Below are 113,002 nucleotides of genomic sequence, written 5' to 3'. Positions count from 1 at the left end.
GCGACCATCTATAGACAGCTTCGAAAGGGTCGGGAAGACGCTAAAGATGAGCCAGGCGCTAACGATTTCTATTATGGCGAAATGGAAATGCGTCGCCATAGCCAAGAATGGCGAAAGGCAGAACGCTGGCTGTTGCAGGCATACTGGCTGCTGTCGGGCTATGGCCTTCGCGCCTCTCGCGCCTTTGCATGGCTTGGCATCGCCATGGTTATAACTACTATCCTGATGACAGGATTCGGCCTTCCTCAAGTTTCTCCAAAACAGGAGGCCATCGGAACCATTTCTGATCCCGGAAGGAGAATCACACTCGAGATCGGAAAGCAAAGTCCAAAAGACCCGAATGGAGCAAGGTTTACCAGCGAACGCCTTGAGAAGGCAATCAACATAACGCTTAACTCTGCGGTATTCCGTTCCAGCGGGCAAGATCTGACCAGGGCTGGGGTGTACATTGAGATAGCATCACGGCTTGTCGAACCAGCTCTCATAGGATTGGGAATATTGGCGATACGTGGTCGACTCAAACGCGGAACCTAGCAATCAAATACAACTCGGCTGCCCGAACAAGCCACCTATGCCAGCGACCCCGTAGCCGCCACATGGCGCTCAGTCGGGACCGCTTCTGAAGCGTTGGGGAAGAGATCTAAGCCGGTCCAGTCCACACGCACAAGGTACTTGGCATCCTGTGAAGGACGCTCACCCGTTGCGTAACAAGGGGTACTGCGGCTCATCGCGCTTCAACCATTATCCGTCTAATCCTAGGGTCGCATCGAGACCGCATGCTGGAGAAGCAACAAATCGGCCTGACTTGTGAAGTAGTCTCCGATGTTGAAGCGTCAGCTATCAAATGAGGATTGACATGGATCTACGATGCAGCTATGACAGGTCCACGCCCGACCTCTTTCGTCCATTGAGAATATAAGTGAAAAGATGGCTCTTCAAGAAGAGCGTCCTTCAGAGAGCTTCTTGGGATATCGCGCACATTCTCACCATCATTAGAAGGTCCCTACGTCTACGCTGTCACGCTCCAACGAGCGTCCCTCAGATGCCCGCCGACATAGCGCGGGCCGTCCGCTGGCTGGAGGCGGCCTCTCTCACCATGGAAGACCTCAACGAGACCAAGGCCGTCCGCCCGGCCCTGGACGCCCTCACGCTACGCCTCGATGGCAAGAAGGTCGGCGCCAACACGATCAAGCGGAAGCGCGCCATCCTGCACCACGTCTTTGAGTACGCCGTGGAGCTGGAAGAGCTGCCGTCCAACCCGCTGCACCGCATCAAGTGGAAGCTCCCGAAGACCACCGAAACAGTGGACCCGCGGGTTGTGGTCAACCCTGGCCAGGCCCGCGAACTTCTCGTGGCACTCACCTACGTCGGCAAGCGCCAGCGCGGCGGGAAGGGGCGAGGGCAGCGGTTGATGGCCATGTTCGCCTGCATGTACTTCGCCGCCCTCCGGCCCGGCGAGGCCGTCAGCCTTCGCGAGCAGGACTGCCACCTCCCGCCGCAAGGCTGGGGACGGCTCACTCTCGACGGCTCGCGGCCCGAGGTGAACCGCCGATGGACCGACACCGGTGACGCTCACGAGCTGCGCGGCCTCAAGCATCGTGGCCAGGATGATGTCCGCCGGATACCGATCCCGCCGGAACTGGTCAAGATCCTTCGGCAACACATCGCAGACTTCGGCATCGCCCCTGATGGGCGGCTGTTCCGCAGTGAGCGCGGCGGCGTGGTCGCCTCGACGGCCTACACCGAGGTCTGGCAGGAAGCCCGTACCCTCGCGCTCACACCCGCCCAGGTCGCCTCACCGCTCGCCCGGCGGCCGTACGACCTGCGACACGCGGCCGTCTCGCTCTGGCTCAACGGCGGCGTACCCGCTCCAGAGGTGGCCGCCCGTGCCGGCCATGGGGTGGACGTCCTGCTCAGGGTCTATGCCAAGTGCATCGACGGCCAGGAGGACATCGTCAACCAGCGGATCGCGGACGTACTCACCGCATGAGATCGCGAACGGCACCACTCGAAGGGCTCCGGTTTCCCCGAGGCCTTTCGGCGTTGCAGAGGGCCACGTCATCCCGCGCATGCTCCGGATCATGGGCCTCGACCTGGGGAGACGTCCCCAGATCCATCCCGCGTATATCCCGTGACCACCGACAAACGGCCGCTCAGGGCTGCACCTGGCTGCACACCCCTGAAACGCAGAAGAGGCCCCGAAGGGCCTCTAACCTGCAGCTACTGCTAGTGGCAGGTGCAAGGTTCGAACTTGCGTAGGCTGAGCCGACGGTTTTACAGTCCCGTCGCAACAACGCTCTGACCTGGCCATCCTTCCCTGGTGAAGCTCTCCTGGGAACGGAATGGGAACGATCATGAGCAGCCCCCCACCGCGAAGGTTCGTCGCTCGCCTCCAGACCGATCGGTGAGCTCATGCGGTTCTCCTTCACTCTCGTGGGGACAGGCACCATCACAAGGCGGCGTAGGATCCCAGTCCAGTTCACCCACAGGCGTGGAGATTGGGCCTGCACCATCACGGTCTCTCGGTCGAATGGCGGTTCACCCCCACAGGCGTGGGGACTCGCGACCGACTTCCCGCTGATGAACGCGCAGATGCGGTTCACTCCCACGGGCGTGGGAACTGGGTGGACCCGCACACCATGACGGCCTCGCCGATCGGTTCACCCTCACGGGCGTGGGGACTGGGTTTCGATCAGGCGTGCGTAAGCCCGCTCGTCCGGTTCACCCCCACGTGGGGGTGATCCGCCCGCACGGGAGGCCCCGTCACCGTTCAGTACCCGTCCCCACGCCCCTGGGGGTGATCCGGCGCGGGCGTCGTGGTCGACGCGGATCCCGCGCCCGTTCCCACGCCCGTGGGGGTGATCCGGGACCTACTGGACGGGGGAAAATGTTCACTAGCCCGTCCCCACGCCCGTGGGGGTGATCCGCAGATCGAGGCAGGCACATGACGACGCCGCACCCCGTCCCACTCCCGTGGGGTGATCCGGTCAAGGGCGGGGGGACGCGTCCCGAGCCGCTCCCGTCCCCACGCCCGTGGGGGTGATCCGGCGGGATGGAGGCCGCGAATCGTGCTGCCCACCCCGTCCCCATGCCCGTGGGGGTGATCCGACGTGGCCGAACACCTCGTGCACGCCGCTGGCCGTGCCCTCACACCCGTGGCAGTGATCCGGAGATCGACAAGGTGATCTCCGATTCCAAGGACCCGTCCCCACACCCGTGGGGTAACTCGACACCAGTGTGACCAGGCCGAAGCGTCGGCTGACCGCCACACCCTACACAGCAGTCCAGCGAGTTCCAGGCCATGATCCATTGGGAACGCATTGGGAACGATCAACCGTAGTCGGCCAGTGTCGGCCGTAGACAGCCGGACACAAGCGAGAGGCCCGTCACCGCGTTTCCGCTGGTGACGGGCCTCTTCCCGCTGGTGTGGCAGGTGCAAGGTTCGAACTTGCGTAGGCTGAGCCGACGGTTTTACAGTCCCGTCGCAACACTGCTCTGACCTGCAGATATAGGCATGACTGTCTCAACTTGGCCGCGTATTGGCCGTAACTCAGATTCCCGACAACACTAGGAGACTGACATCCATGGGGCCAGGATCCCTGTCTGAGCGGCCCAGCACTGTCCGAGGCATCCAACTGCAGCAACCTAGTTGCGGGTCTCCCTCAACTTTGCCGGTTGGCTGAACCCATCAACTGGAGGTCGATCTCGTCGCTGTGGTCAGCGTGGGGACTTGACTACCGCACCGGGTGAGGGTGGTTCACCAGTCCGCGGGCCTCCATTCCTGATCGCGGGGCGGTCGCGTGGTCATTAGATCGGTGCTGGCCGGGCGTACAAGCGGGCCTGGGCGGTGTGATTCGCCGGGCCAGGACCAGTGCTTAGAGCTTCACAGGTGCAGGCGGTGGTCATGCACCAGTCGCCGGCCACGGCGAACGCATGCAGACGCAGGCGCTTGGGCTTGGCCGGAGAGCCACTCGACGCTTTCCAGCAACCCGCGGCCTCCCACACCCAGGCTAAATGCCACGCTTGTGTGCCCGACGTCGGCAACCTATCGGTACAGCCAGCACATGCTCACGGCGATCACCAGACATGTTGCAGTGCGGCCATATGACAGCTGCTGCAAACCGCGGAAGCAGCGCCTCCGCAGACACAGCCATCGATAGCATGATTCGATGCCATATGTCACTGCGTAGCACATCCAACACGCAGGGTGGCAATCAGAAACTGTCGGAGCACTCACCTAGTGTGAGGCCATGAACCTCGGAGAGCGCCATGTCTTCTTCGAAGCGCAACCAGCCCTATCAGGGATTGACAACCCTGAAGACACTCATCGTCGGGCTGAGCATGCTAATTGTCGGCGTGCTCCTCCTAGTACTCGTGGCCTGGGAGTTTGATTTCTGGAGAAAGGCGTCCTGGCTCAGAGCGGTCATAGAAGATCTCGGCAGTTTGCTGCTCGTCTCCGTGGCCCTAGGAGCGATATGGGAGCTGATAGGAAAGCGTTCGTTCGCTCGAGAAGTGCTAGAAGCTGCCGGGACATCAGTCGATATATCCTCGGCTGGCCTTCGAAGCATAGGTACGAGTTGGCCAGATGACGCAGACTGGGCCCGGCTCTTCAACGGCGTGCGGGAGCTCGATATCTTTGTAGCTTATGCGCGCGCATGGCGCTCGCTGCATCTTCAGAGACTACAGGAGGTAGCCCGGCGCAAGGGCGCAAGAATTCGCGTCTTTCTTCCCGATCCAACAGACACATTGACAACAAGCGTCCTAGCGGAAAGATTTGGCGTAACGCCTGCGAAGTTGATTGAGAGAATCACAGAAACGAAGAGCGATTTTGAAGATCTTCGAGTTAAAGGTGGAGCCACGATTGAAGTCTATTACTGGGCAGGTGACCGCGTATTTAGCTTGTACCGATTCGACCACACGGCAGTTATCACTCTATACAAGCATCGGAAAGCCAAGGTGCCAGATGTTCCTACAATCGTCTGCGAATCAGGAGCACTATTTGACTTTGCCACTAAGGAGATGAGCGATGTGCATTCACGGAGCCGCCCCGCCTAGCTATGGAGACAGTATGCATAAAGCGACTGACGTGGTGTACGAGGACCTGAGCGAACAGCTGGTCACCCGATTCCTGTCTGTCCCACGGGTAGCCTGGGACATAGAAACTTCTGGGCTCAACCCACGTATTGACCGCATTGGCACTGTACAACTATATGCGCCGGAGGCTGGAACCATAATAATCCAGATCAGCGACCGCCGACCCGACCATCTGATCACATTGCTTAGCGACTCACAAACATTAAAGGTCTTTCATCATGCAATGTTTGATCTTCGCTTCATGTTCGCCAAGTGGGGAGCTATCTCCCAAAAAGTCACCTGCACGAAAATTGCATCAAAAATCCTGCAGCCAGATCGACAAGCGCCCTTCCATAGCTTGCAGCATCTCTTGCTGGAATACCTAAACATCGAGATCAGCAAGGAATTCCAACTAAGCAACTGGTTCGCCAAAGAGCTGTCGCGCGAGCAAATCAACTATGCACGAAACGACGTACAGTTTCTACTGCCCCTCCTAGATGCCCTACAGGAGAAGCTAGAGTCCGAAGGCCTGAGCGCCCTTTTTAGTGCATGTACAGACTTTATCCCGGCTCGTGTCCAACTGGAGCTCGGCCGATGGCAAGACGTTTTCACATATTGATCAATCGACGCCTTACAAAGGAAGCTTTACTCATTCAGAGGCGCTTGTAGACCTTCATAGTATTCTAGATAAGCAGCCGCCGAACGCAAGCGCTCGACATCCTCCTTGAAGTGCCCGAGACCGAGATTACAAATACGACACAGTAGCGCTCTAACTTGGCCCGTCGAATGCGAGTGGTCCACGCAATAGGTTCGCTCGCTTACATCTGGATCGAAAATCGTGCCACATATAGCACATGAGAAGCCTTGCCGAATCAACATGCCCTCGACATCCTCTGGCGTCATTCCGTAGAGAGTCCGAAGCCAGCGTGCTCGCTCTTTCTGCGCAAAGCACTTACGACAGACTCGGGCTTCCCCATTGAAGTACCAGCCGTATTCTTCGTAAGAATGGCCGTTTACACACTCCGGCGTTTCTTCCCAGCTTTTACGACGCCGCCAAGTATGGCTAGCATCGTAACCCTTCTTCCGCCGATATGACTCAGACTGACACTGCCGACAGATGCGGCGGCCCTTCGGGTCAATATGTAGCGTCTCGATCGTCCAGTCATGACCGTTGGCGCAGCGTTCTAGATAATCTTCGCGTTGCCGGCTGCCCTTATACTGTCCCGCCTCACTTAAAGGTGTACGACCTTCACGAGGAAGGGAAACTTCAAGATGCTTCGGGGATACGCATAGCTTATTACCGCAGGTCTGGCGAACTTGCTGGCCTTTACGTAGTTCCCCGACTTGATTCTCATACATCCATCGATGGATTCTGACCTGCTTCTGCTTTCCTTTCTCCCTCCATGTCTCGGGATCAGTGATTTGGGGGTATCCTTCCTTGCCGCAATTCCCTGTCCATATGAGGCAGTCCCCTACCTTGCGACAGTGTGCTCGCACAAAGCTAAGACTGATTTTTTCAACGGGCTCACGCTTGTATTCGGTCGTTCCGTAACGTGCTTTTCTCCGATAGCACGGTTGGCACAGCCCTCGACGTAACGGCTTGTACTCCTTGCCGCAGGATGAACATGCCTTGGCATCTTTGATCGGTATATGGCTTGCACGATCCATCCAGCGATACTAACCGTCGGGTAATTGGTTTGCCTGCAAAAAGCGTCACATTCATATGACATCTTCTGCAGTCCTCACCTCTACCAGAGCCGGTCGATATGGCCAGCGCTCAGGCTACGGAGCCCTCTCAGGAGTTAGCTGCGGCATCGATACGCACAATCCGCAGAATGGACGTACCGAGGCGTCCTAGCAGGTCAGCAGGCTTCCCGGTGTCAGCCGGGTAATCAGGACAGCCGGTCAGCAGATTGCCGCGCTTTTCCGCAGAACCGTAACCCGTCGAGGCTCACTCGCTGGCCGGCGCGTCCTCGACAACCAACTCCACGCAATCCCCGCGCAGAACTCTGCGGTGTTTCCGCGGCCCCGGGACAACCTCAAAGACTGGCACACCCTCCGGCATGCCGCCGAACTGGCTGGTACGGCGCGGGACTGCAACATCGTCTATATGCCGAGCAGGGTGAAGTGCTCCTGATGTATCCAATCCCGATCCAGCCGCACTCCGCTCTCCGACTCGATGACGGCGAGACAGACAGCGTGGCGATAGCGGGCATGTTGATCATCATCGTCGAGGTCGTAAGCGAGGAACAGGTCGGCGTAGGGAGCCATTGGTCCCAGCCCGGTGGCCCAGACCTCGCGCGGCTCGTAGGGGCTCCAGCCTCCGATGACCTTGCCGTCGGCCCACAACAGCATCGTGAAGTCGGCGTTGCCGTCCCAGTTGACCACCCAGACCCGGGCTCCGGCGCTGAGCGGCTCCATCAGCTCCGGCAGCAGGCCGGCGTAGCCTCCGATCTGGAGGATCGCGACGCAGTTCGCCACCTGGTCGAGCGACAGGGCCGTGTCGCCGTACAGGGCCAACTCGGCCGCGTCCAGCGTTCGCATCCGGCGCAGGTCCCCGGGGCGGCCGCCGAGCCTGGTCGCGGCCTCCTCCACGGTCAGCGTTCCGGTCAGGGGCTGGACCACGATCCAGCAGACATCGTCGGGCAGGGTGGTCTCGGCGATCTCGGTGTAAAGAGCGATCAGTTCCGCCATCATGGTCTCTCCCGTGTGACGCGCCGGGCGCCCGGAATCGCGGGCGCCCGGCGACTGTGCAGCTATTGGATGGGAGGCGCCTGAGGCACCTTCGGATCCACCCGGAACGAGTCGTATTCAGTCTTCCTCGTGTCCCCGTCCACCCCGAGGACCCGGTTCAGCTCGTAGAACGTCCGGAGCTGAAGCCCGTCATTGCCGTTGTTCCGCCAATAGGCGGGGCGGATCGAGAATGCGCGCTTTCCTGGTTGGTTCTGCCCCTCGCCCGAGGTCCAGGCGCCCTGGATCGTGGACTCGAAGGGGAACTCGTCGTCCGCTGGCGTAGCCAGGTTCCGCCGCTCCTCTGAAGTAGGCATGTGCGCGATAGCCCGAGCCCTCTCGGTTATGGTGCGGTTTCCCGTGGGTAGCTCAGCGGCCATCTTCGGTTCCCGACTGCGAACTCACGCTCCATGCCGCGAGCGCTGGCCGTGATGTCGTGGTGGATCGCAGCCGCGACCTACCTACACAGAGATCCGCGTGCAGGGTGCTATGACAACTGCTCCACGAGGGGGCTTCTAGAACAAGCAGGCAGGAGATGAGCGGTGAGTTAATCGATGGGCCATATGGCTGAAAGAGGAGGTCATCAGCGGTCACGCGGTGACGTCGACTCCTCATGAGATCCCAAGTTGCACTTGCGCCATTGCGCGCCAGTCCCAAAGCGTCTCCGGGCCGTCCTGGTTGACGATGTGGATGCTACGAATGGTGACGTCACGCTCGGGGAGTTGCTTGCCGAGCGCAGAAATGATGGGAGCCGCCGGACCATCAGCGCTGCTGTACGCCACGGTGACGTGCGGTACCCACGCGGTATGAGCTAGAGCACCATCATGGCCGGTGGCCGCTCGTGTGGCGAACTTCGCCGCTTCGAGCAGTGGGCGAAGACGGTCCGCCGGGCGCGCCTCCAGGACCACCGCCTCAGGGTGGTAGAGCACGCGTCCAAGCGTGACGGTGATGGGTGCGACCCGCGCGAGTTGAGCCGTGGCCTCCTCTGCCATCACGTTCACCTGGTGATCGGTGATCTCGTGCGAGTAGCCGGCGACCAACGTGGTGAGGTGGATGAACTCCTGCGGCACCAGATCGAGGCCAGGCAGGCCAGCCAGGCGGTCGTGAGCCTCTTGGACAATGGCCCGCGCGTCAGGGTCCTCCCCCAGGAGGACGTGCCAGTAGAGCTGGCCCTGACCTGGCGGCAGCATGAGCGCTCGTCGCTTCTCCCAGCGGTTCGCCATGCGCGTCGGTAGCGGGCTCACGCATCCTCCTCGACAGGGGCGGGCAGAGCCCGAGCGGAGTTGAACGTCTTGATCTGCTCGCGCAGCGTGGTCACCATATCCGAGCCGCGGAACCGTGGGGCGGCCAATCGTGCATCCATCCGCACCAGGTAGTTGGTGATCGTGGACAGCCGGTGTTCGGGCGGCAGGGTCAGGGCGGGTGTCACCTGCTCGGCGGCGCCGTCCAGGTCCTCCATCATCACGTACGCGATGCCAGCGCCGAAGCGGACCTGTGCCCAGGTACCGGCCACCCAGGGAGCACCGTTGGCCCATGCGTCGTCGGCCGCCGCTGCCGCGCGCAGCGCCGCAGCATGGTCGCTCGCCTGGAGCGCCACCGACAGGGCGTACAGTGCCCGCCTTGGCTCTGGGCATGACCAGGGCGTCACGCCGGAGTCGCCGGCCACGGAACCGGCTGCCTCGTCCGCTCGGTGAAGTGCTTCCCTGGCTCGGTCGAAGTCGCCGAGCAGGCTTGCGGCGTTCGCTTCCTGGCTGGCCAGGAGTACCCGCAGGGGTGTGGGCGGGCTGCATTCGTAGCCGCGTCGGGCCGCGTCGGCAGAGACCGCGTATCGGCATCGCCACCGCTCGGTCTTGGCCTGGGCGCTCAACGCCGCCGCCTCGCACGCGCCGGCCTCTTGGGCGGACAGGAGGGCTACTCGGCCGTGGACAATGGCCGATTCGTCGTCGTACAGGTCGCCCAGCAGGATGCAGGCGTGGGCGAGGAGTTCGGCGTCGATCTGGAACAGCTCGCGCGTCTGGTGGAGCCGCTGCTTGCCGCCCCGCAAGAGCTCCAGCACTCGACGGTGCAGGCGCAGCACGTCGGCGAGCAGCGGCGCGGGCGCGGTCTGGGTGTGACGCTGCGTCAGGTGGTAGCGGGTTTCGTCGATCATGGCGATCGTGCTGTCGCCGACGTTGGTCTGTTCGATCCAGGCCGTGTGCTCGATCAGGTCGCCGCTCGTCGGCAGCGTGCTCACCAGCTCGCCGTCACGGTCGAAGAGAACGGCCTCGTCCATGCCGAACACGCGGCAGTACAGCAGGGGGTAGGGATCCTTCGGACGGCTGTTGCCTGCCTCGTGATCTTTGATCCTGCGGACCACCGACTCGAACTCGGGCAAGGCGATCTCCTCGCCCGCAGCCTGAAACAGATGTCTGGCCAGTTGCTTCTGTGACCAGCCGCGCTGACGTCGCTCATCGCGAATGCGCTCGGCCCACCGGGGAGTTCTGGGCTGTTCCAGCATGCCGTCGCACCTCACCACCGAGTTGGGGGACACGGTCGCCGCCCCCAGTGTCCCCCAACCGCATCTGTCTACGCGTCGTTACTCAGCGTTGTGATGGATTCGTGTACTGGGACACGAATCACCTAGACGCCAACACCAAATCGGGGCTCGACGAACTCTTGCGTGCCACGGCTCAGAGCGTTCGCCAAGCCTCCGCACTGGCGGCGCTCATGCAGGACCTGCGGGACCGACAGCTCGCCGTACTGTGCGGCACCTACCCGGCTTGGGACATCGCCCTTGATCGCGATTTCACGGAGAGGCTGTGGTGGACCGCCGTGCCGCGTCGGCCTCTGACAGTCGAGTTGGTGGCAGAAGGGGTCATGCGCATCGTCCACTGTGAGGACGCGATTGCTCTCGCGACAGCCCTGGCCTGGCAATCGACTCTGATCAGCAACGTCGAGAACCGTGCACGATCTCCACATGTCCGTCCGGCTCGTCGACTGCAGAGGCGGCCGGCATGACGTCGACGCTTGAGCAGGCATGTGATCTCGATCTGCGCGGTGCGTTCAGGCGCTTCTACGTCTGGCGTGACGCCGCAGGTCTCTGGCGTGCGAGGCCGCTGCCCAAGCTGACGGCCGGCGAAGTCGCCTATGGGGTCCTGCCGGAATTGGTCGCCGACTCGCTCCTGCAGCTCGCCTACAGGTGCACGTGGCAGCGGAGCCGTCGCAAGGTCTACCGGTACGTGAGGAAGTACGGCGCGGGGGAACTGGAGCATGACCCAGCCTCCTGACGAGCCGATACCTGAGTGGGAGCCGTACCTGCGTCCTCCGAAGGACCGCATCCGGATCACAGAGACCTCATGTTGTGGCGCCTACGAGTGGGCCTGCCAAGGCGGGCAGTTCCTCACCCTCCGGCGGACCCCTACAGGCCAGTACGAGGAGACGGCCAGAGGGCTGTACCGGCATGCACGGCCGGTCTGGCAGGCGTTGCTCATCCTTCACGAGGACGAGCACAAGCGGAAGGCGCGGGCTCGGGTCGCCGCTCGCCCTAAGCAGCGTGGCCGGGCGCTACCCGGGAACCCCGCTGCATGAAGCGGCATCGCGGCGACCCGCGACTCCTCTTCGAGACGGAAGCTGATCCAATCCGCGGCGTTGCGCGGCATTGTGCGAGCCCGCCCCGTCCGCGATGCCCAGCGAGGGGTTGTGGGCTTGAACGTCGACATGGAGCGTTCTGCGGATTATGCGGCGCGTCCGACAAGATCGACGCCTGTCCACCAGCGCGAACAAGCTGGTTCCGTACGGCGTCCCTTCGCCGCGCGTAGGGAAAGACCAAGGGGAGACATGGTCCGCGAAGCTTCGCCAGTGGCCATGTCCCCCGCCCTACTCTAGAGACACTGTGCCTCGGCGAGGGAGCGCGATGAGCAAGGCAAAGGACGCCCGTATCTACGTCCGAATTGCAGACGACCTCCGCAATCGCATCGTCCAGGGTGATCTGCCAGCCGGTGCCATGCTTCCCTCCGAAGCCACTCTTGCCAGTACGTACCGCGTGGCGAGAGGGACCGTCCGCCAGGCGGTCGCCGAACTGGAGCGCTCAGGGCTCGTGGCCAGCGAGGCCGGACGCGGCCGGCGAGTGAGGAGCGAAGACCCCGCCTCCCCGCGTGCAGCAACGACACAGTACGAGTCGATTGCCGAGACGCTCCGAGAGCGCATCGAGAACGGCGAGCTAGTGCCTGGCCAGCAGTTGCCCGGAGAGGCCGCAACAGCGGAGGAGTTCGGGGTGTCGAAGGGCACGGCTCGCCAGGCGCTACAACTCCTGGCCGGCGAGCGACTCATCGCGGCCATCCACGGCAAGGGCTGGTTCGTCGGCGGCCCCGAGCACGCGCGAACGCGAGCCGACGCGGTCGCCGCCGAGTTCCGGCAGGACATCTCCACAGGCAAGCTCGCTGTGGGATCCGTCCTGCCTGGAGAGAACACACTCGCCCAGGAACGCGGCGTCGGCCGCATCACCATCAGGCGCGCCTTCGCGCTGCTGGAAGCGGAAGGAGTCATCGAGAAAAGGCCCGGCATGGGCCGCGTCGTCAAATCACGAGCCGAAGGTGACACGTGACCGTATCTCAGACGCCCTCGCTCCCCTTCACCACCACTGAAGCGCTGGCGACCCTGCGCGAGACCTGCGAGGCCGCAGGACTGGCCAGCCAGGACGCCCGCCTGATCCGCCTCGGCGAGAACGCTCTGTTCGCACTCCCCGCCGAGCAAGTGGTCGTCAGGATCGCACGCAGCGTCGAGGTACTGGACGACGTACACAAGGAAGTAGCCGTCTCGGCCTGGCTGAACGAGTCGGGGATACCCGCATCGAGAACGACGGCGCACGACCAACCACTCATCATCAGAGGCCATCCGGTGACGATCTGGCACCTCATCCCCGACAGCGGCTCGCCCCCGACCCTCGACGACCTGGCCGGCGTCCTGCGCGAGCTCCACGGCCTGGCCGTTCCCTCCGACCTGAGGCTGCCGGCGATGGACATCCTCAGCCGCGTCTCCGAACGCATCAACGCGGCGTCCGTCCTCACTGATGAGGATCGAGACTTCCTGCTGACACGGCGGCGCGAGCTGCAAAGCGCGTACGACGAGCTGGCCTTCCCTCTCACACCGTGCGCAGTCCATGGTGACGCGCACAACGAGAATCTCATCAGAACCGTCGGCGGAAGGATCCTGCTCATCGACTTCGAGCGCTTCGCGTTCGGCCCACCAGAGACGGATCTCGCTGTCACGGCCATCGAGCACACCGTCGGCTGGGGAACTCGAACCGAATATGACCGGTTCGCTCAGCGGTACGGATTCGACGTTCTGGCCTGGGAAGGTTACCCCGTGCTCAGAGACATCAATGAGCTAAAAATGACGACGTGGCTCATGCAGAATGTCGACGAAGACGCGGCCATAGCCCGGGAGTTCCGCAATCGCATGAACTCGCTACGGAATCCTGACGCACCTCGCCGCTGGCATGCTTTCTAAGCTCGATGTCCCGGGCCGGGAGATGACCGCCCTGTAGGAGCGCGGCACTGGTCCACCTACTCGAAAATCAAGGTCGGCATCTGCGGCTCTCCGGGCTGAACGTGCCGCAGATTGTGACGGCTGTCAGTCGCAGGGATGGAATGACCTCTCCAGCAGCCTCAACTCTCGCCGCTCAAGATCACCGATAGGGTGCACCAGAAGCAAAAGGAGCCCCTGACGTGTCACCTTCAGCCCCGTTAGCCTGGATGGCGGCCCTCGCGGCTGCGGCCTACCCCACCTGGGACACCTGGAAGAACTGGTACGACTGGTCCTCCCTGTTCACGGCCGCCGTCATGTCGGAGGAGTACTACCCGAAGGAGCACTACGGGGGCTTCTCCGAGGGCGTCGTGCGCTGTGTACGTCCATACGACGCGATCGACCACTCGCCGTTCCTACCGCTGCGCGACGACCTCGCCACACTCACCGAACTCGCGACGACCTGGGCCGTGCCCGTGCTGGTCGTGCTGGTCGCCATGATGCGGCGGCATTCGGCGACGGCAGGACCGCGTGCTGCCTGGGTGCTGGTGCTGATCGCGCTCGCTCGGCCGCTCTCGGCCGACTACCAGGGGGACGACATCTGCTCGGGCTCAATGCCCATGTTCACCCTGGACTGGTTCGAGGCTCTGTCCGGCGGCTGGGGACTCTGGGAGTTGTGGCTGCTGGCGGCTGCGCTGCTGGTGCTGCTCGCATCGGACTCCCCGGCGCCGCCGATCTCTGGGCGGCGCGCGCTGACGACCGTCATGGATGCCCTGGTGGTGTACGGGCTGGTGGCCCTCGCCCCTCTCCTCACCGGGGACGAATCCCTACGCGTCGGCCTGCTGCACCAACTCCAGTTCGACGGCCTCCGCGATGCCCCTGCTCGGCTGCTGGTGCTCGTGCTGCCCCTCAGCTACCTCCTGTGGAGATACGGTCGGCCGCCTCGCCACGGGTACGACAGCTAATCGCTCTATGGCGAATACTTCCGGGCGACGACGGCGTTGAACTCCGCCACCCGGCCATCGCCCGCGTACGCGTTCAGGTCCGCTTGCAGGTCTCGGATGTACCGGAGATAGCGCTCTGACTTGAGCGGCCCGGCGAGGTCGATGGCCTCCAGCGCGACGGCCGCGCCCTGCGACGGTTCGCCCGCGTGCACATAGCTCGCCGCCTGGACCAAGCGGTCGAAGGCCAGGGTCCGCACGTACATCGGGTCACAGAGCCCCACCGCCTGGCCGACGAACTCCATCGCTTGGGACGGCTTCCGAAGGTCGCGGTAGCAATGCGCGCCCTCGCTGGCCAACTCGGCGGCATCGAAGTACCCGACCCACGAGGGGTCATCGTCCACATTGCGCTTGGCGAACCATTTCTCCGCCTCAAGCAGGGCTCGCGCGCATGCGGCCTCATCGCCGTTCCCGGCGTGCGCGCGGGCCTCCATGGCGAAGAACAGGGCCATGGGCGTCGCGGTGGACGCGTTACGGCAGCCCTCCTGCGCCGCACGCGCGAGTTGAATGGCCTGGTCGTAGCGGCCCAGGTAATTGGCCTGATGGCTCATGTCGGCCAGGATCAGGCCACCCAGCATGCGATCTCCGGACACCTGAGCAAGGCGCAGCCCTTGCAGGAAATAGCGCTGCGCGAGCCCGTGCCTGCCGAGGTCGTACGCCGTCCACGCGACCAGCTCCGTGATTTCGGCCGCCGCCGCATACAACGCCCGCCCTACCGACTCCTCGAATTTCCCATCGAGCATGGGAACGACTTCTCGGTTGTAATACTGGACGAGCGCGGAGCGCGCATGTCCACCCCCGAACTGAAAACCCATGTTCGCAAATAGCTCGGTGGTTGCGCGAATGGTCTGCACATCCCACGGGCCGACGGACGGCCGCGCGTGTTCCCGCACCGGCACCGGCTCCGGCCGCGACAGCAGCCATGCGATGAGGGACTCGTTCCAGGCGTCCGGCACGACCACCGACTGAAGCGCCACCGGATCGTCTGCGAGGTCGCGCCGCGTCAGGCCCAGCAGGCGACTCCCCACGTCGGAGATGCCGCCGCCATGAGCCAGCGTGCGTTCCAGCGTCTCCGGAGTCACGACGCTCGCGAACCCGACATCGTCCAGCGTGAAGGTGACCCCCGCCTTCCTGCTGAGCGCCTCGGCGATGAAGCGCGCGGTAGCCGGCCGCGGCTTCACCCCGTCGAGCCAGCGTTTGACGTCCACGTGCGTACAACTCAGAGTTACGCCTTCTTCTTGCGCAATCTGTCGCACTCGTGAAGCAAGTCCCGAATTAGAACAATCAGCACGCCGCATGGCGTTAGCAAGCCCCACATTGGGCATTCGAGACATCTTCACCTCCGCATGTGCACGCCTCGGCAATCATGGCGCGAACACGGCCTTATGCGCCCGCTTTCCCGAGAAATACCGGCCCGCGTTTCTCCTGGTCAGAGCTTGAATCACCCCCAAAAAGCACCCCCTGCGCATTCAGTCCCGATCATGGGCACGGTGTTGCCGTAGGGCTCGGCGCGGAAGGCTTAAGTCAGCAAGAGCGGCCGAGCCGGGCACCGCGGGACTCCAACACGAACCGTCCCTTGGGCTTGACTCTCCGTAGCTATACATGTTCTATGTCTCTTAGTACCTGCTCGCAGGTCAGAACCAAGAGGGCTCAACATGCTCGTCCGTCCGCGCAAGGTGCTCCCGACCGTCATCACGATCTGCCTCGGCCTCTACGCCCTGAAGGACCCGGAGGGCGCGGCGACCGTGGTCAAGGCGGCGGCGCACCTGGTCATGAGCGCTTCCGAGTCGCTCGCCCGGTTCATCCAGACCGTCAGCAACTGATCACCCAGGAAAGAGACCCGACAGTGGCTCACAACCCGAACCGCCCGCTTCACCCGGCGCGCATGTCGCTCGCCGACCTCGAAAACGTCTGGCAGAGCGGCGACCCGACGCCGCTCCCCGAGTGCACCTACGACCCGGAACTGCACACCGGCCCGCGACTCACGATCGAGAGCACCGAGGAGCGCGCCGCCCGCGAGGCCGTGGCGCGCGAAGTGTGCCTCACCTGCCCCGCCCTGCAGCTCTGCGAGCTGTACGCGCGGCAGGCCCGCCCGACCTCGGGCATCTGGGCCGGCCGTACTCCCGCCGAGCTCATGACCCACACCACCGCACTGGAAGACATGGAGGTGGCCTGACATGGCACGCCGCACCCGTACCCGCTTCTGGGACCCGTCCGGCCGCCGGTACGGCATCCCGACCTACCCGAGGAAGAAGATCCCGCCGCACCTGCGCACGCTGCGCCAGCTCGCCGCCGAGGGGCTCCGGCCGGGCGGCCAGGGACCGCAGGCACAGGTCCTGTGGTGTTCACGCGTTCCCGGCCCGCCCCGAGTTCGCGCCGCCTACCTCTACGACGTGCGCCTGGCCCTGCCGAAGCGTGCCCCTGGCCAGCGAACTCGGACGACCGCGCCGAAGGGCCGTACGTGCCCCGAGTGCCTGACCGAGGCCATAGACCGCCGTCTCGGCGTATGCCCGGACTGCGCGGAGGAGGCGGCAGCATGACCGGCCCCGCCGCTGACCGCGTACCGACGAAGGAAGGACACGCGATGACCACGACCACCCCGCACCCGCTGACCGAAGGCGAGCGCACCGCGATAACCACGACCGCAGCCGTCACCGGAGCGCTCGGACTGCTGGGGTTCGTCAACAGCTTCGAGCGTGTCGCCACCGCGGCTGAGCCGTCGTTCGGATGGTTTGCCTGGACCGTTCCACTAGGTATCGATCTCGGCATCGCCGTTTTCTCCGCTCTGGACATCGTCCTGGCTCGGCTCGGCATGCGACTGGGTTGGCTGCGGGTCATCCCGTGGGCGCTGACCGCCGCGACGGTCTACCTCAACGTGGCCGCCTACCTCAGCGCACCGGGGCAGACCGACTGGTTCGCCGTCGTCGCCCACGCCCTGCTGCCGCTGCTGTGGGTGATCGCCATCGAGGTGGGCGCCCACGTCGTACGCAAGCACGCCGACCTGGCCAGGCCGGACCACATGGACGGCATCCGCCGCTCCCGCTGGCTGCTCGCCCCGCTGGCCACGGTATGCCTGTGGCGCCGCATGGTGCTCTGGGAAATCCGCAGCTATCCCGAGGCACTCGGGCAGGAGCGCGAACGCATCCTCGCCAAGACGGAGCTGCAGGACCGGTACGGCCGGCTGTGGCGCTGGAAGGCCACCAGGCGGGAGCGGGCCCTGTACCGCCTCGGCGAACTCTCGCCCAAGCACCTGGAGCAGCCGCCGGCCGAGCCGGTACGGGCCGCCCTGCCACCCGCACCACCGAAGCACCGCACGCCCAAGCGGCGCGCTCGATCGACACCAGCGCCGAACGTAGGAGACCTCATGTCCTTGGGACGGCACATCGCCGCCAACCTGACCGCACAGGGCGAACCCCTGACTCGTGACCGCCTCCGCGACGCCATCCGCAACACCGGCCGGAGCATCTCGACGGACCGCGCGGGCGCGCTCCTGGCCCGACTCAAGGCGGAAGGCCCGGCAGCCGTACCGGAAGGAGAAGCCGCCTGATGACCCTCACCATCACCGACACGCACATGGCCTCGGACGGCTGCCCGAACGTGGACGAACTCCGCGCCGGCGGATGGACGGTCACCGGCTATCCCGGACGGCTGTTCGACCGCAACCAAGCCATCACGGCCATGCTGCTCGCCGAGCTGCTGGCCCTGACCCTGCCCGCCGGACGCGACGCGCTCCTCGCCGCCTGCTGGCGGACCGAACTCGACATCACCGAAGCGGACGGACCGCACGCGCCGACCGCTTACGACCGACCGGACGAGGTGCGGTCCGACCTCACCTCGACCCTGACCGCTAACTGGGACGCGGCCTCATCCGCCAAGACAACGACCGCGCCCCAGAACTCCACCGCCCACCAGGCAGCAGAGGTTCCTTCATCATGACGCAGCCATCGGACCATCCCAACCACGACCCGAAGGACGACGACGTACCCGATCGGCCCGGCCAGCAGGACGACAAGGGCGCGGACATCGTCGACCTCAACGCCGCGCGGTCCGGCCGCAACGCCGACCGGTCCCGGCCCGAGCCGCCCGTCATCGAGGGCGAGGTGCTGCGGGTGGACCAGCCCGGTCCGGCCCGTACGGACTGGCGGGCCAGCCTGGAGCGCAAGGCGACCACCCGGCAGCCGCTCATCCCGCTGTGGCTACGCTCCCGCGCCGAGGCCATCGAGACCCTGAGGTGGGCCGGCCTCCATTACGCGCACGTGGCCGGCTACCAGCTCCTCCGCACGCCGGTCTACGCCGGACGGCTCGCCGCCTGTGCTCCGCGCGGCCTGGTCCGCCTGGTGAGCGGCCTCGTGCGGTGGACGTTCGACCTGGAGGGCGAGCCCGCACGCATGGCCGCCGTCCGCAAATCCGACTACGAGGGGTACCTGAAGCTGAGCAGGCAACGAGACATTCGTGTCCGACTGCGTGTCTGGATCACCGGCACGATCCTGGTCACGCTGCTGGTCCTGGCCATCGTCACGGTCAACCAGCCCACGGCCGCCCAATGGGGGCTGCTCTCCGTGGCCCTGGCGCTGCTGGGCATCCTCGGCAAGCCCGCCGACCGACCGCTGATCAACCGCGCCGTCATGGCGTCCGAGGTGGAGAAGCTCACCAGCGACATCGTGATCCGCGCCCTTAGCGTGCTCGGCATCGCCGGCATCACGCAGGCTCTGTCCAAGAACCCGAAGGACGCCATCCGGTTCGTCGCCCCGATCACCCGCGACGGCCCCGGCTGGCGCGCCGACATCGACCTGCCGTACGGCGTCACCGTCGCGGACGTGATGGACAAGCGCGACCGCATGGCCAGCGCGCTACGCCGCCCGCTGGGCTGCATCTGGCCCGAGGGCGACTCCTCCATTCACGAGGGACGACTGATCCTGTGGGTCGGGGACAAGGACCTGTCCAAGACCATCGTGCGATCCCCGCTCAAGCAGGCCAGCTCGCACGACGTGTTCAAGGGCATCCCGTTCGGCAACGACCCGCGCGGACGCCTGGTCACGGTGCCGCTGATCCAGCACAACGTGCTGATCGGCTCCCAGCCCGGCCAGGGCAAGACCTCGTCCATCCGCGAGCTGGCCGCCGGAATCGTGCTCGATCCCACGGTGGAGGCGTGGTTCCACGAGTTGAAGGGCACCGGCGACCTGGACCCGTACGACAAGGTCTGCCACCGCTACGTCTCCGGCATCGAGGACGAGGCCATCGCCTACGCCGCCGACTCCCTGACCCTGCTGCGCAAGGAGGTCATGCGCCGCTCGGCCGCGCTCAAGGCCCTGCCCGCGGACTTGTGCCCGGACAAGCGCGTCACCCGTACCATCGCCGACAAGCGCTCACTGGGCCTGCATCCGCTGGTCTGCATCATCGACGAGTGCCAGAACCTGTTCGCCCACGCCGAGTACGGCGACAAGGCCGGCGATGACGCCGAGTTCATCATCAAGCTCGGCCGCGCCCTGGGAGTCGTCCTGATCCTGGCCACCCAGCGCCCAGACCGCGACAGCTTGCCCACCGGCATCTCCGCGAACGTCTCCATCCGGTTCTGCTTGCGGGTGGCCGGCCAGTTGGAGAACGACATGATCCTCGGCACCTCGGCGTACAAGAACGGGATCCGCGCCACGGTGTTCGTCCCGGAAAAGGACGCGGGAACGGGCTACCTGGTCGGCGCGACCCCGATGCCCAAGGTGGTCAAAGCCGCCTACCTCAACACCCCGGAAACCCAGCTCATCGCCGACCGCGCGTACGCCCTGCGCAAGGCGCGCGGAACGCTCAGCGGCCATGCCCTCGGTGAGACACCCGAGCAGGCCGCGCCGAGCTTCGACCTGCTGGCCGACATCCTCGCCGTGGTCCCGCCGTCCGAGGCCAAGGTCTGGAACGAAACCGTCGTGGATCGCCTGGCCGAGCTGCGGCCCGACATCTACGGTGCGTGGGCGGCGCTGGAGGGCGGCGCGAAGACGGCCCAGCTCACCACGGCGCTCAAGCCGTACGGGGTCCGCACCATGCAGGTGTGGGGCACGCCGGAGAGCGGCGGCAAGGGCGCCAATCGCATCGGCATCGCGCGCGACGACATCACCACCGCCATCACTCACCGCGACAAGGGCAAGGCGTCGTAGCTCTGCCGATCGCCTCTAGGCCTAGAGGCGTGCCCCTCTAGGTCTAGAGGCTCCCCTAGAGCCCGAAACCCTGTTCTACCTGGGCTCTAGCACCTAGAGCCCCACCTGCGCCAACCCCGGAAACGGCCCTGGAGGCCCTCATGTCCACCGTCATCGCCCTTCTAGCCACCTGCCTACCCTTCGTCACTCTCAGCTACATCATCGTGTGCCTCGCGTCGCCTTGGGGCCGCTGCACCCGATGCCGCCCCGGCCGCAAGAGCCGCACCTGTCGCGCCTGCAACGGCACCGGCAAGCGGCCCCGCCTCGGCTGGCAGCTCTACGTCTACGCCCGCCGCCTATACCGCGACGGCAGCCACTGATGACCGCTCAGGAGACCCGCATGCGCGACCTCACCCGCTACGCCCTGGCCGCAGCCGCCCGCGGCTGGCACGTCTTCCCGCTCGCCCCGTACGACAAGCGCCCACTGCCCGGCTTCACCGCCTGGGAGGCCCACGCCACCACCGACACGGCACTCATCCGCCACATGTGGGCGCGCGGCCCGTACAACATCGGCATCGCCTGCGGCCCGTCCAACCTGGTCGTCCTCGACCTCGACGTGCCCAAGCCCGACGAGCACCCGCCCGCCGCTTGGGCCCGGCCCGGCATCAGCGACGGCGCGGACGTCCTGGCCTCGCTCTGCGAGGAGGCCGACCAGCCGCTCCCGCTGGAGACCTTCATGGTCCGCACCCGACGCGGCGGCACCCACCTGTACTACACCGCGCCCGCCGACCTCGACCTGCGCAACACCGCAGGCAAGCTCGGCTGGAAGATCGACACCCGAGCCCGCGGCGGCTACGTCGTCGCCCCCGGCAGCACCGTCACGCTGCCGGACGGCACAGGCTCCTACGACGTCCTGCACGATCCGGCCCCGGCCGCACTCCCGCCCTGGCTGGCCGCCCACCTCACTGCTCCACCACCGGCGTCCACCACCTCGGCCGCAGCGGTACTGATCGCCTGCGGCGGAGACCGAGCAGTCGGCTACGCCCTGGCCGCGCTCCGCGGGGAGATCGAACGCGTCCTGGACGCCGTCCCCGGCACCCGCAACGACACGCTCAACCTGGCCGCCTTCGCCCTGGGCCAGCTCATCGCGGCCGACCTACTCCCGCGCGCCCTCGCCGAGGCGTGCCTGCTCAACGCCGCCGAGGCCACCGGCCTCGACTTCCGCGAGGCGTTCACCACAATCCGCTCCGGACTCGACAGCGGACTACGCCGACCCCGGAGGACAGCCGCTTGACCACCACCGCCGAGGCCATCCTGAACAACCTCAACGCCGCTCAACAGCTCACCGACCTGCACAATGCACCCGCACAGTGGGAGACACCGGCGCCGCTCGGCCAGCGCGGCGAACTCCCGTCCTTCCCGGTCCACGCCCTCCCGGCCTGGGTCGCCGACCAGGTCAGCGCCGTCGCCGAGGAGACACAGACGCCGACCGACCTGGCGGGCTGCGTCGCCCTGGCCGCCCTGTCCACCGCCGCAGGCGGACGCGCCGTCGTCAACGTGCGCGGCTCCTGGATCGAACCGGTGAACCTGTTCGTCCTGGTCGCGATGCCGCCCGGCTCCCGCAAGTCCGCCGTCTTCCGCGCCATGACCACTCCGCTCCTGCACGCCGAGAGCGTCCTGCTCAACCGCATCGGCCCGCAGATCACCGAAGCCGAGGTAGCTCGTCGCCTGGCCGAGGACCTCGCCGAGAAAGCCGCCCGAGCCGCCAGCTCAGCACACGGCGAAGCCGCCGCCGAGGCCATCGCCGAGGCCCAGAGCGCGGCCCTGGCCGTCGAGGACATCAAGGTCCCGGTCAAGCCCAGGCTTCTGGCCGACGATGTCACCCCGGAAACCGCCTCCACCATCCTCGTGGAGCAGGGCGGACGCCTGGCCGTCCTGTCCGCCGAGGGCGGCATCTTCGCCACCCTCGCCGGCCGCTACTCCGGCACGCCCAACCTCGACCTGTTCCTCAAAGGCCATGCCGGAGACCCGCTCATCATTGACCGCCGAGGCCGCAGCGAACGTGTGGACCAAGCCGTCCTGACGATGGGCTTGGCTGTCCAGCCGGAGATCGTCTCCGACATCGCCACCATGCCCGGCTTCCGCGGCAAGGGCCTGCTCGGCCGCATCCTCTACAGCCTGCCGAAATCCAACGTCGGCTACCGCAACGTCGACGCGCCCACCGTCCCGGAGCACATCGCCGCCCGCTACGACGCCAACCTGCAACGCCTGACCATCGACATGCACGACTGGCACGACCCTGCCCGCCTCGTCCTCGCACCCGACGCCGCCGACATCTTCACCGAACACCGCCGCACCACCGAACGCCGCCTCCGCCCGGACTCCGGCGACCTCGGCCACATCACCGACTGGGCAGGCAAGTTCGACGGCGCGGTCATGCGCATCGCCGGCCTCATCCACCTGGCAGGCCGCGTCGAAGACGGCTGGCGCCACCCGATCAGCGCCGACACCGTCACCGCCGCCATCACCATCGGCCAGTACTTCGTCGCCCACGCCCTGGCCACCTTCGACGCCATGGGCGCCGACCCCGACGTCGAAGCGGCCCGCGTCGTCCACGCCTGGCTGCATCGCACCGCCACGACTCGCTTCACCGTCCGCGAAGCCTTCACCGCCCTACCGCGCAACCGCTTCCGCAAGGTCGCCGAGCTGGAGCCCGCCCTCGACCTGCTCGAACAACTCGGCTGGATCCGACGCGAACCCGAACCACCCCGCACCGGCCCCGGCCGCCGCCCCTCACCCGCCTACGCCGTCCACCCGACCCTTCACCAGCACACCGCCTGAGCAAGGAACCGCCCTTGAAGACAAACACCCGCACCGACGAAAAGCTCACCGTCGCCGAAGTCTGCGCCGAACTCAAGATCGCCCGCTCCACCTTCTACGACTGGCGCGCGAAGAAGCAGGGCCCGCGCTGCATCACCCTCGCCAACCGCGAACTCCGCATCCGCCGCTCCGAACTCGACCGCTGGCTCACTGAACGAGAGGACGCCGCCTGATGGCCAACATCACCTACAGCGTCCGCTTCTGGGCGATCAAGACGTATAAGGGCACCAGGGTCACCACCCACACCGTCCGCTGGATCGTGGACGGCCGCGAGTGGAAGGAGCCCTTCCGCACCCTGGCCCACGCCGAGAGCTTTCGCGCCCAGCTCATGACGGCCGCCCGGCAAGGCGAGGCGTTCAGCGTCGCCACGGGCCGCCCCATCTCCTGGCAACGCGAGGAGACCGCCCTCACCTGGTTCGCCTTCACGCTCTCCTACGTCGAAGCCAAGTGGCGCTACGCCGCACCGAATCACCGCCGCGGCATCGCCGAGGCCCTCACCGACGCCACAGAAGCCCTCCTGACCAAGCAGAACGGCGGGCCAGACACCGACACCCAACGGGTCGCCCTCCGCTGGGCCTACAGCGAGCGCCTACGCGGCTCAACAGAACCACCCGCCGAGCTGGCAGCCGCACTGCGCTGGCTCGAAGCGAACACGGTGCCCATGACGGCATTCGAGGAGCCGGGCAAGGGCGCTCTCCTCACGCGCGGCATGCTCGACCGAATCAGCCAGACCAGAGACGGCAAGACCGCCGCCGCGAACACGTCGAACCGCAAGCGCATGAGCCTGAACAACGCCATGGAGTACGCCGTGGAGATCGGCGCTCTGTCTTCCAACCCGCTCAAGGCAGTGAAGTGGACCAAGCCCCGCACCCTAACCGGCGTTGACCCACGAGTCGTGATCAACGTCGAACAGGCACGGCGCTTCCTCGCCGCCGTCGAGCGTCAAGGCGAGCGAGGCCGGCGCATGAAGGCGTTCTTCGGCTGCATGTACTTCGCGGCCCTCCGACCGGAAGAGGTAGTCGACCTACGCCAAGAGCACCTCATCAGCCTCCCGGAGAGCGGCTGGGGCGAGATGCGCCTCACCCACGCCGAACCTCGCGCCGGCAGCCGCTGGACCAACAGCGGCAAGGTCCGGGAGCGCCGCGCACTCAAGCACCGAGCAGACGGCGAGACCAGATCGGTGCCCGTCCACCCCGAACTCTGCTCGATGCTTCGCGCACACATCAAGGAGTTCAGCACCGGCCCCGACGACCGCATCTTCATCGGCCCACGGGGCGGTCTCATGACCGACCGCGCCTACCTTAAGGTCTTCCACAAGGCCCGCGCAGACGCTTTCAGCCCGGCAGAGGCCAAATCACCCCTGATGGTCGTCCCCTACGACCTACGCCACGCATGCGTATCCACCTGGCTCAACGCAGGCGTCCCCGCACCTCAGGTGGCCGAGTGGGCGGGCCACAGCGTCAACGTCCTGCTACGCGTCTACGCCAAGTGCATCCATGGCCAGCAGTGCGAGGCGATGCAGCGAATCTGGGACGCCACTAGGATTTGATCGTCATGGAGAGAAGGCCGTGTACTGCGACCAAATCTTCCTTCAGCATCCGCTTAACCGCACGGATTGAAGAGAGAACCTAGCAGGCACATCAATACCCATAGCTGGACTGCTACCCGCTGGCCAGAGCGCGCAGAATTTTAGTATCCGGACGCTCTGAAATCAAGTGGTGGGGAAGTCCTGCCAGCATCTTCTCAAGCGGAACTTCTGGCCAGCTGGTCGCAAAAATAATTTGTGCCCCTTCGGCCCCGTCAGCTGCCGCACGCGCTAAAAGAGCCTGAAAGCTCATCTCTTTTGTCTCTTGCTGCCGAGGCTCATCGAACATAAGAAGATAAGGATGATTGGAGTTGAACGCCATGCCGGTCTCCAGGAAACCCAAAAGGTACGCCCAGATAACGCGAATCATGTCACTCGCGGACAAGTCAAAGCCTAGATCAAAGCCCTCATAAGTAGGCCTATACGTCTCCTCAGATACTTCTACGTGGGCGGGTTCGATTGAGCCAAAATGATACGCGCGCAACTGGTCCACAAACACTCTTCTTAGATATTGAATCTTCTGCGAGTCCTGCGGTGTTCGCTGACTTCCACTCAGGGCTCGCAGAGCCTCCTGATTGTTGCCCCATGCGATGGATCGGTTAGCGAGATCAGCCATATGACTGTCCACTTCATCGCGTATTCTGATGAGGGCTTCCAGGCGCTCCTGCTCCTTGAGACGTTCCGTTAGACGGTCGACCGAAGGTGTGGCCGAGGGGGATGTAAGAGCATCCTTGATTGACCTTATCTGGCGTCTCAACTGCGCTGTGTCTTCTCGCAATCGCCGAGACTTGATCTGCTCAGCGCTTTCATGCCGGAACAGGTCGTTCTCCATGGCTTTGAAGGTGCGCAGCTCCTGCTGTATATGGGCGATACTTTCTTCCGCCGTCATGGGATGGTCGGTGATCTCAAATCCGTCAACAAGCTGCTGTTGGCAGGTCGGACAGATCGCTGAGTCGTTTAGAATGGAGGTGTGGACAGAGCCAAGTTGTCGCAGTAACGCGGCATCTTTATGGCGTTGCAGATCCTCCTCCAATGCAGTTATGCGCCTCTGAAGGCTGACCTGACGCGCTCGCGTCTCACGCACTTCTGCTAGGGTATTCGATAATAGCGCTTGAGTGGTCGCTAGATCAGTTTGTGCTTTAGAGAGTCTCTCTTCTAGATCTGCTGCCGTTTCCCCCACAGTACGAACATCAATGTACTCACTCTCAGCAAGGGAGTCACGGATCCGATCAATTTCCGCCTGTATCGAGAACCAGTCATCACCATTGGGAACGATAAGGTCGGCTTGGTCCGGCGAGACTCCATCAATAGGCTTCTCAGGAACACCGCGGAGCCGTACGTTCGCCAACTCGGTGGATGTATGCAGCCGCGATACCACCTCTTTCCATTCTCTCTCCATCACTGCGGAGGCACCTTCTAGTCGTTGCCTCTGCAGTATCAGGCTGTACGCATCGAGATCAAGTATGAACTCCGCAGACCTCTTACCTACGTCACGGATACCGAAATACGTAGGTATTCGAGCCTGTATGCCTGTCCATCCATGCTTCTGCTCCACGTAGAAAAAAGGAAAGAGACACTCCAAGTAGAGGGGGCCTTCGCTTCCGTCTACCCGCGACACCTGCGGCAGTCGCCAGTCGAGGAATTCGGCCAACCGTCGGTGGAAACCCGAAGAGCGTTGCGCTGCTCCACTTCTCCTTACGAAATAGTCTTGGCCTTTTGCTGAAGACGATTCGAGCGAGCTAATGGGTCCAGGCCAGGTCTCGATCAGAGCTCGGTCAACCCGCCGACTCTTCACAGCGCGTCGAACTGTCAGCTTCTGGCCAGCGCCATTTTCAATCTCTAGGGCAACCCAAGACTCGACGACCGGCAACTCTTGCCCAGAAATCGTTATCGAATCCGTCATCGCATGAGGTAGGGGAACTTCCCTTTTTGCACTCAGCATGCCCTCTAAACCTAAGGCATATATAATCGATTGCAGGCAAGTAGATTTTCCGCTGGAGTTATCTGCTCGCAGGATATTAAGGCCATTTTCGAAGTCGATACTCGTCCCACACAGCACATCAGGCGTCTGCACTCTAACTTGCAGGTGTCTAACTTTTAGCATCAGCGCCACTCCATCACAGAGCGAAGCTGTCGCTGACTCATACGCCGTGGCAGGACACCAAGGAATTCCTTCTCCTGCAGCATCACGGAATCAGACTCCTTGATAGAGCGTACTAAAGCCATGCCAGTGGCCGTGAGGGCAATTGACCCAGTCGTGTTCCTCCTAATCAGTGCCGCCGCCTCGGCAAGCGCAATCGTACGCGTCATTGAGGGATCATAGCGGACTATGAGATCGCTTGGACTTCGATCACCGTTAAACCACCTGTGCACTATCTCCATGGTGCTATTCGTTCGAAGTGCCCACAGCAGAAAATGCACTTGATCGATCTGGGCGGTATTTGATCGGCACCGGTCAAGCGCCAGCATCAACGCTCCGATGCGCCATCCGATTCGGAGGTCTCCGGGTATTAGATCCGGACGCCGCGTGAAAGAGATTCGCGCTTCCACAGAGGCGAAGGCAGCTTCTAGTTCATCAGGCAGCATCTTGGCTCGACCCATCGTACGAGAGCTGTAGCGGGCATCGCATGATCCACTCAGCAACAGACGCCCATGAAAGTGTTCGTATTAGCCGTTCACCCAGATCCGGCAGCTCTCTCTGTAGCTCCTTCTGTACGTCTTGAGCAATCATGCTCACTACACCCAAGGCAGGATTGCTCGGAGGGTATTCCAGTTCCAGCAGTACTTCTTTATGTGTTCTGTACCTCTCGGCCGCTTCCCACTGATCGGGATACTTCGCTCGCAACTTATCGAGGCCGTTGGCACCCTCAATATACTGGGTAATCAAGCCTTCGATGTATCTAGTCCGACGAGGCTCCGGGAGCTCTGGGGTAGCCAACTTCCTCTTCATAGCATCCACGGACGCTTCATTGGAGAGGATCCATTCCCTCACCTCCTCAACGCCTGATGTCTGCGTTTCTATGAGCGAGTAGGGTCGTCTCAAAATCTGATCTCGAGTAAACGCAAACTGATCGTCCGTGCATACGATGATATGAAAATCTTCATGTAGGTGCGGCAGCGACTTTTGGCGATACTCTTCAGCCTTGCCCGATGCATGCTGGACTATTTTGCTAGAGTCAAATACTGGAACCATGAAGAGGTAGCATTTTATGCGCACACCACCGAGAAGTCGCAAAAGCTCCTTTTCGTTCTTTTCGAGCTTGCCCAAGTCCTCGGTCAACTTGTCTCGCTGATTCTCGTAGCGGTCCTTCACCGTAGATTCATCTTCGGGTGCATAGCACTGCAAGGCATGGCCATCGTGCGTGAAGGCCTCTATTCCCAGATCTCCCCCGTGGCGCGCCGGGACTCGCTGCACCTTGTCGGCTCCCCACTGCCGCGTTAGCAACAATATGCAGTACTCTTCCCAATCCTCAGGGAGCCAGACTGACCTGTGCTTCATCGAGGAAGCCGATCTACCTGCACAGAGACGGTTCTGCAGGAGACATGGCGACGGCATCCGACGGTATAGGCTGCTGAGCGCAATGTGATCACAGAATGCACCATACGACTTCATGGCTAGTTCGTCGATATCCAACTTGTATTACATGAGCTTGATGAGCGGTGAGGCGTGAGCAAGGAGAGGCTAGGCAGACTTCTGCTATCAGAGACGTCCAACGCGCGTTTGAGGTTGTCACGCCTGGCACTTCCCCGGGTCCTGCGGGTGATGCAGCAGATTCACATCGCCGTTGGAGCAAATGTTCGCAAAACCATCTGGCGTCAATCGCTTGATGACGGGTCGGGACACTCCGGTCCACTTGGCAGCGCTGATGTGGCAAGCCGCCTACCTCGTCGAGGGTGTGTCGAAGCAGGCCCGTGCATGTTCCAGCCGAACTGCTGTGTGCTCCCCGCCTGGAGCGCGAGGTTTGTGATCTCCGCTCAAACCCCACTGCTTGTTAGCCAATCGGAGAGCGATACGGCAGCGGCGATTATGTGTGTCTAGCCGGACGGCCTTGAGAAGCGGCACTGAGTTTGGCGTGGTGCGGAGTCCTACGTGCGAACCGCGGTCGTTGTCGAGGGACTCAGGAGGCGGCCAGGAGCGCAGCTTGTCATAGATCACACGCTCAAGACCCGCAGGGCCAGACGCTGCATCTATTCTGCGAGACTTGCGGGAGCAGCCTGGCCAGGGCCGGCGAGCCAAGTCCTGCCGACTACAGCCAGCGCTCAGGCCCCGACCATCTGGTGCAGTGCTGAGGGCACCTCACACGACGTCATCGCCGGTACGACGGGGACGAGTTGACCTACGCAGGTCCTAAGCAGGCGGAGGTCGTCTCCGCCAAGCATCGTTGGGGCGAGTGATCTACCTCGCGCATGGCCGGCGCCACACGGTCGTACAACTACTCAGCCGCCGATCCATCTGAAGCTTCTTGCATACCTGCACGACTCACACACCGCTCGCCAAGATCGGGTTGAGGCGTTACTCCTTCTGCTCTCCGATCGTCCGCTGGCCCCAACCGTCCAGGTGGGAGACGCTGCCCTGAAACTTGGCCGCGTATTGGCCGCGAGTGGCCGTAGGAGACCGTTGGTCGTCGTAGACCACCGGACACAACGCGAGAGGCCCGCCACCGCGTTTCCGCTGGTGACGGGCCTCTTCCCGCTGGTGTGGCAGGTGCAAGGTTCGAACTTGCGTAGGCTGAGCCGACGGTTTTACAGACCGCTCCCTTTGGCCACTCGGGCAACCTGCCGTGTCTTCCGCTCTCGCGGCGACAGACAGAAGAATAGCGGACTTCGGAGGTGCACGTGACACCGGTTTGTCCCGAGGCGAGTCCGAGTCGTACCCATCGCCCTCGCCTCCACCCCGGGTACTGCCGTAAGGCCGGCAGTGAGGAGGTTGGGGTGGATTGGGGAGAAGGGGATGAAGAGGACGCACCGCGTACGGGGCGAGCAAGGGGACGTGGTCCTGCACGGAGGGCCGATGCTGGCTAGGCTCGTTCGCTGGGTCCGGGCGTTTCGTGGGCCGGGCCGATTTCGCCGCAGCTGAGAGGATGGGTGCTTTGGCCGATTCATCTTTCGACATCGTTAGCAAGATCGACCGCCAGGAGGTCGACAACGCGCTCAATCAGACGGTCAAGGAGATCGGACACCGCTTCGACTTCAAGGGTACCGGGGCGAGCATCAGCTGGTCCGGGCAGAACAACATCGAGATCAAGGCGAACAGCGAGGAGCGGGCGGGTGCCGCGCTCGACGTGTTCAAGGAGAAGGTGATCAAGCGGGGGCTCTCGCTGAAGATTCTCGATGCGGGCGAGCCCAAGCTTTCGGGCAAGGAGTACCGGATGCTGGTCAGCCTGAAGGAGGGAATCGACCAGGAGAACGCCAAGAAGATCTCCAAGTTGATCCGCGATGAGGGGCCGAAGGGGGTCAAGGCGCAGATTCAGGGCGAGGAACTGCGGGTCAGCTCCAAGAAGAAGGACGATCTGCAGGACGTCATCACCCTGCTGAAGGGCAAGGATCTGGACATCGCCCTGCAGTTCGTGAACTACCGCTAGTCCGAGGCATGCCGTACGGCTCCGAGCTGGCACACGACGATCGCGGAGAGCGTATCCGGGACACAAGGGTCTGTTCTGTGTCCCGGGCCGCTCCGCGGCGTGAGGGCGGCGCGAGGGCGGCTTCGGCGCGGACGCGGCGCTCGCGGGCGGCCTTGACCTTATGCTCAGTTGGCATGACGAAGATCCCCCTGCGCCGGTTCACGGCACGTGTGCTGCCCATTGACGAGCAAGGCCGGGTTCTCCTGCTCCACGGCTTCGATCCGGCTCAGCCGGATCTGCGGTTCTGGTTCACGATCGGCGGGGCCGTGGAGGACGGCGAGACGCTGCAGGAGGCGGCGGCGCGCGAGCTGTACGAGGAGGTCGGGATCCGGGCGCAGGTGGAGGAGTTCACCGGGCCGCATGCCGAGGCGCTGATCGAGTTCGAGTGGGGCGAGTACGCGTTCACCCAGGATCAGTCGTTCTTCGCGATCCGGGTGGACGACGCGGTCGTGTCGTTCGACCACATGGAGCAGATCGAGAAGGACACGACGACCGAGTACCGGTGGTGGACCTCGGAGGAGCTCGAGAGCACCGCGGAGGTCGTGCATCCCGCGGATCTCGTGACCATCCTGCGGAAGATCGCCGAGGAGGACGAGACCCGGAGCTGACCGGCGGCTCGGGGTGCGGACGGTCAGCGGCGGTAGCCGGCCATGCGCTCGAGGCGGGCGACCCGCTCCGAGGTGGGCGGGTGGGTCGAGAAGAGGCGGCCGAAGCCGGAGCCGCTGAACGGGTTCGCGATCATCATGTGCGAGGCCGAGGTGAGGCGGCTGTTCTCCGGGAGCGGCAGCCTGCGGGCGCCCATCTCGATCTTGCGGAGGGCCGAGGCCAGTGCCAGCGGGTCGCCCGTGAGCCTGGCGCCCGACTCGTCGGCCTGGAACTCTCGCGTACGGGAGATCGCCATCTGCACCATCGTGGCCGCCACCGGGCCGAGCACCATCATGAGCAGCGCTCCGACGAAGCCGGGGCCCTCGTCGTCGTCCGAGCCGCCGAAGAACACGGCCACGTAGCTGAGCCAGGTGATCATGGTGGCGAACGCGCCCGCCACGGAGGAGATGAGGATGTCCCGGTTGTAGACATGGGACAGCTCGTGGCCGATGACGCCGCGCAGCTCGTCCTCGTTGAGCAGCTTGGTCAGGCCGTACGTCACGCACACTGCGGCCTGCCTGGGGCTTCTGCCCGTCGCGAAGGCGTTCGGCTGCACCGTCGGCGAGATGTACAGGCGGGGCATCGGCTGCCGGGCCTGCGTGGAGAGCTCGCGGACGATCCGGTAGAGGGTGGGCTGCTCGACCTCGCTGACCGGTCTGGCGCGCATGGCGGACAGCGCGATGCGGTCGGAGAAGAAGTAGGCGACGCCGTTGCTCACCAGGGCGAGCACGAACGCGATCCGCGCACCGGTGCCGCCGCCCAACCACGCGCCCACCGTGATGATCAGCGCCGATAGCCCGCCGAGCAGGATGGCTGTGCGCAGACCGTTGTGGTGCAAGGTTCCCCCCTCTCGTGGTCTGGGTTCACCACGTCCAACGATGAAGACCCGGTGCTTCGTTCCCCGGTGTGCTCAGCTGAGGGCGGAGCGCGACTTCCCGAGTCGAGCGGCTGCGTGTTACGTCCCGTCATATGGGGTGTGTCGGGTTGTATCGGAGGCCGGCTGTGCGTCCTGCTGTACGGCGGTTCGAGGGCCGCCGCTGGTTCAATTCGCACCCCGCCGACACGGCGTCTCGCGACCGGTGAAGCGACCGCGTGAGGCGGTCGTCTCGCGGCCAGCGAGTCGCCGTCCGGCTCTCAGCCGGAGGCGGACAGCGAGGTCATGTCCAGGACGAGCTGGGGCGCGATCGAGAACAGCACTGCCGCCGCCAGGGCGAGCCCGACGGCCAGCCAGGCCGTAACGGGCGGCCGGTACAGGGACGGCTCCGCACGGCCGGCCGGGGTGAAGAGTCGGGCCGTCCAGACGGCGTAGTAGTACAGGCCGATCACCGTGTTGACGGCCATGACCACCGCCAGCCAGCCCGATCCACCCGCCATGATCTCCCGGAACACGAAGACCTTGGCGAACAGCCCGGCCAGGCCCGGTGGCAGGCCTGCCAGGCAGACCAGGCAGAACGCGAGCGTGACGCCTGCCGCCGGTCGGCGCAGCGCCAGGCCGCGGTAGTCGTCGAGGTCGTTGCGGGTCGCGGTTCTGGATACGAGCATGACGACGGCGAACGCGCCGAGGTTCATGGCGGCGTAGATGACCAGGTAGGCGGTGGACGTGCCGACCGCCCCCGGTGTCGTGGCCGCCACCGCGAGCGGCGCCAGGATGTAGCCGGACTGCGCCACCGACGACCAGGCCAGCAGGCGTACGGCGGAGCGCTGGCGCATGGCCAGCAGGTTGCCCACGGTCATGGTCAGCGCAGACAAGATCGCCACGATCGGGGCCCAGGTGCCGGCCTGCCCGTACAGGGCGCTCACCAGGACGAGGATCAGCCCGGCGAACCCGGCCGCTTTCGAGATGACCGAGAGCAGGGCCGCCACGGGGATCGGCGCGCCCTGGTAGACGTCGGCCGCCCAAGAGTGGAACGGCACCGCCGCGATCTTGAAGGCGAAACCTGCCGCGACGAGGACCACGCCCACCGTGACCACCGCGGGCAGATCCGCGCCGGCCGTCCCCTGAGGGCTGAAGACCTCTCCCAGGCGCGACAGGTAGACCGAGCCCGCGATGCCGTACAGGAGGGACACGCCGAACAGCATGATCGCCGTGGACACCACCGACACGACGAAGAGTTTCACGGCGGCCTCGGAGGAGCGGCCGTCGTAGCGTTTCAGCGCGGTGAGGGCGAAGACCGGGAGCGAGACCAGCTCCAGGGCCACCACCAGCATGATCAGGTCGCGGGAGGCGGGCAGGGTCACCGCGCCGACGAGGGTGCACAGGAGCAGGAAGTACCACTCGCCCACGGGGATGGCGCCGCCCGCGAGTTCGGTCATCGACATCAGGACGATCACCACGGCGGCCACCAGCACCATGCCCGCGAACACCAGCGTGAACCCGTCCACCACGAACGAGCACAGCACGTGACCCGCGGCGAGCCCGGGCGGCACGCAGAACGTCGACCGCGGCGAGCCGTTGGCGAACGCCTGGGCGACCACGAAGCCCAGGGAGAGCAGGATGCCCGCCAGCGTGACGAGCCCCAGCCCGGTCCGCGTCCGCGGGCGTAGCGGGAGGAACGCGTCGAGCAGCAGCACCAGCCCTGCCGCCAGGGCGAGCACCAGCGGAGGCGCGATCAGGAAGAAGTCGATCTGCTGGATCATGAGATGGCTCCCAGCAGGGTCTGCACGGGCGGCGTGGTCAGCGACAGCAGGAGGCCGGGCCACAGGCCGAACAGCAGGATCAGGACCACCAGAGGCGTCCAGGCCAGCAGCTCGTGGCCGTAGACGTCGCCGGGGTGGAGGGTCACCGCGGCGGGGCGCCGGGCCGGTGAGCCGAGGGGGGCGACGGGGCGTTCGTCGGGGGGCTCGTGGATCAGGTGGTCGTCCAGCGGCACGAGGTCGTCGGGCGGGTGGGGATCGGCGGCCGCGGGACGTGGCCGGCCGTGGGTGACGCGGGACAGCATGACCAGGAAGTAGGCCGCCGTCAGGACCGCGCCCAGCCCGCCGATCACCATGTAGGTGAGGAAGAGCCCGCGCGGCAGCCCGTTCGCCGGCTGGAACGCCCCGAACAGCGCCAGCATCTCCCCCCAGAACCCGGCCAGGCCGGGCAGCCCCAGCGACGCGATCGAGGCGAACGTGAGCAACGAGCCCAGCCGCGGCATCGTCGCCAGCATGCCGCCGCCAAGCGCCGGCATCTCCGAGGTGTGGTAGCGCTCCTTGATCGCGCCTGCCAGGAAGAACAGCAGACCGGTGATCAGGCCGTGGGCGACGTTGGCGAACAGGGCGCCGTTGATGCCGACGGGGGTCAGCGTGGCGAAGCCGAGCAGGACGAAGCCCATGTGGCCCACCGAGGAGTAGGCGATCATGCGTTTCAGGTCGCCCTGGGCCAGGCAGGCCAAGGAGCCGTACACGATGCCGACCACGGCGAACGCCCCCAGCCATGGCGCCACCGCCGCCGCGCCCTCGGGCAGGACGGGGATGGCGATCCGGGCGAAGCCGTACGTGCCCATCTTCAGCAACACGCCCGCCAGCAGCACCGAGCCGGTGGTGGGAGCCTCCGTGTGAGCGTCGGGCAGCCAGGTGTGCAGCGGCCACATGGGGGTCTTGACCGCCAAACCGATGCCGATCGCCACGAAGGCCAGGATCTGGATGGATCTGGGCATGCCCGCGCCGTGTGCCGCGCTCAGCGCCTCGACGTCGAGCGTGCCGGTCTGGGCCCAGACCAGGAGCAGGCCGAGCAGCATGACGACCGAGCCGAGCAGCGTGTACAGGATGAACTTGATCGACGCCGCCCTGCGTCCCTGGCCTCCCCAGATGCCGATCAGGAAGTACATCGGGATGAGGACGATCTCGAAGAAGACGAAGAAGAGCAGCAGGTCGAGGGCGAGGAACGTGCCGATCATGCCTACTTCGAGCACGAGCAGCGTGAACACGAGCGCCCTCGGCCTCGCGCTCATGAACCCGCTGGTCCCACGCGCGCCGCCCCAGCACAGGTAGACGAAGCACAGGAACGTCAGCAGCGCCGTCAGCACGATCAGCGGCAGCGAGATGCCGTCCACGCCCAGGTGCAGGCGCAGCCCGAGCCCCGGTATCCACGGCCGGTCGAGCTCGAACTGCATCCGGGCGGGGCCACCGTAGTCGAACTTCGCCAGGAGCATCAGGCTCAGGGCCAGCGTGACGCCCGAGAAGATCAGCCCGTACGCACGGAGCACGTCGCGAAAGGTTCGCGGCGCGAGGAGCAGCAGGAGGGCGCCGAGCAGGGGGACGGCGAGGAGCGCGACCGGGATCCAGCCCATCATGCGACTCCCATCGCTTGTTTCACGTGAACACCACCGCCCCCACCGCGATCAGCAGGACTCCGGCCAGCAAGCCGCCCACGTAGAGCTGGACGTTGCCGTTCTGGGCCAGGCGCAGCACTCCGGACAGGCCGCGGGCCGACTTGCCCGAGCCGCGCACCGCGCCGTCCACGACCACGTCGTCCGTCCTGACGACGAGCCTGGCCAGCGCCAGCACGGGACGGGCGACCAGGGCGGCGTACAGGGTGTCGACGTAGAAGGCGCGCTCGCACGGCGCTCGGAGCGGGCCCAGCAGGCGGGCCGGGTCGGCGATGGGGTCGAGACGCCAGAACGCGTACACCGCTCCCGCGCCCAGCGCCGCGAGGACGACGCTGATGACCGCCACGCCGACGTCGAGATGAGGCTCGCCGGCGAAGCCCAGCAGCAGGGCGGGGGCCGCGAGCAGGATGACGGGCACGAGCATCGTGCGCGGGGCTTCCCTGACGTCGACGACGTGGGCGGTGCCGGGCTCCGGCTCCTGGAGTGCCACGGCCCGCGCCTGACCGAAGAAGGTGCGCAGCCAGGCTCTGGTGGCGTACGCGCCGGTGACGGCCACGGTCGCGAGCGCGCTGCCGTACAGGAGGAGGGCGGCCGCGTCCGTGAGGCCCGTGGCCGACAGCGCGCCGTCCATGGCCAGCAGGACGCCGTCCTTGCTGAAGAAGCCGCTGGCCGGCGGGATGCCCATCAGGGCGGCGAAGCCGATCGTCATCGTGACGAACGTGACCGGCAGCTCGCGGCGCAACCCGCCCATCTGGGTCATCAGGTTGGAGCCGACGTGGTGGATCACCGCGCCTGCGCAGAGGAACAGCAGCGCCTTGAACGCGCCGTGGGTCAGCAGGTGGAAGACGGCCGCGGTGTCGGAGCCCGCGGCCAGGCCGCCTGCCATGTAGGCGAGCTGGCTGACCGTGGAGTAGGCGAGGACGCGTTTGAGATCGTCCTGGGCGAGCGCGGCCAGGGCGGCGCCCAGCATGCCCAGCGCGGCGATGACGGCCAGCACGTCGAGCGTGGGGCGGGCGGCGAGGAACGCGGGGAACAGCCTGGCCACGATGAAGATGCCGGCGGCGACCATGGTGGCGGCGTGGATCAGGGCGCTGATCGGCGTCGGGCCCGCCATGGCGTCGGGGAGCCAGGTGTGCAGCGGCACCTGGGCGCTCTTGCCCGCCACGCCGGCCAGCAGCAACATCGTGGCCGTCACCAGGGTGGCCGCGGACATGTCGGGGACCTTGGCCAGCACGTCTGCGATGCGGAAGCTGCCTGCCGCCAGGCCGAGCACGAAGATGCCGAACAGGAAGCCGACGTCGCCGAGGCGGGTGACGAGGAACGCCTTCACCGCGGCGCGTGAATTGCCCCGATCTTCCCACCAGTGGCCGATGAGGAGGTAGGAGCACAGGCCCATGATCTCCCAGCCGACGTAGAGGACCAGGAGGTCGCCCGCGTACACGACCAGCAGCATCGCGCTGGTGAACAGGCTGATGAAGGCGCTGTAGGAGGGGTAGCGGGGGTCGTCTCCGAGGTAGCCGACGGAGTAGACCTGTACGGCGAGGGCCACCAGGGTGACCAGGACGCCGATGACGCTCGACAGGGCGTCGGCCTGGAGGGTGAGGGAGATCGGGATGCCGCCGGTGACGATCGTGCCGTAGGTCCGGCCCGTGGACGGGGTGGTGGTGCCGGCGAAGTAGGCCAGGCCCGGCGTCCAGGCCAGGGAGATGGCCAGGAGCGCCGAGGCGGCCGTGGGGAGGATCGCGATCCAGGCGGCCCGGGTGTTCGCCGCCCGCTGACGGCTCGTCGTGACCTCGGACCTGCTTCTGGTCAATCCTCGGCGGGAGAGCAGCAGACCCGCGAAGGCGGCGGCGAAGGGCAGGAGCACGGCCAGCAGCGGGAAGGTCGTCATGGCGTGCCGCCTCCTCGCTTGACGGGGGCGGCCTGGCCGTCACGGTGGTCGTTGGCCTGGACGGCCTCCGGCCGCGTGGTGGGGTCGGGCTGGAGGCGTACGGGGGCCGGCCGGGCCGGGGTTTCCGCGTGGTCGTCGGCCGGCTCCGCCAGGTCTCGGAGGTGGTCGATGTCCACGCTGCGGCGGTTCCTGTACAGCGCCAGCACGATCGCGAGGCCCAGGCCCACCTCAGCGGCCGCGATGACGATGACGAAGAGGGTGAGCACCTGGCCGCTGTGCAGGCGGTCGGCCAGCCACACGTCGAACGCCACCAGGTTGAGGTTGACGGCGTTGAGCATCAGCTCGACCGACATGAGCACGAGGATCGTGTTGCGCCGGGCAAGCACGCCGTAGACGCCGATGGAGAAAAGGAGCGCGGAGACGACCGCCGGATAGACGATGTGCACTAATGACCCCCGCTCTGGTCGGGTGGTGAGGCGCTCTTCGGCTGGTCGGATGGTGCGTCGCCGTTCGGGCGGGCCGATGGCGGGGTGTTGTCCGGCGGTGGCGGGGCGGTGTCGGGCTGGGTCTGCGCGCCGCCTGGAATGTCCGTACGGGACAGGACGATGGCGCCGATGAGGGCGGCCAGCAGCAGCACGGACAGGGCCTCGAACGGCAGCACCCACGTGGCGAACACGCTGGCGCCGAGCTCCTTGGCGGCCCCCTGGCCGGGGGTGAGCGGGACGTAGGCCGTACGGAAACCGTCGATCACCACCGTGACCAGGATCGCCGCCGTCGCCACCGCCACCAGGGTCGCGACCAGCCTGTTGCCGCTGTCGAGGTCGGTTGAGCGGCCTATCGGGGCGCGCGTGAGCATGATGCCGAACAGCAGCAGCACGACCACCGCGCCAACGTAGATGAGCACCTGCACCCAGGCGACGAACTCGGCGGTCAGCACGAGATAGCCGCCCGCCAGGGAGCCGAAGCAGACCACGAGCCAGAGGGCGGCGTGGACCAGTTGCCTGGTCGTGACGACAAGCAGCGCCGATCCAACCGCTACCGCCCCCAGCAGCAAGAAGACGAGCTCTTGCCCGGTGGGTGACAGGTAGGAGGGCACCGCCTCGGTCACGACTCCTCCTCGGACTCCTTCGGGTCGTCAGGGCCGAGCCGCCCTGGCGGTCGGATGGATCGTGGATCGGCCATCCTGCGCCGGCGCGGGCTCGGGGCAGAAGTCTGCTCCTCGTTTCCGGGCTCCGGTCGCGATTCCTCCGCGCCTGTGGACAACTTTTCCGCAGGCGGTTCTCCTGTGGATGACGCTTGGTCCCGGGCCTCGCCGGAAGGCTGCGCGGGGCCGCCCTCTTCTTGCGGACGGGGCTGCTCCGTGGCGCCCGCGTGCTCGGTGGACGGGAGGGCGCCGGGAGGGCGGATGCCTCGTACGTTCGTCATCGGTCTGCGGGCGCGGCGTGACGGCGGTGCGGTGGGGCCGGTTTCCGGCGTGCCAGGGGCGGACTCCCCGGTTGTCGTGTCCGTGGCGGTTTCGCCTATCGTCGCGTCCTGCGGAGTTTTGCCGGTCGTCGCGTCCGGGGCGGCCTCGGCGCTCGCCGCCGGTTCTCGGTCCTCGGCGGCGGCCGGGCGTGTCGGGGTGGCGGGGCGGGGGCGCTGAGCTGCCGAGGTACGGGCCGGGCGGTCGGCGGCCGGGCGACGGGGGGCTGCCGTCAGCTCCTTCGGGGGCTCGGCGCCCGGGTCGTGGGCCGGCGGCGGAGGGACGGCTTCGACCCAGGTGGCCAGCTTGTCCTTCTCGTGGAGGAGGTTGCGGATGTCGCCTTCCGCGTACTCGAACTCAGGGGCCCAGAAGAGCGCGTCGAAGGGGCAGACCTCGATGCAGATGCCGCAGTACATGCACAGGGCGAAGTCGATGGCGAAGCGGTCGAGGACGTTGCGCTGGCGGGGGCGGCCGCCCTCGGGGGCCGGGATCGTCTCCTTGTGGGAGTCGATGTAGATGCACCAGTCGGGGCACTCTCGGGCACAGAGCATGCAAGAGGTGCAGTTTTCCTCGACCAGGGCGATAACGCCTCGGCTGCGGGGCGGCAGATCGGGCTTGACCTCGGGATACTGCTGTGTAACCGATTTGCGCAGCATGTGGCGAAGAGTGATGGACAGCCCTTTCGCCAGTCCGACTCCCGGTATCCGCGCCATGGCTCAACATCATGACGCACTTGGGCGCGCACGTGAATGAGCCAGCGCGTTGTCCCCAGTTTTTCCACAGCTATCCACAGGCTGACGGGAGGTTATCCACAACCTGTGTGCATGCCCGATATGAACCACGGCATGGCGATAGTCTCTCGGCCATGCACCAAAGCCATCCCGTCCGCCCCAGTGGCCTGAGGTGGACGGCCGCCGTCGTGTGGGCCTGCCTGCCCTTGTTCACGTGCGGTCTGGCGACCCCGTTCACCATCGGGATCGCGGCTTTCTGGCTGCGCAACATCTGGCACGGTGTCGCTGCGGCCGTTTATGCGGTGAGCATCGGTTCGTTCCTCATCGCCGTGATGGCGTACGACGATTTCGAGTCCATGCCGGAGGCGTTGTCCCTGGTCATCACGGTCGGGCTCTTCCTCAGCTGGCTCGGCGGGGTCCTTCATTCCGGCGTCCTCGTGCCGTTCATGGCGCGCGCCCGGCTCACCGCGCCCTCGTACCATCCCGTCGACCTGCGGCAGCGCACCACCGCGCCGAGCCAGCAGCGCAGGCCCGGCGATCCGGAGTGGGTCGGCCACTATCGGGTGCTCCAGCAGCTCGGGCGTGGCGGGCAGGGGTCGGTGTATCTCGCCATGGCGCCCAACGGGGTGCGGGTCGCCGTGAAGGTGCTGCACGATCTGGTGGACGAGGTGGCGCGGGCGAGGTTCGCGCGGGAGGTGGAGGCGGCGCGGCGGGTGGCCACGTTTTCCACAGCCCGCGTGCTCGACGTGAACATCACGGGGCAGCACGCGTACATCGTCAGCGAGTACGTGGAGGGGCCGTCGCTGGAGCAGCTCGTCAAGAAGTACGGGCCGCGCGACGAGGACAGCCTGACACGGCTGGCGCTGTCCACTGCGGGAGCGCTGGCGGCGATCCACAAGGCCGGGGTCGTTCATCGCGATTTCAAGCCGAGCAACGTGCTGATCGGGCACGACGGGCCGCGAGTGATCGACTTCGGCATCGCGCGGGCGCTCGACCAGGTGACGATGACGGCGGGGAAGATGGTGGGGACGCCGCCGTACATGTCGCCGGAGCAGCTCACGGGGACGACGGTGGGGCCGGCCTCGGACGTGTTCAGCTGGGCTGTGACGATCATGTTCGCGACCACGGGGCGGCCGGCGTTCGGGGAGGACACGGTGCCTGCGGTGTTCCACCGGGTGCTCACCTTTCATCCCGACTTGTCGCCGCTGCCGCCCGCGTTACGCGGCATTGTGAAGGCTTGCCTGAACAAGCAGCCGGAGGAACGGCCTTCGGCCTCCGATGTCATGCTGGCGATCGTTCGCTGAGCCGGACGGCCGGATGGGCGGATGGTCCGGACGAGCGAGACAACCGGACGCACGGGGGGACGGGCAAGCGGGCGGGCCGCCGGACGGGGCTGGACGCCGGGCGGCGGGATGGACCGGACGAGCGGGACAGGCCGGACTAGCGGGACCAGCCGGGCAAGCGGGACCAGTCGAACGGGCGGGACGAGCCAGATAGCCAAGCGAGCGAAACTGCCAGACGGCCCACGGGAGGGCAGGCGGGCCGCCGGGCGGGCTGGTCAGCGGACTGACCGGCGGGCGGGCTGGCCTGCGGATCGCTGGACCGGTGGGGCGTTGGACGGGTGTGTCGTTAGGGCGGGCCGTCGGCGGGTGGGCCGGCGGCGGGGTGGGCCGGCGGCGGGGTGGGCCGTGGGCGGGGTGGTCAGGTGATGACTCTGACGATGCCGGTGAGGGCCAGTTGGGCTAGGGAGAGGGGGACCAGGACTGCCCAGGCCAGCTTCTGGAGTTGGTCCTCGCGGAGTCGCGGGTACGTCACGCGGAGCCAGATCACGATGAAGGCGAGGAAGAAGACCTTCAGGAGCGTCCAGAGCCAGCCGGGGAGGAACGGGCCCTGCCAGCCGCCCAGGAACAGGACGGTGGTCAGGAACGACAGGACGACGATGCCGGCGTACTCGGCGAGCATGAAGAGGGCGAAACGCATGCCGGTGTACTCGGTCATCGGGCCCATGATGATTTCCGATTCGGCGATCGGCATGTCGAACGGGGGGCGGCGGAGTTCGGCGAGGCCGGCCAGGAAGAAGACGATGCCGCCGATCGCCTGCCAGGGGAGCCACCACCACTGCCATGCCTCGACGATCCCGGGGAGCGACAGGGTGCCCGCTGCCATGGCCACCGATGAAGCTGACAGAACCAGGGGCAGCTCGTACGACATGAGCTGGGCCGCCGAGCGCATGCCGCCGAGGACGGAGTACTTGTTGCCCGACGCCCAGCCGGCCATGATCGAACCCAGGACGCCGATGCCCATGACGGCGAGGACGAAGAAAAGGCCCAGGTCGAGGTCCACGGCGACGCGGTCGCGGTCGATGGGGATGGCGATCAGGACGACCAGGTACGGGATCAGGGCCACACCTGGGGCGATCATGAAGATGCGGCGGTCGGCCGCGGCCGGGACGATGTCCTCCTTCTGCGCGAACTTCACCCCGTCGGCGATGAGTTGCGCCCAGCCGTGGAAGCCGCCCGCGTACATGGGGCCGAGCCTCGACTGCATGTGGGCCATGACCTTGTGTTCGGTCTGACCGACGATCAGGGGGAGAACCAGGAACACGGCGAGGATGACGACGAAGCTCAGCACCACTTCAAGCATCAGGTGGCCCCCAGTCGGCTGGTACTCCTGGCGGAAGGGTCTTGCGGCGGCTCGGGGCGCCGTGGCCTGACTCGCCCGGCTCCTTGGCACCCGGCCAGGGCTTGGCCACCCGGGCGGCCAGGATGAAGTCCTTGCGGAGCGGGTGACCCTCGAAACCGTCCGGGAGGAGGAGCGGGACGAGGTAGGGGTGGCCGTCGAAGATGACGCCGAACATCTCGTACGTCTCGCGCTCGTGCCAGTTCGCGCCGCGGTAGATGTCCACGGCGGTGGGGAGGTGCGGGTTCTCCCGAGGGACGTGGGTGCGCAGGAGCAGGCGGCGTCCGGCGGTGGGGTTGTAGACGTGCACCACGATGGCGAACGTGTCCGGCGGGTTGTCCACACCGGTCAGCCAGTCGAAGAAGGTGAAGTCGAGGGTGTCGCGGACGTAGGTGAGCAGGTCGAGCCAGTCGGTGGGGGCGACGTCGATGGTCGTGTCGCCGTAGGACTCGGAGATTTGGGCGCGGTCGCCGAAGTGCTCGGTGATGTGGGTCGAGATGTGCGCCTGGGTCGAGATGTGCCCTTGTGCCGCGACGTGCGTGGTGGTGGCGGGCGTGGTGGTGCCCGACGTGATGGTGCCCGGCGTGGTGGCCGCCGTGGTGGTGGGCGTGGTGGCCGCCGTGGTGGTGGCGGGCGTGGCGGTGGTGCCCGGCGTGCCGCTGGCGTCCGGGACCGTGGCGGGCGCCCCGCTGGCGGGCGGGGCATCGCTCGATGGGCCACTGGCGGATGGGGCATCAGCTGGCGGGCCGCTGGCGGACGGCGCAGCGGCTGGCGGGCCGCTGGTGGGCGGCGCAGCGGCTGGCGCCTCGCTGGCCGACGGAGCATCACCCGGCGGGCCGCCGGCGGATGGCGCAGCGGCTGGTGGCTCGCTGGTGGGCGGGGTGTTGGTGGTGTTCGCGTCAGCAGGTGCGTTGTCGGAGCTGGAGGCGCCGCCGGTGTCGCGGGGGGCGTCCTCGGGGGTTGGGGTGGGGTTAGGGCTTGCGTTGTCGTCGTCGCCGGGGTTGTTGGTGGTCACCTCTGCGACTCCTGGTCCGGGTTGGGGGTCGGGTCTTCAGGGTGCTCCGTGTGGGGGCGGGACAAGGCGTAGCGGTCGCTGAGCTTCTCGGCGGCGATCTTCTCCTGGAGCTTGGTGATGCCGTACAGGAGGGCTTCCGGTCTGGGCGGGCAGCCGGGGACGTAGACATCGACGGGGATGATCTGGTCCACACCGTTGGTGACGCAGTACGAGTCCCAGTACGGGCCGCCGGTGTTGGAACAGGCGCCGAACGAGATCACGTACTTGGGGTCGGGCATCTGCTCGTACAGGCGCTTCACGGCCGGGGCCATCTTGTCGGTGACCGTCCCAGAGACGATCATCAGGTCGGCCTGTCTCGGGCCGTTCGCGAACGGGATCACACCGAAGCGGATGAAGTCATGACGGCTCGTCGAGGCGGCGATGAACTCGATGGCGCAGCAGGCCAGCCCGAAGTTGAACACCCACAGTGAGTAGCGGCGGCCCCAGTTGAGGACGAAACGCATGGGTTTGGGCGCCAACCGTGAGATCGGGCCCACGGTGGGCATCGGGAGATCCGTTGCTGCCATATGGCCATTCTTGCGCGGATCACAGGTCAGGCAAAGGAAAGAGCAAACCAAGGAGTCGAGGGATCAGAGGCGATCGGGATTTCTGTTCGGGCGGCCGGGGAAGAGGCCGGCGGTGCAGGGGCGAGGGCGACCGTGCCGATCAGTGGTAGAGGGCTGATTCGGCGTTCTCCCTGATCGTCTGTGCCACCCGGAGCGCGACCGTCTCGAGTTCCTTGTCGATCGCCGGGCCGTCGCCGATCGGCACCCGCCCCTCCGTGTACGGCAACGCGGCCACCCACTCCATCCGCAGGTACGTGGGCGGATGGGTGCGATCGACCCGGAGTTCCTCCAGGCGGGCGGCGCGGCGGCGACGCTCCAGTTCCGAGGCGGGGACGGCGTCGACGGAGGTGCGCAGGGCCGTCCACAGGTGCTCGGGCTTGGCGGTGTGCGCGCTGGTCTCCAGGAAGCTGATGGCGGAAGGCGCCCGGGTGTTCGTGGCGTCCAGGAGCGAGGTCATGGCGGACGTGCCCGCGACGCGGGCGCCCAGTTCGTCGGCGCGGTACTCGGCGCGTTGGGACGAGCGGTACAGCAGGAGCTCCATCGCCACCATGAGGCCGCGGACGGGGAGACCGAGCACGGCGAGCAGGGATTCGGCGACGAGGCCGGCCAGGCCGTCCCCTTCCCGCCAGTCGAAGCGGGTCACGTCGGCCAGGACGGCGAGGGAGTGGTAGGCGCTGCCCACGACGAATCCGTGGCGGCTGTCGCCGTTGCTCGAATGGGCCATCTCGTGGGCAAGGAGGCCGATGCGTTCCTGCGGGGTGAGGATCAGCCACATCGGGTAGCCGATCTCGATCACCGGGCGGCGGCGCCAGCCGTACGTGCGGGATGAGGCGTTCACCTCGCCGCTGACGGCCACCACGTCGGTACGTGGGGCGCCCACCTCGGCGCCGATGCGGTCGAGCAGGGCGAACAGGTGTGGGGCCGTCTCCCGGGTGAGGGGCCGGGTGTCCGGCGGGAAGGGGGCGGCGCGGGGGCGCAGGAGCCAGGCCAGGTCGAGCGCCACGAGAGCCGGGAGGATGGCGAAGAGGGAGCCGCGGGTCAGGAGGTAGATGCCGAGGAGGAGGAAGGCCGGGGTGAGGAGGTGGGTCAGGAGGGCGAGGGTGTAGACGGCGGCGCGAGCGATCCCGGGTGACGCGGCGGGGTCGTTGTTGTCGAGGGCAGCGGCGACTCCACCCGAAGTGGCGACGTCCTGGCTGGTGTGGGTCTGATCCGTGGCGTGGCCGGGCTCGGGGACGTGTGCGGCCTCGCGGAGGTGGCTGGTGACGGGGGCGTGCCGGGCGTCGGTCGTATGCCCGGTCTCGGGAATGTGGCCGGTGGCCGGAAGGTGGCCGTTCTCGGGAAGGTGCCCGGTCTCGGGAATGTGGCCGGTGGCCGGAAGGTGGCCGTTCTCGGGAAGGTGCCCGGTCTCGGTGACGTGCCGGGCCTCAAGGAGGTGCCCGGCCTCGGGGACATCCCCGGTCTCGGGAATGCGGCCGGTGGCCGGGAAGTGGCCGCTCGCGGGGAGGTGGCCGGTGGTCGGGAGGTGGCCGCTCGCAGGGAGGTGGCCGCTTGTGGGGAAGGGGTCGGCGGTGGCAGGGGGTGTGGGGTGGGAGCGGAGCACGTCCTCGTGCAGCCCTCGGACCAGGCGAGCCTGTAAGCGGGCGAATCGAGCCTTCCGGGGAGCGACGACGCCGGAGGAGCCCGGACGGACGACGTTCCAGTCGCAGGACGAGCACCACTCGGGATACGGCGGCTCGGCCGTGAGCGGCTGGTCGCACTCGGGGCAGGCGGACATGGCACAGCAAGATAGCCAGCCCCCGGGCCGAGCCACTACGTCCAGGTGAGAACCCGCTTGCGCCAGGCGTACAGGATGCCCAGCGCGATGAACCCCAGGAACACGAACATCTCCACCAGCGTGGTCATCCCGTAGCCGGGCGCGTCGAAGACGGTGGCCCAGGGGAACAGGAAGACGGCGTCCACGGCGAAGACGACGTACAGGTACGTGAAGACGTAGTAACGCACCTGCGACTGTGCCCAGCCCTCCCCCACGGGATCGACCCCGCACTCGTACGTGGTCAGCTTCTCCGGCGTGGGGCGGCTCGGGCGGAGGAGGCGGTTGGCGAACAGGGCGCCGGCCACGATGGCGACGCCGAGGGCGAGGAGCGCGGCGACGAGCACGTAGGACCCGTAGTAGCCGTCCATGAGGCGATGGTAACCCGAGTCCCTCGGAGTACCCAGTGTGGTCAAAGTGTCCGGAGCTTTCACCCAAAATCGGGGTAAATCGTAAGATCGGAGCCATACCCTGACAGGCATGCACAAATCGCGATTCTTCTCCGGAATCGCTCTGCTGGCCCTCTCGGCCTCAGGGTGCGCTCTGGCCGCCGCCTCCCCCGGGAGAGACGTGGTGGTTCCGGCAGAGCCGACGGCGATCGACTTCGTCGACCCCGCGACCGTCATCGGCCTATCCACCAGGACCCTGACCGAGGGCGACTCCCCCGGCAGCAGGTACGTGCACATCGACTACCCGGAGTTCGCCGGCGCCACCGCGCTCAACCGCGAGCTGCGCGCCCAGGCCGAGCGCCAGTTGCGTGACTTCAGGGCCAGGAACCGCGGGATCGAGCCGGTGAGCCCGCGCCCCGAGCTGAACGTGGACTGGCAGCTGGCCGCCGCCTCTCCCGAGGCCGTCGCGGTGCGGCTGCGCACCGGCGAGTTCCAGGGCGAGAGCTGGGCCAACTCCACGCGTACGTTCTGGTTCGACCCCCGCACCCGCGAAGCGGCCGGCTCCACCGGGCTGCTGGAGGGGCACCCCGCGCTGGTCCGGCTGGCGGCGCTGGTCAGGGAGCAGCTCAAGGAGCGCGGCAACCACGTCGAGCACGACAGCGTGACGGCAGCGGGCGACGAGTTCGACTCGATGGCGTTCAACCGCCGCGGGGACCTCGTCGTCGAGTTCGACGACTGCCAGATCGGGCCGTGCTCGCTGGGCCGGGTGGCCGTGGCGGTGCCCGCCGAGCAGGTGGCGCCGTTGCTGTCGAGGCTGGGACGGCAGGCGCAGGAGAGCGCGCGGGAGACACGCACCGGCAGCGTGGACAGCCCCGACTTCGCCCCCGCGCACAGCCCCGACGCCGTCAGCAACCGGGCCGGGAGCGTGGACTGCGCGAAGGTCAAGTGCGTGGCGCTGACGTTCGACGACGGGCCGGGGCCGTACACGGGAAGGCTGCTCGACCTCCTCAAGGAGGGGCGGGCGCGGGCCACGTTCTTCACCGTGGGCAGCAACGCGACGGCGCAGCCGGCGCTGCTGCGGCGGATGAGCGTGGAGGGTCACCTCGTCGGGAACCACACCTGGGCCCATAGGGACCTGTCGAAACAGGGCAGTAGCAAAATCACTGAAACCATCGCCAAGACCGGGGACGCGGTGTCGGCGATCATCGGTCAGACGCCGAAGCTGGTGCGGCCGCCGTACGGGGCGGTGAGCCAGCAGGTGGGCAACGTCGCCCGCGAGATGGGGTTGGCCCTGGTCACCTGGGACGTGGACGCGAAGGATCAGGACGGGGACAAGGCGAAAGACATCGCGGACCGGACCGTGCGCGAAGCGCATCCAGGTGCGATCATTCTCATGCACGACATTCATCGGGAAACCGTGGATGCGGTTCCGGACATCCTCAAAAGGTTGCGCGGGAAGGGTTACAGCTTGGTGACCGTTCCTGAGTTGTACGGCTCTGCGGGGATGCAGGCCGGACGCCTGTACAGGTCAGGGAACGAGCTGCCGGGTAAGCAGCCCCTGACGTAGCGCACGTGTTGGGGGGACGTATAGTTGGCGCTCGTGACCCGAACCGTCCTGTTCGCCCGCCTGCATGTAGACCTCTGCAGGCTCGCGTCCGGACTGTGTCGTCGTTCTCGCACCTCACCCTGACTGAACTCCGATCGCGTTTACCCGCTTTGCGCGGCATGCAAACGCGTGACCTTCCGAGGATCTAGCATGGAAACAGAGAACGCGCCCGAAGCAACCGCGCATCGGCGCGTCGAGGAGGACTGAGCTGTGACGAAGCAGGTCCAGCAACTCGACCGCGTGATCATCAGATTCGCTGGGGACTCCGGCGACGGCATGCAGCTGACCGGCGACCGTTTCACCGCCGGCACAGCGGAGTTCGGCAACGACCTGTCGACGCTCCCCAACTTCCCAGCGGAGATCCGCGCGCCCGCAGGCACCCTGCCCGGCGTGTCGAGTTTCCAGTTGCACTTCGCCGACCACGACATCCTCACGCCCGGTGACGCGCCGAACGTGCTCGTGGCCATGAACCCCGCCGCGCTCAAGGCCAACCTGGGCGACCTGCCCAGGGGCGCGGACATCATCGCGAACACCGACGAGTTCACCAAGCGCAACCTGCAGAAGGTCGGCTACGACGCCAACCCGCTGGAGGACGACTCGCTCAGCGAGTGGCGCGTGCACGCGGTGCCGCTGACCTCGCTCACCGTCAAGGCTCTCGAGGGCTTCGACCTGTCCAAGAAGGACGCCGAGCGGTCGAAGAACATGTTCGCCCTCGGCCTGCTGTCGTGGCTCTACCACCGGCCGACCGAGCAGACGATCAAGTTCCTGGAGCAGAAGTTCGCCAAGAAGCCCGATCTCGCCAAGGCGAACATCGCGGCCTTCCAGGCAGGCTGGAACTACGGCGAGACGACCGAGTCGTTCTCGGTCTCGTACGAGGTCAAGCCCGCGCAGCTGGCACCGGGCGTCTACCGCAACATCTCCGGTAACCAGGCGCTGGCCTACGGTTTGATCGCCGCGAGCGTGCAGTCGAAGCTGCCGCTGTTCCTGGGGTCGTACCCGATCACGCCGGCCAGCGACATCCTGCACGAGCTGTCGAAGCACAAGCGGTTCGGAATTCGCACGTTCCAGGCGGAGGACGAGATCGCCGGCGTCGGGGCGGCGCTCGGGGCCGCGTTCGGCGGCGCGCTGGGTGTGACGACGACGAGCGGTCCGGGTGTGGTGCTGAAGGGTGAGACGGTCGGCCTGGCGGTCATGACCGAGCTGCCGTTGATCGTCGTGGACGTGCAGCGGGCCGGGCCGAGCACGGGCATGCCGACCAAGACCGAGCAGACGGACCTGTTGATGGCCATGTTCGGGCGCAACGGCGAGTCGCCGGTGCCGATCGTGGCGCCGATGTCGCCGAGCGACTGCTTCGACGCGGCGGTGGAGGCGGCCAGGATCGCGGTCAAGTACCGCACGCCGGTCATGCTGCTCTCGGACGGTTACCTGGCCAACGGCTCGGAGCCCTGGCGCCTGCCCGATGTTTCCGACTTGCCCGACATTTCGCAGGAGTTCACGGCCGAGCCGAACGGCGCCGACGGCGACTTCCTGCCCTACCAGCGTGACACCGAGACCCTTGCCCGCCCGTGGGCCATCCCCGGCACGCCCGGGCTCGAGCACCGCATCGGCGGCATCGAGAAGGCCGACGGCACCGGCAACATCTCCTACGACCCGAACAACCACGACCTGATGGTCCGCACGCGGGCCGCCAAGATCGCCGGGATCGACGTCCCCGACCTCGTGGTGGACGACCCCGACGGCGACGCGAAGGTGCTCGTGCTCGGGTGGGGCTCGACGTACGGGCCGATCGCCGCCGCCGCGCGGCGCATCAGGCGCGCGGGCGGCAAGGTCGCCCAGGCTCACCTGCGCCACCTCAACCCGCTGCCCGCCAACACCGGCGAGGTGCTCAAGCGCTACGACAAGGTGCTGCTGCCCGAGATCAACCTCGGCCAGCTCGCGCTGCTGCTGCGGGCCAGGTACCTCGTGGACGTGATCAGCTACAACCGTGTGCGCGGGCTCCCGTTCAAGGCCGAGGAGCTGGCCGGAGTCATCCAGGACGTGATCGACAGTGACTGAGCTCGTCAATGGGAAGGGCCTGTCGCTCGTCCCGAAGACCGACGTGAAGCAGGGCCTGAAGGACTTCAAGTCCGACCAGGAGGTGCGCTGGTGCCCGGGTTGCGGTGACTACGCGATCCTGGCCGCGGTGCAGAGCTTCCTGCCCGAGCTGGGACTCAAGCGCGAGAACATCGTGTTCGTCTCCGGCATCGGGTGCTCCTCGCGGTTCCCGTACTACCTGAACACCTACGGTTTCCACTCCATCCACGGCCGGGCGCCGGCGATCGCCACCGGGCTGGCGGCGAGCAGGCCCGACCTGAGCGTGTGGGTGATCACCGGTGACGGTGACGCGCTGTCGATCGGCGGCAACCACCTGATCCACGCGCTGCGCCGCAACGTCAACCTGAACATCCTGCTGTTCAACAACCGGATCTACGGTCTGACGAAGGGCCAGTACTCGCCCACCTCCGAGGTCGGCAAGATCACCAAGTCGACGCCGATGGGCTCGCTGGACAAGCCGTTCAACCCGATCTCGCTGGCCATCGGCGCCGAGGCGTCGTTCGTGGCCAGGACCATCGACTCCGACCGCAAGCACCTGCAGTCGGTGCTGCGCGAGGCCACCGCGCACCGCGGCACGTCGCTGGTCGAGATCTACCAGAACTGCAACATCTTCAACGACAACGCCTTCGAGCAGCTCAAGGACCCCGAGGTCCGCGACGACATCACGCTGCGCCTGGAGCACGGGCAGCCGATCGTGAGCGCCTCGAAGGCCGTCGTGCGCGGCGCGAACGGCGGCGTCGAGGTCGTGGCCCGCGACAGCGTGAGCGAGGGCGAGATCCTCGTGCACGACGCGCACAACCCCGACCCGTCGGTGGCGTTCGCGCTCAGCAGGCTCGACGAGCCGGCCTTCGAGCACGTGCCGATCGGCATCTTCCGCAGCGTGGACCGGCCCTCGTACGAGTCGCTGATGTCCGAGCAGCTGGAGGAGTCCGTGGCGCAGAAGGGCCCCGGCGACCTGAGCGAGCTGCTGCTGGGTGGCGACACCTGGCGTATCGGCTGATTTTTCGCGACTATGCCGGGGTGGCGAAGACGTGGTGGTATGTCATAGCCGCGGTCGCCGCCCTGGCACTGGTCGTGGCCGCCGCGCAGCAGCTCGGCACCCCGAGCCGGCAGGCGGCCGAATCGGCCATCGCGCCTTCCGAGCAAGCGAGCACGCCTTCCGTACAGGCGAGCGCCCCTTCCGTACAGGTCCCCGCGGGCTTTCCCGGCGCTGACACGACCGGCGTGCCGCCCGGCACCCCGCTCACCGAGGTCGTCGGCGACCAGACCTTCGCCGAGGACGGCGAGGTCGTCGAGGGCAGGGTCTTCTACGGCTTCGTCGTGGTGACCGCCAGGAACGTGACCTTCAGGAAGTGCGTCTTCCGCGGCGGCCCCACCCAGGACGTACGCCCGCTGCTCGACACCGAGCACGCCCGCGGCACCGTGGTGGAGGACTCCGAGTTCCATCCCACCCACCCGTCCGCCTCGATCGACGGCATCTGGGCCGCGCACACGAAGATCTACCGCTCGGAGTTCCGCGGCACCGTGGACGGGGTCAAGGCCCACACCGGCACCCTCGTGCAGGACTCCTGGATCCACGATCTGAGCTGGTTCGCCAGCGACCCCGACCAGGGCGGGGAGCCCACGCACAACGACGGCGTGCAGGCCTTCGCCGACCAGACCGGCGTCACGCTGCGGCACAACACGATCGACCTGTCCACCACGACGGACCCGAACGCGGCCGTGCAGTCCTCGGCCGACGAGCTGCGCGTGGAGGGCAACTATCTCGACGGCGGCGGCTGCGTCGTCAACATCGACCACACGCCGCTGGGCCGCCCGCTGACCGGCCAGCGCGTGACGGGCAACCGGTTCGGGCGCAACTCGGCGCACGACTGCCCGATCCTGCTGAGCACCCGGTCGCAGCTCAGGGCGACGGAGGGAAACGTCTGGCACGACACCGGCGATCCCATACCGGCACCCGAACAACACGACTGAAGGCAGGCCGTATGTGGCAGGGGACGCGGGCCCTGGTGACGGGCGCGACCGGTTTCATCGGAGCTCATCTCGTCCGGCGCCTCGACGACCTGGGCGCGCAGGTGCACGCGGTCAGCCGCGGGAGCACGGCCCGGGACCGGTGGCACCAGGTGGACCTGAGCGACGCCGCCGCCACCGCCGAGCTGGTCGGGCGGGTCCGCCCCGAGGTGGTCTTCCACCTGGCCAGCGAGGTCACCGGGGTCCGCGAGCCGGCGGTCGTGGCCCCGACCCTGGCCGCCAACCTGGGCGCCGCGGTGAACCTGCTGACGGCGGTGACCGGCACCGGCGTGCGCAGCGTGGTGCTGGCAGGTTCGGTGGAGGAGCCACGCGACGGCGCGGCCCCCGGCTCGCCGTACGCGGCGGCCAAGGCGGCCGCGACCGGCTACGCCCGCATGTACCACGCCCTGTGGCAGGTCCCGGTTTCCGTGCTGCGCGTGGCCATGGTGTACGGGCCCGGCGAGCCGAACCTGCGCAGGCTGGTGCCGTACGTGACGGCGGCCCTGCTGCGCGGCGAGTCGCCCGAGCTGACCTCCGGCACCAGGCTCGTCACCTGGGTGTACGTCGAGGACGTCGTGGACGCGTTCGTCAGGGCGGGGGCGAGCGGGGATGCGGCCGGGCACGTCCTGGACATCGGCACCCCCGAGCCCGTCTCCATCCGCCACACCGCGGACCTGATCGCCGAGATCGTCGGGGGCCCCGCCCGTCCGGTGTACGGGGCGGTGGCGGCCAGGCCGCTGGACCGCACGCAGCGCTCGGACATCGAGCCGGCCGCGCGGGTCCTGGGCTGGCGGCCCGTCACCTCTCTGACCGAGGGGCTCACAAAAACCGTCGAATGGCATTCAAAGCGCGTGTAACGGTCCATCCGGGACGGCGATAACACTCCTGGCGGCACTCTGATCAGGGGGCGGGATGCGTGCGGTGACGAATCTGACCGTGCACGGCATCGGAGAGACGACCCGGGAGCTGGATCGGGGCGAGGACACGACGTGGGTGTCGGTCGAGCAGTTCGAGCGGGTGGTGGACGCGGTGGCCGGCCGGCCGGACGTACGCCTCACCTTCGACGACGGCAACGCCTCCGACGTGGAGATCGCACTCCCCCGGCTGCTGGAGCGCGGGCTGAAGGCGGAGTTCTTCGTGCTGGCCGGGCTGCTCGGCGAGCCGGGCAGGCTGGACGCCGACGGTGTGCGCGAGCTGGTCGGCAAGGGCATGCGCGTCGGCTCGCACGGCTGGGCGCACCGCGACTGGCGGACGATCAGCGCGGGCCAGGCCGCCGAGGAGCTGGAGCGGGCCCATGAGGTGCTCGGCGAGCTGACCGGCGCGCCGGTGTCGCGGGTGGCGATCCCGTTCGGCTCGTACGACAGGCGCGTGCTGCGCCGGTTACGCCACGCCGGCGTGACCAGGGCCTACACCAGCGACGGCGGCAAGGCCAGGCCCGGCTCCTGGTTGCAGGCGCGCAACAGCCTCAGGCACGACCTCGACGCCTCCTGGATCGGCCGGGTGCTGGACGGGCCCTCGCTCGGCCGCCGGGCGGGCAAGCTGGGCATGCGGCTGTACAAGCGGGTGCGTTGATGCGCAGGGCCGCGGTCGTCATCGTCACCTACAACAGCGCCGACGTGCTGCCGGGCTGCCTGGACTCGCTGCCCCGGGGGGCGGAGGGCGTGGAGCTGGCCGAGGTCGTGGTGGCCGACAACGCCTCCAAGGACGACTCCGCCGCCATCGCGGAGAAGGCCGGAGTCACCGTGGTGCGGGTGGGCAGGAACGCCGGGTACGCGGCGGCGATCAACGCCGGGATCGCCGCGCTCGATCTGGACCGCCTCGACGGCGTCTACGTGCTCAACCCGGACTGCCGCCTGCGGCCCGGGGCGATCGCGCCGCTGCTGGACTGCCTGCGGGAGCCGGGCAGGGGCATCGCGGTGCCGTACATGGTCAATCCCGACGGCACCCTGCAACCGTCGCTGCGCCGGATGCCGACCGTGGGCCGGGCGCTGGCCGAGGCCGTGGTCGGTGGCGGGCTGGCCGGGCGGATCGGGAAGCTGGGCGAGCTGGTGACCGATCCGCGCGACTACGCGGAGCCGGGCGCGTTCGCCTGGGCGACGGGGGCGGCCATGCTGCTCTCGCCCCAGGTCATCCGCGAGGTGGGGCCGTGGGACGAGTCGTTCCTGCTCTACAGCGAGGAGACGGACTACTGCCTGCGGGCCGCCGACCTGGGCTACGCCACCTGGTACGAGCCCGCGTCGGTGATCGAGCACATCGGCGGCGACTCGGCGGTGAATCCGATGCTGGCCTCCATGCTCGTCGTGAACAAGGTCCGTCTGTACCGGCGGCGGCACGGGCCGGTGCCGGGGACGGCGTACTTCCTGGCGGTGCTGGCCGGTGAGGCCGTGCGGGCGCTGGCGGGCCGGCGTACGTCCAGGGCCAGCGTGGCGGCGCTGCTGCGGCCCTCCCGGCGGGTCACGGTGCTCCCCCGATGAACGTCAAGAGCTTCGACGCGCTCACCATGGGCGAGCTGGACACCTGGGAGGAGGTGCGGGCCGGCAATCCGGCGCTGGACAGCCCGTACTTCCATCCCGGCTTCTCGGCGGCCGTGCACGCCGGCGGCCGGACCGTGCACGTGGCGGTGGGCGACGGCGTGTTCGTGCCGCACCACAGGGACGGGCGGCTGCTGCGGCCGGTCGGCTGGCCCGGCGCGGACTTCCAGGGGCCGATCCTGGCCGCGGGCGCCCCGTTCCAGCCGCTGGACCTGCTGGGGAACGGCGCGAGCGGCTACGTGTTCGACCATCTGGTCGAGCAGGCGCCCGGGTTCGAGCGGTGGGTGGTCACGCGCAGGCCGTCGCCGTACCTGGACGTCACCGGCGGGCTGGACGGCTATCTGGGCCGGGCCTCCAAGAGCGGCAAGGACAACATGGGGCAGGCCAGGCGGCGGGCCGCCAAGGCCGGGCGGGAGCTCGGCGAGGTGCGGTTCGAGGCCGACTCGACCGACGCGGAGGCGCTGGCGCGGGTGATCGAGCTCAAGCGCGCCCAGTACGCCGCGACCGGCGCGCAGGACTACTTCGCCGAGCCGGGGCGCGTCCGGCTGCTGGAGAGCCTGCTCAAGACCCGCGACCCGGGCTTCGGCGGCGTGCTGTCCACCGTGCACGCCGGCTCGCGGCTGCTGGCGGCGCACTTCGGGCTGCGGTCCGGCGGGGTGCTGCACTGGTGGTTCCCGGTCTACGACCCGGAGCTGGCGAAGCTGTCGCCCGGCTGGATCCTGCTGCGCGAGCTGGTCGCCGCCTCTCCGGCGCTCGGGGTCACCAGGATCGATCTGGGCCGGGGCGAGGACGAGTACAAGCGGCGCGCCAGGACCGGCGAGAGCGTGGTGTGCCAGGGGATCGTGACCCGCAACCCGCTGCGCCGCGCCGCGGTGACGGCCGTCGCCCGGGCCAGGGCGATGGCAAGAAACGGACGTTTACCGAGAAGTCGGTAACGTTCCAATACGCATGCCCGACATATCCCTTGGAGGCGGGGGGAATCACGCGCTGCCCTCCAAAGACGGTCCACGGTAGACGGTCCAACACGGAGGGCAGCTCATGCGGATCAGTGTCTTCGGGCTCGGTTACGTGGGGTGCGTCTCGGCGGCCTGCCTGGCCTCCATGGGACATCAGGTGACCGGGGTGGACGTGAATCCGGACAAGGTCGATCTGATCAACCACGGGCAGGCGACGATCGTCGAGGAGCGCATCGGCGAGCTGATCGCCAAGACGACCGCCGACGGCCTGTTGCGGGCCACCACCGACGCGGCCGAGGCGGTCGCGGGCAGCGAGGTGTCGCTGGTCTGCGTGGGCACCCCGTCGGCGCCGAACGGCAGCCTGTCCACGACGTACCTGGAGCGGGTGGCCGAGCAGATCGGCCGGGCGCTGCGGCCCGGGCACGTGGTGGTCTTCCGCAGCACGATGTTGCCCGGCACCTGCGCCGAGCTGCTGGTGCCGATCCTGGAGCTGTCGTCGGGCATGCGGGCGGGGGTGGATTTCGGGGTGGCGGTCAACCCGGAGTTCCTGCGCGAGGGCACCAGCGTGCGCGACTTCTTCGCGCCGCCCAAGACGGTGATCGGCGAGTCGGACGAGGTCTCGGGGGGCGTGGTGGCGGCCCTGTACGAGGGCCTGCCCGGCGAGGTCTTCCGGGTGCCGATCCCGATAGCCGAAATGACGAAATATGCGGACAACGCCTTTCATGCGGTCAAGATCGGCTTCGCCAACGAGATCGGCGCCATCTGCCAGGCCATGGGCCTCGACTCGCACCGCGTCATGGACGTCTTCCTGGCCGACCGCAAGCTCAACATCAGCCCCGCCTACCTGCGGCCCGGCTTCGCCTTCGGCGGCTCCTGCCTGCCCAAGGACCTGCGCGGCCTGGTCTACGCGGCCAGGAAGGCCGACGTGTCCGTCCCGCTGCTGTCGCACGTGCTGCCCGCCAACGACGCCCACCTGCAGCGCGCCTTCGAGCTGGTCACCGCGCCGGGCAGGCGCCGGATCGGCGTCTTCGGCCTGTCGTTCAAGCCCGGCACCGACGACCTGCGCGAGAGCCCGCTGGTCGAGCTGGCGGAACGGCTCCTCGGCAAGGGCTACGACCTGCGCATCTACGACGCGAACGTGTCCCTGTCGCGCCTCGTCGGCGCCAACAGGGCCTACATCGCCGAGCGCCTGCCCCACCTGGGCGACCTGCTCGCCGACTCGGTGGAGGAGGTGCTGGAGCACGCCGAGGTGTGCGTGGTCGGGTCCAAGGACGCGCCGGTGCTGGAGGCGCTGGCCCGCGCGGGCGACCGCGTGATCGTCGACCTCGTACGCCTTCCCGACGCGGAAACCCAACGGGGCAGAAGGGACTACACAGGCATTGGCTGGTAGAGCTGGCAGAGCTGGTAGAGCGCTCATCCTCGTCGAGAACCTCTCCGTACCGCTCGACCGGCGGGTCTGGCAGGAGAGCACCGCCCTGCGCCAGGCCGGTTGGGAGGTGCACGTCATCTGCCCGAAGGGCACCAAGCAGGACACCGAGGCGGAGGTCGTCCTCGACGGCGTCCACATCCACCGCTACCCGCTGCGCGCGGCCACCGGCGGGCCGATCGGGTTCGTCAAGGAGTACGGCTCCGCGCTGTGGCACACCTTCCGCCTCGCCAGGAGGCTGGGACGGTTCGACGTCGTGCACGGCTGCAACCCGCCCGACCTGTTCTTCCTGGTCGCGCTGGCCATGCGGCGGCGCGGCACGCGGTTCGTCTTCGACCAGCACGACCTGGTGCCCGAGCTGTACCTGTCGCGGTTCGGGCGGGGCAGGGACGCGCTGTACCGGGGGGTGCTGCTGGCGGAGCGGCTGACGTACCGGGCGGCGCACGTCGTCATCGCGACCAACGAGAGTTACCGGCAGATCGCGCTGAGCAGGGGCGGCAAGCGGCCGGAGGACGTGTTCGTGGTGCGCAGCGCGCCCGTGGTCGAGCGTTTCCACCAGGTGCCGCCCGACGAGTCGGTCCGGCGCGGGAAGCCGTACCTGCTGTGCTACCTCGGTGTGATGGGCCCGCAGGACGGCGTGGACTACGCGCTGCGCAGCCTCGCCAAGTTGCGGGAGGAGCACGGCAGGACGGACTGGCACGCCGTGTTCGTCGGCGGCGGCGACACGTTCGACGCGATGGTGGCGCTCTCGCGGGAGCTGGGCCTGGGCGACTGCGTCGAGTTCACCGGCCGCATCCCGGACGAGGACCTGATGCGCTACCTCTCGACGGCCGACGTGTGCCTGTCGCCCGACCCGCTCAACCCGCTCAACGACGTCTCCACCATGAACAAGGTCATGGAGTACATGGCCATGTCCAGGCCCATCGTCTCCTTCGAGTTACGCGAGGCCCGCGTCTCGGCGGGCGAGGCGGCGCTGTACGCGCCCGCCAACGACGAGTCTGAGTTCGCCAAGCTGATCGTCCGGCTGCTGGACGACCCGGACGAGCGGCGGCGGATGGGCGAGATCGGCCGCGAGCGCGTGGCGGGCCCGCTGTCCTGGGAGCACTCGAAGACAGCCCTGCTGGCGGCCTACGAGGCTGCCGTGGGGTCGCCGTGACGGCTGCCCGCGTCGGTGCCCCAGCCGGCCGGGCCGCGGCGGAGCCAGGTCAGCAGCCGGTCCATCGCGAGCACGGCCAGGTAGCAGGCGGCGTCGAGCGGGCCGACCTCGCGCGCTACCAGCAGCCGGCCGAGCGCCCCGAGCCGCAGGGGGCGCCCCTGCCTGCCGAGCGCCGCGAGTTGCCGGTTGCCCTGGCGGACCCGGATCCGCCTGCGCAGATGGGCCCTGACCGTACGCGGGGGCCGCACCACGGACCTGGCCCCGGTCACGACAACGCGTTCGGAGACGGTGAAGCAACCGTCCACCCAGCCGTCGTCGGAGATCACGTCGGGCACCGGGAAGGCCCGCTCGTGTCCCCGCTCGTTGAGCACGTACACGCCCACTCCGGCCAGCGCCCGGGTGGGCGCGATGAGCCGGTCGTGCACCCGGTGCACCCGGCGGACCACCGGCCCGGTGCCGCGCAGGTCCCACTCCGGCACCGGCGCGCAGGCCAGCACGCCCGGCCGGCCCGCCGCCCGCGCCAGCGCCCGTACGGAGTCCGCGTCGAGGCGCACGTCGGCGTCCAGGTAGACGCGCGGGAAGGCGCGGCAGGCGGCGTCGCCCAGGCGCAGCGCGCCGGCCTTGCCCGCGGCCGGCGTCTCCAGCACGCGCACGCCGGGCCGCGCCGCGGCCGTCGCCGTGCCGTCGGAGCAGCCGTTGGCCACCACCACGACGTCGAACTCCCCCGGCTCGGTCCCCGCGAGCAGCAAGTCCAGCCCCGCCGGGACCACGGCCTCCTCGTTGTGCGCCGGAATCACGACGCTGACCACAGGCTTCATCGGACGACGCCTTCCAGGAGGGACGGGACATGAAAGTGGAGCAGGGCGAGCTCGACGGGGTACTGCTGTTCACCCCGGTGCCGCACCGCGACAACCGGGGCCTGTTCACCAGGACCTTCGACGCGGCCGTGGCCGCCGGCGCGGGCCTGGACCCCTGCGCGTTCATCCAGGACAGCCAGTCCAGGTCCCGCAAGGGCGTGATCCGCGGCCTGCACGGGCGCTCCGGCAGGGGCGAGGCCAAGCTGGTGCGGTGCGCGCGGGGCGCGGTGCACGACGTGCTGGTGGACGCCAGGCCGCACTCGCCCACGTTCGGCCGCAGCATGGCGGTGCGCCTGGACGACGAGGACTTCGTCACGCTCTACGTGCCCCCGGGCCTGCTGCACGGCTTCCAGGCGCTCACCGGGCAGGCCGACACGTGCTACCGCATCGACAGGGAGCACGATCCGAGCGAGGATCTGGCGGTGCGCCACGACGATCCGGATCTGGCGATAGCCTGGCCGCTCGCGGCGGCGGAGGTCAGCCGGCGCGATCTGGACGCGGGCTCCTGGGCCGAGCTGCTGCCCAGGCTGGGCGCCTGAGAGGTGGCGGCAATGCGCGGACGTGCTCTCCTGCTCCTCGTGGCGGCGATGACGCCGGTGGCCTGCCAGGCCGCCCCGGCCGATCCGCCGCCTGCGCCGCCGACCCGGTCGTCCCCGCCGCCCGCGATCGTCCGGCCCGACGGCTCCTCCTGCCCCGACCATCCGACGCCCGCCTGCACGGGCACGCTGCGCGGGACCGCGCTGACCAAGGTCACGCTCAACACGGAGAACGTCGCCTTCCGCGTACGCAGGACCGGCGCCGTGCTCGACGGCGTGCACGTCCCCGGCCACCTGCTGATCCACGCCGACGACGTGACGGTCAGGAACAGCGTGATCGACGGGGACGTGATCAACGCCGACGGGCCGCAGTCGTTCCGGTTCACGATCACCGACTCCACGGTGGGCACCACGGGCAAGTGCGAGCCGCTGCCCGGGATCGGCCACGACAAGTACAAGGCGACCAGGGTGCTGGTGCAGGGGCACAGCGACGGCTTCCGCGTCTCGGGCGACGACGTGGAGATCCGCGACTCCTACGTCAAGCTCTGCTCGCGGCCGGGCGACCACTCCGACGGCATCCAGGCCTACAACGGCGGCAAGGGCCTGCTGTTCCACCACAACACCGTCGACCAGCGGGAGGCCAAGGACATCACCGCGCCGATCTTCCTGGTGGACGGGAAGTCGCGGGACGTGGTGGTGACCGACAACCTCGTCATGGGCGGCACGTACAGCATCCAGGTGCGCAACGCGAGCGGCAAGCAGGTGGTGCGCGGCAACAAGCTGGTGGACAAGTCGTGGGTGTACGGGCCGGTGGACTCCGAGTGCGCCAGGACGGAGTGGGCCGGCAACGAGCTGGTCACCATCGACGAGAACTATCGGGTCACCTCGATCGTCGGCCCGCTGGCCTGCGCGGGAGAGAGCTGACCCGGCTCGGCCCTGCCCACCTCGGCCCTGGCCGCGCGCAGCAGCGCGCCCGCCGCGCCGGCCAGGACGAACGCCAGGCCGGTGACGGTGTGGAAGGACAGCAGGTCGAAGGTGAACGACCCGACGAGCGGCACGAGCATGACGGCGGCGATGGTCAGGCCGAGGTCGCGCTCTCCGGCGTCGGTGCTGAGGTGCCGGGCCCGCAGCGCGGCGTAGCAGGCCACCGCGAAGATCGCGGCGAACGTGACGGTGCCGAACAGGCCGGTCTCGACCATCGACAGGATGTACTGGTTGTCGAAGATCTGGTGCTTGGGGGCGTACCAGGTGCCCAGGCCGCGGCCGAGCCAGAAGTGCCGGCCGATCTCCTGGCCCGCGACGGCGTAGTCGTGCGTGCGGTACTGGATGCTCTCGTCGTTGCCGATGTTGGAGAAGAGCCCGGTGATCGCCCCGAGCAGGCCCGGCACCGTGATCCTGATGACCACCAGGAACGCGGCGGCGATCAGCAGCGTGTACCCCCGCCGCCGCCACGACCACCCCGCGAACAGCACCGCCCCCACCACGGCGAGGCTGAGCATGGCCGAGCGCGACACGGAGAACATCAGGCCGCACCCGATCAGCGCCGTGCACACCCACCAGCGCAGCGCGGGCTCGCCCCGCAGCCGCGCCTGGCCGGCGTAGTGCGCGGCCAGCGGCAGCAGGATGGCGCAGGTGACGCCGAACTCGATGGGATGCCCGGTGGTCGCGGCCACGCGGCGCAGGTCGGCCCGCTCCAGCACGAACGAGTCACCCTCGCTGGTGTAGCGCAGGATCGGCAGCTCCAGGAACCTGGTCAGGTCGATGGAGAGCAGGAACTGGAAGGCCGCGATCACGGAGATCACCGCGCCGCCGACCACCAGCGTCTGCAGCAGGAAGTCCAGCCGCCGCCGGTCGCGCACCCCGTCGCAGACCGCCAGCGCGATGCCGACCAGGGCGATCACCAGGACGAACGCGTGATCGCTCAGGTTCAGCTCGTCGGAGTCCATGTATCCCCAGGTGGAGAACCCGTAGGTGGCCACCATCGAGGTGAAGTACGCGAACAGCGCCGTACGCACGGGGTTGCGCCCCTTGGCCACGCCCAGCGTGAGCGTGAACTGCGCGCACAACCACAGCAGCGCCGCGCCCAGGCTCACCACGTTGGCCGGGGTGAGCGAGAGCGGCAGCCCCTTCAGCACCAGCCGCGCGGGCACGATCAGCAGCACCGCCGCGAAGATCGCGGCGACCGTGGCCCCGTCGGCGCGGCCGGGCAGCGGCGGCGCGCCCGCGACGGCCATCGTCTACTCCCCCGTCTTCGACGAGGTGACCAGCTCCCGCTCCGGAGCCGGTGGCTGCCCGCGCCTGCGCAGGCGCGCCAGAGCGGCGCTCAGCGGCCCTGACAGGCTCTCCGCGGCGAACGCCCCGCACAGCGAGGCGATGACCCCAAGGCCCAGCGCCGAGGCGGCGGAGCGCAGCTTCCTGCCCTGCTGGGGGGCCGGCGTGGTCGGCGGCACGGCCTCGCTGATCGTGATGTACGTGCCCTCGGGCGCCTGCACCTGCCGCTGGCGCACGTCCAGCTCCTGCTCGATGCGGTCGATGGCCTTGCGCGCGATCCGCGTGGCCTCCTCCGGCGTCCGGCTCTCCCCCTCGACGAACACCAGCGGCCCCGTGGCCAGCGACTCCAGGTTGTTGGTGCCGTTCGTGACCGCGTACGTGGTGGGGCCGCCGCTCGTGACCCCCATCGCGGCCACCATGTCCGGCGTGCTCATGACGCTGATCAGGATGGAGGCGGCCACGTCGAGCCCGTGGTCGAAGTTCAGCAGCGGGTTGACCCTGGGGATGGGCTGGTCGGGGTCGGGCGGCAGGGTGCCGCCGCTGGTGGGCGCGGTGAGCACGAGGACGGCGGTCGTGGTGTAGGTGACCGGGATCGTGGAGTAGGCGTAGAAGGCGGCTCCGACGGCCGCCAGGAAGGCGGGCAGGGCGACGTACCATCGCCGGAACAGCACGAGGATGGTCCCCCAGAAATCCACGCGCCCTCCCTCGCGAGTCCCGCCTCCTACATGTCGCCCGGCTGGTGTGGAGCGTTACACAAAACCCTGTAACACCACCCATTACGGGGCGATATGGAGTACGAGGGGCGTCCTTACACCCGGCGGGGGACGGAGATCAGTTTCATGAGCGCACTGGCCGTGGTCACGCCCACGTACGCCCCCGACGCCGAGCTCTTCGCCCACCTGCACCGATCCGTGCTCGCGCACACCTCCGACGACACGGTGCACCACGTGGTCGTGCCCGGCTCCGACCGCCGGCTGTTCGCCCGGTACGCGGGCCCCCGCTGCAGGATCTGGACCTACGCCGAGATCCTGCCCCGCCGGATCGTCCGGGTGCCCGTGGCCGGCGTGTGGATCGATCCCGGGCGGCCGTGGCCGCCGCTGCGCGGCTGGGTGGCGCAGCAGGCCGTGAAGATGGCGGTGACGGCGCGGCTCGACGCGAAGGTGGTGCTGGTCGCCGACTCCGACGTGGTCCTGGTCCGCGAGGCCACGCCCGACCTGTTCATCAAGGACGGCCGGGTCTGCATGTTCCGGATGGACGGCGGCGTGCACGACCTCATGACCGACCACGTCACCTGGCACCGGGTGGCCCGCGAGCTGCTGGGCCTGCCGGCGCCCGCGTCGCCGCCCCTGCCGGACTACGTCAGCTCGCTGGCGTGCTGGGATCCGGCCGTGGTGCGCGAGATGCAGCGGCGGATCACCGAGGCGACGGGGCGGGACTGGTTGTCCGCCTTCATCTCGCACCTACAGGTCTCGGAGTTCATCGTCTACGGCGTGTTCGTGGACGAGGTGCTCGGGGCCGTACCTCCGGTCAACACCGCGATCTGCCACAACCGGTGGGATCGCACCCCTCTCGACCCTGCCGGAGCCATCGCCTTCGCCGACCTGCTGCCTCACGACGCGGTGGGGATGATGATCTCGGCCAAGTCGGACACGCCCATGGCGGCCAGGTTGGCGGCGATCGAGCGATGCTCCCAGATCACCGGACCCGACGGGAGTCATCCGTGAGCAAGCTGGCGGTCATCACGCCCTCCTATGCCCTGGACGCCGAGCTGTTCGCCGACCTGCACCGATCCGTGCTCGAGTACACCTCAGAGGACACCATCCACCACGTCTTCGTGCCGCCCGGCGACCGCGAGGCGTTCGCCAGGTTCGAGGGGCCCCGCTGCCACGTGTGGGTGCGGTCGGAGCTGCTGCCGCGCAGGTACCTGCGCATGCCGGGCACCGACGTGTACGTCAACTACCGCCGCCCGTGGCCGCCGCTGCGCGGCTGGGTGATGCAGCAGACGGTCAAGATCGCCTCGGTCGGGCTGATCGACGCCGACGCCCTGCTCATCGTGGACTCCGACGCCGTGCTGGTCCGCCCGACCAGCGCCGAGTCCTTCACCAGGGACGGGCGACTGTGCCTGTACCGGCTGGAGAACGGCGTGACGGCCGGGATGGAGCGGCACGTCATCTGGCACCAGGTGGCCCGCGAACTGCTCGGCCTGCCTCCGGCGCCGCCACCGCCGCTGCCCGACTACGTGACCGCGCTGACGTTCTGGGACCCGGAGATCGTCCGGGCCATGCAGCGGCGGATCACCCAGGTGACCGGCCGCGACTGGCTCGACGCGTTCAACGCGCGGCTGCACGTCTCGGAGTTCATCCTGTACGGCGTCTTCGTGGACGAGGTGCTGAAGGCCGACCCGCCGATCAACACCTCGATCTGCCATCTGAGCTACAACCACGAGCCGTGGGACGAGGCCCAGGCCGTCGCCTTCGCCGACCGGCTGCCGCAGGAGGCGGTCGGGATGATGATCTCGGCCAAGTCGCACACCCCGATGGAGGCCAGGCAGGCCGCCATCAGGAGGTGCGCTCAGGTCGTCGAGTCGAGCTGACCGTCGCCGTCCTCGCCCTTCCCGGCCGGCTCGTCCTCGTCCTTGACCACTTGGATCGGTCCCGTCTGCTCCTGCGCCAGCTCCTCCACCGTCAGGGGGAAGCCCGCGGCGGTGGCCGGCGGGTGCGGCCGGGAGCCGTTGAGCGCCTGCCCGGGCTTCTCCCCGGGCGCGCTCTCCGTTCCCGGCTGCTCGGCGACGACCTCGGCCCAGATCTCCGGCTCGGACCTGGGGCCGGTCTCGGGCCCGGGCCCTGCCTCAGGCCCCGGCCCTGGCCCTGTCTCGGGTTCTGGCCCTGGCCCTGACTCGGGCGCCTTCTCGGGCTGGGCGCGTGCCCAGCGCACCCGTTGGACGCCGTAGGCCACGCCGATCCCGGCGATCAGACCGAACACGCCGCCGAAGGCCGCGTACAGCAGGCGGTCGCCGAGGGCGGCCCTGGGGCCCGAGGCGGGCATCACGTCCATGATCCCGATGTGCGTGCTGATCGGCGCGTCCAGCGCCGTCTGCCGCCTGGCCAGCTCCAGCCGCACCCGCACCTGGGCCTTGCGCATGACCTCGCGCACCGTGGCGGGATCGTCGCCCTCCACCTCGACGTAGATGAAGGGCCCGTTGGTGCTGATGCTCAGCAGGTCGGGGTTGGTCCGGCCGTCGTTGATGGTCACGACGGTGGGCCCGCTCTCGGGCGCGCCGATCTCCTTGTAGACGTCGGCCGTGTTGGTGGCCAGGATCAGGATGCCCGCGGTGGTCCGCAACGCGTCGTTGAACTGCAGCAGCGGGTTGGTCAGGCCGGGCTTGCTCGCCGGCTCGGTCTCCAGCGTGCCGCCGGTGGCGGGCACGGTGAGCACCATGGAGGCGGTCGAGACGTACCGGCTCGGCATCAGGAGGTACGCCGCCAGGGCGAGGCCGATGGCCGCGACGGCGACAGGCGGCCCCACGAACCTCTTCCGGGCCAGACCAAGGATGGTCTTCCAGAAGCGCACTATTTCCGCCCCCGTCGACTTTTGTATCGATGCAAACGGGAAATCGCTCTGCTCATCGGACGTGTTACACCAAACCGACCAGTGCCAGCAGTTTGCGGCTGCGGTGCGCGAGCGTGCGGCGCTGTCGCCGCGCGTACATGCGCATCACCTCGGTCCGCGCCCGCCGTCGCTGCTCCTCGGTCAGCTCCGCGTCGCGCACCCATCTCAGCAACTCCCTGCACTGCAGCGTGTTGGCCAGATGGGACTGCCAGGACGGCACGTCCAGGCGGCGGGCGATCCGGCCGATCCGCTCCAGCCGCCAGTTGCGGTGCGAGAGCACCTCGGGGACGTGCGCCCACGGCCCCGCCAGCGCCAGCTTGGCCGCGAACACCTCGTCCTCGCGCAGCATGTTGCGCCGCGGGATGCCGATGGCGGGCCCGCGCCGCAACAGCCCGTAGAGCGGGTCGATCAGGTACGGGCTCTCGTTGAGCAGCCTGAGCATCTCGGCGAAGCGCACGACCGGGTCGTCCGAGCCCAGCTCCGTGCCCGTGTAGGGAACCGTGCTGACCCGGCCGTCGGAGCCGGTGTAGGAGACCTGGTTGGTCACCAGGATCAGCCGCTCGTCCGCGGCGAAGGCGGCCAGGGCCGCCGAGACGCAGTGGGGCTCCAGCCGGTCGTCGTCGCCGATCCAGCGCACGTACGCGCCCTTGGAGACGCGGGCGGCGTGCATGAAGTTGCCGAGCAGGCCGATGTTCTGCGGGTGCCGGTGGTAGACGATCCTGGGGTCGCCGGCCGCCAGGTCGCGGCACAGCTCCTCGGTGCCGTCCGTGGAGGCGTTGTCGGAGATGACCAGCTCCAGGTGCGGGTGGTCCTGGGCCAGCACCGAGCGGACCACGGCCGCCAGGCGGCCGGCCCCGTTGCGCACCGGCAGCGCGATCGAAACGAGCTCAGAGTCGTGCATGCGCCCTCCCTTGGCGTACGAGCCGTTTGAGCACCGCGCGCGGCACCACGACCAGCACGAACAGCAGCAACCCCGCGCCTCCGGCCACGCAGAGCTCGAAGAAGGCACCGTCGATCACCGTGGCCAGCCCGGCCATGACCAGACCGGCCGCCGCCGCGCCCAGCAGCGGCCTGGCCAGCCCGGCGGCGAACAGCCCCACGGGCACCCCGGAACGGTGCAGGGCCACGCCCAGCAGCGGCAGCGCCACCACCACGGCGACGACCGCGTGTGCCACGGCCGCGCCCTGGATGCCGTCGAGGCGGGCGCCCACCAGGAGCGTGGGCACCAGCGCGACGGCCCAGCACAGGTTCACCCACATGGTCGCCTTGGTCCTGCCGAGCGCGGCCAGGATGTCGGTGATGAGCAGCGTCAGCATGCGCACGGCCATCACGATCGCCAGGAAGCGCAGCACCTGGGCGGCGGGCAGCCAGTTCGCGCCGTACAGGAACTCCACGACCGCGGGGGCGAGCGTGCCCATCAGCACCGCGATCGGCAGCACCATGCCGCCGAGCAGCGGGACGGCCTGCCGCACGCCTTCCCGTATCGCCTCGCCGCCCTCCTCGGCCAGGCGCGAGAAGCTGGGCAGCGCGACGTAGCGGATGGCGGTGCCGATCAGGCCGGGCACCCAGCTCGAGATGTTGAAGGCGAGCAGGTAGAAGCCCAGCCAGGCCGGGCCGAGCACGTCGCCGACGATCACCGAGTCCACGTTGAGCAGCAGCCCCTCGATGCCGAGGCTGACGCACAGCGGCAGGCCGAACCGCAGCAGCCGCGCGGCCTGCGCGCGGTCGAAGCCGAGCTCGATCTTCACCCGCGCCAGCGCCACCACCAGCACGCCGGTGAGCACGCCGCCGCTGAGCTGCCCCCAGGCGAAGCTGTAGGCCCCGGCGCCGTTCGCGGCCAGGGTGATGGAGACGCAGGCGTTGGCGACGAACCCGCCCAGGTTGGCCCAGGCCAGCTTGTCCTGCTCGAACCGGCGCATGAGCGCGGCGCTGCGCACCGCGGTCAGCCCGTAGACGAGGTTCGTGGCCATGAGGATACGGATCACCCAGATGGCGTCCTCGCTCCCGGCCAGCCGCGCGTAGAACGGCGCGATCACCCAGAACAGCGCGTAGAGGGCGAGGCTCGACAGGATCGCCACGACGGTGGCCGTGGGCGCGATCTCCTCCAGCCTGCCCCGCCACTGCACGGTCGCCGCGATCACCCCGGCGTCGTTGATGTAGATGACGAACTGGGTGGCCGCCAGCGCGATCGCGAACACGCCGAAGTCCTCGGGCATCAGCAGCCTGGCCAGGACGAGGCTCATCACGAACGAGCCGGCCTTCATCACCAGGTTGCCCAGCAGGCTCCAGCGCAGGCCGCGACCGGCCTTGCGGCCGATGTCGCCGGCCTCGCTCACGAAGTCTCGACCCTCTCCAGCCAGATCTCCCGCCAGAACGGCACGAACTCGCGCGGGCAGTTGGCGTTGTAGACGCCCTCGCAGACGAGATCGTCGAGGATGATGCACGGGCTCTTCATGATCAGCATCCGGCCCGTCTTCTCGTCCAGGCAGCGCTCGACCCTGGCCCGTACGCGCGCGGTCCTGCCGCAGTAGCGCGCCATCTCCTCCTCGAAGCCCATCCCGCGGTTGAGCAGGTCGTCGTTGAGCGTGTCGAGGATCTCCTCCTTGGACCTGATCCTGACCAGCTCGCCCACCTGGAGGTCCAGCGTCGCCGTCGGCGTCCTCTTGCCGGCCCGGCCCTCGATGAAGCCCCAGCGCAGCCCGCGCCTGATCCACAGGCGGCGCGGCAGCACCTTCCTGCTGAGGCCCTGGAAGCGATTGAACAGCCCGACCAGGAAGGTGCCGACGGTCCGGCCGACGCCCACGTTGCCGCTGCGCACGTCGGTGACGTACTGGCCGAGGTCACGGAACGGCAGGCAGGTCGGCGCGGCCCGCAGCAGCTCGGTGGCCTGGCAGGAGTACCCGTCCGGGCCCTTGCGCGTGTTGGCGTCGAGCAGCTTCAGCAGCCGTTCCTCCGGGATCCGGCGGGTGGCGGGCTCGTCCGGATCGACCCGTTTGAGCCAGGCCTCCTTCCAGTAGAGCGAGCAGGCCGTCTGGCAGCCGCCGTGCCCTCCGCCGTCGCACCGCGCGCCCGTCAGGTGCACCGCGCTGTCCATGCGCCGCATGCCGCTGCGGCTGATGGTGTCGCACAGCTTGTGCGCGACCTTGTGCACGGTGAGCCGCTGCCCGCAGAAGGCCAGCATCTCCGGCATGAACGGGAGGTTCTCCAGCTCGCCCCGCTCGTCCAGCGTGGCCAGGATCTCCGCCGCGCTCCGCACCTCGACGAGGTCCCCCACCCGCAGATTCATGCGCCCTCTCCCACCCGTTTGAGCAGGCCCGCGCCCTCCAGAGCGGCGGCCGCCTCGGCGACCGCGCGGAAGGGCAGGCCCGATCGGCCGGCAATGTCCAGCAGGCTGTGCTCGCCGTCCGACAGGTTCAACACCCATAACATCGCCAGCTGCGCCTGTTTCGTGTCACTGCGGCCGCCGAGAGATCCGTACAGGCCGCGCCTGCCGAGCTGCGGCTCGCCGTACGGGCTCAGGTTCTGGTAACGGCCGTCGTGCTCCAGCACCTCGACCGCCGACCACAGCGTCTCCAGCGTGTCGGCCATGGCCTGCGGCGAGACGAAGCCGAGGTCGTCTCCCGAGGTGTGGTACTCGGGGTAGCCCGCGTACGACGTCCTGGTCAGGCTGCCGACCGGCAGGTCGAAGCCGGGCGAGCAGAACTGCCGCTCGTCGTAGCCGTACGGCGAGAAGTCCACGATCGTGTGCGGCCGGTCGCGCAGCACGGCCGCCATCGCCCGGTCGACGGGCGCGTCACCGCGCCTGCTCCGCTTGTACGTCAGCGCGCCCCGGTCACCGGCGCAGGCGAGCGTGAGCCCGTGCCTGATGCGCCCGGTGCTCTCGCGGTTGCGCGCCAGCCAGGTGATCGCGCCGATCGTGCCCGGCGCGAACAGGAACCGGTAGGTGTGGCGCGGCCGGTCGAGCCGCCTGGCCAGCGCCGTGGCCACCGCGATCCCGGCCAGGTTGTCGTTGGCCAGCGACGGATGGCAGACGTGGCAGGAGATCAGCACCTCCTCCTCGGTGCGCCCCGGCACGACGTGCTCGGCGTACGTCAGGTGCCCGTCGGCCAGCGTCGAGTCGATCACCACCTCGTACGGCCCCTCGCCCATCCCGTCGAGCGTGTCCTGGCTCAGGCAGAACCCCCACGTCCGCGCGTAGTACGACGTCCGGTACGGCACCAGGTCCGGCTGGTCGGGCAGCGTGTGCAGGTGGGGCCGCAGCTCGGCCAGGGTCATCGTGGCCGACACCGGCACGCTGTAGCCCACGACGTGCAGGTTCGACCGCTGGAAGTCCACCACCCGGTTCCCCGCCGGATCCTTGATGTAGGCGTCGCGGATGTTCCACTCCTGGGGGATGGTCCAGTCGAGCACCTGGGTCCCGGTCGGCACCTCGTGCACGTCCAGCTCCAGCAGCTCCCCGACGATCCCCAGCGTGGCGCGCACGCCGTCGCCCGTGATGGAGCGGCACAGCGGGTAGAGCCGCTCCACCAGGGCGTGCATCTCCTCCCCGGTCACGTGCGCAGCTCGTCGGAGACGGTCCCGGCCTTGCGGCGGTCGGCCAGCCACGCCAGCCGGGTGAACCGCTGGCGGAAGTCCTCGGCGGTCAGCCCGTGGTAGCGGTAGGCGTCGGCCAGCTCGACGGCGCCCGCCTTCACCGTCCAGCGGGCGTGGTAGCCGGGCAGCGCCTCGCGGATCCGCGAGAACGAGACCCGGTAGGAGCGAGGGTCGGCGCCGGTCTCGCCGGTGATCAGCAGCTCGGAGCCGGGCACCGCCTCGACGACGTGCTCGGCGATCTCGGCCACGGTCAGGTTGTTCAGCTCGCCGCCCACGTTGAACGCCCTGGCGTGCACGGCCTCGCGCGGCGCGGCCAGCGCGGCCAGGAACGCGTCGGCGATGTCGGCCACGTGCACCAGGGGCCGCCACGGGGTGCCGTCCGACAGCACGCGGACCTGGCCGGTCAGGTGGGCGTGGCCGACGAGGTTGTTCAGCACGATGTCGGCCCGCAGCCGGGGCGAGAACCCGAACGCGGTCGCGTTCCGCAGGAACACCGGGGTGAAGTGGTCGTCGGCCAGGTCGACGAGCTCGTCCTCGACGCGCACCTTCGACTCGGCGTACGGGGTGACGGGCCGCAGCGGGGCGTCCTCGCCGAGCAGGTCGTCGCCCCCGGAGGCGCCGTAGACGGAGCAGGTGGAGGCGTACAGGAACCGGCGCACGCCGGCCTCCCTGGCCAGCCTGGCCAGCCGGACGGAGGCGTGGTGGTTGATGTCGTAGGTCAGCTCGGGCGCGAGCGCGCCGAGCGGGTCGTTGGAGAGCGCGGCCAGGTGGATCACCGCGTCGCAGCCTTCGAGCAGGCTCGCCGGCACGTCCCGCAGGTCCACGCGGTGGCCCGGCGGGTCGTCCGGCACCGGGCCGAGCACGCACGCGGCGAACAGCCCCGAGTCCAGGCCCACCACCTCGTGGCCGGCCTTGGCGAGCATGGGTGCCATGACCGTGCCGAGATAGCCCTGGTGCCCCGTGAGTAAGACACGCATGTCGATCAGCCTCCAGCTAGATCTAGAGCGAGTTTGTGCAGGTAGAACGCCTCCGCGTAGCGTGCCTGGCACTCGATGCCGCGGATCCTGGCCAGCCCGAGGAACGCCTCCCTGTCGAACCAGGGGCGGTGCCGCTGGGAGGGGTAGTGCTCCCAGAGCAGGGAGACCTTGCGCTCGGCCAGCGCGAGGTCGAGCGGCTGGTACGCGTTGGGCCGGCCGAGGTCGCCATCCCACTTGACGATCTCGTACCCGAGCGTGAGGTGGTCGCGGAACGCGGTGGGCACCAGCCGCGCCAGCCCCCGGTGGTCCTGGTGCGCGTCGCCGGCCTGCGGCGCCAGGATCAGGTCAGGCTCGGTACGCATCCGCAGCTCCTCGACCGCGTTCTTGGCCTCGTCCCAGTGGGCGGGCAGCCGCCCGTCGGGCACCTTGGCCACGGTCACCCGCAGGTCCGCGCCGGGGCAGAAGGCGGCCAGCGCGTTGCGCTCCTCCTCCTCGCGTGCCGTCCCGCCGCCGGAGAGCACCAGGGCGTCCACCTGGAGGCCCGGGTGCGCGGTGCACATGACCAGGAGGGTGCCGCCTGCCCCGATCGCCAGGTCGTCGCAGTGGGCGGCGAGCAGCGCGATGCGGCTCAGGCCGCTGGGGAAGAGCCGGTTCACGCCCGCTCCCACAGGGCCCAGGGGCGGTCGCCGCGGGAGTAGGCCCGGTCCAGCTCCATGCGCTGGTTGATGGTGTCGGTGGGCCGCCAGTAGCCGCGGTAGGGGTAGGCCATCAGCCGCCCGCGCTTGGCCAGCTCCTTGCAGCCGTCAACGAGCAGGTCCCCGTTCTCGGGGATATGGTCGAAGATTTCCTGACGTAAGACGAAATATCCCCCGTTTACCCACAGCGGCATCTCGGTGACGGCGGTGATCTGGCCGACCAGCCCGTCCTCGGCGATCTCCACGCAGTGGAAGGTCCCGGGCGGCGGTACGGCCATCAGCGCACCGCCGGCGTCCGACTTCTCGAACCTGCCGATGATCTCCGGCAGCGGCGCGTCCGTGAGCACGTCGGCGTAGTTGGCCAGGAACATCTCCTCGCCCTGGAGATGGTCGCGGACCCGGCGCAGCCGCTCCCCGATCGACGACTCGACGCCGGTGTGGACGAACGAGATCGTCCAGTCGGAGATGTCGGCGCCCAGCAGCTCGACGTTGCCGCCGCGCAGGACGAAGTCGTTGGAGGCGGTCTCCTCGTACCGGAGGAAGAAGTCCTTGATCTGCTCGGCCCCGTAGCCGAGGCAGAGGATGAACTCCCTGTGGCCGAAGTGCGCGTAGTAGCGCATGACATGCCAGATCAGCGGCCTGGGGCCGACGAGCTGCATCGGCTTCGGCGCGTCGCCGGCGGCGCCCGTACGCATGCGGGTGCCGTAACCCCCGCAGAAGAGCACGACCTTCACACGACCTCCAGCGTGGGGATGGGGAAGACCAGCCGGCCGCCCCAGTCGCGGATGTAGGAGAGCTGGTCGATCAGCTCGTCGCGCAGGTTCCACGGCAGGACGAGCACGTAGTCCGGCCTGTCGGCGGCGATGCGCTCGGGCTCGAAGATCGGGATGCGCGCACCGGGGGTGAACTTGCCGTGCTTGTACGGGTTGCGGTCCACGGTGTACGCCAGCAGGTCCGGCCGGATGCCGCAGTGGTTGAGCAGCGTGTTGCCCTTGCCCGGAGCCCCGTACCCGACCACCGTGCTGCCCTCCTCGGCGGCGGTGATCAGGAAGCTCAGCAGGTCGCGCCGGACCTTGGCCACCCGCTCGGTGAAGTCGATGTAGCCGGAGATCTCGTGCAGCCCGGCCGCCTTCTCCATCGCCAGCACGTCCGACACCCGCCGCGACGGGGCGCCGGACGGCGCGGCCCAGAGCCGGATCGAGCCGCCGTGCGTCGTCAGCAGCTCCACGTCCACCAGCGTCAGCCCGCCACTGGCCAGCGCGCGCTGCGCGGAGGCGACCGTGTAATACTGGAAGTGCTCGTGGTAGATCGTGTCGTACTGGTTGAGCTGCATCAGCGTGAGCAGGTGCTGCACCTCGACCGAGACCAGCCCGTCGTCGGCGACCAGCGTGCGCAGCCCCTGGGTGAAGCCGATGACGTCGGGGATGTGCGCGTAGACGTTGTTGGCCACCACGTAGTCGGCCTTGCCGTGCTCCGCCACGACCGCCCGCGCGCTCTCGGGCGTCAGGAACGCCGTCACCGTCGGCACGCCGCGCTCCCTGGCGGCCTGGCCGACGTTGACCGACGGCTCGATGCCCAGGCAGCGCACCCCGCGCTCCACCACGTGCCGCAGCAGGTAGCCGTCGTTGCTGGCCACCTCCACCACGAACGAGTCCGGCCGCAGGTCGAGGTCCGCCACGAAGGCGCGGGCGTGCTCCACCCAGGAGGCCGAGTAGGAGGAGAAATAGGCATAGTCCGTGAAAGTCTCCTCGGGGGTGATCAACGGCGGGATCTGCGCGAGCCAGCACGACGTGCACACGCGCAGGTGCAGCGGGTAGGTCACCTCGGGCTCGTCGAGCTGATCGGCCGTGAGGATCCGCTCGCAGGGCGGCGTCGCCCCCAGGTCCACCACTCCGGTGAGATCGTCCGAGCCGCATAACCGGCAAGTCATCATTCGCACGCTCCAAGAGATTGATATTTCGCGAGGGCCGGTGATCTCGTTACTGTCAGCCCATGGATCCCCTCGGCATCGATGGCGTCTGGCGCCACACGCCGCCTGTCCACTCCGATCCCCGCGGCTCGTTCTACGAGGCCTTCCGCGCCACCGACCTGCCCGGGCGGCGGTTCGACCTGGCGCAGGTCAACTGCTCCGTCTCGGCCCGCGGCGTGCTGCGCGGCGTACACTTCGCCGACGTGCCGCCCGGGCAGGCCAAGTACGTGATGTGCCTGTCCGGCAGCGTCATGGACGTCGTCGTGGACCTGCGTACGGGCTCGCCCACCTTCGGCCGGTGGGAGGGCGTGACGCTGGACGACGTGACCAGAAGCGCCGTCCTGGTGGCCGAGGGCCTCGGGCACGGGTTCATGGCGCTCAGCGAGCGCGCCACGGTGATGTACCTGTGCTCCGAGCCGTACGCGCCGGCCCGCGAGCACGGGGTGCACCCGCTCGACCCGGCGATCGGGATCGCCTGGCCGGCCGGCATCGAGCCCGTGCTGTCGGAGAAGGACGCCAAGGCCCCCACGCTCGACGAGGCGCTCAGGGCCGGGCTGCTGCCGGACTACCGGGCGTGCCAGGAGTTCTACGCGACGCTGCACTGACGGCCGGCGCCTCACGCGACGCTGCACTGACGGCTCCTCGACAGGACGGGCCAGGCCGCGTGCAGCGCCGTGCGCCAGTGCCGGATCGGCTCCCACCGGGTGTGCGCCAGCACGCTGTTGGCCGGCCGCCGGGCCGGGCGCGGGAAGGCCGAGGTCGGCACCGGGCGCACCCGCTCCGGGTCCTGGCCCAGCAGCGTGAAGATCTCCCTGGCGAACCCGCACCAGGTCGTCTCCCCCGCGCTCGTGCCGTGGTAGACGCCTGGCGGCAGGTCCGACTGCGCCAGCCGGACGAGGTAGTCGGCCAGGTCCGCGGTCCAGGTCGGCTGGCCGCGCTGGTCGTCCACCACGTCCAGGGCGGGCCGCTCCCCGGCCAGCCTGATCATGGTGGTGGCGAAGTTCGGGCCGTGCGCGCCGTACAGCCAGGCGGTGCGCACCACGTAGTGGCCGTGCTCCAGCACCGCGAGCTCGCCCGCCAGCTTGGTCCTGCCGTAGGCGTTCACCGGCCCCGTCGGCGCGTCCTCGGGGTAGGGCGGGCCCGCCGCCCCGTCGAAGACGTAGTCGGTGGACACGTGCACCAGCCGGGCGCCGACGCGGTCGCACGCCTCCGCCAGCCAGCGGGCGGCGTCCCCGTTGACCGCCAGCGCCTCGGCCTCGTGCGTCTCGGCGTCGTCCACCGCGGTCCAGGCCGCGCAGTTCAGCACGGCCCTGGGCCGGTAGGCGGAGACGAAGTCGTGCACCGCCCGCCTGTCGCGCACGTCCAGGTCGGCCCGGCCGAGCGCGAGCACCGGCTCGCCCGTCAGCGCGGTCCTGCCGAGGACGTCGGCGGCCAGCATGCCGCCCGCCCCCGTGATGAGCCACCTCATGCGGCCTCCCGGCCTAAGTGGGTGATCAATGACTCCACCAGTCGCGGTGCGTGGCGTACCAGCGGACGGTGTCCTTCAGCCCCTGCTCGAACGGGATCTCGGGGCGGTAGCCCAGCGCCCGCAGCTTCGAGTCGTCCAGCGAGTACCTGCGGTCGTGGCCCTTGCGGTCGGCCACGTGCGCGACCATGTCCCAGTCCCTGCCGCAGGCTTCGAGCAGGCGCGCGGTGAGCTCCTTGTTGGTCAGCTCGGCCGTGCCCGCGATGTGGTAGATCTCGCCCGGCTCGCCCTTCTCGGCCACCAGGCGGATGCCCGCGCAGTGGTCCTCGACGTGGATCCAGTCCCGCACGTTGCCGCCGTCGCCGTACAGCGGCACCTTCCTGCCGCGCAGCAGGTTCGTGACGAACAGCGGAATGAGCTTCTCGGGGTACTGCCTGGGCCCGTAGTTGTTGCCGCAGCGGGTGATCGAGACGTTCAGCCCGTACGTGATCGCGTACGCGCGGGCGATCAGGTCGCCGCTCGCCTTCGACGCCGCGTACGGCGACCGGGGCCGCACCGGCGCGGCCTCGTCCCAGGAACCGATGTCGATCGAGCCGTACACCTCGTCGGTCGAGACCTGCACCACCTTCGGCACCCCGGCCTCCAGGCACGCCTGCAGCAACGTCTGCGTGCCGAGCGCGTTGGTGCGCATGAACTCGGCGGCGCCCTCGATCGACCGGTCCACGTGCGACTCGGCGGCGAAGTTGACCACGAGGTCGTGGCCGGGGACGACCCGTTCGAGCAGCTCGGCGTCGCAGATGTCCCCGTGCACGAACTCGTGCGGCACCCCGTCGAGGTTGGCGCGGTTGCCGGCGTACGTGAGCTTGTCGAGCACGGTCACGTACGCGTCGTGGAGGTTCCGGACGTAGTGGGAACCGATGAATCCCGCGCCGCCGGTGACCAGAATTCTTGTCATGAACTGATCTGTACCTTGCTGTGATCGCCCAGTACGAGACGGTGGGCTCTGGGCGTGTTGGGCGCCGGGGTGACCTCGACGTCGTGGCCGATCAGCGACGACTCGATGCGGCCCACCCCGGCGATGGAAGCGCGGGGCAGCACGATCGAGTACTCGATCTCGCTGCCGGTGACGGCGCAGGAGGCGCCGATGGAGGTGTACGGGCCCACGTAGCTGTCCTGGATGCGGGCCCCGGCGCCGATGATCGCCGGGCCGACCACGCGCGAGCGCTCGACCACCGCGCCCGGCTCGATCGCGACCCGGCCGATGAGCTCGCTGGCCTCGTCCACCCGCCCGTCGATCCTGGGCTCGACCGACTCCAGCACGAGCCGGTTGACCTCCAGCATGTCGGTGACGTTGCCGGTGTCCTTCCAGTAGCCGGAGATCACCGAGGACTCGACGCGCTGCCCCGACTCGATCAGCCACTGGATGGCGTCGGTGATCTCCAGCTCGCCCCGCCACGACGGCTTGAGCTCCGCCACCGCCGCGTGGATGGCCGGGCTGAACAGGTAGACGCCCACCAGGGCCAGATCGCTCTTGGGCCGCTCGGGCTTCTCCTCCAGGCCGATCACGCGCCCTTCTTCGTCCAGTTCGGCCACCCCGAACTGGCGCGGGTCGCCGACCCTGGTCAGCATGATCTGCGCGGCGGGCCGTTCCCTGGCGAACCGGTCGACCAGGCCGTTGATGCCGCCCACGACGAAGTTGTCGCCGAGGTACATGACGAAGTCGTCGTCGCCCAGGTAGTCGCGGGCGATCAGCACGCCGTGGGCCAGCCCCAGCGGGGCCTCCTGCCGCAGGTACGTCACCTGCAGCCCGAACGCCGAGCCGTCGCCCACGGCCGCCTCGATCTCCGCGTGCGTGTCCCCGACCACCAGGCCGAGCTCCTGGACCCCGGACTCCGCGATGGCCTCCAGGCCGTAGAACAGGACCGGCTTGTTGGCGACGGGGACCAGCTGCTTGGCCGACGTGTGCGTGATGGGGCGTAGCCGGGTGCCCGACCCCCCGGCGAGCACGAGTGCTTTCACCGCTAGTAAGCCCCTTCTCCACGGGTGACGACGGACCAGGTCTTCCACAGGATCTGCAGATCGAGGATGAGCGACCAGTTCTCCACATAACGCAGGTCGAGGCGTACGGACTCCTCCCACGTCAGGTCGGAACGCCCGCTGACCTGCCACAGCCCGGTCATCCCCGGCTTGACCACCAGGCGGCGGCGCACGTCGGCGCCGTACGCGGCGACCTCTTCGGGCAGCGGCGGGCGCGGGCCGACGAGGGACATCTCGCCGCGCAGGACGTTCAGCAGCTGAGGCAGCTCGTCGAGGGAGTATTTCCGGAGAAAAGCGCCTGCTCTGGTGATCCTTGGATCGTTCCTAATCTTGAAGAGCACTCCGTCGAACTCGTTCGCTTCGAGCAACGCGCCCTTGAGCCGCTCCGCGTCCACCACCATGGTCCTGAATTTCACCAGACGGAACTCTCTGCCGCTCTTGCCGACTCTTGTCTGGTAGAAGAACGCGGGGCCGGGGCTGGTCAGCCGGATCACCAGCGCGATCGCCAGCAGCGGCAGCGCCAGCACCAGCAGCGCGAGCCCCGCCACCAGGCGGTCGAAGACGGTCTTCACGAACTGCCGCATCCCGTCGAACTCGGGGTGCTCCACGTGGAGCAGCGGCATGCCCGCGACCGGCCTGATGCTGATCCGCGGCCCGGCCACGTCGAGGAGCGCGGGCGCCACGAACAGGTCCGTGCGCGCGGTCTCCAGGCTCCACGCCAGCCGGCGCAGCGCGGCGCCGTCCAGCTCCGGGCAGGCCAGCACGGCCACGGCGTCGGCCCGCTCCCGCTCGACCACGGTGGCCACGTCGCCGAAGTCGCCCAGCACCGGGATGCCGTCGAGGTCCACGTCCATGGCGTTGCCGGGCAGGCAGGCTCCCACCACCCGCATCCCGTGGTACGGCTGGCGCCTGAACTGCATCACGAGGTCGAGGATCGACTCCCGGTGCCCGACCGCGATCACCTGGCGCATGTAGTCGCCCACCGCTCTGCGCCGGTGCAGCCGCTTGCGCATGCGATAGCGGTAGTACAGCGTCGCGAGCAGGGCCAGCGGCAGCATCGCCATCACGAAACTGCGCGCGATGGCGGCCTGCGTGGCGTAGGCCATGATGGCGACGGCCGCCATCAGCCCGACGCCGCCGTTGAAGACGGCCTTGAACTCCTCGGTTCCCTCGCCGTTGGCGCGCTGGCGGTACGCGCCCCCCATCCACAGTGCGATGGGCCAGGCGATGACCAGGCCGAATCCCAGCAGGAACTCGGCCAGCGGAATGTACGCGCCGGCGATCAGCCGGATGCCCAGCACGCACACGCATGCGAGCAGCGCGCACACCGTGTCGCCGGATAACAGAAGCCGTAAGTACGCACGCGTCCAGATGCTCGACGCGCGGCGCGGTACGGCCTCGAGGAGCACGACAGCGGACTCCCCAGTCCCCACCCTCATAGCACCACCCTGACAACTCTGTGCACCGCGATAACTTGACGTTCCTTGAACCACATGGGTTGACAAGTCCCACGCACAATCAAGGGCGGCGGCCCCCACTAAAGAGTAAAGATCGATTCCGGCATGAGGAATACCGGCAAATGTCCACATTCGGACGATTGTCAGACCCCGCAGGGGCTTGACGGAACGGTCCACGAGTGTCAGCAGTTGATCAGGGAAATGCCAGATTTACTGCGGTATTTCGGCAGGTTGCCGATTTATGAAGGACTAGTCGTACTCCAGGTCCGGCAGCGCCGACGGCGGGTCGGGGCTGCGCCAGACCACCACGACGCCGTCGTGCGCGGAGTCGGCGGCCAGGGTCAGCCGGTCGAGGTCGAAATCCGGGAGGTAACGCAGGCGGGCGAGAAACGTGGCGTCCGTGGCCGAGCGGGGCACGACGCAGCCCTCGCCGTCACGATCGAGCAGGATATAGAGGACGTCTTCCCCGGATTCGGTGACGACACGGACCTCCACCACGTCCTCCCACGCGAGGGCCTCGACACTACCGTCCGCATAGTGACGCGTGACGCCCTCTTCCGTGACATACACGTAGGAGTCCGGCATCGGATTGCCGTGCATGGCCGCGATTCTTGCGAGTTACGGGGCAGTCCCGCAAGGGTTCGCGCTCAAAGGTGCCGATGTACTCGGCCGTCGCCGCCCCACGAGTGGCTCAGATGCGCGGCGACCGCCGCCCGCGCGGCCTCCTCCGGGCCGTTCGCGAGGGCGTCGAGCAGCTCGCGATGCTCGGCGACGAGCACGTCCCTGTCCCTGTAGACCTCGCGCAGCCGCACCAGCCCGAGCCGCGTCTCCGCGGCCAGCACGCCGTAGAGCCGCTCCAGCCGCGGGCTGCCGACGGCCTCGATGAGCGCCTGGTGCAGCGCCATGTGCTCGGCCACGGTCTCCGACCAGGGCGCGTCCGCGGGCAGGGCGGCCATCCGGTGCAGCGCCGCCTCCGCCTCGGGCACCGTCCGGCCGACCACGGCCCGGGCCATGAGGTCCTCCAGAGGGCGGCGGACGTACATGAGATCTTCGAGGTCCGAAAGCGTCACTTCCGGGACATAGGCGCTGCGGTTGCGCTCACGTCTGAGCAGCCCTTCGTGGACCAGGCTCGCCAGCGCCTCCCGCACGGTCGGCCTGGCGACGCCGTACGACGCGGCGATCTCCTGCTCGGGCAGCGCGGTGCCGGGCGGGATCTCGCCGGACAACACCCTGCTGCGCAGGGCGTCGGCGAGCGCGCCGACGGTGGAGACGGGTCTGAGCGGCAACGTCACGGCTGCGACTCTAGCTCCCTTTCCGGCATGCGCTCCCTCTCGCGCACCCTTTCCGGTACGGCCACCGCCACCAGGCTCAGCCCCAGCAGCACGAGCCCCGCGATCGAGACCGGAGCCAGCCGCTCGCCCAGCACCACCAGGCCGAGCAGCGCGGCGACGGCCGGCTCGGCCAGTGACAGCGTGGCGGCCGTGGCCACGGGCGTGGTGCGCAGGCCCCGGCCGTACAGGAAGTAGGACAGGGCCGTGGTGCCGAGCCCGAGGTAGAGCACGGCGAGCAGCGCCCGCGGCTCGCCCATCCAGGCGACGCCGCTGACGGCGAGCACCGGCAGCATGATCAGCGCGGCCCCGCCGAACATCACGCCCATCACCGCGTTCGACTGACCGCCCTGGCCGATCGCCCGAGCCGCCATGACGGCGTAGAAGGCGTACAGCAGCCCACCCAGCAGCGCGAGCGCGATACCGGAGACCACCTGCGCGCCCGCCTCGGCGCCGCCGCCCACGATCAGCGCCGCGCACCCGCAGATGGCGGCCGCGGTGGCCGCGCTCCACCGCCTCGTCGGCCTGCGCCCGTGCAGCACCCAGGACAGCAGCCCGGTGAACACCGGCCCGCTGCCGATCGCGACCACCGTGCCGATGGCCACCCCGGTACGGCTGACGGCCGCGAAGAAGCAGAGCTGGTACGCGGCCACCGCCACGGCTCCCAGCAACAACCCCGGCCTGACGGCCTTGCCCAGCCCGGCCCCGGCCACGAGCGCCAGCGCGGCGCCTCCGATCACCAGCCGGGCGGCGGCCAGCGCCACCGAGTCGGCGGACACCAGCAACCCGGCCGTGCCCGCGGTCCCCCACAGCACGGAGGCGCCCACGACGGCAAGCGGTCCATTCCTCATGGACCCATTGTCAGACAACCAGACACGGCTCGTCTAGTTGTCAGACAATTCTTCCAGCAACTGCTCGATCAGCCGCTCCGCCGGCGCCGCCACCTCCCCCGCGTAGTCGTCGAACGCCGCCAGCCCCGCCTCGATGTCCGGGACGCTCCTGCGGGGCAGCTCCAGCAGCGTCTCCTCCTCCGCCTGGATGCCGCCCTCCACATGAAAGGCCTTGCCGGACGCGGCGATGGAGACCTCGAACCTGACCTCGCGCCCGTCAGGCAGCATGAACGTGGTGCCGACGCGGACACCCGCCGGCGGGAAGAAATAGGAGAAGTGCTCGCTTCTCACGAACGGATGGCGTAACTCGGCGAGAATCTCCGACGCCCGGCTCAGAGCCTCCAACAGCCCGGCCGCGGCCAGACTCTCGCTGTCCACCCGCCACAGCGTAGTTCAGCCCGCACAGGCCACGCCAGGTGACCGGCCCTCCCGATCAGCCGGCCCTTCGGATCAGCGGCGCTCCCGATCGGTGGCGCTCCCGATCGGCGGCGCTCCCGATCAGCCGGCCGATCAATCGGTGACCAGGCGCGCGTGCCGCTCCACGTCGTACCGGACGCCCTCGTAGCAGAGCTTGCCCCGCTCGATGCCCTCCGGCAGGAACCCGGCCTTCGTGGCGACCCGGCACGACGCCGGGTTGTTCGTCCGGTGCCCCAGCTCCAGCCGGTAGAGCCCGCGCTTGTCGAACGCCCACCGGGCCAGCAGCTCGGTGGCCGCCACCGCGACGCCCTTCCCTCTGGCCTCGGGCACGACCCAGTAGGACACCCATCCGTTGCCGTGGGAGTCGAGCCTTGTCACGGCCACGTTTCCGACGACCTGCTCGTCCTCGACCACGGCGAAGGCGTGCCCGACCCCGTCCCAGGAGGCGATCCAGCCGGAGGCGTCCTTGAGCGTCACGACGGGCCAGGGGGCCTGGTTGCGCAGGTCGGGGGCTTGGAAGGCACGCAGCACGGCGGGCGCGTCGGCCTCGCGCCACTCCCGCAGCCGGACGTTCACAGGGATCACAATGTCGGAGATTACCCGGATTGCACCTTCTTCCCGATCGGGTGGGTCGCCTCGAAGTCGGCCACGAGCTGCTTGGGCGCGGTCAGGCACCACGCCTCGGCCATCAGCTCGAACAGCTCCTCCGCGTCGATCCGGTCGAGGTGGACCACCACCCAGCCGAACCGCCCGGCCGTGAACTGCACCTCGAACACCTCGGGCCGCTCGTTGACCAGCGCGATCTGCTCCTCGATCGTCGCCTTCAGCCCGACCGTCTCGGTCGCCTCCCACAGGTAGCCGAACCCCTTGTCGTGCACCTTGAGGCCGATCCACTCGCCGCCGTGATTCATCCGCACGTCGGGCAGCTCGTCCAGCAGCTTCAGGAACTCATCGACGCTGACACCCATGCCGCCTGTGTACCAGAACCCAGCGACACTTCCGACCGTCTTGAGCGATCGCTCAAGCACGCCTATATTCGTTTTAAGCGATCGCTCAAATCGAACGTGATGAGGGGTCATGCGGCTGTACATCGAGATCCTGATCAGGGCCGGCATGGAGGCACTGTGGCAGGCCACCCAGGACCCGGCCCGGCACGAGCGCTGGGACCTGCGCTTCGGCAGCATCAAGCCCCTCTCCGGCGGGAGGTTCCGCTACTCGACCCTCGGCATCAGCGGCGTCGGCGTCCACACGGGCGACCGGCACGCCGCCGACGGCACGTGCACCTCGGCACTGCGCTTCGGCTCGGACCACCCGCTCTCGCCGATCCGCGCCGGCTCCGGCTACTGGCGCTACCTGCCCACGCCGGCCGGGATCCGCTTCCTGACCTCCTACGACCACCGCCCGCACGTCCTGCCGCCCCGGTTCATGTGGTGGGCCACCGCCTGGTCGTTCGACCGGCTGCGCCTGTGGCTGGAGACCGGCAGATCGCCCGTGCGCACCCTCCTCCAGGCCCTGGCGGAAACAGCGACCAGAACGGCCGCCGTCGCCGTCGCCGCCTGGCTGCTCGGACCGCTGCCCGCCCTGGCGGCGGCGGCGCTCGCCGTCGCCCTCCCGCCCCTGCCGGGCACCCCCGCGGCCCGCCGCTGCCTACGCCACCCCATCGAGCATCCACGGGAGCGACCATGCCCTCGATCTTCCAGCGCGCGCTCGGCCCCGACTTCGCCCGCCTCCACCCCGAGCTCCAGCGCCGCTTCGGCGTCGGGCTCGACAGCGGCGAGGCCTGCATAGGCGAGGGGGTCATGCACCGCGTCTGGAACGCCGGCCTCGCCGTCCGCCCGTTCCTGTCGCTCGGCAGCCTCAGGAACATCCTCGTCACGGACACCGGCCGCGACGTCCCCTTCCGGATCGAGAACTACCCGTACACCGACTCGTACGGCCGCGAGACCGTCACCTTCGTGCGCACCTTCCCGCTCAGCCGCTTCGACGCGACCATGATCTACGACGAGGCCGGCGCCCGGGTCGTCGACTACCTGGGCACCCACCAGCACCTCGCCACCCCGCTCGCCCTGTCGGTGGACGAGCGCGGCGGCCTGGTCATCCGCTCGGGCCCGCAACGGCTGCTGGAGGGCCCGCTCGCCGTCCGCATCCCGGCCGCCGCCACCGGCACGGCCCTGGTCACCGAGCAGTACGACGACCGGGCCGGGCGCTTCAGGATCGCGGTCACCGTGTCGAACCCGCTGCTCGGCCGGATCTTCGGCTACTGGGGCAGCTTCACCGCCTCGTACGTGGAGGTCGCGGCGCACGGCGTTCCCGCTAGCGTGAGGCCCAGGCGGGAGGTGGCCCGCCTGTGAACGCTTGAGGGAGCCCGGTGGCCGACACCCGTACGAAGCTGCTCGACGCGGCGCTCGAAACGCTCAAGAAGCAGGGGATGGCCGGCGCCTCCGCCCGTACGATCGCCGCGACCGCGGGCGTCAACCAGGCTCTGGTCTTCTACCACTTCGGCAGCGTCGACCAGCTGCTGGCCGCCGCCTGCGAGCACGGCGCCCAGCAGCGCATCCCCCTCTACCGCGACCGTTTCGCCGCCGTGACCTCGCTGCGCGAGCTGCTCGACCTCGGCCGCGAGCTGCACGCGCAGGAACGCGCGGAAGGCAGCGTCGCGGCGCTGGCCCAGCTCCTGGCAGGCAGCCAGACCAACGAGAAGCTGGCCGCGGCGGTCGTCAAGGGGCTCGAGCTGTGGATGGCCGAGGTGGAGCAGGCGCTGGGCCGGGTGCTGGCGAGCTCGCCGCTGGCGGAGTTCGTGGACGTGACCGGGCTGGCCAAGGCGACGGCGGCGGCGTTCGTGGGGCTGGAGCTGTACGAGGGCGTGGACGCCGACGGCGCGGCCCAGGCTCTGGACGCGCTGGAGGAGCTGGCCGCGCTGGTGACGGTCCTGGACGACCTGGGGCCGGTGCTGCGCAGGACCGTGCGGGCCAGGCTCACTCGTAGTATCGGACCTCGATCACGTTCCCGTCCGGGTCAGGAAAGAACATAGTCTCCGGCGCGATGCCCCGGGCGCCGAACGAGTTCGCGCCGCCGCCGGTGATCTCCACGCCGTGCTGCTTCAGCCGCACCTGCAGCGCGTCGTAGTCCTCCTTGCCGACCGCCAGGCAGAAGTGGTTGATCGGGTGCCCGGCGCTGCCCTTCACCCCGGTGCCCTCGTCCACGCCGCGCATCGCCTCGTACGCCATCAGGTCGAGGATGCTCTCGGGCGAGATCCGGATGCTGGGGAACGGCGCCTTCCCGTCGCGGAACTCCTCGGCCCGGACCCCGGGCAGGCCGACCACCTGCTCGTAGAAGTCCAGGGACGCGCGGGGGTCGGAGACCCAGCAGACGAGATGGTCAAGGCGTGCGTGCATACAACACCTTCCTTCGCGTTCCCTCCAATATCTGATGGCCGAATCCCTGTTGTCCACCTAATGCCTCATCGCCCGGCAAATAGCTACCTGACGGAAAGGGCTGGTTCATACCGCGTTCGAGGCCCTCACCACGGCTCCACGTCGAGCCCGGTGGCGGTGATCCAGAGGGCGCGGAACGCTTGACTCGCCCGCCCGTTGAAGTCGTCCTCCGGCAGCCGCGCGATCAGGTCCAGCGCGGCAGCCACGTGGCCGCACTCGGCCGCCTGCACGACCAGCAGCCCCGTCGGGTGCTCGCGCTGCGTCCGGGGCGTCTTCAGCAGCGTGGCGTAGGCGTCGGCGAGCGCCACCAGCTCCCCCTCGCCCGGCCGGGCACGGGACGGGTCCCGCCTGGCGTTCGTCTCGGCCTGGGCGAGCTGGTCCTCGTAGGCGTAACCGTCGCCGTAGACCCGCGCCCACTCGCGCACCAGATCCGGCCGGCCCAGGCGGGTGAACACCTCCACCGCCTCCCAGCCGTCGAACCAGCCCTGCGGCTGCCACTCCTCCGCCGACGGATCCCGCAAGGGGATGAGCTCGCGGGCGAGGTGATCCCGCCGGGTGAGGATCAGGTAGGCCAGCAGCGGCACGCTGTAGAAGGTGGAGGGGGCGCCGGTGCCCTCCAGCAGCAGCGCGCGGGCCTCCTGCTCCCGCCCGCACTCCAGCAACGCCCACGCCACCGCCAGGCGGTGCTCGCCCGGGTTCGTCTCGGGCTCGATCGCCGCACGCGCGCGCCCGAACCACGCCTCGGCACGGGGATCCCCCATCGCCGCGTAGGCGCCGGCCACGGACGAGGCCACGAACGCCCCGTTGTACTCGTCGAGCACCGCCTCGGCCTGGGCCTCGTCGCCGTCGAAGAACGTGCGCGCCTCGTCCCGCCTCCCGGCGGCGGCCAGGATCATCGCCACGTCGGCCCGCCCGCGTACCTGCTCGGCCGGTGACGGGATCGCGTCGAGCAGCGGCCGCGCCCCGGCAGCCTGGCCCAGGCGCGCCCTGAGCCGGGCCGCGTGCCGCAGGTTCTGGCTCACGTGGTGGTCCCAGCCGCCGTGCAGCGGCGTGACCGAGGTGAGCGCGAGCTGGAAGAGGTCCTCCAGCGTGGCGGTGTTCGGCGGCGGCCAGGCCGCGTCCGCCTGCGGCGTGTGGCCGCGGAAGCGCTCCAGGTACTCCTCCAGCGGCGGGCCGAACCGCTCGGCGGCGGTGGCGGCGTCCGGCGCGACGTCGAGCCCGCCCCAGCGCGTCGGCCAGCCGAACCGGCGCTCGACCGTCCAGGCCAGGGCGCCGTTGAGGGCATGCGCGCGGTCGGGCGGGGCGATGACGGGCCCCGGTTCGAAGGCCACGGCCCACGTCTCGTCGTCGAGCGCGAACGTCGGATCGATGCTCGCCCCCTCCTCGTCGCGCACCTCCTCCCCGACGTCCTCGCCGTCGAGCTCCAGCGGGCGCGGCCCGGGCGGCGTGCGCAGGAACGCGAAGTCCCCGGTGATCAGGCCGGTGGCCGCCTGGAAGAAGCGCAGGCCGGCGGCGCCGACCGTGACGATCACACCGTCGGCGCCCCACAACACACCGCGGGCGTCCGCCGTCGCCTCGACGGCCCCGATCCGGCCCGGCGTGTCCGCGAGGTTCCAGACCTCGACCTGCCCGCCAGCCGTCAGCGCCGCCGCGTGGAGCCCGTCGGGCGACCACGCCCACGCCTCGCCGTCCGTCTCCGGGTCGCTCCGCAGCAGCGCGAGGTCGAGGTCGTAACGGTGCCGGCCCTGGTCGTAGACGGTGACATGGGGACGGGCGTGCGCGTCGTTGCCCTCCGGCACCACGACCGCCAGCCGCGTCACGGCCCCCTGGACGCCCCATGACAGCTCCGACGCGCCCGGATGCCCCGGCAGCTTCGCCACCGTCCAGCCCGTCATGGCGTCACCGATCAGCAACTGCCCGCGGAGCTGGTGGGCGAAGTACCGCTCGTCCCGGCTCCAGGCGGGGGCGTCGCTGCCGACGCCGGCCTCGGCGAACCACAGGACCCGCCCGTCTGAGGCGTCGAGGGCGCAGACCCAGCCGCGCGCGTGCCCGTAGAGCCGCCGCCCGTCGCGTGACCAGAAGGCCTCACGGAGAAAGAGCTCGTCACCTCCGAGCAGCGCCTTGACCGTCTCCGGCAAGGGCTCGGCCAGCAGCACCACGCCCAGGTCGGTCTCGTCCTCGCCGTAGTCCCAGAACACCTCCCCCTCGGCCAGCGGCGCGACGCACCCCTGCACCTCGCGCGGGGAGCCGGTGGCGATGTAGGCGCGCGTGCCGTCGGGCGCGAAGGCGAAGCCGGGCGGGCGCGAACCCCCGTCCGTCACGTACGCCTCGCCGAGCGGATCCGAGCCCTCCGCGAACGCGTCCCACGCCCCCACACCGTTGGTGTTGTACGCCAGCGCGAGCCGCTGCCCGTCGGCCGACCACTGCAGCGTGCGCCTGTACCCGGGCCAGCCCACCCCGCCCATGATCGCGTCGAGCACGTTGACGCACCGGCCGCTGGCCAGCTCCCAGACCTGCAGCACCCCGCCCCGGTCGTAGTCGTCGCCGCACCAGCTGCCGATCGCGAGGTAACGCCCGCACGGGCTGAGCGCGTGCCCGCTGAGCTCGGCGGGGTGCCCGTCGGGATGCCGCAGCACCGCGCCCAGCTCCTTGACCCGCTCGGTCGCGAACCGGTGCGCCTCGGTGATCCCGCTGGCTTGCTCCAGCCGGGTGAGTGCGGTGCGGAGGGGTGGGAGGTCGCGAGCCGGCTCGAACGCCGACCAGTCCGTGGCATGCAGCGCCGCCAGGAACGCGTCCGGATTGTCCGATGGGTTCGTGATCGCCATAGCGGGCGACCTTACTGAAAGATCTTCTCATTGTCCGGAGTTCCGGTGGATCGCCTGTCAACGCACGGAACGCGGGCCGCGGGAGAGCCGCGCGAGTGGCGGACGGACCGCGAGTCGCAGACGCACCGCGAGTCGCAGAAGCACCGCAAGACGCGGAAGGACCGCGAGTCGCAGACGCACCCCAAGACGCAGATGCACCGCAAGACGCAGGTGCACCGCAAGACGCAGGTGCACCGCAAGTCGCGGAGGGACCCCGAGTCGCCGCCGGACTGCGCATCGCAGGCGGACCACGCATCGCTGGCAGATCACCCCGGCCGCGGGCCGGTCGCCGGTCGCGCACGAGACTCAGGTGGGCGGGACGGCGGGCGGCGGGGCGGCGGGCGGAGCGGCGGGACGGCGAGGCGGCGCGTTACGAGCCCGGCGGGCGGCGGAGCTGCGGGTTACGAGTCCGGCGGGCCTGCCAGCTTGGCGAGCGCCCGCACCCCTTCCAGGACCTCGGCAGCGGTAGGCGCGTTCGCCGGGTTGCCGAGGCTCTGGATCATCACACCCGACATCAACGCCGTCTGGACCATGCCGAGAGTGCGGGCGGTGTGCTCGGACACGGTCTCCTCCGGCACGCTCTGCAGGATCGCCCCCATGCCCCGCCAGCCCTCCGCCATCCCCTCGGCCACCCTGGCGCGCAGCTCGGGCTGCCGCTGCCCCTGCAGGAACAGCTCCACTGTGGCCAGCCAGAGATCCGGATGCTCGGCGAACTGCCGCACGAGCCCTTCCCACATGCGCTCATACGCGCGAACCGCGTCGTCACCCGCCTCGGGGGCCAGCGCGCGGCCGAGGCTGTCGCCCCACTCGTCCAGCAGGCCGAACAGCGCCTGAGTGAGCAGCGCCTCCCGCGAGCCGAAGTGGTAGCCGATCGCCGCCGTGCTCACGCCGGCCGCGGCGGCGATGTCGCGGACGCTGGTGCGGTCGTAACCCTGCTCGCGCAGGCACCGCTTGGCGCCCGCGAGCAGGTCTTCGCGGTTTCCCATGGGGCACACCGTACCAACAGATTAGCACGAACGTTTGATGCGTTCGTTTTGCGCGTTCGTTTTGCGCGATCGCGCAAATCTGGGTTATGGTCCTGCCATCGCTCGATCGACAGGGAGAACGACCATGAAGAAGCAGATGATCGCCTCGGCGGGCCTCGGCCTGGCGCTGCTCACCCCCTACGGCACCCCGGCCACCGCCCAAGCAGCCGCCTCAGCCCCCGCCGTCGTGGTCACCACCGACGGCGCCGTCCGCGGCACCGCCGGTCCGCAGGTACGCACCTTCCAGGGCATCCCGTACGCCACCGCCGCCCGCTTCGCCGCACCGGCCCCGATCGCCGCGTGGAAGGGCACCCGAGACGCCACCAAGCCCGGCAACGTGTGCGCCCAACCGGCCGGCTACCCCATCGGCAAGCCCAGCACCGACGAGAACTGCCTCAACCTCAACGTCACCACACCTGCGGGCAAGAGCGGCGAGCTCCCGGTCATCGTGTGGATCCACGGCGGCAGCCTCATGTACGGCATGGGCGACCTGTACCGGGCGGACCGGCTCGCGGCCGGCGGGGCCGTCGTGGTGTCGCTGAACTACCGCCTGGGCGCCACCAGCTTCCTGACCCACCCGTCGCTGCCGGAGTCCGGCGGCCTGGCCCTGGACGATCAGCGTGCGGCGCTGCGCTGGGTGCGCGAGAACATCGCGGCGTTCGGCGGCGACCCCCGCAAGGTGACGATCATGGGCCAGTCCGGCGGCGGCTTCGCCGTCTGCGGCCACCTGGCCTCCCCCGCCTCCGCGGGCCTGTTCCAGCGGGCGATCATCCAGAGCGCGCCCTGCGGGGAGGCCTCCCGTACCAGGGCGGAGGCGGAGGCCGAGAGCACCGAGGTCATCGAGAAGGCAGGCTGCGCCGACGCCACCGACGTGGCGAGCTGCCTGCGCGAGCTCCCCATGGCCAAGCTCCTGGACGCCTACGGCACCCAGCGGGAGCCGCGCCCCTACAGTGGCACGCCCTCCCTGCCACTCCCGGTCGACCAGGCCCTGCGCACGGGCCGCTTCAACCGCGTGCCCGTCCTCGTCGGCGTCAACCACGACGAGGAGAACGGCATGATCCTCGGCCTGGAGCTGGCCACCGGCAAGCCCATGGCCGCCCGCGACTACCGGCCCGCCGTCGAGCAGGCGTACGGCGAGAACGCCGCCGCCGTGCTGCGGCGCTATCCGCTGGGCAAGTCGGCGGGCAGGACCCTGGCGACGGTCAAGACCGACTCGACCTGGTCGGCACCGACGCTCGACACCGCCCGCGCCCTGTCCCGCTGGACCTCCACGCGCATGTTCGAGTTCGCCGAGCAGCAGACCCCCTGGTACGCGGGCTACCCGAAGCCGAGCTTCCCCGCCGCCGCCCAGCACATGGCCGAACTGCCCTACCTGTTCGACCTGGCCCTGTTCGAGAAGCTGTCGCCCCGGCAGGCCGGCCTCGGCGACCAGCTGATCGCCACCTGGACACGCTTCGCCCGCACCGGCGACCCCAACGGTGCCGGCGCGCAGCCCTGGCCCGTGCTGCGCGATGATCGCGGCCAGGCGGGGTGGCACGTGCAGTCCCTGACGAGTGGAGCGTGGAAGCGCGCCGACTTCGTCAACGACCACCAGTACCGCTTCTGGAGCACCGTCAAGAGGTGACGCCCGCAACTCACGTACGGGATGGCGGCGCACATGCATGACGGCGACGCCCGTACCAGCGCAGGAAAGGCACGTACGCTCAGGTCATCGCGCCGATCGGCGAGCCTCGCACCAGGTGTCCCATGCCAACTCGGCCGGCAACTCGCCCTCATCACCATCCGGATCGAACCCTCTGGCGCGGACCTCCTCCTCCCACTCCTCATCGAGCCGCTGCGGCAGCCGCGCCCCGCACCACGGGCAGTACCGGATGGAGATGGAGCTGCTTCCCCCGTCATGGATCGGCAGCCCGTAGGCCCGGTACCCGGCGAAATGGACCACCACCGCGTCCGGGCAGTCGAAGGGGTCCGGATGCACGTCGCACCCGTGCTCCAGGTGTGTCGCCATTTCCGCGCAGCAATGCTCCACCGAGCCGTCCCTCCTCGACGCAGCCGCCTGCGCCCGTGCAGTCCGATCGTCCTCATCCGCGAACCGCCGCATCCGGCAGAGCACCGCATCCGGCAGAGCACCGCATCCGGCGGACCGCCGCATCCGGCACAGCGCTACAACCTAGACCGACCCGGCTTCCAGGGCGAACACATTCATGCCGCCGACGTGTAGAGGACGGCCGGGCGGCTCCGACCTCATGGTGAAGGTGGCGCCAGACAGGCGCCCGAACAGCAGGAGGCAGTGAGATGAGCAAGGTCACTTGTGACATGGCGATGTCCGTCGACGGCTTCGTGGCTGGACTGCACCAGAGCCTGGAAGAGCCCTTCGGCGAGGGCGTGGGCGATCGCCTGCACCTGTGGATGTTCGAGGAGCCCGAGCAGCACGCCGCGGTGCTCGAGAACATCACGGCGGCCGGGGCGTTCATCATGGGCCGCAACATGTTCAGCCCCGGCCGCGGCGCCTGGGACCTGGATTGGAGCGGCTGGTGGGGCGACGAGCCGCCGTACCACGCGCCGGTCTTCGTCCTCACTCACCATCCGCGCGAGCCGTTGCCGAAGAAGGGCGGCACGACGTTCCATTTCGTCACCGACGGGATCGAGTCGGCGATGGCCCAGGCCCGCGAGGCCGCCGGCGACCGCGACGTCTCCATCGCGGGCGGCGCGGAGACAGTGAACCAGTACCTGGCGGCAGGCCTCATCGACGAGCTGCGCCTGCACGTCGCCCCGGTGATCCTCGGCAGAGGCGAACGCCTGCTCCACAACGTCGGCGACATCACCCTCGAACCCCTCGGCGCCCCTTCCGGCACCCGCCTCGTCACTCACCTGACCTACCGAGTGGTCCGGTAACACCGAAGCCCGCAGCCCAGCCCGAGGACCGCGCCCTGCCTACCCCGCCCATCACCTTCCGCTTGCCCGCTCCCGACGCGAGACGTCGTCACGGGATCACGCATCACCGCCGATCGCTCCGAGAAGGGCTGGTCACGAGCCCGGCGTCATATGCCGCGATCACGAGCTGCGCCCGATCACGAGCCTGCAGTTTGGCCAGTAGATGACCGATGTGCGTCTTCACCGTGCCGACGGTGAGGTGGAGGCGCTCGGCGATGTCGCGATTCGACAGCCCCGTGGCCACGAGCGTGAGCACCTCGCGCTCCCGGGGAGTGACCCCGTCGAGGGGGCGTGGTGGTGGAACCTGTTCGGCGCGCTGCAGGAACTCCGCGATGAGCCGGCGCGTGACGGTCGGCGCCAGCAGGGCTTCCCCGCCGGCCACCACCCGGATCGCGCTCAGGAGCTCGGCCGCCGTGGTGTTCTTGACGAGAAAGCCGCTCGCACCGGCTCGCAGCGCCGCGTACACGTATTCGTCCAGGTCGAAGGTGGTGAGGATCAGCACGCGGGTGCCGGAGCTCTGCGGTGAACCGCAGATGCGCCTGGTCGCTTCGATCCCATCCATCTCCGGCATGCGCACGTCCATGAGAACGACGTCGGGACGTAACCGACCGGCCAGCCGCACCGCCTCGTCCCCGGTGCCCGCCTCGCCGACGGTCACCATCCCCGGCGTGCTGTCGATGAGCATCTTGAAGCTGTCACGCACCAGCACCTGATCTTCAGCGAGCAGCACCTTGATGGACGGGCCCACACCCTCCTGCGACCCCAAGCGGCTCACTCCCTCACCCGCACCCAAGCTCACATCCATTGCCCCATCCGGGCCAACCAGATCACACCATCCAGCCCAGAATCCGATCACATCGGCCTGTCCGGAGAAACCACACCGGCCGGCCGATGCACCCAGCTGGGCTTCAGGCTGCGGCACCCACCGGACCGTAGGGCAAGCGTGCCACCACGTGGAACCCGCCATCGGCCTGAGGCCCGGCGCTGAGCGTGCCGCCGAACATCACCGCCCGTTCCCGCATCCCGATGAGACCGTGCCCGCCCAGGAACGCCGATCGTGCTTCGCGCTGCGTCCGTGGGCCGCTGTCGCGGACTTCGATCACCGCTTGTCCGTCATCGAGCTGCACGGTGATCGAGCATCGGGTGGGCGCCGCGTGCTTGATGACGTTGGTCAGGGCCTCCTGGACGATCCGGTACACCGACAGGGCCACCGCGGACGGCAACACCGCGTCCGCGTCCGCGGGCACGCTCAGCTCCACCTCGACCCCGGCCGACGTGGCCTGATCCACCAGCCCGGACAGGTCGGCCAGGCCAGGCACGGGCGCCAAGGAGTCGGGCGAGTCGCCGTCGGATCGCAGCAGGCCGAGCACCCGGCGGATCTCGGTGAGCGTGCTCTGGCTCGTCTGCTCGATGACCGCCATCGCGGCACGTACCTCCTGAGGGTGGAGGTCGGCCACGTGGTTGGCCACGGTGGCCTTGACGGCGATCACGCTCATGCTGTGCCCGATGATGTCGTGAAGCTCCCTGGCGATGCGCCTGCGTTCGTCGGCGACGGCGGCTTCGGCACGGTGGCGGGCGAGGTGGGCGACCAGGAACCGCTGGCGGCGGACCATCACGCCGAGCCCCCACGAGGCGCTCATGAAGACCCCGATCGCGCTGCCTTCCACCGGAAGGTACGGGGGTAACTCGGTGTGCTCCAGAGCGGGCGGCAGGGTCGGCAGCACCTGCGTGTAGAAGACCAGCACGGCCGCCGCCGCGCCACACAGGCATCCGGCCAGGTGCGCCGCCGAGCGGCCGAGCGGAACGGTGGAGGCGACCAGGTAGAGCGTGAGCGCGGCCGGGATGAAGGACACCCAGATCGCACCGGCGGCCACGGCACCGGCCGCGGTGGCCAGCACGGCCGCCGTGCCCGCGACGGCGAACATGGCCTGGGGCCATCGCCGCCGGAAGGCGACCGGCAGGCTCATGACCGCGGCGACCGGCCACGCCGCCCACGCCGGCAACCACGAGGACGGCCCCGGCGGATCGACGAGCGCGTAGCCGAGGAACAGGGTCAGGGCCACCGCCGCCCCGGCCTCGGCGACCGGCCGCCACACCATCCGTCGTGCTGGGCTCATCATGCGGAGAACGTACCGCGTGGGTGTCGTGCGAGGCATCTGACCTGGGTCGGAGATTTCGCGTCCGACCCAGGTCTTACCTGGGGTTTCTCACATTCCGTGGATCCGACTACAGCCTGACACAGCCCCACCCGGTCCCCCGCGAACGGCCTTCCTCGGCTGCACCCGGAAGCAGCATCGCACGACGCACAGGCGCAGCCTCCAGCACCGCACAGCACGAGAAACGAGCACGTCAGCTCAACTCATCGCGGAACGGACACCCTCCGCGGGATCACCAGCCCGGCCAGCACCCCGACCACCGCGATCCCCGCCGCGGCGAAGAACGCCCCCCGCAACCCCTCAACCGTCGCCACCCGCAACGCCTCACCGGTCAGCCCCTCGCCCCCACGACCGGCCACGGCCACCAGCACGGCCAGCCCCACACCACTACCGGCCTGCAGAACCGTGGACGAGAGCCCGGACACGGCCCCCTGCTCGTGCGCGGCCACCCCGGTAGAAGCCAGGATGAACATGGTGGTGAACGACAACCCCGCCCCCACCCCGAAGCCGACGGCTCCCGCGAGCAGCCCGAGGTACGTACCGTCCACGGACAAGCTGAACGCCAGCACACCGGTACCGGCCACCCCCACCAGCACGCTGAGGAGCAGCGTGCCGCGCAGCCCGAGGCGCGGGATCAGCCGCTCCCCGGCCAGGTTGCCCAGGGCGATCCCCAGCGTCGGCCCGAGGAAGGCCAGGCCCGACTGCATGGCGTCGTAGCCGAGCACGTCCTGGAAGTGCAGGGTGAGGAAGTACGGCACGCACTGCAGGGTCATGCCGTACACCAGGATGGCACCGACGGCGGCGCTCGTGTGCCGGTTGGCCAGCAACCGCAGCGGCATGAGCGGGCTGCGGCTGCGCGCCTCGATCACGACGAACGCGACGAGCAGCCCCACCGCCACCACCAGCGGCACCAGGACGCCGGCGGAGCCCCACCCCCACTCGGCGCCGCGCGAGATCGCGAACACCAGACCGGTGACGCCCGCGGTGCCGGTCAGCGCCCCGGGCAGGTCGAACCCGCCCGCACGCCGCACCCCGTCCGGCGGCAGCACGCCCGCACCCCGCACCTCATCCGACGGCAGCACGCCCGCACTTCGCACCCCGTCCGACGGCAGCACGCCCGCACGCCGCAACCCGTCCGACGGCAGCACGCCCGCACGCCGCACCTCATCCGGCGCGAGCACGCCGAACGCCGCCACGACGCCGAGCGCCGCCAGCGGCACGTTCACGAAGAACACCGCCTCCCAGCCGAACGCGCCGGTCAGCACGCCGCCGAGCAGCGCCCCGACGCTCATCCCGCTGGCCCCGCACACCGCCCACACCGTCATCGCCCGGTTCCGCGCCCGCCCCTCCTCGAACATGGTGACCACCAGCGACAGGGTCGCCGGCATCAACACCGCGCCGCCGAGCCCTTGGAGCGCCCGCGCGCCGATCAGCGGCCCGGGCGCGCCGGCCAGCCCGCCGAGCAGCGAGGCGACGCCGTACAGGAGCATGCCGAGCACGAACATGCGCCGCCTGCCGAGCAGGTCCGACAGCCGGCCGCCGAGCAGCAGGAAACCGCCGAACGGCACGGCGTACGCGCTGACCACCCACTGCAGGTCGGAGGGGCCGAACCCGACCTCCCTGCCGATCTGCGGCAACGCGACGTAGACGATGGTGAAATCGAGGGCAGTGATCATGCTGCCCAGCCCCAGCAGGACAAGAGGGATCATGGATCTCATGCCGGACAGCCTGCTGGCGTCCCGGAACCGCAACCAGCCCCGCGTGTTGGCTAGCCAAATTTTGCCTAGGCTGGGCGGATGTGGATCGAAGCGTTGAGCTGAGCGAGTTCCTCAAGTCGCGGCGGGCTCGGCTGCGGCCCGAGGAGGTCGGCGTGCCGTACCGGAGCAACGGCACGCGGCGGGTGCGCGGGTTGCGCCGCGAGGAGCTGGCGCTGCTCGCCGGCGTGAGCGTCACCCACTACACCCGCCTGGAGCAGGGACGCAGCCAGAACGTCTCGGCCGAGGTGCTGGACGCCATCGCCGACGTGCTGCGGCTCACCGGGGACGAGCGGGCGTACCTGCACGCGCTGGCCCACCCGGCCCACCGCTGCCGCGACTTCCCGCGGACGCCGGTACGGCCGGGGCTGCAACGGCTGCTCGACTCCCTCGTGCTCACCCCGGCCTTCGTCCTGGGCCGCCACGCCGACATCGTGGCCTGGAACAGGCTCGCCGCCGCCGTCTTCGCCGACTTCGCCGCGATCCCCGACGAACGCAGGACCATCGCCCACCTGATCTTCCTGGACGAGGGCATCAGGCGCCTGCACGGTGAGCGCTGGCCGCGCCTGGCCAGGGAGCACGTGGCCCAGCTCCGTATCCTGGCCGCGCGCTTCCCGGAGAACCCGCACGTCACGGCCCATGTCAACGCCCTGCGCCAGGAGAGCCCCGAGTTCCGCGACCTGTGGCGGGAGCATCACGTGGCCGCCGCGACGCACCGCGACTACGTGCTCGACCATCCGGTCGTGGGCGAGCTGCGGCTGTCGGCCGAGCTCGTCACCCTGCCGGGGGACCCTGAGCTGCAGGGCATGGACCTGTTCGCGGCCGAGGCCGGCTCGGAGTCGGAGGCCGGGCTCCGCCACCTGGCCGCCACGACCACGCTCATGCCGTCGGCCCAAGGGGGAATGCCGCACCCTCCCCAGCAGTTGGGGCGGTCATGACGACAATCGCCTTCATCGGCAGTGGACACATCGGCGGCACGGTCGCCCGGCTCTCCGTCGAAGCCGGTTACGACGTCGTGCTCAGCAACTCCCGCGGCCCGGAGACGCTCAAGGACCTGGTCGCCGAGCTCGGCCCCAGGGCTCGCGCGGCGACCCCGGCGGAGGCGGCGGCGGCCGGCGACCTGGTCGTCGTCAGCATCCCGCTGCGGGCCTACCGCGACGTCCCGGTGGAGCCGCTCGCCGGCAAGCCCGTCCTCGACACCAACAACTACTACTCGCAGCGGGACGGGGACTTCCCCCAGCTCGACGACGGGTCACTCACGTCGAGCGAGCTGCTGCAACAGCACCTTCCGGCGTCGAGGGTCGTCAAGGTCTTCAACAACATCTTCTTCGTGCACCTGAGGGCACTGTCTCGCCCGAGCGGCACCCCTGACCGCACCGCCCTGCCGATCGCGGGTGACGACGCCGCCGCGAAGGAGGCGGTGACCGCGTTCCTGGACGCGATCGGCTACGACGCCGTCGACGCGGGCCCGCTGGCGGAGGGGTGGCGGTTCCAGCCCGGGACCCCGGTGTACGGCAACGCGTACGCGGGAGACAACCCGAACTTCTCCGAGTCGCCGGGAGTGCCGGCCGGCGCCACGAAGATCCGGACCGCGCTGGACGCCGCCAAGCGCTGACAGGAGCAACAGGTCGTCATCCGCACCGCCGACCCCGGCTCCCCCGCCCGTCGGGCACTCCAGCTCTTGAAGGTCACCGGTGCTCAGCGAACCAAGTCGCTCGCACCGGTGTCCAACCCATCATGATCAGTGCGACGCTCGCCTTGCTGCTGGCCCTCTCTCCCGTGGCCGCGATCGAGATCCCGAAGAACTTCCTGCTCATCGAACGCGACGCACGCAAGAAGCTGGGCCCCATGCAGGTGGACGAGGAGGGCTACACGATCAGCGACAAGCTGACCGCCCCGCTGGAGCTGAACCCGTGCCACCACAAGCGCGCGACCGACCGCGACCGGGTGGCGGCCCGCACGATCACCCACTGGACCAGCGCCCCGAGCGGCTCCTCCGAGCAGCTCGTCCTCTACAAGAGCTCCCGCGCCGCCCACACCGCCCTGACCCGCCTGCGCGCCGACGTCAAGCGGTGCGCGCGCAGGAGCAGCCCGTCGCAGCCGAGACTCAAGATCCAGTGGCGGACGAGCCAGGCCAAGGCGGGGGACGAGGCCGTGGGGATGGGATACCAGACCCGGCAGGGCGGCAGCGTGAACCAGACGATCACCGGCATCGTCGCGCGCCGGGGCAGCGCGCTGATGATCTACACGACGGACGAAGGCTTCTACGACCCCGGCCGGCTGACCAAGAACGCCAGGAAGATGGCCGTCAAGGTGTGCCAGTTGCCGGGGGTCTGCTAGGGAACGTCCCAGGAGCGGCATCGAACAGCCGCGCGCCCAGGCCGCCACAGCTCGCCGAACACCACTCCGCCATGCTGACGGCCGGACCTTGCCGGCCTGGCCGCACCTGTACGGCCATCACCGCGGACACACCGCCCTGGGCGGCCACCCGCCGGCCTCACGGGACGGAACACCTAGGACAGCGGGTCGTTGGAGAGATTGATGCGAATCTCCGTGTTGCGATATCCCGCGCGCCGGAACGCGGCCGCCATCGGCACGTTCCCCATATCGGTGGTGGCGGTGATCCGCGACTCACCGTTACCCGCATGCATCCGGGTGATCTCGCCGAGCATCTCGTCCACGTACCCCCGTCCACGGAACTCCGGGACCACACCGAGATAGCCCACGTTCACGCTGTACGGCGTCGCCGAGGGAATGGCCATCCCCGCCACCTCGCCCTCGGGCGTCCAGGCGATCCGCCACCACTCGCGCTTGCCAGGCGCGCCGAGATAGAAGTCCATCTCCTCGCGCGCGGCCGCCTCCACACCCTTGGCCGCCACGCTCGCCCGGGTCTGTGCGTCCAGGCTGCCCTCGGCGACCCTCCGGAACACCGCCAGGAACTCCTCGTCGGACGCCCCGGCGAACCGCAACGTCCCCGCCGCCGCGGGCACCCCGTCGGCGGGCGCCCACTCGAACTGCAGCCGCTCCACCTCCCGGTGGAACCCGGCCGCACGCGCCGCCTCCCGCCGCCATCCCACGGCCGCCGAGGTGACCGGATCCTCACGCCAGCCCCCGGCCACCTTGATCGCGTACTGCACCGGTCGCGGGAACCCGGCCACCCCCGCCTTGATCAGCCCGGCGGCGACGGCGGCCCGCTCCGCCACGGCCGGGTCCACGTCGAGGCAGTCGAGCGCGACCGGGTACGCGCTGTCCCTCGGCCCCCACCACAGAGCCCGCCCCACGACGCGCCTGCCGGCCTCGGCGATCCACGTCTACTCCGGCCGGTACATGTTCTCGGCCAGCTCCGCCAGGTAACGGCCGGCGGGAATCCACCCGACAGGCTCGCTCACGCCCCAGGCAGTCACCAGGTCGAGCTCCCCGGGGACGATCGCACGGTAGGAAATCACCCGAAGAGGCTAGCGAGCCCATGACACGAAACCCGCAGCGCCATGGCCACGAGCGACCTAGCCGTAGGCCTCCTCCGCCCGCTCGTAGCCGGCGAGGGTGTTGTCCAGCCGCCTCAGCAGTGGACTGTCCATGGCGCCCCTGCCCGAGTCCAGAATGCGTTGGCCGCGGCACGTTCGATCAGCAGGCCCGCCATGCCCGTCGCGGCGTGCACGTCGCCCCAGAACTGGCTGACCGCCCTGTCGGCGTCCGCGAAGAGCCCGCGCAGCTGGTATGCCAGGTTCCAGCGGAGGCCGCCGTAAGGCGTGGCGTGGCTCCGGTCGAAGTCGGTGGCGTTGACGGCCAGCCCGACGAGCCTGCCGGCCACCGCCTTCACCCCGCCGCGATCGATCTCGAACCCCTCCCTGTGCTCCAGCCCGAGCCCCGGCCAGCCACCCACTGGTCGGCAGGTGTCGGCTGGGGCTCGCGCATCGAGGCTCTCGAAACAGTCGGTGCCGTAGCAGCGGCTGGGATCTTGTGCAGGCGTAGTCGTAGCGGTAGCAGTTCACTTCACGCGCCAATAGGCAAGACGTGACATGAGTGGCCATTGCACGTTTTAGCCGGGGCCGTAGGTAAAGAATTCGCACTTCAAGATGCGAGCCGGTGGTCGCCTCACTGGCGAGTGTGCGATTATCGCACTATGAGCACGCTGGATTGGGCCGACATCGGCGCGCGAGTCCGCGAGTCCCGACTGGCCATGCGGCTCTCCCAGGAGCAACTGGCCGAGCTGACCGGTCTCGACAGAACCATGGTCAGTAAGATCGAGGCCGGCACAAGGCGGCTCGACGCCCTGGAACTCGTACGACTGGCCCGGGCACTCGATCTCCCAATGGGTCATTTCCTCAACGCGCCTCCAGCCGTCATGTCCCACCGCCCGCCTGTGGCTGAGGACACAGCGTCACCTGCCACACAGGCTTCCTATCGCATGGATGTGGCTCTCGCTGCCTGGATTCGGGAGATCCGGCTCCTGGTTTCTCTCGGGGCGCTCGAACCCATCCCCATCAAGCGGTACGACGGCAAGGTCGATGGGCCAGCGGCGGCTGCAGATGCGGCCCGATGGCTGAGAGCTGAGCTGAATCTGGGGCTCGCCCCCATCGAATCGCTCGCCGGCCTGTGCGAAAAGTGTGGCCAGTTCGTCCTGGTGACCGACCTTTCTGGAGAAGGCGCTTCGGCGATAGATGGTGACGTGGCTGCCGCCATCGTCTCCATCAGCGGTGATCCTGGACGGCGGCGAGCCACCGCCGCCCACGAACTCGGGCACCTGATCCTGGGAGACGAATACTCCACCGACCTGGGAGTGGGCACCTCCCGCGAAGCTCGTGAAGCCGTGATAGACGCCTTCGCCGCCGAGCTTCTCCTGCCCGTTGAGGCGATTCGGCGTGCTGCGGCATCGGCTGCCCTCACCAGAGCGGAGTTGGTTCGTCTCGCGGCGGAGTACCGGACGTCCTGGAGTCTCGCGCTGCGGCAGGCAAGAGTCGCTGATGCGATCAACCAGAACGAAGAGAAGGACCTGCGGACCTGTCCACCCACCTTCGCGGAGTTCAGGGATTCCCTGGGCTGGACACCTCAGCCGGATTTGGACGAGATTCGCGTATCCCCAATTTTCGCCCACGCGGTGATGACGGCATACAAGAACGGTCGGATCACCAGTCACCGAGCTCTGGAGCTCATGCACGGACAGCTCGAAAGCGAGACGGATCTGCCTCCGACAGCGGAGACGGATGAGCGCCCGTGACGGCCCGGCATGGTTTCTCCCTCGGAGGGTTGTGTGCCAGGGCCGGGTGCGAGGTCCACGTCCACCGGGCAGGTGAGGCCGCACTACGACGCGGCGCGCTTGGTGAACGCGTCGATCAAGCAGCCGGTGAGGTTACGCCGTGCCTCGCCGTCCGGATCGAGCAGGGGGTTGTAGATCGTTACGTCGACACACGCGACCCCTTCGTCGGCCAGCAGCGTCCCTGCGAGCACAGCGAACTCCCTTCGGTCCAACCCGCCGGGCACGCGGTAGTCGACCGCCGGCATGAGCACATCGTCGAGCACGTCAGCGTCGATGTGCAGCAGGAAGCCCTCGACGCCCGTGCCGTGCAGATGAGCGAGCGCACGCTGCGCAGTGGCCTCCGCGCCGTTCTCACGCAGTTCCTCAAGGGAGACGACCAGGGCATCGGTGGCGGACAGCGCCGCGCCGGTGTCCCGCCACTCGTCAGGGTCACGGTGGCCGATCAACGCCGCGGCCCGAGGGGTTACCAACGGCCGTGCCCCGCCCACGTTCGCAATCACGTCCGCACCGTGGCCGAACGCGAGGTACATCTCCGCATCCGACGCCTGACCTGTCGGCGAGTCGCTGGGCGGATAGAAGTCGATGTGCGCGTCGAGAAACACCAAGCCGTAAACGCCTCGCCGACGCAGCGCCAGCAAACTACCGAATATCACGCTGTCGTCCCCACCGAGGACCACGGGCAACCGGCCGTCCTCGATCGCGTCCGCCACCACGTCGGCCTGGCGCAGCGCCACCTCGGCCATCGCCTCGGCGTTGAGCAGCCGGCTCGAGTGAGCACGGTCCCTCGAGTACGGTGGCGCCTCCACCACCGCCCCGACGCTCGCGCCGATGCCCTCGGCCAGCCCTTCATCCAGCAGCGCCGTACCGAGCCGTTCGACACCGGGTACCAGACCCAGATTGGTACGTACGTGAATGACTTCCGGGGGATGCACCATCCGAATTCCTCTCTCCCGGCCGACGGCCACACCCGGTAGATGCCCGCCACATTCCATCCCCCATCAGACGCGAGCCGATGCGGTGGCGGAGTCGATCGGCAGGCCACCAACGCCGGATGCGTCGCCCCTTGAGGCCGGTGTTTAGAGTGTCTCCAGCAAGAGGAGCAGCGCATCAGTGTGCTCCGGGCGCACCGCCGTGAAGTGACGATCCTGCCCAGTGAGATCGACCAGAGTCAGTCCCGCACCGAAGGTTCGCGAGAAGTCCGTCTCCGCTGTGCCTTCCTGCCGCTCTCAATCAGCTGACACATCTCAGTGACCGCCGTGGACAGGACGAGCAACAGACCTGCGTCAAGGACGATCAGAATCACAAGGAATGATTGTCCTCCGCCTGCAAGACCTCATCGGCGCGCAAACCTCGCGCTGCCTCCAGCGTCCCGATGAACGGCAAATCGCGAACCGCCACCCCAAGCCTGGGACACCCCTGTCCCTGGTTCGGCATCAGACAGGTCCCGCCGGGCTCAGGCTTCGCCGGAGGTCAAACCGACCGGGCAGGCAACGCCGATACCGCAGTAACCGTTCGGCACTTTAAAGAGGTACTGCTGGTGTAGCGCTTTATCTCGCGCGATAAATCAGACTCAGGCTGCTGGAGCGCGTGGACTGATCCGCACCTCCAGATCGGCGTCCAGAGCCCGGGCCAGCCGCTCGAGGACCGGCAGCGTCGGCACGGTGCCTCCTCCTTCGAAACGGGCCACTGCCGACTGCGTCATGTCAGCCGCACGAGCCAGCTCACTCTGGCTCCACCCACGCGATTCCCGCATCTGTCGTACTGCCCTACCGAGCTCGAAGGCAAGACGAGCCGCGTCGTATGCCTCGGCAGCCCCGGGCTCGGACAGTCGCCGGTCACGGAGATCAGCCCAATTGGTCCGCTCGGTCATCGCCACTCCTCGTCCACCGAGTGCGCCTCGTCCATGCACCGGAACAACGCTCGCCGCGCCCGGTCCACTTCTCGATCTTCCCTCATGCGCGTTTTGTGGAAAACGGTCAGGAGGATGATCCGCCGATCCGAAGCGATCCAGTAACTGATCCGCATCGTCAGATCACCAAGGTAGAACCGCAGCTCGCGCAGCTTGCCATCGAGCTGTCGTGTGTACGGCTCCCCCAGCAACGGGCCTTCCGCCGCCAGCAGATCGATATAGAAAGCCGCTCGCGCGAACGATTCCGCCGAGAGCTTCTCCAGCCACTCCCGAACTTCCGGTTCCAGCTCTACGCTACCCCAGGCCATAGCGACGATGCTATGGCCGCAGGACTTCCCCGATCGGGTGATCGACGAAATTTGACTACCAGCGGTGATGTCGAAACTACACATAGCCATTCCGCCGGGACATAAGAGCCTCGCGAACGCCTTCGGATCTTGATAGTCGTGACCGCCACGACGTCAGCCCGCGCCGGACGCGAGACGGCCGGTAGCACGGCCTGAATGGCACAAGGCCGACCATGCTGACTCACACCGACGCGAGCCGCACGGTTCGGCCATTCAAGTCGGACTACGTCAAGCCCTTCGCGGCACTCCGCCTACCTCACGCCTCGCCGGAGGTCAGGCCGACCGGGCAGGCGACGCCCGTGCCGCCGATGCCGCAGTAGCCGTTGGGGACCTTGTAGAGGTACTGCTGGTGATAGTCCTCGGCGTAGTGGAACGGCCCGGCCGGGGCGATCTCCGTGGTGATCTCGCCGTAGCCGGCGTCCTTCAGCACCCTCTGGTACGCCTCCCGCGCCCCCTCAGCCGCCTTCTGCTGCTCAGGCGAGTGGTAGTAGATCGCCGACCGGTACTGGGTGCCGACGTCGTTGCCCTGGCGCATGCCCTGGGTGGGGTCGTGGGCCTCCCAGAAGACCTTCAGGAGCTCCTCGTACGACACCCGGGCCGGGTCGAAGACGACCCTGACGACCTCCGCGTGTCCCGTGAGGCCGCTGCAGACCTCCTCGTACGTCGGGTTCGCGGTGTAACCGCCCTGGTAGCCGACCGCCGTCGTGTAGACGCCGGGCGTCTGCCAGAACTTGCGCTCGGCGCCCCAGAAACAGCCCAGGCCGAAGTCGGCGACCTCCAGGCCCTCCGGGTACGGAGGCGCGAGGGGGGCGTCGAGGACCGCGTGGCGGGCCGGGACGGGGATGGGGTCCGGGCGGCCCGGGAGCGCGTCCTCGGGTCGGACCATCGATGTCTTGTTGCCGCCGAACAGCCAGCCCATAGCGCTACCTCCATAGGTCAGTTCCACCCTACACACGCCCCAACACTTAAGGACGTCTACACATTTCCGCTTAGTGGACGAAATTTGTGTTTAAGGGTGGTAAGGCCCGACAATCGGGTACATGCCTGACCTTCGGCGTGGCGTGTTCTTCGGGATCGCCGCCTACACCATGTGGGGGCTGTTCCCCCTCTACTGGCCCCTGCTCAAACCCTCCGGAGCCGTCGAGATCCTCGCTCACCGGATGGTGTGGTCGCTGGTGGTGGTCGTCGCCGTGCTGGCTCTGCGCAGGCACTGGGCCTGGGTCAAGGAGATGGTCCGCCAACCGAAGAAGCTCGGCCTGCTGACCCTCGCCGCCATCTTCGTGACCGTCAACTGGGGCACCTACATCTACGCCGTCAACACCGGCCACGTCGTGGAGAGCGCCCTCGGCTACTTCATCAACCCGCTGGTCAACGTGCTGTTCGGCGTGGTGCTGCTGCGCGAGCGCCTGCGTACCCTGCAGTGGGTGGCGGTCGGGTTCGGCGCGCTGGCGGTGCTGGTGCTGACGCTCGACTACGGGCGCCTGCCCTGGATCGCGCTCACGCTGGCCTTCAGCTTCGGCGTCTACGGGCTGGTCAAGAAGAAGGCGGGCGTGGCCGCCACGGAGAGCCTGGCCGTCGAGACGCTGGTCCTGCTGCTGCCCGCCCTCGCCTACGTGGGGTTCCTGCAGGTGACGGGGCAGGGCACGTTCGCGCAGGAGGGCGCCGGCCACGCGCTGTTGCTGGTGGGGGCCGGGGTCATCACGGCCGTGCCGCTGCTCTGCTTCGGCGCGGCGGCCATCAGCGTCCCGCTGAGCACGATCGGGCTGCTGCAGTACATCGCGCCGATCCTGCAGTTCGGGTGCGGGGTGCTGATCGCCAAGGAGGTCATGCCGTCGAGCCGGTGGATCGGGTTCTCGATCGTGTGGCTGGCCCTGGCCGTCTTCACCTACGACACCCTTCGGGCGGCACGGGTGAACCGTACCGCCCGTAGAGCCGCGATGCTTCAGCCGGAGCGCTCGACCACGTAGTCGCAGAGCGCCAGGAACGCGTCCTTGGCCGGGATGTCGGGCAGGCCCGAGATGTCGGCCCGGGCGCGGTCCACCCAGGCCTCCAGCTCCGCCCGGGCCCGCGCCATGCCGGAGTGGGCGCGCAGCAGGGTGAGCGCCTCCTCGACGTCCTCCTCGGCCACGGGGCCCGACAGCAGGGCCGTCAGGCGCGGGGAGTCGCCGGCGGCCAGGGCGTACAGGACCGGCAGGGTCTTGATGCCCTCCCGCAGGTCCGTGCCGGGCGTCTTGCCCGACTGGGCGCCGGAGGAGGCCACGTCCAGCAGGTCGTCGCCGAGCTGCCAGGCCACGCCGATCGCCTCGCAGGCGCGGCTGAGGCGCTCCTCCACGTCGGCGGGGGACCCCGACAGCAGCGCGCCGAAGCGGCCGGAGGCGGCGATGAGCGAGCCCGTCTTGTCGGCCAGGACGCCGAGGTAGTGGGCGATCGGGTCCTCGCCGGCGCGCGGGCCGATGGTCTCGCGGATCTGGCCCTGGACGAGCCGGGAGAACGTCTGGGCCTGGATCCGGATCAGCTCGGGGCCGAGGTCGGCCAGGAGGTCGGAGGCCTGGGCGAACAGGTAGTCGCCGGTGAGGATCGCCACGGTGTTGTCCCACCGGGCGTTGGCGGACGGGGAGCCCCGGCGGACCGGGGCCTCGTCCATGACGTCGTCGTGGTAGAGCGAGCCGAGGTGGGTCAGCTCGATGACCACGGCGCCGGGCACCACGCCCGGCGCCGACGGGTCGCCGAACTGGGCGGCGAGCAGCACCATCAGCGTACGGAACCGCTTGCCGCCCGCCTCGATGAGGTGCTTGGACACCTCGGTGACGAAGGCGTCCTCCGTCTCCACCGACGAGCGCAGGAGCTTCTCGACTGCGGCCAGCCCGTTGGCCACGTCCTGCGCCAACCGCTCGTCCGCAATGGGAAGGTCAACCACGGGTGGCGCAGACATACGAGATCCCCTTGTCTATCTGATGAACAGGCTGCTGGCAGCGTCGTTGGCAACACCGAGCACGGACTCCGGGTAGAGCCCCACCCCTACGGTAACCAGCAGCGAAACCGCGATGACTGCCACGGTCCCCATACTGGGGGCCGCGACCGCCGGGCCGTCGGCGGCCGGCTCGCTGAAGAACATCAGCACGATCACGCGGACGTAGAAGAACGCGGCGATCGCGGAGGCGACCACGCCCAGCACCACCAGGCCGGCCATCCAGCCGCCCATCGAGTCGCCGGGCTGGGTGCCGCTGTTCAGCGCGGCGGCGAAGATGGCGTACTTGCCCATGAAGCCGCTCGTCAGCGGGATGCCGGCGAAGGCGAGCAGGAAGAAGGCGAACACGCCGGCCAGGACGGGCGCGCGCTTGCCGAGCCCGGCCCAGCGGGACAGGTGCCCCGCCTCGCCGCCCGGGTCGCGCACCAGCGTCAGCACGGCGAACGCGCCGACGGTGGTGATGCCGTAGACCGCCAGGTAGAACAGGATCGCCTTGAGCGAGCCGGCGTTCTGCTGGGCGCTGCCGTACGTGGCCATCACGCCGACCAGCAGGAAGCCGGCGTGCGCGATGGACGAGTACGCCAGCATGCGCTTGATCTCGGTCTGCGTGATCGCCAGGATCGAGCCGACGACCATCGTGAGCGCGGCGACGGCCCAGATGACCGGCCGCCACTCCCAGTCGAGGTTGCCCAGACCGACCCAGAACACCCGCAGCACGGCCCCGACGGCCGCCACGAGCGTGCCGGAGGCCATGAGGGCGGTGATGGGCGTCGGCGCGCCCTGGTAGACGTCCGGCTTCCAGGCCTGGAACGGCGCCGCGCCGATCTTGAACAGCAGGCCCACGCCGAGCATCGCGAACCCGATCAGCAGCAGCGGGTCGAGCGCGTTGCCCGCGGCCATGGCCTGGTTGATGCCCGGCAGCGAGACGGTGCCCGCGAAGCCGTAGACCATCGCGGTGCCGTACAGGAAGAACGCCGAGGAGAAGGCGCCCAGCAGGAAGTACTTCATCGACGCCTCCTGCGACAGGAGGCGGCGCCTGCGGGCCAGGCCGCACAGCAGGTACAGCGGCAGCGACATGACCTCGAGGGCCACGAACATCATCAGCAGGTCGTGCGAGGCCGGGAAGAGCAGCATGCCGCCCACGGCGAACAGGACCAGCGGGTAGACCTCGGTGTGGCCGGTGCCGTTGTCGTGCGCCTCGGCCTCCTCCTCGTCGGCGCTGCCCGGCACGGCCGCGGCGGAGGCCACGAAGTGCCCCTCGTCGTTGATCAGCAGCACGCAGACGAACGACAGGACGAGGATGATGCCCCAGATGAACAGGGCGGGCCCGTCCACGGCGAGCGCGCCCATGGCGGAGGCCGTGGTGGACACCTGGCCGCGCACCGTCTGCACCAGGACCAGCGCGAACGCGCCGGCCAGGCTCAGCAGGGTGAGCGGCACGTGGATGGACTTGCGCAGGTAGCGCGGCGCGAACGCCTCGACGAGCACGCCGATGCAGGCCGCGCCGAAGATGATCAGCAGCGGCGCCAGCGTGCCGTACTCGATCGTCGGCGCTTCGATGGCGGGGTTCACTGACCTGTCCCCTTCTCAGCGATGGTGGAGGTGGGCACCTTCACGTTGGTCAGCGTCTGTTGCACAGACGGGTTGATCACATCGAGCAGCGGCTTGGGGAAGAAGCCGAAGCCGATGATGAGGGCGACCAGCGGAGCCAGCACCCAGACCTCGCGGGCGTTCAGGTCCTTGAACGCCTTGACCGGCTCGGCCGTCGGCCCGTTCATGGTGCGCTGGATCATCCACAGGATGTAGACGGCCGCGAGGATGACGGCCACCGCCGAGATGATCGCGGCCACCGTCAGCGCGCCGGAGCCGTGCGCCTGGCTGGAGTACGTGCCGATCATCACCATGAACTCGCTGACGAACGACGACAGGCCCGGCAGCGAGAGCCCGGCCAGACCGGCGACCAGGAAGAAGCCCGCGAGCACCGGGGCGACCTTCTGCACGCCTCCGTAGTCGCTGATGAACGGCGACCCGCGCCTGGCGATGAGGAAGCCCGCCGCCAGGAACAGCGCGCCGGTGGCGAAGCCGTGGTTGACCATGTAGAGCGCCGCGCCCGACTGGGCGACGTCCGACATGGCGAACACGCCCAGGACGATGAAGCCGAAGTGCGAGATCGACGTGTAGGCGATGAGCCGCTTCATGTCGGTCTGGCCGATGGCCACGATGGCGCCGTAGATGATGCTGATGACCGCCAGCACGACGATCGGCATCGTGAACGCCTTGGCGGCCTCGGGGAACAGCTCCAGGCAGAAGCGCAGCATCCCGAACGTGCCGACCTTGTCCAGCACGCCCACCAGCAGCACCGCGGCGCCGGCCGGAGCCTGGGCGGCCGCGTCGGGCAGCCAGGTGTGCACCGGCCACAGCGGCGCCTTGATGGCGAAGGCGATGAAGAAGCCGCCGAACAGCCACTTCTGCATCGCCGGGTCCTGGATGGCCCCGACGAGCTCGGGGAACATGAACGTCTGCTTGCCCGCGACGAAGTACAGCCCGATGACCGCGACCAGCATGAGCAGGCCGCCGAAGAGCGAGTACAGCAGGAACTTGACGGCCGCGTAGGACCGCTGGGCGCCGCCGTACGACCCGATCATGAAGTACATCGGGATCAGCATGGCTTCGAAGAAGACGTAGAACAGGAAGATGTCGGTCGCCGCGAAGACGCCGATCATCATCGCTTCCAGCACCAGCAGCAGCGAGAAGTACGTCTTGACCGACCGCTTGGGCGTGATCAGCGTGCCGTCGGCGGTCTTGACCCCGTCGGCGTCGTGCCAGGAGGCCAGGATCACGATCGGCACCAGCACCGCCGACAGCGCGATGAGCACCAGGGCCACGCCGTCCACGCCGACCCCGAACTTCACGCCGAAGCTCGGGATCCAGTTGTACTCGGCGACGTACTGGAAGCGGTCGCCGGAAGGCTTGAACCCGGCGGCCACGACGCCCGTGAGGACCAGCACCAGCAGCGAGACGAGCAGCGCTACCTGCTTGGCCAGCTTGTCACTGCCCTTGGGAAGCAGGGCCACCACGACGGCGCCCACCACGGGCACCGCCATGAGTATCGGAAGCCAGGGTGACATCAGATGTTCCCAACGAGGAGCAGGGCGCCGGTCAGCAGGGCGGCACCGATGAAGATGGACAGCGCGTACGTTCTGGCGAAGCCCGTCTGGACCCGCCGCAGGCGCCCGGAGCTGCCGCCGATGCCCGCCGCCAGGCCGTTGACGATCCCGTCGATGCCGCGGTTGTCGAAGAACACCGCCAGACGGGTCAGCCACTGGCCGGGGCGCATGAAGAGCGACTCGTTGAGCGCGTCACCGTAGAGGTCGCGCCGGGCGAACGTGGTGAGGAAGGAGCCGCGCGGCTGCACCGACGGCACCTCGACCCGGCCGTACTTCATCCAGGCGAATCCCGCGCCGACCGCGACCAGCGCGAGGGTCGCCAGACCCGGCGTGCTGGTGAAGTGGAACTCCGGACGCTCCGCCGGCGCGCCGACCGCGGGGGCGAGGAAGTCCAGGAGCCGGTTGCTCAGGACGAGGTAACCGCCCAGGAAGATCGAGCCGAGCGACAGGATCATCAGCGGTACCGTCATGACCAGCGGCGACTCGTGCGGGTGCGCGTCGTCGGCCCACCGCTTCTGGCCGAAGAAGGTCATGAAGACCATCCGCGACATGTAGAAGCCGGTGATGCCGGCGCCCAGCACGGCCAGCCAGCCGAGGATCGGCTGGTGGTGCACCGCGGTCTCGATGATGCCGTCCTTGGTGAAGTAACCGGACAGCAGCGGGAAGCCGATGATCGCCAGGTAGCCGATGAAGAACGTGGCGAACGTGATCGGCATGACCTTGCGCAGTGCCCCGTACTTGCGCATGTCGACCTCGTCGTTCATGCCGTGCATGACGGAGCCGGCGCCGAGGAACATGTTGGCCTTGAAGAAGCCGTGCGTGATCAGGTGGCCGATCGCGAAGGCGTAGCCCGCCGGGCCGAGGCCCGCGCCGAGCATCATGTAGCCGATCTGCGACATCGTCGAGCCGGCCAGGCCCTTCTTGATGTCGTCCTTGGCGCAACCGATGATCGCACCGGCGAGCAGCGTGACCGCGCCGACGATGGCGACGGCGAGCGCGGCGCCCGAGCCTTCGGGGAAGAAGAACGCCCCGGAGCGGACCACCAGGTAGACGCCGGCGGTGACCATGGTCGCGGCGTGGATGAGGGCCGAGACCGGGGTCGGGCCCTCCATGGCGTCGAGGAGCCAGGACTGCAGCGGGAGCTGCGCCGACTTGCCGCAGGCGCCGAGGAGCAGCAGCAGGCCGATGGCGAGCATGGTGCCGTTCGTCTGGCCGGGCTGGATCTGATCGCCCAGCTCCTTGAAGGTCAGGGTGCCGAACGTGGTCCAGATGATGAACATGCCGACCAGCAGGCCGAAGTCACCGACGCGGTTGACGACGAACGCCTTCTTGGCCGCGACCGCCGCGGACGGCTTGAACTGCCAGAAGCCGATCAGCAGGTACGAGGCCAGGCCGACACCCTCCCAGCCGATGAACAGCCCGACGTAGTTGTCGGCCAGCACCAGCAGGAGCATCGCGGCCACGAACAGGTTCAGGTAGGCGAAGAACCTGCGGCGGTGCTCGTCGTGAGCCATGTAGCCGATCGAGTAGATGTGGATCAGCGAGCCCACACCGGTGATCAGCAGCGCGAAGCTGATGGACAGGGGGTCGATGAGCAGCCCCATGTCCACCATGCCGGGGATGAACTCGTACAGGTGCACCGCCCTGCGGCGCTCCTCCGCCCCGAGCCCGAGCAGCTCGAAGAACGCCAGCACCGCCACGACGAACGAGGCGAGGGACATGGCCACGCCCAGCAGATGGCCCCAGCGGTTGGTGAACCGGTTGAACACCAGCAGGATGAACGCCCCGACCAGCGGGAGGGCGATCATCAGCCAGGCGTTGCCGATCACTCCACCGGTGTGCGGCGTGATCTCAGCGATATGAGATTCCACCAGTCACCTCAGTACTTCAGCAGGTTCGCGTCGTCGACGGACGCGGACCTGCGGGTTCGGAAGATCGTCACGATGATGGCCAGGCCGACCACGACCTCGGCCGCGGCCACCACCATCACGAAGAACGCGATGATCTGGCCCTCCAGGTTGCCGACCTGCCTGGAGAAGGTGACGAAGGCGAGGTTGCAGGCGTTGAGCATGAGCTCCACGCACATGAACACCACGATCGCGTTACGCCTGATCAGCACGCCCATGGCGCCGATGGCGAAGAGAATGCCGGACAGGACGAGGTAGTGCGTCGTCACTTGGTCACCTCATTGGTCTCGGCGTCCTTCTCCGCCTCGGTCGGCGCCTCGTCGATCTCGGCCGTGTGCTTGATCGCCTCGGCGAGCCTGGGGTCCTCGGGCAGGTGGTCGTGCTCGACGTCGTAGCGCGCGATGTACCGGTTGACCGAGGACTCGGCGACCGACCCGTCGGGCAGCAGCGCCGGCATGTCGATGGCGTTGCTCCTGGCGTAGGTGCCGGGGCCCGGCAGCGGCGACGGGTGGTCGCCGAGGAACCGGGCGCGGGACAGGTCCTTCTGCGTGACCTTCTCGGTGAGCTTCTCGCGGTGCGCGAGCACCATCGCGGCCAGCGCGGCGGTGATCAGCAGCGCCGAGGTGATCTCGAACGCGAACACGTACTTGGTGAACAGCAGCAGCGCGATCGAGCGGATGTAGCCGCCCTGCCCGGTGGCCTGCGCCAGGCCGGCCTGCGGCGCGAAGACCGCGTTGCCGACGGCCAGCACGATCAGCGCCAGGAAGCCGAGGCCCGCCAGGATCGCCCAGAAGCGCTGGCCCTTGAGCGTCTCGACGAAGGAGTCGGAGGAGTCCACGCCCACGAGCATGAGCACGAACAGGAACAGCATCATGATCGCGCCGGTGTAGACGATGATCTGCACCGCCGCCAGGAAGGGCGCGTCCTGCACCGCGTACAGGACGGCCAGGCAGAGCATCACGGTGCCGAGCATCAGCGCGGAATACACGGCCTTGCGGTTGAAGACCATGCCGAGCGCGGCGCCGACGGACACGACGGCGAGCACCCAGAAAGTGATGGTCTCACCCATTGGTCCGCCCCAGCCGGTAGTAGTCCTCTTCGGTCTCACCGAGCCGCATGGGGTGCGGCGGCTGCTCCATGCCCTGGGTCAGCGGCGCGAGCAGCATCTCCTTGGTGTAGATGAGGCTCTCGCGGTTGGTGTCGGCGAGCTCGTACTCGTTGGTCATGGTGAGCGCGCGGGTCGGGCAGGCCTCGATGCACAGGCCGCACAGGATGCACCGCAGATAGTTGATCTGGTACGTGCGCCCGTAACGCTCGCCCGGCGAGAAGCGCTCCTCCTCGGTGTTGTCCGCGCCCTCGACGTAGATCGCGTCGGCCGGACACGCCCAGGCGCACAGCTCGCACCCGACGCACTTCTCCAGCCCGTCAGGCCAGCGGTTGAGCTGGTGACGCCCGTGGAAGCGAGGAGCCGTGGGCTTCTTCTCCTCCGGGTAGTTCGTCGTGACGGGCTTCTTGAACATCGTGTGGAAGGTGACCCCGAAGCCCTTGACGGGGTTCAGCCAATCAGTTAGTCCCACTGGGAATCTCCTTGTGCTGCACCCCGTGGTAGTGCGGCAGGTCGAGCGGCGGCACAGGGAAGCCACCGGCCGTCGGCTCCTCGGACAGTTGCGCGAACTCGGCGTCCACCTGTGCCTTCCTGGCCTCCTTGCGCCGCTGGTTCACGGTGTCGAACCGCATCCAGATGGCCAGCGCGGCGATCACGATGACCACGCCCAGCCCGATGCCGAGCGTCCGGTTGCCGTCGTTGACCACCACGTTGCGCACCGCGGCCACCAGCAGGATCCAGGCCAGGTTGACCGGGATCAGCACCTTCCAGCCCAGCGACATCAGCTGGTCGTAGCGCACCCGCGGCAGCGACGCGCGCACCCACACGATGAAGCAGAACGTCAGCACGAACTTGATGAAGAACCACAGCACCGGCCACCAGCCCTGGTTGGCGCCCTCCCAGAACGTGGAGATCGGCGCCGGAGCCCGCCAGCCGCCCAGGAACAGCGTCACCGCGATGCCCGAGGCGGTGAAGGTGTGCAGGTACTCGCCCATCATGATGAGCGCGAACTTCAGCGACGAGGAGTACTCGGTCTGGAACCCGCCGACCAGCTCGCCCTCACCCTCCGGCAGGTCGAACGGGATGCGCGCGGCCTCGCCGAACATGCACACCACGTACACCAGGAAGGACGGGATGAGCAGCACCGCGAACCAGGTCTGCTCCTGCGCCTTGACGATCTCGGAGGTGGACAGCGTCCCGGCGAACAGGAAGATCGCCACGAACGACAGCCCCATCGCGATCTC

111 protein-coding genes, 1 tRNA gene and 1 pseudogene (1 of these 113 cut by a window edge) are annotated in these 113,002 nt (G+C 68.5%); 49 read left to right on the top strand and 64 right to left on the bottom strand.

The window, feature by feature from the left end; genetic code table 11:
* The 4 genes from AB0I79_RS48180 to AB0I79_RS48165 form a co-directional block, all read left to right on the top strand.
* Positions 1-534: the final stretch of a pentapeptide repeat-containing protein gene (locus AB0I79_RS48180; protein ID WP_357888737.1), read on the top strand. It extends 1,170 nt beyond the left edge of the window; the window shows 534 of its 1,704 coding nt (coding positions 1,171-1,704); its start codon lies beyond the left edge, outside the window; the stop codon is at positions 532-534.
* A gap of 508 nt (positions 535-1,042) precedes the next feature.
* The gene (locus tag AB0I79_RS48175) at positions 1,043-1,990 is read left to right on the top strand and encodes a hypothetical protein (protein WP_357888734.1); all 948 of its coding nucleotides are present in this window, start codon (positions 1,043-1,045) and stop codon (positions 1,988-1,990) included.
* Between the two features lie 2,279 nt (positions 1,991-4,269).
* Complete coding sequence (locus AB0I79_RS48170; protein WP_357888731.1) at positions 4,270-5,055, top strand: hypothetical protein; 786 nt, start codon at positions 4,270-4,272, stop codon at positions 5,053-5,055.
* 13 nt (positions 5,056-5,068) lie between these two features.
* Complete coding sequence (locus AB0I79_RS48165) at positions 5,069-5,692, top strand: ribonuclease D (protein WP_357888729.1); 624 nt, start codon at positions 5,069-5,071, stop codon at positions 5,690-5,692.
* A gap of 26 nt (positions 5,693-5,718) precedes the next feature.
* On the opposite strand, the gene AB0I79_RS48160 is transcribed toward AB0I79_RS48165, so the two are convergent.
* From AB0I79_RS48160 to AB0I79_RS48145, 4 genes are all read right to left on the bottom strand, one after another.
* Positions 5,719-6,432 (bottom strand): endonuclease VII domain-containing protein, encoded by a 714-nt coding sequence (locus tag AB0I79_RS48160; protein WP_357888767.1) that lies wholly within the window; start codon positions 6,430-6,432, stop codon positions 5,719-5,721.
* A gap of 747 nt (positions 6,433-7,179) precedes the next feature.
* The gene (locus AB0I79_RS48155; protein ID WP_357888727.1) at positions 7,180-7,770 is read right to left on the bottom strand and encodes a DUF6461 domain-containing protein; all 591 of its coding nucleotides are present in this window, start codon (positions 7,768-7,770) and stop codon (positions 7,180-7,182) included.
* Positions 7,771-8,414: 644 nt separating this feature from the next.
* Complete coding sequence (locus AB0I79_RS48150) at positions 8,415-9,047, bottom strand: 2'-5' RNA ligase family protein (RefSeq protein ID WP_357888725.1); 633 nt, start codon at positions 9,045-9,047, stop codon at positions 8,415-8,417.
* Positions 9,044-10,300 (bottom strand): hypothetical protein, encoded by a 1,257-nt coding sequence (locus AB0I79_RS48145; protein ID WP_357888723.1) that lies wholly within the window; start codon positions 10,298-10,300, stop codon positions 9,044-9,046. Before AB0I79_RS48145 ends, AB0I79_RS48150 begins: the two co-directional genes overlap by 4 nt.
* A 101-nt stretch (positions 10,301-10,401) precedes the next feature.
* On the opposite strand from AB0I79_RS48145, the gene AB0I79_RS48140 reads away from it, so the two are divergent.
* The 5 genes from AB0I79_RS48140 (at position 10,402) to AB0I79_RS48120 (ending at position 14,270) form a co-directional block, all read left to right on the top strand.
* A complete protein-coding gene (locus AB0I79_RS48140) occupies positions 10,402-10,800 on the top strand; it encodes a hypothetical protein (RefSeq protein ID WP_357888721.1) in 399 nt (132 codons plus the stop codon).
* Positions 10,797-11,069 (top strand): hypothetical protein, encoded by a 273-nt coding sequence (locus AB0I79_RS48135; RefSeq protein WP_357888718.1) that lies wholly within the window; start codon positions 10,797-10,799, stop codon positions 11,067-11,069. The genes AB0I79_RS48140 and AB0I79_RS48135 overlap by 4 nt, the downstream gene beginning before the upstream one ends.
* 626 nt (positions 11,070-11,695) lie before the next feature.
* A complete protein-coding gene (locus AB0I79_RS48130) occupies positions 11,696-12,385 on the top strand; it encodes a GntR family transcriptional regulator (RefSeq protein WP_357888715.1) in 690 nt (229 codons plus the stop codon).
* Complete coding sequence (locus AB0I79_RS48125; protein WP_357888712.1) at positions 12,382-13,290, top strand: aminoglycoside phosphotransferase family protein; 909 nt, start codon at positions 12,382-12,384, stop codon at positions 13,288-13,290. Before AB0I79_RS48130 ends, AB0I79_RS48125 begins: the two co-directional genes overlap by 4 nt.
* 218 nt (positions 13,291-13,508) lie before the next feature.
* Positions 13,509-14,270: a hypothetical protein gene (locus tag AB0I79_RS48120; RefSeq protein ID WP_357888709.1), complete on the top strand. Its 762-nt coding sequence runs from the start codon at positions 13,509-13,511 to the stop codon at positions 14,268-14,270.
* A 5-nt stretch (positions 14,271-14,275) separates the two neighbouring features.
* On the opposite strand, the gene AB0I79_RS48115 is transcribed toward AB0I79_RS48120, so the two are convergent.
* Complete coding sequence (locus AB0I79_RS48115; RefSeq protein ID WP_357888706.1) at positions 14,276-15,514, bottom strand: hypothetical protein; 1,239 nt, start codon at positions 15,512-15,514, stop codon at positions 14,276-14,278.
* A 447-nt stretch (positions 15,515-15,961) separates the two neighbouring features.
* Between AB0I79_RS48115 and AB0I79_RS48110 the strand changes: the two genes are divergently transcribed.
* The 11 genes from AB0I79_RS48110 to AB0I79_RS48060 all read left to right on the top strand — a co-directional run bounded on the left by AB0I79_RS48110 (position 15,962) and on the right by AB0I79_RS48060 (position 24,857).
* Positions 15,962-16,129 carry a hypothetical protein gene (locus tag AB0I79_RS48110; RefSeq protein WP_319708988.1) on the top strand — a complete coding sequence of 56 codons (168 nt, stop codon included), beginning with the start codon at positions 15,962-15,964 and terminating at the stop codon, positions 16,127-16,129.
* Between the two features lie 23 nt (positions 16,130-16,152).
* Positions 16,153-16,482, top strand: coding sequence for a WhiB family transcriptional regulator (locus tag AB0I79_RS48105; RefSeq protein ID WP_357888703.1), 330 nt, complete (start codon positions 16,153-16,155; stop codon positions 16,480-16,482).
* A 1-nt stretch (position 16,483) separates the two neighbouring features.
* On the top strand, positions 16,484-16,846 hold the full coding sequence (locus AB0I79_RS48100) for an RRQRL motif-containing zinc-binding protein (RefSeq protein WP_357888700.1): 363 nt from the start codon (positions 16,484-16,486) through the stop codon (positions 16,844-16,846).
* Positions 16,847-16,890: 44 nt separating this feature from the next.
* Complete coding sequence (locus tag AB0I79_RS48095) at positions 16,891-17,853, top strand: DUF2637 domain-containing protein (protein WP_357888698.1); 963 nt, start codon at positions 16,891-16,893, stop codon at positions 17,851-17,853.
* On the top strand, positions 17,853-18,242 hold the full coding sequence (locus AB0I79_RS48090) for a hypothetical protein (protein WP_357888695.1): 390 nt from the start codon (positions 17,853-17,855) through the stop codon (positions 18,240-18,242). The genes AB0I79_RS48095 and AB0I79_RS48090 overlap by 1 nt, the downstream gene beginning before the upstream one ends.
* Positions 18,239-20,449 carry a cell division protein FtsK gene (locus AB0I79_RS48085; protein ID WP_357888692.1) on the top strand — a complete coding sequence of 737 codons (2,211 nt, stop codon included), beginning with the start codon at positions 18,239-18,241 and terminating at the stop codon, positions 20,447-20,449. The genes AB0I79_RS48090 and AB0I79_RS48085 overlap by 4 nt, the downstream gene beginning before the upstream one ends.
* Positions 20,450-20,589: 140 nt before the next feature.
* On the top strand, positions 20,590-20,808 hold the full coding sequence (locus AB0I79_RS48080; protein WP_357888689.1) for a hypothetical protein: 219 nt from the start codon (positions 20,590-20,592) through the stop codon (positions 20,806-20,808).
* A gap of 20 nt (positions 20,809-20,828) precedes the next feature.
* On the top strand, positions 20,829-21,722 hold the full coding sequence (locus AB0I79_RS48075) for a bifunctional DNA primase/polymerase (protein WP_357888687.1): 894 nt from the start codon (positions 20,829-20,831) through the stop codon (positions 21,720-21,722).
* Positions 21,719-23,269 (top strand): YfjI family protein, encoded by a 1,551-nt coding sequence (locus AB0I79_RS48070; RefSeq protein ID WP_357888684.1) that lies wholly within the window; start codon positions 21,719-21,721, stop codon positions 23,267-23,269. The genes AB0I79_RS48075 and AB0I79_RS48070 overlap by 4 nt, the downstream gene beginning before the upstream one ends.
* 14 nt (positions 23,270-23,283) lie before the next feature.
* On the top strand, positions 23,284-23,481 hold the full coding sequence (locus tag AB0I79_RS48065; protein WP_319717887.1) for a helix-turn-helix domain-containing protein: 198 nt from the start codon (positions 23,284-23,286) through the stop codon (positions 23,479-23,481).
* Entirely contained in the window at positions 23,481-24,857 is a 1,377-nt protein-coding gene (locus AB0I79_RS48060) for a tyrosine-type recombinase/integrase (protein WP_357888681.1), read from the top strand. The genes AB0I79_RS48065 and AB0I79_RS48060 overlap by 1 nt, the downstream gene beginning before the upstream one ends.
* Before the next feature lie 112 nt (positions 24,858-24,969).
* Here AB0I79_RS48060 and AB0I79_RS48055 read toward each other — a convergent pair whose 3' ends face one another.
* The 3 genes from AB0I79_RS48055 to AB0I79_RS48045 form a co-directional block, all read right to left on the bottom strand.
* Entirely contained in the window at positions 24,970-26,292 is a 1,323-nt protein-coding gene (locus AB0I79_RS48055) for a hypothetical protein (protein WP_357888678.1), read from the bottom strand.
* Positions 26,293-27,468: 1,176 nt separating this feature from the next.
* Positions 27,469-28,392 carry a hypothetical protein gene (locus AB0I79_RS48050; protein WP_357888675.1) on the bottom strand — a complete coding sequence of 308 codons (924 nt, stop codon included), beginning with the start codon at positions 28,390-28,392 and terminating at the stop codon, positions 27,469-27,471.
* Between the two features lie 1,200 nt (positions 28,393-29,592).
* Positions 29,593-29,674: transfer RNA gene (locus AB0I79_RS48045), tRNA-Tyr, on the bottom strand.
* Between the two features lie 300 nt (positions 29,675-29,974).
* Between AB0I79_RS48045 and AB0I79_RS48040 the strand changes: the two genes are divergently transcribed.
* Both AB0I79_RS48040 and AB0I79_RS48035 read left to right on the top strand, forming a co-directional pair.
* Positions 29,975-30,475, top strand: coding sequence for a YajQ family cyclic di-GMP-binding protein (locus AB0I79_RS48040; RefSeq protein WP_357888764.1), 501 nt, complete (start codon positions 29,975-29,977; stop codon positions 30,473-30,475).
* 173 nt (positions 30,476-30,648) lie between these two features.
* On the top strand, positions 30,649-31,122 hold the full coding sequence (locus AB0I79_RS48035; RefSeq protein WP_357888672.1) for an NUDIX domain-containing protein: 474 nt from the start codon (positions 30,649-30,651) through the stop codon (positions 31,120-31,122).
* A gap of 23 nt (positions 31,123-31,145) precedes the next feature.
* On the opposite strand, the gene htpX is transcribed toward AB0I79_RS48035, so the two are convergent.
* The 7 genes and pseudogenes from htpX to AB0I79_RS48000 all read right to left on the bottom strand — a co-directional run bounded on the left by htpX (position 31,146) and on the right by AB0I79_RS48000 (position 39,535).
* Entirely contained in the window at positions 31,146-31,997 is an 852-nt protein-coding gene (gene htpX, locus AB0I79_RS48030; RefSeq protein ID WP_357888669.1) for a zinc metalloprotease HtpX, read from the bottom strand.
* A 296-nt stretch (positions 31,998-32,293) separates the two neighbouring features.
* Complete coding sequence (locus AB0I79_RS48025; RefSeq protein ID WP_357888666.1) at positions 32,294-33,796, bottom strand: NADH-quinone oxidoreductase subunit N; 1,503 nt, start codon at positions 33,794-33,796, stop codon at positions 32,294-32,296.
* A complete protein-coding gene (locus AB0I79_RS48020; RefSeq protein ID WP_357888761.1) occupies positions 33,793-35,430 on the bottom strand; it encodes an NADH-quinone oxidoreductase subunit M in 1,638 nt (545 codons plus the stop codon). Before AB0I79_RS48020 ends, AB0I79_RS48025 begins: the two co-directional genes overlap by 4 nt.
* A gap of 22 nt (positions 35,431-35,452) precedes the next feature.
* Positions 35,453-37,360 carry an NADH-quinone oxidoreductase subunit L gene (locus tag AB0I79_RS48015; RefSeq protein ID WP_357888663.1) on the bottom strand — a complete coding sequence of 636 codons (1,908 nt, stop codon included), beginning with the start codon at positions 37,358-37,360 and terminating at the stop codon, positions 35,453-35,455.
* Positions 37,361-37,482: 122 nt separating this feature from the next.
* A pseudogene (nuoK, locus tag AB0I79_RS48010) lies at positions 37,483-37,806 on the bottom strand (NADH-quinone oxidoreductase subunit NuoK); the annotation flags it as partial.
* On the bottom strand, positions 37,806-38,468 hold the full coding sequence (locus AB0I79_RS48005) for an NADH-quinone oxidoreductase subunit J (protein ID WP_357888660.1): 663 nt from the start codon (positions 38,466-38,468) through the stop codon (positions 37,806-37,808). The pseudogene nuoK (AB0I79_RS48010) and the gene AB0I79_RS48005, both read right to left, overlap by 1 nt.
* Positions 38,465-39,535, bottom strand: a complete 1,071-nt coding sequence (locus AB0I79_RS48000) for a 4Fe-4S binding protein (protein WP_357888657.1) — start codon at positions 39,533-39,535, stop codon at positions 38,465-38,467. Before AB0I79_RS48000 ends, AB0I79_RS48005 begins: the two co-directional genes overlap by 4 nt.
* A gap of 20 nt (positions 39,536-39,555) precedes the next feature.
* Here AB0I79_RS48000 and AB0I79_RS47995 point away from each other — a divergent pair, with 20 nt between their 5' ends.
* Positions 39,556-40,857 carry a serine/threonine-protein kinase gene (locus tag AB0I79_RS47995; protein ID WP_357888654.1) on the top strand — a complete coding sequence of 434 codons (1,302 nt, stop codon included), beginning with the start codon at positions 39,556-39,558 and terminating at the stop codon, positions 40,855-40,857.
* Positions 40,858-41,254: 397 nt separating this feature from the next.
* Here AB0I79_RS47995 and nuoH read toward each other — a convergent pair whose 3' ends face one another.
* The 5 genes from nuoH to ndhC all read right to left on the bottom strand — a co-directional run bounded on the left by nuoH (position 41,255) and on the right by ndhC (position 46,033).
* Positions 41,255-42,196 (bottom strand): NADH-quinone oxidoreductase subunit NuoH, encoded by a 942-nt coding sequence (gene nuoH, locus AB0I79_RS47990; protein WP_357888651.1) that lies wholly within the window; start codon positions 42,194-42,196, stop codon positions 41,255-41,257.
* Positions 42,189-43,247, bottom strand: coding sequence for an NADH-quinone oxidoreductase subunit C (locus AB0I79_RS47985; RefSeq protein ID WP_357888648.1), 1,059 nt, complete (start codon positions 43,245-43,247; stop codon positions 42,189-42,191). The genes nuoH and AB0I79_RS47985 overlap by 8 nt, the downstream gene beginning before the upstream one ends.
* The gene (locus AB0I79_RS47980) at positions 43,244-43,750 is read right to left on the bottom strand and encodes an NADH-quinone oxidoreductase subunit B family protein (protein ID WP_357888645.1); all 507 of its coding nucleotides are present in this window, start codon (positions 43,748-43,750) and stop codon (positions 43,244-43,246) included. Before AB0I79_RS47980 ends, AB0I79_RS47985 begins: the two co-directional genes overlap by 4 nt.
* Before the next feature lie 202 nt (positions 43,751-43,952).
* Positions 43,953-45,626: a M48 family metallopeptidase gene (locus AB0I79_RS47975; protein ID WP_357888642.1), complete on the bottom strand. Its 1,674-nt coding sequence runs from the start codon at positions 45,624-45,626 to the stop codon at positions 43,953-43,955.
* A gap of 35 nt (positions 45,627-45,661) precedes the next feature.
* Positions 45,662-46,033, bottom strand: a complete 372-nt coding sequence (gene ndhC / locus AB0I79_RS47970; protein WP_357888639.1) for an NADH-quinone oxidoreductase subunit A — start codon at positions 46,031-46,033, stop codon at positions 45,662-45,664.
* Positions 46,034-46,142: 109 nt separating this feature from the next.
* Between ndhC and AB0I79_RS47965 the strand changes: the two genes are divergently transcribed.
* The 11 genes from AB0I79_RS47965 to AB0I79_RS47915 all read left to right on the top strand — a co-directional run bounded on the left by AB0I79_RS47965 (position 46,143) and on the right by AB0I79_RS47915 (position 57,830).
* On the top strand, positions 46,143-47,618 hold the full coding sequence (locus AB0I79_RS47965; protein WP_357888636.1) for a polysaccharide deacetylase family protein: 1,476 nt from the start codon (positions 46,143-46,145) through the stop codon (positions 47,616-47,618).
* A gap of 33 nt (positions 47,619-47,651) precedes the next feature.
* Positions 47,652-47,741, top strand: coding sequence for a putative leader peptide (locus AB0I79_RS47960; protein WP_350669203.1), 90 nt, complete (start codon positions 47,652-47,654; stop codon positions 47,739-47,741).
* Between the two features lie 126 nt (positions 47,742-47,867).
* The gene (locus tag AB0I79_RS47955; RefSeq protein WP_357888633.1) at positions 47,868-49,712 is read left to right on the top strand and encodes a 2-oxoacid:acceptor oxidoreductase subunit alpha; all 1,845 of its coding nucleotides are present in this window, start codon (positions 47,868-47,870) and stop codon (positions 49,710-49,712) included.
* Positions 49,705-50,751, top strand: coding sequence for a 2-oxoacid:ferredoxin oxidoreductase subunit beta (locus AB0I79_RS47950; RefSeq protein WP_357888630.1), 1,047 nt, complete (start codon positions 49,705-49,707; stop codon positions 50,749-50,751). The genes AB0I79_RS47955 and AB0I79_RS47950 overlap by 8 nt, the downstream gene beginning before the upstream one ends.
* Before the next feature lie 20 nt (positions 50,752-50,771).
* Positions 50,772-51,725: a hypothetical protein gene (locus AB0I79_RS47945; protein ID WP_357888627.1), complete on the top strand. Its 954-nt coding sequence runs from the start codon at positions 50,772-50,774 to the stop codon at positions 51,723-51,725.
* An 11-nt stretch (positions 51,726-51,736) separates the two neighbouring features.
* A complete protein-coding gene (locus tag AB0I79_RS47940; RefSeq protein ID WP_357888624.1) occupies positions 51,737-52,618 on the top strand; it encodes an NAD-dependent epimerase/dehydratase family protein in 882 nt (293 codons plus the stop codon).
* 55 nt (positions 52,619-52,673) lie between these two features.
* On the top strand, positions 52,674-53,333 hold the full coding sequence (locus AB0I79_RS47935; RefSeq protein ID WP_357888621.1) for a polysaccharide deacetylase family protein: 660 nt from the start codon (positions 52,674-52,676) through the stop codon (positions 53,331-53,333).
* Positions 53,333-54,235 carry a glycosyltransferase family 2 protein gene (locus AB0I79_RS47930; protein WP_357888618.1) on the top strand — a complete coding sequence of 301 codons (903 nt, stop codon included), beginning with the start codon at positions 53,333-53,335 and terminating at the stop codon, positions 54,233-54,235. Before AB0I79_RS47935 ends, AB0I79_RS47930 begins: the two co-directional genes overlap by 1 nt.
* Positions 54,232-55,227: a GNAT family N-acetyltransferase gene (locus AB0I79_RS47925; RefSeq protein ID WP_357888615.1), complete on the top strand. Its 996-nt coding sequence runs from the start codon at positions 54,232-54,234 to the stop codon at positions 55,225-55,227. The genes AB0I79_RS47930 and AB0I79_RS47925 overlap by 4 nt, the downstream gene beginning before the upstream one ends.
* A gap of 103 nt (positions 55,228-55,330) precedes the next feature.
* Entirely contained in the window at positions 55,331-56,638 is a 1,308-nt protein-coding gene (locus AB0I79_RS47920; RefSeq protein WP_357888612.1) for a nucleotide sugar dehydrogenase, read from the top strand.
* On the top strand, positions 56,628-57,830 hold the full coding sequence (locus AB0I79_RS47915; protein ID WP_357888609.1) for a glycosyltransferase family 4 protein: 1,203 nt from the start codon (positions 56,628-56,630) through the stop codon (positions 57,828-57,830). The genes AB0I79_RS47920 and AB0I79_RS47915 overlap by 11 nt, the downstream gene beginning before the upstream one ends.
* Here AB0I79_RS47915 and AB0I79_RS47910 read toward each other — a convergent pair.
* The gene (locus AB0I79_RS47910; RefSeq protein WP_357888606.1) at positions 57,803-58,648 is read right to left on the bottom strand and encodes a glycosyltransferase family 2 protein; all 846 of its coding nucleotides are present in this window, start codon (positions 58,646-58,648) and stop codon (positions 57,803-57,805) included. The two genes, AB0I79_RS47915 and AB0I79_RS47910, sit on opposite strands and share 28 nt — an antisense overlap.
* Before the next feature lie 29 nt (positions 58,649-58,677).
* Between AB0I79_RS47910 and rfbC (AB0I79_RS47905) the strand changes: the two genes are divergently transcribed.
* Together rfbC (AB0I79_RS47905) and AB0I79_RS47900 are read left to right on the top strand one after the other, a co-directional pair.
* Positions 58,678-59,226: a dTDP-4-dehydrorhamnose 3,5-epimerase gene (rfbC, locus tag AB0I79_RS47905; protein ID WP_357888603.1), complete on the top strand. Its 549-nt coding sequence runs from the start codon at positions 58,678-58,680 to the stop codon at positions 59,224-59,226.
* Between the two features lie 12 nt (positions 59,227-59,238).
* The gene (locus AB0I79_RS47900; RefSeq protein ID WP_357888601.1) at positions 59,239-60,147 is read left to right on the top strand and encodes a hypothetical protein; all 909 of its coding nucleotides are present in this window, start codon (positions 59,239-59,241) and stop codon (positions 60,145-60,147) included.
* Here AB0I79_RS47900 and AB0I79_RS47895 read toward each other — a convergent pair.
* Entirely contained in the window at positions 60,096-61,457 is a 1,362-nt protein-coding gene (locus tag AB0I79_RS47895) for an O-antigen ligase family protein (RefSeq protein WP_357888598.1), read from the bottom strand. The genes AB0I79_RS47900 and AB0I79_RS47895 overlap by 52 nt on opposite strands.
* Positions 61,458-61,460: 3 nt before the next feature.
* On the bottom strand, positions 61,461-62,189 hold the full coding sequence (locus tag AB0I79_RS47890) for a hypothetical protein (RefSeq protein WP_357888595.1): 729 nt from the start codon (positions 62,187-62,189) through the stop codon (positions 61,461-61,463).
* A 144-nt stretch (positions 62,190-62,333) separates the two neighbouring features.
* Here AB0I79_RS47890 and AB0I79_RS47885 point away from each other — a divergent pair, with 144 nt between their 5' ends.
* Both AB0I79_RS47885 and AB0I79_RS47880 read left to right on the top strand, forming a co-directional pair.
* The gene (locus AB0I79_RS47885; RefSeq protein ID WP_357888592.1) at positions 62,334-63,218 is read left to right on the top strand and encodes a DUF6492 family protein; all 885 of its coding nucleotides are present in this window, start codon (positions 62,334-62,336) and stop codon (positions 63,216-63,218) included.
* Positions 63,215-64,087 carry a DUF6492 family protein gene (locus tag AB0I79_RS47880; protein ID WP_357888589.1) on the top strand — a complete coding sequence of 291 codons (873 nt, stop codon included), beginning with the start codon at positions 63,215-63,217 and terminating at the stop codon, positions 64,085-64,087. Before AB0I79_RS47885 ends, AB0I79_RS47880 begins: the two co-directional genes overlap by 4 nt.
* On the opposite strand, the gene AB0I79_RS47875 is transcribed toward AB0I79_RS47880, so the two are convergent.
* From AB0I79_RS47875 to AB0I79_RS47835, 9 genes are all read right to left on the bottom strand, one after another.
* Complete coding sequence (locus tag AB0I79_RS47875) at positions 64,066-65,019, bottom strand: hypothetical protein (protein ID WP_357888586.1); 954 nt, start codon at positions 65,017-65,019, stop codon at positions 64,066-64,068. The genes AB0I79_RS47880 and AB0I79_RS47875 overlap by 22 nt on opposite strands.
* A 109-nt stretch (positions 65,020-65,128) precedes the next feature.
* On the bottom strand, positions 65,129-66,004 hold the full coding sequence (locus tag AB0I79_RS47870; protein ID WP_357888583.1) for a glycosyltransferase family 2 protein: 876 nt from the start codon (positions 66,002-66,004) through the stop codon (positions 65,129-65,131).
* Positions 65,991-67,439 carry an oligosaccharide flippase family protein gene (locus AB0I79_RS47865; protein ID WP_357888580.1) on the bottom strand — a complete coding sequence of 483 codons (1,449 nt, stop codon included), beginning with the start codon at positions 67,437-67,439 and terminating at the stop codon, positions 65,991-65,993. The genes AB0I79_RS47870 and AB0I79_RS47865 overlap by 14 nt, the downstream gene beginning before the upstream one ends.
* Positions 67,436-68,389: a hypothetical protein gene (locus tag AB0I79_RS47860; RefSeq protein ID WP_357888577.1), complete on the bottom strand. Its 954-nt coding sequence runs from the start codon at positions 68,387-68,389 to the stop codon at positions 67,436-67,438. Before AB0I79_RS47860 ends, AB0I79_RS47865 begins: the two co-directional genes overlap by 4 nt.
* Positions 68,386-69,657 (bottom strand): DUF4910 domain-containing protein, encoded by a 1,272-nt coding sequence (locus AB0I79_RS47855; RefSeq protein WP_357888574.1) that lies wholly within the window; start codon positions 69,655-69,657, stop codon positions 68,386-68,388. The genes AB0I79_RS47860 and AB0I79_RS47855 overlap by 4 nt, the downstream gene beginning before the upstream one ends.
* The gene (locus AB0I79_RS47850) at positions 69,654-70,673 is read right to left on the bottom strand and encodes an SDR family oxidoreductase (RefSeq protein WP_357888572.1); all 1,020 of its coding nucleotides are present in this window, start codon (positions 70,671-70,673) and stop codon (positions 69,654-69,656) included. Before AB0I79_RS47850 ends, AB0I79_RS47855 begins: the two co-directional genes overlap by 4 nt.
* A gap of 5 nt (positions 70,674-70,678) precedes the next feature.
* Positions 70,679-71,329, bottom strand: a complete 651-nt coding sequence (locus AB0I79_RS47845) for a PIG-L family deacetylase (RefSeq protein ID WP_357888569.1) — start codon at positions 71,327-71,329, stop codon at positions 70,679-70,681.
* Positions 71,326-72,102 carry a glucose-1-phosphate cytidylyltransferase gene (locus AB0I79_RS47840; RefSeq protein WP_357888566.1) on the bottom strand — a complete coding sequence of 259 codons (777 nt, stop codon included), beginning with the start codon at positions 72,100-72,102 and terminating at the stop codon, positions 71,326-71,328. The genes AB0I79_RS47845 and AB0I79_RS47840 overlap by 4 nt, the downstream gene beginning before the upstream one ends.
* On the bottom strand, positions 72,099-73,301 hold the full coding sequence (locus AB0I79_RS47835; protein ID WP_357888758.1) for a class I SAM-dependent methyltransferase: 1,203 nt from the start codon (positions 73,299-73,301) through the stop codon (positions 72,099-72,101). Before AB0I79_RS47835 ends, AB0I79_RS47840 begins: the two co-directional genes overlap by 4 nt.
* 59 nt (positions 73,302-73,360) lie before the next feature.
* Between AB0I79_RS47835 and rfbC (AB0I79_RS47830) the strand changes: the two genes are divergently transcribed.
* Complete coding sequence (gene rfbC, locus AB0I79_RS47830; protein WP_357888563.1) at positions 73,361-73,942, top strand: dTDP-4-dehydrorhamnose 3,5-epimerase; 582 nt, start codon at positions 73,361-73,363, stop codon at positions 73,940-73,942.
* Positions 73,943-73,953: 11 nt separating this feature from the next.
* Here the strand turns inward: rfbC (AB0I79_RS47830) and rfbD are convergent, their stop codons facing one another.
* The 10 genes from rfbD to AB0I79_RS47780 form a co-directional block, all read right to left on the bottom strand.
* Positions 73,954-74,805: a dTDP-4-dehydrorhamnose reductase gene (gene rfbD / locus AB0I79_RS47825; protein WP_357888560.1), complete on the bottom strand. Its 852-nt coding sequence runs from the start codon at positions 74,803-74,805 to the stop codon at positions 73,954-73,956.
* A 25-nt stretch (positions 74,806-74,830) separates the two neighbouring features.
* Complete coding sequence (rfbB, locus tag AB0I79_RS47820) at positions 74,831-75,757, bottom strand: dTDP-glucose 4,6-dehydratase (protein ID WP_357888557.1); 927 nt, start codon at positions 75,755-75,757, stop codon at positions 74,831-74,833.
* Entirely contained in the window at positions 75,754-76,821 is a 1,068-nt protein-coding gene (locus AB0I79_RS47815; RefSeq protein ID WP_357888554.1) for a glucose-1-phosphate thymidylyltransferase, read from the bottom strand. The genes rfbB and AB0I79_RS47815 overlap by 4 nt, the downstream gene beginning before the upstream one ends.
* A gap of 2 nt (positions 76,822-76,823) precedes the next feature.
* Entirely contained in the window at positions 76,824-78,278 is a 1,455-nt protein-coding gene (locus tag AB0I79_RS47810; protein WP_357888551.1) for a sugar transferase, read from the bottom strand.
* Positions 78,279-78,545: 267 nt separating this feature from the next.
* The gene (locus tag AB0I79_RS47805; protein ID WP_148433120.1) at positions 78,546-78,896 is read right to left on the bottom strand and encodes a hypothetical protein; all 351 of its coding nucleotides are present in this window, start codon (positions 78,894-78,896) and stop codon (positions 78,546-78,548) included.
* 47 nt (positions 78,897-78,943) lie between these two features.
* Positions 78,944-79,588 carry a GntR family transcriptional regulator gene (locus AB0I79_RS47800; RefSeq protein WP_357888548.1) on the bottom strand — a complete coding sequence of 215 codons (645 nt, stop codon included), beginning with the start codon at positions 79,586-79,588 and terminating at the stop codon, positions 78,944-78,946.
* Positions 79,585-80,475 (bottom strand): EamA family transporter, encoded by an 891-nt coding sequence (locus AB0I79_RS47795; RefSeq protein ID WP_357888545.1) that lies wholly within the window; start codon positions 80,473-80,475, stop codon positions 79,585-79,587. The genes AB0I79_RS47800 and AB0I79_RS47795 overlap by 4 nt, the downstream gene beginning before the upstream one ends.
* A gap of 33 nt (positions 80,476-80,508) precedes the next feature.
* The gene (locus AB0I79_RS47790) at positions 80,509-80,892 is read right to left on the bottom strand and encodes a hypothetical protein (RefSeq protein ID WP_357888542.1); all 384 of its coding nucleotides are present in this window, start codon (positions 80,890-80,892) and stop codon (positions 80,509-80,511) included.
* A 132-nt stretch (positions 80,893-81,024) separates the two neighbouring features.
* The gene (locus AB0I79_RS47785) at positions 81,025-81,516 is read right to left on the bottom strand and encodes a GNAT family protein (protein WP_357888539.1); all 492 of its coding nucleotides are present in this window, start codon (positions 81,514-81,516) and stop codon (positions 81,025-81,027) included.
* An 11-nt stretch (positions 81,517-81,527) separates the two neighbouring features.
* Positions 81,528-81,899: an MmcQ/YjbR family DNA-binding protein gene (locus AB0I79_RS47780; protein WP_357888536.1), complete on the bottom strand. Its 372-nt coding sequence runs from the start codon at positions 81,897-81,899 to the stop codon at positions 81,528-81,530.
* Positions 81,900-82,008: 109 nt separating this feature from the next.
* On the opposite strand from AB0I79_RS47780, the gene AB0I79_RS47775 reads away from it, so the two are divergent.
* From AB0I79_RS47775 to AB0I79_RS47765, 3 genes are read left to right on the top strand one after another with little or no spacing between them, the layout of a single operon-like run.
* On the top strand, positions 82,009-82,719 hold the full coding sequence (locus AB0I79_RS47775) for a hypothetical protein (RefSeq protein ID WP_357888533.1): 711 nt from the start codon (positions 82,009-82,011) through the stop codon (positions 82,717-82,719).
* The gene (locus AB0I79_RS47770) at positions 82,614-83,282 is read left to right on the top strand and encodes a DUF4166 domain-containing protein (protein ID WP_357888530.1); all 669 of its coding nucleotides are present in this window, start codon (positions 82,614-82,616) and stop codon (positions 83,280-83,282) included. The genes AB0I79_RS47775 and AB0I79_RS47770 overlap by 106 nt, the downstream gene beginning before the upstream one ends.
* A gap of 17 nt (positions 83,283-83,299) precedes the next feature.
* Positions 83,300-83,962: a TetR family transcriptional regulator gene (locus AB0I79_RS47765; protein WP_357888527.1), complete on the top strand. Its 663-nt coding sequence runs from the start codon at positions 83,300-83,302 to the stop codon at positions 83,960-83,962.
* On the opposite strand, the gene AB0I79_RS47760 is transcribed toward AB0I79_RS47765, so the two are convergent.
* From AB0I79_RS47760 to AB0I79_RS47750, 3 genes are all read right to left on the bottom strand, one after another.
* Positions 83,907-84,326, bottom strand: coding sequence for a VOC family protein (locus AB0I79_RS47760; RefSeq protein ID WP_357888524.1), 420 nt, complete (start codon positions 84,324-84,326; stop codon positions 83,907-83,909). The genes AB0I79_RS47765 and AB0I79_RS47760 overlap by 56 nt on opposite strands.
* Before the next feature lie 125 nt (positions 84,327-84,451).
* Positions 84,452-87,190 carry a WD40 repeat domain-containing protein gene (locus AB0I79_RS47755; RefSeq protein ID WP_357888521.1) on the bottom strand — a complete coding sequence of 913 codons (2,739 nt, stop codon included), beginning with the start codon at positions 87,188-87,190 and terminating at the stop codon, positions 84,452-84,454.
* Between the two features lie 440 nt (positions 87,191-87,630).
* The gene (locus AB0I79_RS47750; RefSeq protein ID WP_357888518.1) at positions 87,631-88,215 is read right to left on the bottom strand and encodes a TetR/AcrR family transcriptional regulator; all 585 of its coding nucleotides are present in this window, start codon (positions 88,213-88,215) and stop codon (positions 87,631-87,633) included.
* A 124-nt stretch (positions 88,216-88,339) separates the two neighbouring features.
* On the opposite strand from AB0I79_RS47750, the gene AB0I79_RS47745 reads away from it, so the two are divergent.
* On the top strand, positions 88,340-89,878 hold the full coding sequence (locus AB0I79_RS47745) for a carboxylesterase family protein (protein ID WP_357888516.1): 1,539 nt from the start codon (positions 88,340-88,342) through the stop codon (positions 89,876-89,878).
* Positions 89,879-89,962: 84 nt separating this feature from the next.
* Here the strand turns inward: AB0I79_RS47745 and AB0I79_RS47740 are convergent, their stop codons facing one another.
* Positions 89,963-90,355, bottom strand: coding sequence for a hypothetical protein (locus tag AB0I79_RS47740; RefSeq protein WP_357888513.1), 393 nt, complete (start codon positions 90,353-90,355; stop codon positions 89,963-89,965).
* Positions 90,356-90,549: 194 nt separating this feature from the next.
* Between AB0I79_RS47740 and AB0I79_RS47735 the strand changes: the two genes are divergently transcribed.
* The gene (locus tag AB0I79_RS47735; RefSeq protein WP_357888510.1) at positions 90,550-91,149 is read left to right on the top strand and encodes a dihydrofolate reductase family protein; all 600 of its coding nucleotides are present in this window, start codon (positions 90,550-90,552) and stop codon (positions 91,147-91,149) included.
* A gap of 103 nt (positions 91,150-91,252) precedes the next feature.
* Here the strand turns inward: AB0I79_RS47735 and AB0I79_RS47730 are convergent, their stop codons facing one another.
* From AB0I79_RS47730 to AB0I79_RS47720, 3 genes are all read right to left on the bottom strand, one after another.
* Entirely contained in the window at positions 91,253-92,110 is an 858-nt protein-coding gene (locus AB0I79_RS47730; protein ID WP_357888507.1) for a response regulator transcription factor, read from the bottom strand.
* Positions 92,097-93,308 (bottom strand): sensor histidine kinase, encoded by a 1,212-nt coding sequence (locus tag AB0I79_RS47725; RefSeq protein ID WP_357888504.1) that lies wholly within the window; start codon positions 93,306-93,308, stop codon positions 92,097-92,099. Before AB0I79_RS47725 ends, AB0I79_RS47730 begins: the two co-directional genes overlap by 14 nt.
* 239 nt (positions 93,309-93,547) lie before the next feature.
* Positions 93,548-95,062 (bottom strand): MFS transporter, encoded by a 1,515-nt coding sequence (locus tag AB0I79_RS47720; protein WP_357888501.1) that lies wholly within the window; start codon positions 95,060-95,062, stop codon positions 93,548-93,550.
* An 80-nt stretch (positions 95,063-95,142) separates the two neighbouring features.
* Here AB0I79_RS47720 and AB0I79_RS47715 point away from each other — a divergent pair, with 80 nt between their 5' ends.
* From AB0I79_RS47715 to AB0I79_RS47705, 3 genes are all read left to right on the top strand, one after another.
* Entirely contained in the window at positions 95,143-96,036 is an 894-nt protein-coding gene (locus AB0I79_RS47715; protein ID WP_357888498.1) for a helix-turn-helix transcriptional regulator, read from the top strand.
* Positions 96,033-96,713, top strand: a complete 681-nt coding sequence (locus AB0I79_RS47710) for an NADPH-dependent F420 reductase (protein ID WP_357888495.1) — start codon at positions 96,033-96,035, stop codon at positions 96,711-96,713. The genes AB0I79_RS47715 and AB0I79_RS47710 overlap by 4 nt, the downstream gene beginning before the upstream one ends.
* A 122-nt stretch (positions 96,714-96,835) precedes the next feature.
* On the top strand, positions 96,836-97,438 hold the full coding sequence (locus AB0I79_RS47705; protein WP_357888492.1) for a hypothetical protein: 603 nt from the start codon (positions 96,836-96,838) through the stop codon (positions 97,436-97,438).
* 173 nt (positions 97,439-97,611) lie between these two features.
* Here AB0I79_RS47705 and AB0I79_RS47700 read toward each other — a convergent pair whose 3' ends face one another.
* The 3 genes from AB0I79_RS47700 to AB0I79_RS47690 all read right to left on the bottom strand — a co-directional run bounded on the left by AB0I79_RS47700 (position 97,612) and on the right by AB0I79_RS47690 (position 98,981).
* On the bottom strand, positions 97,612-98,379 hold the full coding sequence (locus tag AB0I79_RS47700; protein WP_357888489.1) for a GNAT family N-acetyltransferase: 768 nt from the start codon (positions 98,377-98,379) through the stop codon (positions 97,612-97,614).
* Between the two features lie 30 nt (positions 98,380-98,409).
* Positions 98,410-98,544 carry a hypothetical protein gene (locus tag AB0I79_RS47695; RefSeq protein WP_357888487.1) on the bottom strand — a complete coding sequence of 45 codons (135 nt, stop codon included), beginning with the start codon at positions 98,542-98,544 and terminating at the stop codon, positions 98,410-98,412.
* A 113-nt stretch (positions 98,545-98,657) separates the two neighbouring features.
* Positions 98,658-98,981: a hypothetical protein gene (locus AB0I79_RS47690; RefSeq protein WP_357888484.1), complete on the bottom strand. Its 324-nt coding sequence runs from the start codon at positions 98,979-98,981 to the stop codon at positions 98,658-98,660.
* A 240-nt stretch (positions 98,982-99,221) separates the two neighbouring features.
* Between AB0I79_RS47690 and AB0I79_RS47685 the strand changes: the two genes are divergently transcribed.
* Positions 99,222-100,316 carry an XRE family transcriptional regulator gene (locus tag AB0I79_RS47685; RefSeq protein ID WP_357888482.1) on the top strand — a complete coding sequence of 365 codons (1,095 nt, stop codon included), beginning with the start codon at positions 99,222-99,224 and terminating at the stop codon, positions 100,314-100,316.
* Between the two features lie 83 nt (positions 100,317-100,399).
* On the opposite strand, the gene AB0I79_RS47680 is transcribed toward AB0I79_RS47685, so the two are convergent.
* The 4 genes from AB0I79_RS47680 to msrA form a co-directional block, all read right to left on the bottom strand.
* Positions 100,400-101,290 carry an arginase family protein gene (locus tag AB0I79_RS47680; RefSeq protein ID WP_357888479.1) on the bottom strand — a complete coding sequence of 297 codons (891 nt, stop codon included), beginning with the start codon at positions 101,288-101,290 and terminating at the stop codon, positions 100,400-100,402.
* Between the two features lie 635 nt (positions 101,291-101,925).
* A complete protein-coding gene (locus AB0I79_RS47675; RefSeq protein ID WP_357888476.1) occupies positions 101,926-102,225 on the bottom strand; it encodes a helix-turn-helix transcriptional regulator in 300 nt (99 codons plus the stop codon).
* Positions 102,222-102,572 carry a type II toxin-antitoxin system RelE/ParE family toxin gene (locus tag AB0I79_RS47670; protein WP_357888473.1) on the bottom strand — a complete coding sequence of 117 codons (351 nt, stop codon included), beginning with the start codon at positions 102,570-102,572 and terminating at the stop codon, positions 102,222-102,224. The genes AB0I79_RS47675 and AB0I79_RS47670 overlap by 4 nt, the downstream gene beginning before the upstream one ends.
* A gap of 295 nt (positions 102,573-102,867) precedes the next feature.
* Positions 102,868-103,530: a peptide-methionine (S)-S-oxide reductase MsrA gene (msrA, locus tag AB0I79_RS47665; protein WP_357888470.1), complete on the bottom strand. Its 663-nt coding sequence runs from the start codon at positions 103,528-103,530 to the stop codon at positions 102,868-102,870.
* A gap of 121 nt (positions 103,531-103,651) precedes the next feature.
* Between msrA and rarD the strand changes: the two genes are divergently transcribed.
* Positions 103,652-104,578, top strand: a complete 927-nt coding sequence (gene rarD, locus AB0I79_RS47660; RefSeq protein WP_357888467.1) for an EamA family transporter RarD — start codon at positions 103,652-103,654, stop codon at positions 104,576-104,578.
* Here rarD and AB0I79_RS47655 read toward each other — a convergent pair.
* The 8 genes from AB0I79_RS47655 to AB0I79_RS47620 all read right to left on the bottom strand — a co-directional run.
* A complete protein-coding gene (locus AB0I79_RS47655; protein ID WP_357888465.1) occupies positions 104,554-105,543 on the bottom strand; it encodes a polyprenyl synthetase family protein in 990 nt (329 codons plus the stop codon). The two genes, rarD and AB0I79_RS47655, sit on opposite strands and share 25 nt — an antisense overlap.
* A 15-nt stretch (positions 105,544-105,558) precedes the next feature.
* Positions 105,559-107,151 (bottom strand): NADH-quinone oxidoreductase subunit NuoN, encoded by a 1,593-nt coding sequence (gene nuoN, locus AB0I79_RS47650; protein ID WP_357888462.1) that lies wholly within the window; start codon positions 107,149-107,151, stop codon positions 105,559-105,561.
* Entirely contained in the window at positions 107,148-108,707 is a 1,560-nt protein-coding gene (locus tag AB0I79_RS47645; RefSeq protein ID WP_357888459.1) for an NADH-quinone oxidoreductase subunit M, read from the bottom strand. The genes nuoN and AB0I79_RS47645 overlap by 4 nt, the downstream gene beginning before the upstream one ends.
* A complete protein-coding gene (gene nuoL / locus AB0I79_RS47640) occupies positions 108,707-110,554 on the bottom strand; it encodes an NADH-quinone oxidoreductase subunit L (protein WP_357888755.1) in 1,848 nt (615 codons plus the stop codon). The genes AB0I79_RS47645 and nuoL overlap by 1 nt, the downstream gene beginning before the upstream one ends.
* A 71-nt stretch (positions 110,555-110,625) precedes the next feature.
* Positions 110,626-110,922, bottom strand: a complete 297-nt coding sequence (nuoK, locus tag AB0I79_RS47635) for an NADH-quinone oxidoreductase subunit NuoK (RefSeq protein ID WP_148433096.1) — start codon at positions 110,920-110,922, stop codon at positions 110,626-110,628.
* Positions 110,919-111,722 (bottom strand): NADH-quinone oxidoreductase subunit J, encoded by an 804-nt coding sequence (locus AB0I79_RS47630; protein WP_357888456.1) that lies wholly within the window; start codon positions 111,720-111,722, stop codon positions 110,919-110,921. Before AB0I79_RS47630 ends, nuoK (AB0I79_RS47635) begins: the two co-directional genes overlap by 4 nt.
* Positions 111,715-112,230 carry an NADH-quinone oxidoreductase subunit NuoI gene (gene nuoI / locus AB0I79_RS47625; RefSeq protein WP_148433094.1) on the bottom strand — a complete coding sequence of 172 codons (516 nt, stop codon included), beginning with the start codon at positions 112,228-112,230 and terminating at the stop codon, positions 111,715-111,717. Before nuoI ends, AB0I79_RS47630 begins: the two co-directional genes overlap by 8 nt.
* Positions 112,217-113,002, bottom strand: a 786-nt coding sequence (locus AB0I79_RS47620; protein ID WP_357888453.1) for a complex I subunit 1 family protein, incomplete at its 5' end; no start/stop codon positions are given. The genes nuoI and AB0I79_RS47620, both read right to left, overlap by 14 nt.

It is taken from the genome of Nonomuraea sp. NPDC050202 (assembly GCF_040656115.1).
In the GTDB taxonomy this organism is placed as follows: domain Bacteria; phylum Actinomycetota; class Actinomycetes; order Streptosporangiales; family Streptosporangiaceae; genus Nonomuraea.
The sequence above is the reverse complement of the archived record's forward strand: the minus strand, read 5'-3'. Positions and strand labels throughout refer to the sequence as shown.

Bases quoted from the DNA above. Each gene is read 5' to 3' on its own strand.
- AB0I79_RS48040 (WP_357888764.1), top strand. From the start codon at position 29,975: ATGGGTGCTTTGGCCGATTCATCTTTCGACATCGTTAGCAAGATCGAC.
- AB0I79_RS47645 (WP_357888459.1), bottom strand. From the start codon at position 108,707: ATGTCACCCTGGCTTCCGATACTCATGGCGGTGCCCGTGGTGGGCGCC.
- AB0I79_RS48090 (WP_357888695.1), top strand. From the start codon at position 17,853: ATGACCCTCACCATCACCGACACGCACATGGCCTCGGACGGCTGCCCG.
- AB0I79_RS48025 (WP_357888666.1), bottom strand. From the start codon at position 33,796: ATGATCCAGCAGATCGACTTCTTCCTGATCGCGCCTCCGCTGGTGCTC.
- AB0I79_RS48020 (WP_357888761.1), bottom strand. From the start codon at position 35,430: ATGGGCTGGATCCCGGTCGCGCTCCTCGCCGTCCCCCTGCTCGGCGCC.
- AB0I79_RS48015 (WP_357888663.1), bottom strand. From the start codon at position 37,360: ATGACGACCTTCCCGCTGCTGGCCGTGCTCCTGCCCTTCGCCGCCGCC.
- AB0I79_RS47680 (WP_357888479.1), bottom strand. From the start codon at position 101,290: ATGGTGCATCCCCCGGAAGTCATTCACGTACGTACCAATCTGGGTCTG.
- AB0I79_RS47900 (WP_357888601.1), top strand. From the start codon at position 59,239: ATGCGCGGACGTGCTCTCCTGCTCCTCGTGGCGGCGATGACGCCGGTG.
- AB0I79_RS47720 (WP_357888501.1), bottom strand. From the start codon at position 95,062: ATGAGATCCATGATCCCTCTTGTCCTGCTGGGGCTGGGCAGCATGATC.
- AB0I79_RS47675 (WP_357888476.1), bottom strand. From the start codon at position 102,225: ATGACCGAGCGGACCAATTGGGCTGATCTCCGTGACCGGCGACTGTCC.
- AB0I79_RS48110 (WP_319708988.1), top strand. From the start codon at position 15,962: ATGCTCGTCCGTCCGCGCAAGGTGCTCCCGACCGTCATCACGATCTGC.
- AB0I79_RS47975 (WP_357888642.1), bottom strand. From the start codon at position 45,626: ATGTCCGCCTGCCCCGAGTGCGACCAGCCGCTCACGGCCGAGCCGCCG.
- AB0I79_RS47725 (WP_357888504.1), bottom strand. From the start codon at position 93,308: ATGATGAGCCCAGCACGACGGATGGTGTGGCGGCCGGTCGCCGAGGCC.
- AB0I79_RS47805 (WP_148433120.1), bottom strand. From the start codon at position 78,896: ATGCACGGCAATCCGATGCCGGACTCCTACGTGTATGTCACGGAAGAG.
- AB0I79_RS47760 (WP_357888524.1), bottom strand. From the start codon at position 84,326: ATGCACGCACGCCTTGACCATCTCGTCTGCTGGGTCTCCGACCCCCGC.
- AB0I79_RS48060 (WP_357888681.1), top strand. From the start codon at position 23,481: ATGGCCAACATCACCTACAGCGTCCGCTTCTGGGCGATCAAGACGTAT.
- AB0I79_RS47655 (WP_357888465.1), bottom strand. From the start codon at position 105,543: ATGTCTGCGCCACCCGTGGTTGACCTTCCCATTGCGGACGAGCGGTTG.
- rfbD (WP_357888560.1), bottom strand. From the start codon at position 74,805: ATGAGGTGGCTCATCACGGGGGCGGGCGGCATGCTGGCCGCCGACGTC.
- AB0I79_RS47740 (WP_357888513.1), bottom strand. From the start codon at position 90,355: ATGCGGCGGTTCGCGGATGAGGACGATCGGACTGCACGGGCGCAGGCG.
- AB0I79_RS47685 (WP_357888482.1), top strand. From the start codon at position 99,222: ATGAGCACGCTGGATTGGGCCGACATCGGCGCGCGAGTCCGCGAGTCC.
- AB0I79_RS48075 (WP_357888687.1), top strand. From the start codon at position 20,829: ATGCGCGACCTCACCCGCTACGCCCTGGCCGCAGCCGCCCGCGGCTGG.
- AB0I79_RS47860 (WP_357888577.1), bottom strand. From the start codon at position 68,389: ATGAATCTGCGGGTGGGGGACCTCGTCGAGGTGCGGAGCGCGGCGGAG.
- AB0I79_RS48175 (WP_357888734.1), top strand. From the start codon at position 1,043: ATGCCCGCCGACATAGCGCGGGCCGTCCGCTGGCTGGAGGCGGCCTCT.
- AB0I79_RS47755 (WP_357888521.1), bottom strand. From the start codon at position 87,190: ATGGCGATCACGAACCCATCGGACAATCCGGACGCGTTCCTGGCGGCG.
- AB0I79_RS47745 (WP_357888516.1), top strand. From the start codon at position 88,340: ATGAAGAAGCAGATGATCGCCTCGGCGGGCCTCGGCCTGGCGCTGCTC.
- AB0I79_RS47835 (WP_357888758.1), bottom strand. From the start codon at position 73,301: ATGATGACTTGCCGGTTATGCGGCTCGGACGATCTCACCGGAGTGGTG.
- AB0I79_RS47920 (WP_357888612.1), top strand. From the start codon at position 55,331: ATGCGGATCAGTGTCTTCGGGCTCGGTTACGTGGGGTGCGTCTCGGCG.
- rfbC (WP_357888563.1), top strand. From the start codon at position 73,361: ATGGATCCCCTCGGCATCGATGGCGTCTGGCGCCACACGCCGCCTGTC.
- AB0I79_RS47930 (WP_357888618.1), top strand. From the start codon at position 53,333: ATGCGCAGGGCCGCGGTCGTCATCGTCACCTACAACAGCGCCGACGTG.
- AB0I79_RS48170 (WP_357888731.1), top strand. From the start codon at position 4,270: ATGTCTTCTTCGAAGCGCAACCAGCCCTATCAGGGATTGACAACCCTG.
- AB0I79_RS48130 (WP_357888715.1), top strand. From the start codon at position 11,696: ATGAGCAAGGCAAAGGACGCCCGTATCTACGTCCGAATTGCAGACGAC.
- AB0I79_RS48080 (WP_357888689.1), top strand. From the start codon at position 20,590: ATGTCCACCGTCATCGCCCTTCTAGCCACCTGCCTACCCTTCGTCACT.
- AB0I79_RS47850 (WP_357888572.1), bottom strand. From the start codon at position 70,673: ATGCGTGTCTTACTCACGGGGCACCAGGGCTATCTCGGCACGGTCATG.
- AB0I79_RS47980 (WP_357888645.1), bottom strand. From the start codon at position 43,750: ATGCGTTTCGTCCTCAACTGGGGCCGCCGCTACTCACTGTGGGTGTTC.
- AB0I79_RS47735 (WP_357888510.1), top strand. From the start codon at position 90,550: ATGAGCAAGGTCACTTGTGACATGGCGATGTCCGTCGACGGCTTCGTG.
- AB0I79_RS47670 (WP_357888473.1), bottom strand. From the start codon at position 102,572: ATGGCCTGGGGTAGCGTAGAGCTGGAACCGGAAGTTCGGGAGTGGCTG.
- AB0I79_RS47795 (WP_357888545.1), bottom strand. From the start codon at position 80,475: ATGAGGAATGGACCGCTTGCCGTCGTGGGCGCCTCCGTGCTGTGGGGG.
- rarD (WP_357888467.1), top strand. From the start codon at position 103,652: ATGCCTGACCTTCGGCGTGGCGTGTTCTTCGGGATCGCCGCCTACACC.
- AB0I79_RS47750 (WP_357888518.1), bottom strand. From the start codon at position 88,215: ATGGGAAACCGCGAAGACCTGCTCGCGGGCGCCAAGCGGTGCCTGCGC.
- rfbC (WP_357888603.1), top strand. From the start codon at position 58,678: ATGAAAGTGGAGCAGGGCGAGCTCGACGGGGTACTGCTGTTCACCCCG.
- AB0I79_RS48100 (WP_357888700.1), top strand. From the start codon at position 16,484: ATGGCACGCCGCACCCGTACCCGCTTCTGGGACCCGTCCGGCCGCCGG.
- ndhC (WP_357888639.1), bottom strand. From the start codon at position 46,033: ATGGACGGCTACTACGGGTCCTACGTGCTCGTCGCCGCGCTCCTCGCC.
- AB0I79_RS47965 (WP_357888636.1), top strand. From the start codon at position 46,143: ATGCACAAATCGCGATTCTTCTCCGGAATCGCTCTGCTGGCCCTCTCG.
- AB0I79_RS47810 (WP_357888551.1), bottom strand. From the start codon at position 78,278: ATGAGGGTGGGGACTGGGGAGTCCGCTGTCGTGCTCCTCGAGGCCGTA.
- AB0I79_RS48000 (WP_357888657.1), bottom strand. From the start codon at position 39,535: ATGGCGCGGATACCGGGAGTCGGACTGGCGAAAGGGCTGTCCATCACT.
- AB0I79_RS48035 (WP_357888672.1), top strand. From the start codon at position 30,649: ATGACGAAGATCCCCCTGCGCCGGTTCACGGCACGTGTGCTGCCCATT.
- AB0I79_RS48155 (WP_357888727.1), bottom strand. From the start codon at position 7,770: ATGATGGCGGAACTGATCGCTCTTTACACCGAGATCGCCGAGACCACC.
- AB0I79_RS48145 (WP_357888723.1), bottom strand. From the start codon at position 10,300: ATGCTGGAACAGCCCAGAACTCCCCGGTGGGCCGAGCGCATTCGCGAT.
- rfbB (WP_357888557.1), bottom strand. From the start codon at position 75,757: ATGACAAGAATTCTGGTCACCGGCGGCGCGGGATTCATCGGTTCCCAC.
- AB0I79_RS48135 (WP_357888718.1), top strand. From the start codon at position 10,797: ATGACGTCGACGCTTGAGCAGGCATGTGATCTCGATCTGCGCGGTGCG.
- AB0I79_RS47935 (WP_357888621.1), top strand. From the start codon at position 52,674: ATGCGTGCGGTGACGAATCTGACCGTGCACGGCATCGGAGAGACGACC.
- nuoL (WP_357888755.1), bottom strand. From the start codon at position 110,554: ATGATCGCCCTCCCGCTGGTCGGGGCGTTCATCCTGCTGGTGTTCAAC.
- AB0I79_RS47705 (WP_357888492.1), top strand. From the start codon at position 96,836: ATGATCAGTGCGACGCTCGCCTTGCTGCTGGCCCTCTCTCCCGTGGCC.
- AB0I79_RS47775 (WP_357888533.1), top strand. From the start codon at position 82,009: ATGCGGCTGTACATCGAGATCCTGATCAGGGCCGGCATGGAGGCACTG.
- AB0I79_RS47870 (WP_357888583.1), bottom strand. From the start codon at position 66,004: ATGCACGACTCTGAGCTCGTTTCGATCGCGCTGCCGGTGCGCAACGGG.
- AB0I79_RS47895 (WP_357888598.1), bottom strand. From the start codon at position 61,457: ATGGCCGTCGCGGGCGCGCCGCCGCTGCCCGGCCGCGCCGACGGGGCC.
- AB0I79_RS47885 (WP_357888592.1), top strand. From the start codon at position 62,334: ATGAGCGCACTGGCCGTGGTCACGCCCACGTACGCCCCCGACGCCGAG.
- AB0I79_RS48095 (WP_357888698.1), top strand. From the start codon at position 16,891: ATGACCACGACCACCCCGCACCCGCTGACCGAAGGCGAGCGCACCGCG.
- AB0I79_RS47910 (WP_357888606.1), bottom strand. From the start codon at position 58,648: ATGAAGCCTGTGGTCAGCGTCGTGATTCCGGCGCACAACGAGGAGGCC.
- AB0I79_RS48165 (WP_357888729.1), top strand. From the start codon at position 5,069: ATGCATAAAGCGACTGACGTGGTGTACGAGGACCTGAGCGAACAGCTG.
- msrA (WP_357888470.1), bottom strand. From the start codon at position 103,530: ATGGGCTGGCTGTTCGGCGGCAACAAGACATCGATGGTCCGACCCGAG.
- AB0I79_RS47940 (WP_357888624.1), top strand. From the start codon at position 51,737: ATGTGGCAGGGGACGCGGGCCCTGGTGACGGGCGCGACCGGTTTCATC.
- AB0I79_RS48085 (WP_357888692.1), top strand. From the start codon at position 18,239: ATGACGCAGCCATCGGACCATCCCAACCACGACCCGAAGGACGACGAC.
- AB0I79_RS47780 (WP_357888536.1), bottom strand. From the start codon at position 81,899: ATGGGTGTCAGCGTCGATGAGTTCCTGAAGCTGCTGGACGAGCTGCCC.
- AB0I79_RS48055 (WP_357888678.1), bottom strand. From the start codon at position 26,292: ATGGAGAGAGAATGGAAAGAGGTGGTATCGCGGCTGCATACATCCACC.
- AB0I79_RS47630 (WP_357888456.1), bottom strand. From the start codon at position 111,722: ATGGGTGAGACCATCACTTTCTGGGTGCTCGCCGTCGTGTCCGTCGGC.
- AB0I79_RS47925 (WP_357888615.1), top strand. From the start codon at position 54,232: ATGAACGTCAAGAGCTTCGACGCGCTCACCATGGGCGAGCTGGACACC.
- AB0I79_RS47770 (WP_357888530.1), top strand. From the start codon at position 82,614: ATGCCCTCGATCTTCCAGCGCGCGCTCGGCCCCGACTTCGCCCGCCTC.
- AB0I79_RS48160 (WP_357888767.1), bottom strand. From the start codon at position 6,432: ATGTATGAGAATCAAGTCGGGGAACTACGTAAAGGCCAGCAAGTTCGC.
- nuoH (WP_357888651.1), bottom strand. From the start codon at position 42,196: ATGCTTGAAGTGGTGCTGAGCTTCGTCGTCATCCTCGCCGTGTTCCTG.
- AB0I79_RS48050 (WP_357888675.1), bottom strand. From the start codon at position 28,392: ATGAAGCACAGGTCAGTCTGGCTCCCTGAGGATTGGGAAGAGTACTGC.
- AB0I79_RS47710 (WP_357888495.1), top strand. From the start codon at position 96,033: ATGACGACAATCGCCTTCATCGGCAGTGGACACATCGGCGGCACGGTC.